Source organism: Nostoc sp. S13 (assembly GCF_029379315.1).
Taxonomy (GTDB): domain Bacteria; phylum Cyanobacteriota; class Cyanobacteriia; order Cyanobacteriales; family Nostocaceae; genus Nostoc.
The window spans coordinates 1-115,343 of the sequence record NZ_JAQYWQ010000005.1; the positions used below are offsets into that span (position 1 = coordinate 1).

General features: G+C 41.7%; 104 protein-coding genes, 1 tRNA gene and 6 pseudogenes. 62 read left to right on the top strand and 49 right to left on the bottom strand.

All coding sequences use genetic code 11. From position 1 onward, the window contains the following. Nucleotides 1-416: 416 nt before the first annotated feature. Nucleotides 417-1,877, bottom strand: a complete 1,461-nt coding sequence (locus tag PUQ00_RS02600) for a TM0106 family RecB-like putative nuclease (RefSeq protein WP_300412876.1) — start codon at nt 1,875-1,877, stop codon at nt 417-419. A 263-nt stretch (nt 1,878-2,140) separates the two neighbouring features. Here PUQ00_RS02600 and PUQ00_RS02605 point away from each other — a divergent pair, with 263 nt between their 5' ends. From PUQ00_RS02605 to PUQ00_RS02640, 8 genes are all read left to right on the top strand, one after another. After that, a complete protein-coding gene (locus PUQ00_RS02605; RefSeq protein ID WP_300412878.1) occupies nt 2,141-3,331 on the top strand; it encodes an aminotransferase class V-fold PLP-dependent enzyme in 1,191 nt (396 codons plus the stop codon). A gap of 254 nt (nt 3,332-3,585) precedes the next feature. Next, nucleotides 3,586-4,110: an ATP-binding protein gene (locus PUQ00_RS02610; RefSeq protein ID WP_300412880.1), complete on the top strand. Its 525-nt coding sequence runs from the start codon at nt 3,586-3,588 to the stop codon at nt 4,108-4,110. Between the two features lie 14 nt (nt 4,111-4,124). After that, on the top strand, nt 4,125-5,207 hold the full coding sequence (locus tag PUQ00_RS02615) for a glycosyl transferase (protein ID WP_300412882.1): 1,083 nt from the start codon (nt 4,125-4,127) through the stop codon (nt 5,205-5,207). A gap of 860 nt (nt 5,208-6,067) precedes the next feature. Then, nucleotides 6,068-6,481, top strand: a complete 414-nt coding sequence (locus PUQ00_RS02620) for a secondary thiamine-phosphate synthase enzyme YjbQ (RefSeq protein ID WP_300412884.1) — start codon at nt 6,068-6,070, stop codon at nt 6,479-6,481. Nucleotides 6,482-6,777: 296 nt separating this feature from the next. Then, a complete protein-coding gene (locus tag PUQ00_RS02625; protein WP_300412886.1) occupies nt 6,778-7,527 on the top strand; it encodes a hypothetical protein in 750 nt (249 codons plus the stop codon). Between the two features lie 39 nt (nt 7,528-7,566). Further along, nucleotides 7,567-8,355, top strand: a complete 789-nt coding sequence (locus PUQ00_RS02630) for a Nif3-like dinuclear metal center hexameric protein (protein ID WP_300412888.1) — start codon at nt 7,567-7,569, stop codon at nt 8,353-8,355. A gap of 182 nt (nt 8,356-8,537) precedes the next feature. Then, nucleotides 8,538-8,756 carry a hypothetical protein gene (locus PUQ00_RS02635; protein WP_300412890.1) on the top strand — a complete coding sequence of 73 codons (219 nt, stop codon included), beginning with the start codon at nt 8,538-8,540 and terminating at the stop codon, nt 8,754-8,756. 627 nt (nt 8,757-9,383) lie between these two features. Then, entirely contained in the window at nt 9,384-9,695 is a 312-nt protein-coding gene (locus PUQ00_RS02640) for a DUF6679 family protein (RefSeq protein ID WP_012408115.1), read from the top strand. A 187-nt stretch (nt 9,696-9,882) separates the two neighbouring features. On the opposite strand, the gene PUQ00_RS02645 is transcribed toward PUQ00_RS02640, so the two are convergent. Next, nucleotides 9,883-11,553: an MBL fold metallo-hydrolase gene (locus PUQ00_RS02645; RefSeq protein ID WP_300412892.1), complete on the bottom strand. Its 1,671-nt coding sequence runs from the start codon at nt 11,551-11,553 to the stop codon at nt 9,883-9,885. A gap of 94 nt (nt 11,554-11,647) precedes the next feature. On the opposite strand from PUQ00_RS02645, the gene PUQ00_RS02650 reads away from it, so the two are divergent. The 3 genes from PUQ00_RS02650 to PUQ00_RS02660 all read left to right on the top strand — a co-directional run bounded on the left by PUQ00_RS02650 (nt 11,648) and on the right by PUQ00_RS02660 (nt 14,851). Beyond that, nucleotides 11,648-11,917: a hypothetical protein gene (locus PUQ00_RS02650; RefSeq protein ID WP_300412894.1), complete on the top strand. Its 270-nt coding sequence runs from the start codon at nt 11,648-11,650 to the stop codon at nt 11,915-11,917. Between the two features lie 379 nt (nt 11,918-12,296). Beyond that, nucleotides 12,297-12,590 (top strand): hypothetical protein, encoded by a 294-nt coding sequence (locus tag PUQ00_RS02655; RefSeq protein WP_300412896.1) that lies wholly within the window; start codon nt 12,297-12,299, stop codon nt 12,588-12,590. Between the two features lie 314 nt (nt 12,591-12,904). Further along, complete coding sequence (locus tag PUQ00_RS02660; RefSeq protein WP_300412898.1) at nt 12,905-14,851, top strand: amino acid transporter; 1,947 nt, start codon at nt 12,905-12,907, stop codon at nt 14,849-14,851. 52 nt (nt 14,852-14,903) lie between these two features. Here the strand turns inward: PUQ00_RS02660 and PUQ00_RS02665 are convergent, their stop codons facing one another. The 3 genes from PUQ00_RS02665 to PUQ00_RS02675 all read right to left on the bottom strand — a co-directional run bounded on the left by PUQ00_RS02665 (nt 14,904) and on the right by PUQ00_RS02675 (nt 16,682). After that, complete coding sequence (locus PUQ00_RS02665; RefSeq protein ID WP_300412900.1) at nt 14,904-15,683, bottom strand: SDR family oxidoreductase; 780 nt, start codon at nt 15,681-15,683, stop codon at nt 14,904-14,906. 132 nt (nt 15,684-15,815) lie between these two features. Next, nucleotides 15,816-15,888, bottom strand: a tRNA-Ala gene (locus PUQ00_RS02670). A 65-nt stretch (nt 15,889-15,953) separates the two neighbouring features. Beyond that, a complete protein-coding gene (locus PUQ00_RS02675; protein WP_300412902.1) occupies nt 15,954-16,682 on the bottom strand; it encodes an HAD family phosphatase in 729 nt (242 codons plus the stop codon). Between the two features lie 484 nt (nt 16,683-17,166). Here PUQ00_RS02675 and PUQ00_RS02680 point away from each other — a divergent pair. The 4 genes and pseudogenes from PUQ00_RS02680 to PUQ00_RS02695 form a co-directional block, all read left to right on the top strand. After that, nucleotides 17,167-17,841 (top strand): annotated as a pseudogene (locus PUQ00_RS02680) (RtcB family protein); the annotation flags it as partial. Nucleotides 17,842-17,983: 142 nt separating this feature from the next. After that, nucleotides 17,984-18,490: pseudogene (locus PUQ00_RS02685) on the top strand (RtcB family protein); the annotation flags it as partial. Between the two features lie 208 nt (nt 18,491-18,698). After that, on the top strand, nt 18,699-19,598 hold the full coding sequence (locus PUQ00_RS02690; RefSeq protein ID WP_300412904.1) for an AraC family transcriptional regulator: 900 nt from the start codon (nt 18,699-18,701) through the stop codon (nt 19,596-19,598). Nucleotides 19,599-19,705: 107 nt separating this feature from the next. Beyond that, the gene (locus PUQ00_RS02695) at nt 19,706-20,518 is read left to right on the top strand and encodes a methyltransferase domain-containing protein (protein ID WP_300412906.1); all 813 of its coding nucleotides are present in this window, start codon (nt 19,706-19,708) and stop codon (nt 20,516-20,518) included. A gap of 8 nt (nt 20,519-20,526) precedes the next feature. Here PUQ00_RS02695 and PUQ00_RS02700 read toward each other — a convergent pair. The 3 genes and pseudogenes from PUQ00_RS02700 to PUQ00_RS02710 form a co-directional block, all read right to left on the bottom strand. Then, nucleotides 20,527-21,406: pseudogene (locus tag PUQ00_RS02700) on the bottom strand (Rpn family recombination-promoting nuclease/putative transposase). A gap of 355 nt (nt 21,407-21,761) precedes the next feature. Beyond that, on the bottom strand, nt 21,762-23,066 hold the full coding sequence (locus PUQ00_RS02705) for a dihydrolipoamide acetyltransferase family protein (RefSeq protein WP_300412908.1): 1,305 nt from the start codon (nt 23,064-23,066) through the stop codon (nt 21,762-21,764). Between the two features lie 32 nt (nt 23,067-23,098). Next, the gene (locus PUQ00_RS02710; protein ID WP_300412910.1) at nt 23,099-23,239 is read right to left on the bottom strand and encodes a hypothetical protein; all 141 of its coding nucleotides are present in this window, start codon (nt 23,237-23,239) and stop codon (nt 23,099-23,101) included. A 409-nt stretch (nt 23,240-23,648) separates the two neighbouring features. Between PUQ00_RS02710 and PUQ00_RS02715 the strand changes: the two genes are divergently transcribed. Beyond that, the gene (locus PUQ00_RS02715; RefSeq protein WP_334740762.1) at nt 23,649-24,092 is read left to right on the top strand and encodes a hypothetical protein; all 444 of its coding nucleotides are present in this window, start codon (nt 23,649-23,651) and stop codon (nt 24,090-24,092) included. 91 nt (nt 24,093-24,183) lie between these two features. On the opposite strand, the gene PUQ00_RS02720 is transcribed toward PUQ00_RS02715, so the two are convergent. Then, the gene (locus PUQ00_RS02720; protein WP_300412914.1) at nt 24,184-24,633 is read right to left on the bottom strand and encodes a YlqD family protein; all 450 of its coding nucleotides are present in this window, start codon (nt 24,631-24,633) and stop codon (nt 24,184-24,186) included. A 42-nt stretch (nt 24,634-24,675) separates the two neighbouring features. Beyond that, on the bottom strand, nt 24,676-26,652 hold the full coding sequence (locus PUQ00_RS02725; protein ID WP_300412916.1) for an AMP-binding protein: 1,977 nt from the start codon (nt 26,650-26,652) through the stop codon (nt 24,676-24,678). 258 nt (nt 26,653-26,910) lie between these two features. Between PUQ00_RS02725 and PUQ00_RS02730 the strand changes: the two genes are divergently transcribed. Continuing rightward, the gene (locus PUQ00_RS02730) at nt 26,911-27,156 is read left to right on the top strand and encodes a hypothetical protein (protein ID WP_300412918.1); all 246 of its coding nucleotides are present in this window, start codon (nt 26,911-26,913) and stop codon (nt 27,154-27,156) included. Between the two features lie 104 nt (nt 27,157-27,260). Here PUQ00_RS02730 and PUQ00_RS02735 read toward each other — a convergent pair whose 3' ends face one another. From PUQ00_RS02735 to PUQ00_RS02755, 5 genes are all read right to left on the bottom strand, one after another. Continuing rightward, nucleotides 27,261-27,683 (bottom strand): CVNH domain-containing protein, encoded by a 423-nt coding sequence (locus PUQ00_RS02735; protein ID WP_300412920.1) that lies wholly within the window; start codon nt 27,681-27,683, stop codon nt 27,261-27,263. Nucleotides 27,684-27,974: 291 nt separating this feature from the next. Then, nucleotides 27,975-28,547 carry a Uma2 family endonuclease gene (locus PUQ00_RS02740; protein WP_300412922.1) on the bottom strand — a complete coding sequence of 191 codons (573 nt, stop codon included), beginning with the start codon at nt 28,545-28,547 and terminating at the stop codon, nt 27,975-27,977. Between the two features lie 60 nt (nt 28,548-28,607). Further along, entirely contained in the window at nt 28,608-30,764 is a 2,157-nt protein-coding gene (gene recQ, locus PUQ00_RS02745) for a DNA helicase RecQ (RefSeq protein WP_300413105.1), read from the bottom strand. Nucleotides 30,765-31,164: 400 nt separating this feature from the next. Beyond that, the gene (locus tag PUQ00_RS02750) at nt 31,165-31,530 is read right to left on the bottom strand and encodes a DUF5615 family PIN-like protein (RefSeq protein WP_300412924.1); all 366 of its coding nucleotides are present in this window, start codon (nt 31,528-31,530) and stop codon (nt 31,165-31,167) included. Beyond that, entirely contained in the window at nt 31,527-31,826 is a 300-nt protein-coding gene (locus PUQ00_RS02755) for a DUF433 domain-containing protein (protein WP_300412926.1), read from the bottom strand. Before PUQ00_RS02755 ends, PUQ00_RS02750 begins: the two co-directional genes overlap by 4 nt. A gap of 348 nt (nt 31,827-32,174) precedes the next feature. Between PUQ00_RS02755 and PUQ00_RS02760 the strand changes: the two are divergent. Then, nucleotides 32,175-32,249 (top strand): annotated as a pseudogene (locus tag PUQ00_RS02760) (type II toxin-antitoxin system HicB family antitoxin); the annotation flags it as partial. 9 nt (nt 32,250-32,258) lie between these two features. Beyond that, on the top strand, nt 32,259-32,387 hold the full coding sequence (locus PUQ00_RS02765) for a hypothetical protein (RefSeq protein WP_300412928.1): 129 nt from the start codon (nt 32,259-32,261) through the stop codon (nt 32,385-32,387). A 106-nt stretch (nt 32,388-32,493) separates the two neighbouring features. Here PUQ00_RS02765 and PUQ00_RS02770 read toward each other — a convergent pair whose 3' ends face one another. From PUQ00_RS02770 to PUQ00_RS02780, 3 genes are all read right to left on the bottom strand, one after another. Next, the gene (locus PUQ00_RS02770) at nt 32,494-34,056 is read right to left on the bottom strand and encodes an AAA-like domain-containing protein (RefSeq protein ID WP_300412929.1); all 1,563 of its coding nucleotides are present in this window, start codon (nt 34,054-34,056) and stop codon (nt 32,494-32,496) included. Between the two features lie 149 nt (nt 34,057-34,205). Then, nucleotides 34,206-35,618 (bottom strand): AAA-like domain-containing protein, encoded by a 1,413-nt coding sequence (locus PUQ00_RS02775; RefSeq protein WP_335029560.1) that lies wholly within the window; start codon nt 35,616-35,618, stop codon nt 34,206-34,208. 579 nt (nt 35,619-36,197) lie between these two features. Further along, on the bottom strand, nt 36,198-36,860 hold the full coding sequence (locus PUQ00_RS02780; protein WP_300412931.1) for a class I SAM-dependent methyltransferase: 663 nt from the start codon (nt 36,858-36,860) through the stop codon (nt 36,198-36,200). A 285-nt stretch (nt 36,861-37,145) separates the two neighbouring features. Between PUQ00_RS02780 and PUQ00_RS02785 the strand changes: the two genes are divergently transcribed. From PUQ00_RS02785 to PUQ00_RS02810, 5 genes are all read left to right on the top strand, one after another. Beyond that, the gene (locus tag PUQ00_RS02785; protein WP_300412933.1) at nt 37,146-39,137 is read left to right on the top strand and encodes an alpha-amylase family glycosyl hydrolase; all 1,992 of its coding nucleotides are present in this window, start codon (nt 37,146-37,148) and stop codon (nt 39,135-39,137) included. 256 nt (nt 39,138-39,393) lie between these two features. Beyond that, nucleotides 39,394-40,332, top strand: a complete 939-nt coding sequence (locus tag PUQ00_RS02790; protein ID WP_300413107.1) for a phosphoribulokinase — start codon at nt 39,394-39,396, stop codon at nt 40,330-40,332. 102 nt (nt 40,333-40,434) lie between these two features. Beyond that, nucleotides 40,435-40,836: a transposase gene (locus PUQ00_RS02795; RefSeq protein ID WP_300412935.1), complete on the top strand. Its 402-nt coding sequence runs from the start codon at nt 40,435-40,437 to the stop codon at nt 40,834-40,836. Nucleotides 40,837-41,465: 629 nt separating this feature from the next. Next, nucleotides 41,466-42,506, top strand: a complete 1,041-nt coding sequence (locus PUQ00_RS02800; RefSeq protein ID WP_300412937.1) for a calcium-binding protein — start codon at nt 41,466-41,468, stop codon at nt 42,504-42,506. Between the two features lie 94 nt (nt 42,507-42,600). Further along, nucleotides 42,601-44,148: a calcium-binding protein gene (locus tag PUQ00_RS02810; RefSeq protein WP_366145945.1), complete on the top strand. Its 1,548-nt coding sequence runs from the start codon at nt 42,601-42,603 to the stop codon at nt 44,146-44,148. Nucleotides 44,149-44,431: 283 nt separating this feature from the next. Here the strand turns inward: PUQ00_RS02810 and PUQ00_RS02815 are convergent, their stop codons facing one another. The 3 genes from PUQ00_RS02815 to PUQ00_RS02825 all read right to left on the bottom strand — a co-directional run bounded on the left by PUQ00_RS02815 (nt 44,432) and on the right by PUQ00_RS02825 (nt 45,586). Next, nucleotides 44,432-44,665 carry a hypothetical protein gene (locus PUQ00_RS02815; protein WP_300412941.1) on the bottom strand — a complete coding sequence of 78 codons (234 nt, stop codon included), beginning with the start codon at nt 44,663-44,665 and terminating at the stop codon, nt 44,432-44,434. 70 nt (nt 44,666-44,735) lie between these two features. Continuing rightward, complete coding sequence (locus PUQ00_RS02820; protein WP_300412943.1) at nt 44,736-45,149, bottom strand: toll/interleukin-1 receptor domain-containing protein; 414 nt, start codon at nt 45,147-45,149, stop codon at nt 44,736-44,738. A 20-nt stretch (nt 45,150-45,169) separates the two neighbouring features. Then, the gene (locus PUQ00_RS02825) at nt 45,170-45,586 is read right to left on the bottom strand and encodes a toll/interleukin-1 receptor domain-containing protein (RefSeq protein ID WP_300412945.1); all 417 of its coding nucleotides are present in this window, start codon (nt 45,584-45,586) and stop codon (nt 45,170-45,172) included. A 268-nt stretch (nt 45,587-45,854) separates the two neighbouring features. On the opposite strand from PUQ00_RS02825, the gene radC reads away from it, so the two are divergent. Then, nucleotides 45,855-46,586, top strand: coding sequence for a DNA repair protein RadC (radC, locus tag PUQ00_RS02830; RefSeq protein WP_300412947.1), 732 nt, complete (start codon nt 45,855-45,857; stop codon nt 46,584-46,586). Between the two features lie 180 nt (nt 46,587-46,766). On the opposite strand, the gene PUQ00_RS02835 is transcribed toward radC, so the two are convergent. Beyond that, nucleotides 46,767-48,311, bottom strand: a complete 1,545-nt coding sequence (locus tag PUQ00_RS02835; protein WP_300412949.1) for a hypothetical protein — start codon at nt 48,309-48,311, stop codon at nt 46,767-46,769. A gap of 751 nt (nt 48,312-49,062) precedes the next feature. Here PUQ00_RS02835 and PUQ00_RS02840 point away from each other — a divergent pair. The 8 genes from PUQ00_RS02840 (at nt 49,063) to PUQ00_RS02875 (ending at nt 58,261) form a co-directional block, all read left to right on the top strand. Continuing rightward, nucleotides 49,063-50,220, top strand: coding sequence for a sulfate ABC transporter substrate-binding protein (locus PUQ00_RS02840; protein WP_300412951.1), 1,158 nt, complete (start codon nt 49,063-49,065; stop codon nt 50,218-50,220). 84 nt (nt 50,221-50,304) lie between these two features. Further along, entirely contained in the window at nt 50,305-51,306 is a 1,002-nt protein-coding gene (locus tag PUQ00_RS02845) for a PstS family phosphate ABC transporter substrate-binding protein (RefSeq protein ID WP_300412953.1), read from the top strand. Between the two features lie 49 nt (nt 51,307-51,355). Next, nucleotides 51,356-52,297, top strand: coding sequence for a phosphate ABC transporter permease subunit PstC (pstC, locus tag PUQ00_RS02850; RefSeq protein WP_300412954.1), 942 nt, complete (start codon nt 51,356-51,358; stop codon nt 52,295-52,297). Nucleotides 52,298-52,303: 6 nt separating this feature from the next. After that, entirely contained in the window at nt 52,304-53,203 is a 900-nt protein-coding gene (pstA, locus tag PUQ00_RS02855) for a phosphate ABC transporter permease PstA (RefSeq protein WP_300412956.1), read from the top strand. A gap of 51 nt (nt 53,204-53,254) precedes the next feature. Then, nucleotides 53,255-54,082 (top strand): phosphate ABC transporter ATP-binding protein PstB, encoded by an 828-nt coding sequence (gene pstB / locus PUQ00_RS02860; RefSeq protein ID WP_300412958.1) that lies wholly within the window; start codon nt 53,255-53,257, stop codon nt 54,080-54,082. Between the two features lie 492 nt (nt 54,083-54,574). Further along, a complete protein-coding gene (locus PUQ00_RS02865) occupies nt 54,575-55,312 on the top strand; it encodes a toll/interleukin-1 receptor domain-containing protein (RefSeq protein ID WP_300412960.1) in 738 nt (245 codons plus the stop codon). Nucleotides 55,313-55,571: 259 nt separating this feature from the next. Further along, nucleotides 55,572-55,997, top strand: a complete 426-nt coding sequence (locus PUQ00_RS02870) for a hypothetical protein (RefSeq protein WP_300412962.1) — start codon at nt 55,572-55,574, stop codon at nt 55,995-55,997. 137 nt (nt 55,998-56,134) lie between these two features. Further along, on the top strand, nt 56,135-58,261 hold the full coding sequence (locus tag PUQ00_RS02875) for a DHH family phosphoesterase (RefSeq protein ID WP_300412964.1): 2,127 nt from the start codon (nt 56,135-56,137) through the stop codon (nt 58,259-58,261). A gap of 74 nt (nt 58,262-58,335) precedes the next feature. Here the strand turns inward: PUQ00_RS02875 and PUQ00_RS02880 are convergent, their stop codons facing one another. Both PUQ00_RS02880 and PUQ00_RS02885 read right to left on the bottom strand, forming a co-directional pair. Continuing rightward, entirely contained in the window at nt 58,336-58,479 is a 144-nt protein-coding gene (locus PUQ00_RS02880) for a photosystem II reaction center protein Ycf12 (RefSeq protein ID WP_073642184.1), read from the bottom strand. A gap of 109 nt (nt 58,480-58,588) precedes the next feature. Beyond that, nucleotides 58,589-58,753 carry a hypothetical protein gene (locus PUQ00_RS02885; RefSeq protein WP_300412969.1) on the bottom strand — a complete coding sequence of 55 codons (165 nt, stop codon included), beginning with the start codon at nt 58,751-58,753 and terminating at the stop codon, nt 58,589-58,591. On the opposite strand from PUQ00_RS02885, the gene PUQ00_RS02890 reads away from it, so the two are divergent. The 3 genes from PUQ00_RS02890 to PUQ00_RS02900 all read left to right on the top strand — a co-directional run bounded on the left by PUQ00_RS02890 (nt 58,747) and on the right by PUQ00_RS02900 (nt 60,087). After that, a complete protein-coding gene (locus PUQ00_RS02890) occupies nt 58,747-59,097 on the top strand; it encodes a YkgJ family cysteine cluster protein (protein ID WP_300412971.1) in 351 nt (116 codons plus the stop codon). The genes PUQ00_RS02885 and PUQ00_RS02890 overlap by 7 nt on opposite strands. Nucleotides 59,098-59,193: 96 nt before the next feature. Further along, entirely contained in the window at nt 59,194-59,625 is a 432-nt protein-coding gene (locus PUQ00_RS02895) for a TMEM165/GDT1 family protein (protein WP_300412973.1), read from the top strand. 159 nt (nt 59,626-59,784) lie between these two features. After that, entirely contained in the window at nt 59,785-60,087 is a 303-nt protein-coding gene (locus PUQ00_RS02900; protein ID WP_300412975.1) for a TMEM165/GDT1 family protein, read from the top strand. Nucleotides 60,088-60,263: 176 nt separating this feature from the next. Here PUQ00_RS02900 and PUQ00_RS02905 read toward each other — a convergent pair whose 3' ends face one another. Next, complete coding sequence (locus PUQ00_RS02905) at nt 60,264-61,190, bottom strand: cobalamin-binding protein (protein WP_300412977.1); 927 nt, start codon at nt 61,188-61,190, stop codon at nt 60,264-60,266. 251 nt (nt 61,191-61,441) lie between these two features. On the opposite strand from PUQ00_RS02905, the pseudogene PUQ00_RS02910 reads away from it, so the two are divergent. Beyond that, nucleotides 61,442-62,674: pseudogene (locus tag PUQ00_RS02910) on the top strand (ATP-binding protein); the annotation flags it as partial. A gap of 286 nt (nt 62,675-62,960) precedes the next feature. Here the strand turns inward: PUQ00_RS02910 and PUQ00_RS02915 are convergent. Both PUQ00_RS02915 and pruA read right to left on the bottom strand, forming a co-directional pair. Further along, nucleotides 62,961-63,407, bottom strand: a complete 447-nt coding sequence (locus PUQ00_RS02915) for a GNAT family N-acetyltransferase (protein ID WP_300412979.1) — start codon at nt 63,405-63,407, stop codon at nt 62,961-62,963. 257 nt (nt 63,408-63,664) lie between these two features. After that, nucleotides 63,665-66,718, bottom strand: a complete 3,054-nt coding sequence (gene pruA / locus PUQ00_RS02920) for an L-glutamate gamma-semialdehyde dehydrogenase (RefSeq protein ID WP_300412981.1) — start codon at nt 66,716-66,718, stop codon at nt 63,665-63,667. 289 nt (nt 66,719-67,007) lie between these two features. Here pruA and PUQ00_RS02925 point away from each other — a divergent pair, with 289 nt between their 5' ends. From PUQ00_RS02925 to PUQ00_RS02945, 5 genes are all read left to right on the top strand, one after another. Beyond that, a complete protein-coding gene (locus PUQ00_RS02925; protein WP_300413111.1) occupies nt 67,008-67,667 on the top strand; it encodes a hypothetical protein in 660 nt (219 codons plus the stop codon). Between the two features lie 752 nt (nt 67,668-68,419). Continuing rightward, entirely contained in the window at nt 68,420-69,385 is a 966-nt protein-coding gene (locus PUQ00_RS02930; RefSeq protein ID WP_300412983.1) for an AraC family transcriptional regulator, read from the top strand. 206 nt (nt 69,386-69,591) lie between these two features. Continuing rightward, complete coding sequence (locus PUQ00_RS02935) at nt 69,592-72,231, top strand: TonB-dependent siderophore receptor (RefSeq protein ID WP_300412985.1); 2,640 nt, start codon at nt 69,592-69,594, stop codon at nt 72,229-72,231. Between the two features lie 167 nt (nt 72,232-72,398). Continuing rightward, the gene (locus PUQ00_RS02940) at nt 72,399-73,241 is read left to right on the top strand and encodes an iron-siderophore ABC transporter substrate-binding protein (protein ID WP_300412987.1); all 843 of its coding nucleotides are present in this window, start codon (nt 72,399-72,401) and stop codon (nt 73,239-73,241) included. 28 nt (nt 73,242-73,269) lie between these two features. Beyond that, nucleotides 73,270-73,929 carry a 2OG-Fe(II) oxygenase gene (locus PUQ00_RS02945; protein ID WP_300412989.1) on the top strand — a complete coding sequence of 220 codons (660 nt, stop codon included), beginning with the start codon at nt 73,270-73,272 and terminating at the stop codon, nt 73,927-73,929. 281 nt (nt 73,930-74,210) lie between these two features. Here PUQ00_RS02945 and PUQ00_RS02950 read toward each other — a convergent pair whose 3' ends face one another. The 10 genes from PUQ00_RS02950 to PUQ00_RS02995 all read right to left on the bottom strand — a co-directional run bounded on the left by PUQ00_RS02950 (nt 74,211) and on the right by PUQ00_RS02995 (nt 84,909). Continuing rightward, a complete protein-coding gene (locus PUQ00_RS02950; RefSeq protein WP_300412991.1) occupies nt 74,211-74,939 on the bottom strand; it encodes a HEAT repeat domain-containing protein in 729 nt (242 codons plus the stop codon). 169 nt (nt 74,940-75,108) lie between these two features. Next, nucleotides 75,109-75,954, bottom strand: coding sequence for a HEAT repeat domain-containing protein (locus PUQ00_RS02955; RefSeq protein ID WP_300412994.1), 846 nt, complete (start codon nt 75,952-75,954; stop codon nt 75,109-75,111). Then, a complete protein-coding gene (locus tag PUQ00_RS02960; protein ID WP_300412996.1) occupies nt 75,929-76,210 on the bottom strand; it encodes a phycobilisome linker polypeptide in 282 nt (93 codons plus the stop codon). Before PUQ00_RS02960 ends, PUQ00_RS02955 begins: the two co-directional genes overlap by 26 nt. A 96-nt stretch (nt 76,211-76,306) precedes the next feature. Next, nucleotides 76,307-77,176 (bottom strand): phycobilisome linker polypeptide, encoded by an 870-nt coding sequence (locus tag PUQ00_RS02965; RefSeq protein WP_300412997.1) that lies wholly within the window; start codon nt 77,174-77,176, stop codon nt 76,307-76,309. Between the two features lie 117 nt (nt 77,177-77,293). Then, a complete protein-coding gene (locus tag PUQ00_RS02970; protein ID WP_300412998.1) occupies nt 77,294-78,106 on the bottom strand; it encodes a phycobilisome linker polypeptide in 813 nt (270 codons plus the stop codon). Nucleotides 78,107-78,272: 166 nt separating this feature from the next. Then, nucleotides 78,273-78,764: a phycocyanin subunit alpha gene (cpcA, locus tag PUQ00_RS02975; RefSeq protein ID WP_300412999.1), complete on the bottom strand. Its 492-nt coding sequence runs from the start codon at nt 78,762-78,764 to the stop codon at nt 78,273-78,275. Between the two features lie 87 nt (nt 78,765-78,851). After that, nucleotides 78,852-79,373: a phycocyanin subunit beta gene (locus PUQ00_RS02980; RefSeq protein ID WP_300413000.1), complete on the bottom strand. Its 522-nt coding sequence runs from the start codon at nt 79,371-79,373 to the stop codon at nt 78,852-78,854. A 711-nt stretch (nt 79,374-80,084) separates the two neighbouring features. Further along, nucleotides 80,085-81,104, bottom strand: coding sequence for an adenosyl-hopene transferase HpnH (gene hpnH, locus PUQ00_RS02985; protein WP_300413002.1), 1,020 nt, complete (start codon nt 81,102-81,104; stop codon nt 80,085-80,087). A 122-nt stretch (nt 81,105-81,226) separates the two neighbouring features. Further along, on the bottom strand, nt 81,227-82,246 hold the full coding sequence (hpnA, locus tag PUQ00_RS02990; RefSeq protein WP_300413004.1) for a hopanoid-associated sugar epimerase: 1,020 nt from the start codon (nt 82,244-82,246) through the stop codon (nt 81,227-81,229). Beyond that, nucleotides 82,246-84,909: an efflux RND transporter permease subunit gene (locus PUQ00_RS02995; RefSeq protein ID WP_300413005.1), complete on the bottom strand. Its 2,664-nt coding sequence runs from the start codon at nt 84,907-84,909 to the stop codon at nt 82,246-82,248. The genes hpnA and PUQ00_RS02995 overlap by 1 nt, the downstream gene beginning before the upstream one ends. Here PUQ00_RS02995 and PUQ00_RS03000 point away from each other — a divergent pair. The 3 genes from PUQ00_RS03000 to PUQ00_RS03010 all read left to right on the top strand — a co-directional run bounded on the left by PUQ00_RS03000 (nt 84,879) and on the right by PUQ00_RS03010 (nt 87,842). Then, a complete protein-coding gene (locus PUQ00_RS03000) occupies nt 84,879-85,082 on the top strand; it encodes a hypothetical protein (RefSeq protein WP_300413136.1) in 204 nt (67 codons plus the stop codon). The genes PUQ00_RS02995 and PUQ00_RS03000 overlap by 31 nt on opposite strands. Continuing rightward, nucleotides 85,075-85,776, top strand: a complete 702-nt coding sequence (locus tag PUQ00_RS03005; RefSeq protein WP_300413006.1) for a phosphorylase — start codon at nt 85,075-85,077, stop codon at nt 85,774-85,776. The genes PUQ00_RS03000 and PUQ00_RS03005 overlap by 8 nt, the downstream gene beginning before the upstream one ends. A 353-nt stretch (nt 85,777-86,129) precedes the next feature. Continuing rightward, on the top strand, nt 86,130-87,842 hold the full coding sequence (locus PUQ00_RS03010) for a bifunctional diguanylate cyclase/phosphodiesterase (RefSeq protein ID WP_300413007.1): 1,713 nt from the start codon (nt 86,130-86,132) through the stop codon (nt 87,840-87,842). Nucleotides 87,843-87,934: 92 nt separating this feature from the next. Here the strand turns inward: PUQ00_RS03010 and PUQ00_RS03015 are convergent. Then, nucleotides 87,935-88,096, bottom strand: a pseudogene (locus PUQ00_RS03015) (helix-turn-helix transcriptional regulator); the annotation flags it as partial. A 196-nt stretch (nt 88,097-88,292) separates the two neighbouring features. Here PUQ00_RS03015 and PUQ00_RS03020 point away from each other — a divergent pair. Both PUQ00_RS03020 and PUQ00_RS03025 read left to right on the top strand, forming a co-directional pair. After that, nucleotides 88,293-89,417, top strand: coding sequence for a site-2 protease family protein (locus PUQ00_RS03020; protein ID WP_300413008.1), 1,125 nt, complete (start codon nt 88,293-88,295; stop codon nt 89,415-89,417). A gap of 356 nt (nt 89,418-89,773) precedes the next feature. Further along, the gene (locus tag PUQ00_RS03025; RefSeq protein ID WP_300413010.1) at nt 89,774-90,097 is read left to right on the top strand and encodes a hypothetical protein; all 324 of its coding nucleotides are present in this window, start codon (nt 89,774-89,776) and stop codon (nt 90,095-90,097) included. Between the two features lie 138 nt (nt 90,098-90,235). Here the strand turns inward: PUQ00_RS03025 and nagA are convergent, their stop codons facing one another. After that, nucleotides 90,236-91,417 carry an N-acetylglucosamine-6-phosphate deacetylase gene (gene nagA, locus PUQ00_RS03030; protein WP_300413113.1) on the bottom strand — a complete coding sequence of 394 codons (1,182 nt, stop codon included), beginning with the start codon at nt 91,415-91,417 and terminating at the stop codon, nt 90,236-90,238. A gap of 118 nt (nt 91,418-91,535) precedes the next feature. Here nagA and purE point away from each other — a divergent pair, with 118 nt between their 5' ends. The 3 genes from purE (at nt 91,536) to PUQ00_RS03045 (ending at nt 94,184) form a co-directional block, all read left to right on the top strand. Beyond that, nucleotides 91,536-92,054, top strand: a complete 519-nt coding sequence (gene purE / locus PUQ00_RS03035; protein ID WP_300413012.1) for a 5-(carboxyamino)imidazole ribonucleotide mutase — start codon at nt 91,536-91,538, stop codon at nt 92,052-92,054. A gap of 156 nt (nt 92,055-92,210) precedes the next feature. Beyond that, nucleotides 92,211-92,510: a putative quinol monooxygenase gene (locus PUQ00_RS03040; RefSeq protein ID WP_300413014.1), complete on the top strand. Its 300-nt coding sequence runs from the start codon at nt 92,211-92,213 to the stop codon at nt 92,508-92,510. A 288-nt stretch (nt 92,511-92,798) separates the two neighbouring features. After that, on the top strand, nt 92,799-94,184 hold the full coding sequence (locus PUQ00_RS03045; RefSeq protein ID WP_300413016.1) for a tyrosine-type recombinase/integrase: 1,386 nt from the start codon (nt 92,799-92,801) through the stop codon (nt 94,182-94,184). Between the two features lie 477 nt (nt 94,185-94,661). Here PUQ00_RS03045 and apcB read toward each other — a convergent pair whose 3' ends face one another. Beyond that, nucleotides 94,662-95,171: an allophycocyanin subunit beta gene (apcB, locus tag PUQ00_RS03050; RefSeq protein ID WP_300413018.1), complete on the bottom strand. Its 510-nt coding sequence runs from the start codon at nt 95,169-95,171 to the stop codon at nt 94,662-94,664. Nucleotides 95,172-95,528: 357 nt separating this feature from the next. On the opposite strand from apcB, the gene glnA reads away from it, so the two are divergent. Continuing rightward, the gene (gene glnA / locus PUQ00_RS03055; RefSeq protein ID WP_300413020.1) at nt 95,529-96,953 is read left to right on the top strand and encodes a type I glutamate--ammonia ligase; all 1,425 of its coding nucleotides are present in this window, start codon (nt 95,529-95,531) and stop codon (nt 96,951-96,953) included. A gap of 114 nt (nt 96,954-97,067) precedes the next feature. Here the strand turns inward: glnA and PUQ00_RS03060 are convergent, their stop codons facing one another. Beyond that, the gene (locus PUQ00_RS03060; RefSeq protein ID WP_300413022.1) at nt 97,068-97,268 is read right to left on the bottom strand and encodes a hypothetical protein; all 201 of its coding nucleotides are present in this window, start codon (nt 97,266-97,268) and stop codon (nt 97,068-97,070) included. A 386-nt stretch (nt 97,269-97,654) separates the two neighbouring features. On the opposite strand from PUQ00_RS03060, the gene PUQ00_RS03065 reads away from it, so the two are divergent. Then, entirely contained in the window at nt 97,655-98,554 is a 900-nt protein-coding gene (locus tag PUQ00_RS03065) for a ferritin-like domain-containing protein (RefSeq protein WP_300413024.1), read from the top strand. Between the two features lie 901 nt (nt 98,555-99,455). Here the strand turns inward: PUQ00_RS03065 and PUQ00_RS03070 are convergent. From PUQ00_RS03070 to PUQ00_RS03080, 3 genes are all read right to left on the bottom strand, one after another. Next, entirely contained in the window at nt 99,456-99,653 is a 198-nt protein-coding gene (locus tag PUQ00_RS03070; RefSeq protein ID WP_300413026.1) for a hypothetical protein, read from the bottom strand. Between the two features lie 107 nt (nt 99,654-99,760). Continuing rightward, nucleotides 99,761-101,521, bottom strand: coding sequence for an FAD-dependent oxidoreductase (locus PUQ00_RS03075; protein WP_300413028.1), 1,761 nt, complete (start codon nt 101,519-101,521; stop codon nt 99,761-99,763). Between the two features lie 188 nt (nt 101,522-101,709). Continuing rightward, a complete protein-coding gene (locus PUQ00_RS03080) occupies nt 101,710-102,288 on the bottom strand; it encodes a hemerythrin HHE cation-binding protein (RefSeq protein ID WP_300413030.1) in 579 nt (192 codons plus the stop codon). A gap of 949 nt (nt 102,289-103,237) precedes the next feature. On the opposite strand from PUQ00_RS03080, the gene PUQ00_RS03085 reads away from it, so the two are divergent. Continuing rightward, nucleotides 103,238-104,179, top strand: a complete 942-nt coding sequence (locus PUQ00_RS03085) for a hypothetical protein (protein ID WP_300413031.1) — start codon at nt 103,238-103,240, stop codon at nt 104,177-104,179. Between the two features lie 55 nt (nt 104,180-104,234). Here the strand turns inward: PUQ00_RS03085 and PUQ00_RS03090 are convergent, their stop codons facing one another. Then, nucleotides 104,235-105,905 carry an ABC transporter ATP-binding protein gene (locus PUQ00_RS03090; protein WP_300413033.1) on the bottom strand — a complete coding sequence of 557 codons (1,671 nt, stop codon included), beginning with the start codon at nt 105,903-105,905 and terminating at the stop codon, nt 104,235-104,237. Nucleotides 105,906-106,404: 499 nt separating this feature from the next. Here PUQ00_RS03090 and PUQ00_RS03095 point away from each other — a divergent pair, with 499 nt between their 5' ends. Next, entirely contained in the window at nt 106,405-106,713 is a 309-nt protein-coding gene (locus tag PUQ00_RS03095; protein ID WP_300413035.1) for a hypothetical protein, read from the top strand. A 193-nt stretch (nt 106,714-106,906) separates the two neighbouring features. Here PUQ00_RS03095 and PUQ00_RS03100 read toward each other — a convergent pair whose 3' ends face one another. Beyond that, nucleotides 106,907-107,116 carry a hypothetical protein gene (locus PUQ00_RS03100; protein ID WP_300413037.1) on the bottom strand — a complete coding sequence of 70 codons (210 nt, stop codon included), beginning with the start codon at nt 107,114-107,116 and terminating at the stop codon, nt 106,907-106,909. A 611-nt stretch (nt 107,117-107,727) separates the two neighbouring features. On the opposite strand from PUQ00_RS03100, the gene PUQ00_RS03105 reads away from it, so the two are divergent. Next, complete coding sequence (locus tag PUQ00_RS03105) at nt 107,728-108,024, top strand: hypothetical protein (RefSeq protein WP_300413039.1); 297 nt, start codon at nt 107,728-107,730, stop codon at nt 108,022-108,024. 702 nt (nt 108,025-108,726) lie between these two features. Continuing rightward, on the top strand, nt 108,727-109,065 hold the full coding sequence (trxA, locus tag PUQ00_RS03110; RefSeq protein ID WP_300413041.1) for a thioredoxin: 339 nt from the start codon (nt 108,727-108,729) through the stop codon (nt 109,063-109,065). 91 nt (nt 109,066-109,156) lie between these two features. Here trxA and PUQ00_RS03115 read toward each other — a convergent pair whose 3' ends face one another. From PUQ00_RS03115 to PUQ00_RS03125, 3 genes are all read right to left on the bottom strand, one after another. Continuing rightward, the gene (locus PUQ00_RS03115; RefSeq protein ID WP_300413043.1) at nt 109,157-109,795 is read right to left on the bottom strand and encodes a histidine phosphatase family protein; all 639 of its coding nucleotides are present in this window, start codon (nt 109,793-109,795) and stop codon (nt 109,157-109,159) included. Between the two features lie 485 nt (nt 109,796-110,280). Next, nucleotides 110,281-110,463 carry a CsbD family protein gene (locus tag PUQ00_RS03120; protein ID WP_300413045.1) on the bottom strand — a complete coding sequence of 61 codons (183 nt, stop codon included), beginning with the start codon at nt 110,461-110,463 and terminating at the stop codon, nt 110,281-110,283. A 352-nt stretch (nt 110,464-110,815) separates the two neighbouring features. After that, nucleotides 110,816-111,283, bottom strand: a complete 468-nt coding sequence (locus PUQ00_RS03125; protein ID WP_300413047.1) for a hypothetical protein — start codon at nt 111,281-111,283, stop codon at nt 110,816-110,818. Nucleotides 111,284-111,537: 254 nt separating this feature from the next. Between PUQ00_RS03125 and uvrB the strand changes: the two genes are divergently transcribed. The 6 genes from uvrB (at nt 111,538) to PUQ00_RS03155 (ending at nt 115,319) form a co-directional block, all read left to right on the top strand. After that, nucleotides 111,538-113,535, top strand: coding sequence for an excinuclease ABC subunit UvrB (gene uvrB / locus PUQ00_RS03130; protein WP_300413049.1), 1,998 nt, complete (start codon nt 111,538-111,540; stop codon nt 113,533-113,535). A gap of 260 nt (nt 113,536-113,795) precedes the next feature. Further along, the gene (locus PUQ00_RS03135) at nt 113,796-114,062 is read left to right on the top strand and encodes a hypothetical protein (protein ID WP_300413051.1); all 267 of its coding nucleotides are present in this window, start codon (nt 113,796-113,798) and stop codon (nt 114,060-114,062) included. Continuing rightward, nucleotides 114,022-114,291 (top strand): hypothetical protein, encoded by a 270-nt coding sequence (locus tag PUQ00_RS03140; protein ID WP_300413052.1) that lies wholly within the window; start codon nt 114,022-114,024, stop codon nt 114,289-114,291. The genes PUQ00_RS03135 and PUQ00_RS03140 overlap by 41 nt, the downstream gene beginning before the upstream one ends. A gap of 266 nt (nt 114,292-114,557) precedes the next feature. Further along, complete coding sequence (locus PUQ00_RS03145; RefSeq protein WP_300413054.1) at nt 114,558-114,764, top strand: type II toxin-antitoxin system HicB family antitoxin; 207 nt, start codon at nt 114,558-114,560, stop codon at nt 114,762-114,764. After that, entirely contained in the window at nt 114,761-114,982 is a 222-nt protein-coding gene (locus PUQ00_RS03150; RefSeq protein ID WP_300413056.1) for a type II toxin-antitoxin system HicA family toxin, read from the top strand. Before PUQ00_RS03145 ends, PUQ00_RS03150 begins: the two co-directional genes overlap by 4 nt. 52 nt (nt 114,983-115,034) lie before the next feature. Next, complete coding sequence (locus tag PUQ00_RS03155) at nt 115,035-115,319, top strand: DUF433 domain-containing protein (RefSeq protein WP_157816845.1); 285 nt, start codon at nt 115,035-115,037, stop codon at nt 115,317-115,319. The last annotated feature ends 24 nt before the right edge of the window (nt 115,320-115,343 follow it).

The window sequence follows — 115,343 nt, forward strand, 5'->3', positions numbered from 1 at the left end:
CAGCTATGTAAGGGTTTCAGCTATTTTGAGGTTTATTTGTGGATAAGTCTATTAGACCAATAGGGTTCAGTTAAGGCTAAAACTCTTTGTCAAAGTCAATTTTTTTAACGAACCGCAAAGGAGAGGCAGCGCGTTGCGGTGAATCCAGCGCTGTAGGCGGGTTTCCCGCCGTAGGCGACTGGTGAACCCGAAGGGGGGTTCCAAGAGTTGTAGCGACTGCCGTCGCAAAGCAAGAGAAGGAAGAGAAGCAAGAGAAGGAAGAGAAGCAAGAGAAGGAAGAGAAGCAAGAAATGCTTAACTGAACTGTATTGGTTTTCAGAACCGGTGAAAAGTCCGCTTAGGGATGCATATCTGTGCGCCAGTACAAATAAGATGTATTCCAACCAATTGAAAACCTTTAGAAAATACGAAATTACTTAAGCTAGTCGCAAACCATATTCATCCTGAAAAAAATTAACAAGCCAATCTTTCACTCTGCGAGTAGCGCGGCAATCATCTTCGTTGTAGCTTTGGATAATTTCTAGTAAGGTGCGATCGCCTGTTTCTAGCCACTGATCATACCAATAAATACACTTGGCACCACTAGCTTCTTTTTCCCGCCACTCAAATCCTAACCAACGAGCGATCGCTTTCAGGGCATAACTTTCTACGGGCAATGCTACACTTTGGGTTAATTGTTCATACACATCTACAAAACGGCTCAGTACAGGGCGCACTGAGGCGTAGGGAGTGCCGTAAAGCTTTGCCAACCGTTTGACTGTATCAAACTCGTAGACACAAAAATGATAAATTGGTGCTTCGGGATATTGCCAAACTAAATCTAAAAATTGCTGCCAAACTAATTCTTCATCTTCTGGTTTGTCTGCTAAAAAGGAATAAAATCGTTCTGTGTTGGCAAGTCTATCAACGACCAAAACCCCCAAAAGATAATCTAAATCTAAGTCTGGCTGTGCCTCAATATCGAAGTAAAGCTCTATGGGTGCTGTGAATGTAATATCTTTTATTGGTAGCGGGTAGGGTAAAATAAGCGGTCGTTTTTCCAGTGCAGATTGAGCTTGCACTACTAGCTTGGGCGCTACTTCACTATCAAAACCAAGCAGGTTTTCTAGGGCGCTGGGACTGGTGTTAGCGAGAGATTCAAGTGTGGTAATGGCTAAGGCTTGCAGTTGAGTGTATCGAATGGGTGTTACCCCTGGTAACAGTGAGAGATGTTTTTCAGATTGAGCGATCGCATAACATTGACTATACCAATGGCAAAGATTGCACTTTTGACGGGCAATGAATACCTCTGGCGGATTCGGTAACTCTAAAACTTGAATAAACTCCTCTAGAATCTGCTGCATCCGTGGTGTCCATTTGAGCAAATCCACAGGATAATTTCTATCTTTGGTACGCAATATCAGCCAAGCTATTTCTGGTGTCAAATCCTGTACTGTTGCCAACACTTGGGTGTGAAATGCAGCAACAACTTGATATTCTTGCTTAGGGCGCTTACCCAGTTCAATACTAGCCGGAATGTAGATCCAATCTCCAAAGCAGGATTTTCCTGGCCGTTTCACCAGTAAATCTGGACGACTTAGTAAGGTGTATCCTTCAGAATAAGGTGCTGACAGTACTCCTTTATATATGTACTCAACCCCACGCTGCATCAATTCTAAAGTTGCCTTCTCTCCCCTTTCCCAGTTTCCGTATGAATAATCTGGTTGGTGATAAGTCATTTGTGCCAAAGCACTCATCTGATGGGCGATTTTGTCCTGTTGCAGTTTCTTTAGCAACTCATTGGGAGCATTGCGCTGACTTTTGTCACCGTGGATATCTAGAAAAGGCCGGCGTTTACAGCGTTGGTATTGCAGTAGGAGTTCAGCATTAATTAGCATTTCTTTAAGTTAACAAGAATTAGCACACTCTGGGAGTAACTCAGACAATAGACTTATCCGGAAATGAGAACTTTATTTGGCTGAAACCTAGCTCTGGAGAGGGTTTTAGAGGTTCCTGTTTTATATAAGCTAAAAAGCCAGCTATGTAAGGGTTTCAGCTATTTTGAGGTTTATTTGTGGATAAGTCTAATTAATAATGGAGTGAGAGAATAAGGGAGATGAGAAACTAATTACTAATCCAAAATCCGAAATCTAAAATTGGTATGACCAGTACTTCTGTCGCACAAACCAGGTTGCATAGCCATCGAGAGCAATTTCCCGCTTTAGCAAATAAGACTTATTTCAATTATGGCGGACAAGGGCCGATGCCCCAAAGGGCAATGGATGCTATGACCGAAACTCAAGCTCATGTTCAGCAGATAGGCCCCTTTGGCAATGAGGCGTATCGCTGGATAGCACCTCAGACTCAAGCTGCAAGAGAAGCGATCGCTTCGGAGTTACATGCACCAGTTGAAACAATTACTCTTACCCAGAATGTCACTATTGGCTGTAATATCGCCATGTGGGGCATTGAGTGGCGGGCTGGCGACCATATGCTGCTCTCAGACTGCGAACACCCAGGCGTGATTGCCACAGCGCAGGAAATCGCGCGGAGATTCACTGTGCAAGTTACCACCTGTCCCCTAAAAGCGACTTTAAATGAGGGCGACCCCGTAAAAGTTATTGCCCAGCACCTGCGCCCCAATACTCGTCTTGTGATATTGAGTCATGTTTTGTGGAATACTGGTCAAGTTTTACCTATTGACAAAATTGCCGAAGTATGCGTAAATAATCATTCTTTACTATTGATAGATGCTGCCCAATCTGCTGGTTTGTTGCCTTTAAACTTGACTGAATTGGGAGTAGATTTTTATGCTTTCACTGGTCATAAATGGTTATGTGGCCCTGCGGGTGCAGGTGGTTTGTATGTTCGACCAGAAGCACGAGAAAGCCTGAAACCTACATTTATTGGCTTGAATGGCATTGTTGTAGATAGTCAATCTCAGCCTGTGGATTGGCTTCCAGATGGGCGACGATACGAAGTGTCTACATTAGCTTATCCGTTGTATGTTGGGTTACGGGAGGCGATCGCAATTCATCACCAATGGGGAACGTCACAGGAACGTTACGAGCAAATTTGTCATAACAGTGAGTATCTCTGGCGGCGGTTAGTGGCGTTATCCGATATTAAATGTTTGCGAACTTCTCCACCCGAAAGCGGTATAGTTTCTTTTCAACTAATAAATAATCAGCCCCAAGCTCATCTCAAGTTGGTGCAATTTTTAGACTTACAAAAGATATTAACTCGCACAATTGCCGATCCTGGCTGTATACGCGCCAGCGTCCACTACTTTACTTTAGAATCGGAAATTGACTTATTAGTTGAGACGATTCACAGTTTTTGCCAAATCTAGGATAAGTAGCAATACGGTTTAGTTAAGTATAAAACTCTTTGTTAAAGTAAATTTTTTTAACGAACCGCAAAGGAGAGGCAGCGCGGTCTTGGGGGTCTCCCCCATGAGCGACTGCCGTCGCAAAGGGCGCAAAGAGAAAAAATAAATGCTTAACTGAACTTGTATTCGGATAAGTAGGGTGTGCTGTAACGCACTTTTACAAGTGCATTATACTATCTCAAGCTAAGAAGCTATACTTAACTCTGCTGAACTAAATGAAAACCCTTTATTTACTTTGTGGCTTGGCATTTTCGGGTAAAAGTACCTTGGCTAAAGCAATAGTCAATTACCTAAACTGTGCATATGTAAGTTTGGATGATATCAATAAAGAGCGAGGACTTGGTTTTGGTGGAGATGGTATTTCAGTTGAAGAGTGGGAAAATACTCACCAGATTGCAATTGGGCTTTTAGACAATTTAATGCAGCTAGAACAAGACATCATTCTTGATGATACAAACTGTTTTCGTTGGTTGCGTGACAGATTTAGAGAGGTAGCAAAACGACATAATTACAAAACCAAAGTAATTTACCTTGATGTTCCGCTAGAGGAAATTTATATAAGAATGCAAATGAATGAACAGACTAAAAAACGTCAAGGAATCAAAAAGGAGATTTTTGCACAACTAATACAAAATTTTCAGCTTCCTGAAGTAGATGAAAATATTTTGCTGTTCAATAATGAATACACCATCCAAGACTGGCTAGAAACTCAATTACATTCTACATTTAATCATTTATAATTCCTAACGTTAAAATGGAACGTCCAATTTTATACTTAGCCATAACTAACCACGGCTTTGGTCATGCTGCCCGCACGGCTTCTGTCGCTGCAACAATTCAAAAATTATGTCCAGAAGTTCTGTTAATTCTAGCGACTACTGCCCCACGCTGGTTATTAGAGTGCTATATAGAAGGCGATTTTATCTATCGTCCCCGTGCATTTGATTTAGGTGTGGTGCAAACAGATGGTTTGACAATGGATAAAGTAGCGACTTTAGAAAAGTTGCTCGATATTAAGAAGCAACAAAATTCGCTGATTGCCTCAGAAGTCAATTTTATCCGCCAAAATCGCGTTAATCTCATCTTGGCAGATATTCCTTTCCTCGCTTCTGGGTTTGCCAAAGCTGCAAATATCCCCTGCTGGATGATGAGTAACTTTGGCTGGGACTTGATCTACCGGGATTGGGGAGGCGAATTTACTGCAATTGCTGATTGGATTAGTGATTGGTATTCAAAGTGCGATCGCCTGTTTCGTCTTCCCTTCCATGAATCGATGCAAGCTTTTAATAATATCACAGATGTCGGCTTAACAGGCGGTTCCCCCCGTTACTCTGCTGATGATTTACGTTCTCTTTGGGGAATTACTACACCAGTTGAAAAAACTATTTTGTTGACCTTTGGCGGCTTGGGTTTACAGCAAATACCCTATGATAACCTGCGGCGATTTCCAGATTGGCAATTCATCGTCTTTGATCAATCTGCCCCTGATTTACCTAATTTAGTGAAAATTAATGACCGTAAATATCGCCCTGTAGATTTTATGCTTATTTGTGGGCGAGTCGTTTCTAAACCCGGTTACAGCACTTTTGCTGAAGCCACACTACTAGGAGTACCAATTGTTACGATGCCGCGTGAGGACTTTGCCGAAGCAACTTTTATACTACAAGGCATAACTAATTATAACCAGCATCAAATTATCACCTCATCTGAGTTTTTCCAGGGGACTTGGGATTTTCTACATGAGTTACCCCAACCACCAAAGCAATCTCAACCAATTGCTAAGGATGGTAATGAAGCGATCGCTCATGCCGTTATTAACTATTTCCAGTCTAATTAAAGTTATTCAAAACAACGTAAATTAATAATGGAAAATCCAACAAGATGATTTTCAGAATAAATATTTGAAATTTTCACCTCAAGAATACCACTCAGAGATGTTAGTTAACTTGAGATAGACTTATAATGAAAACCAGAAGCAAGTAAAAGATATTTCTCAATCCTTGACCAGAAATAAAAAGGTACAAGCCCCTCTCTTACAAAGTTATCATCGGACGAAACCTCCGCTCAGACTTGGCGCTAAATTTATTTATGGAAAATCAAAAATTTATTTCGAGACACGTAGTGCAAGAAATACTACGTCAGTTGACTCAGAGCAACTAAATTTATTTATGGTTACTGAGCTTGTCGAAGTATGGGGTTCAAAATTTTTGACTTTTGGCTTTTGACTTTTGACTTCCCCAAAGGGGCTGACATATACTAGTTTTGTGACTGCCGGAATAAGCTTTGTTGCCTTGTTACATCAAGTAACAGTTTATTTCATTCTTGAATTACAAAAACTATGAATACCAACCAAGACGATACAACATCTCTAAAAATAGTAGACATCTCCGAAAAAGAATGTAGAGATGCGAAATTTCGCGTCTCTACAAGGGTTCTAGATAACGCATATTTAATTTCTGGAGATGTCTAGTTTGCACCTGCCAGAGCCACATCAGGCTAACATTACAGCTTTGTCTCACAATCTGCCTAACACACGTATCATCCCTGACATCCTAAAAAATTCTGTAAATGCGGTGTTAAAGCTCTTTAGGAGAAGACATACTCAGTCTAGTGATTAACCAACGGCAGAACAACAACCAAATCAATCAGATTGAACTGCTAATTAGCTTTTACTGTCATCAATAATTACTGTTTTAAATGAGTCACTACCAAAAGTTACTAAAAATTTCCACCACTGGCAAATCTTTTTACAATATCACTGCAAAAGTTGAAGCCATAGTTACAGAATCGGGAGTTGAAACTGGTCTTTGTACTTTATTTTTACGTCACACTTCAGCCAGTTTAGTTATCCAAGAAAATGCCGATCCCGATGTTCTTGTGGATCTAGCTAATTTTATGGCGAAACTTGTGCCAGAATCAGGCAAATACATCCACGATGCAGAAGGCCCCGATGATATGCCGGCACACATTCGTACCGCACTCACCCACACTTCTGAACATATCCCGATTAATCGTGGTCATTTGGTGCTGGGAACTTGGCAGGGAATTTATATTTGGGAACACCGGCAGCGCAGCCATTCAAGAGAATTAGTTGTTCATATTTCGGGATAGATAGTTCTTAATTGTAGTTTATTTAAAGTGTAGCTTTGTAGAGTTTAAATACTCTGTTTATACTGCATACTCGTTGGGTATAATATTGTAACCTGCTGGGTCATATGCATTAAATACATTTCGCCGTGATAACTTGAGCATAAAGATTATTCATGCCAAGTTACCAGATAAAGATTTCCAGAATTCGTATCAATTTGTAAATGGGAAAGTTAAGTTTATTTGTGGTTATTTAATAACCTACTTTTTCCGATATACACTAATATTTAGTGTAAGCTGCCTGGGCTATTTAAATTACTATGAAGCAAGAACTGACACCAACTCATACTTTTAAATTTATTGATGAAATTTTTGCCCAGCAGTCTGTAAACCTATTGTCACTTAATCCCCACAAGACATTAATTACCAGTTTTGCAGAATTAGGAAATTTGATTACTAAACAAAACACCGATATAAAATTCCTCACAACCCTTCATAAAACTCTCGAATCCATAGTGTATACTCAGTTCAAAAGTTTTCCAGAAAACATTTTCTGGGATTTTGATTTTCTGGTAAGTAGTATGCTTAGGCAAGCTTCAATCGCAGATGAGGGCGCTGTTCCTTTCTTAACAGCTTTTGGTGAAAAGATGGTTTCTCTGACAGAGATGTTCGGAAATAAAACAGAAATGCGCTTTCGTTACGTTCATGATTTTATGTATGGATTTGAGTGGGCCAGATGGGTACAAAAAGAACCACAAAAACGCGCACATATAGAGCCTTTTAGTCTAGTTTTTTTAGATTATTTGCTCGTCAAAGGTAAAGAACTTTTACAACGTATTAATCACGGTCAGGTCACATCTTATAAACTGTGTGATACTGGCTACCGCAATCCCTTTACTTTTTCTCGTGAACCAGAAGATGAATACCGTCTGCTAACTTATCTTGCTGAAGAACAACTTATCCCGGTGGCAGTGTGGAACTGGAATGCTAGCCCTGTATGGAACAAACCTTTCCAAGAAATGCGCCAGCAATTAGCATTAAAATTAGATATTCAACCACAGAGACACTAATTAGCAATTAAAAATTAAAAATTGCTGAAGAAAATAATTATGAAAATTGCTGATTTAATTACTTGGTTTGAAGCATGGGCAAATCCCGCTTGGTGTGAAAGCTGGGATAATTGTGGCTGGCAGATTGAACCAGGAGTTTTGCAGGAAAAAACACGGGTTTTGGTGTGTTTGACACCGACTTTGGCAGTAATCGAAGAAGCGATCGCTCTGAATGCTAATCTGATATTTGCCCATCATCCCTTAATTTTTACTCCTCTCAAATCTTTACGCACTGGTGAAGCGATCGCCGAAATGGTACGGTTAGCTTTTACTCACAATATTGGTATTTACACTGCTCACACCAATTTCGACCAAGTGCAGGATGGTACTGCTGACGTTTTGGCTCAGATTTTAGAACTGAAAGAAGTTAGTCCCATAGTACCTACACAAGCAGGATTAGGATATGGTCGTGTTGGTTTGCTAGAGCCATTTCTAACATTACAGGAATTACTCACAGCCATTAAAACCCGACTTGCTCCCCCTAATTTGATTTTTTCCCCAACTGCTGATTTACAGCAAACAATTTCACGAGTTGCCGTTTTGGGCGGTTCGGGGGCTAGTTACATTTCAGACGTAGCCAAAACTGGCGCTCAAGTTTATCTGACTTCTGACTGTAAGTTTCATCAGTTTCAAGAAAGCCGCGATCGCAATCTCATTTTAATCGATGCCGGACATTATGCTACCGAACGTCCAGCTTGCGATCGCTTAGTGCAAAAATTCCAGTCCTTAAACCTAAACTGGGTACAATTAAGTCAAAAAGACGAAGATTTCCGCCAGTTTTTTGCTTGATTGCTGATGTTTCCCTATGTTCGCGTAGCGTCTCCAAGAGTTGGGGCTGACCCATTATTGTGATGCAAATCACAAATTACGTGTAATTATAATCACACAATACTTATGTTTCATATCAATTAGTAGCAGAAAAAAATGTTCCACACTTGACGTAACAAATTGCTCACTCTGCCCTAATCAAGATGATTCGCACACTCGTTGAATCTGCCTTCCAAACTGGATGTCTTAGTGTTGAATCTGAGGGTTTACTCCAGCAAGTGCTGGCCACTAAATGCTGGCAGGAACAGGATTTGTCAGCCCTGGCAACGCTATACAATGCAGTTCGCGCAGGTCAAATTAAACGAGAAGCATCCTCGTCGAATGTGCTTATGGAATTTCCCCTACCATATAAATCTTGCTGATACTCCTACAAAACATGGGGGACAGAGGAGAATTTTCTCATGGTCTTTCTCCTTTGCCCCCATTTTCTTTGCCCCTCTACCTCTTCCCCATACTTCGTTGCTTTTTTCTTAGTTATGATCAGGCAAAAACCTTAAAAATTCAAAACTCTTTGGTTCTTGTTCTTGAAAACCATCAAGGTCAGCAAGAGAATGCGTTAAGATCAGATACAAGTGGGTAAAAGTAAAATCAAGTCCCCGGACTTCCCAGTAATGCCAATGATTAAAAGTAGGCAAGTTAAACAACCGCAATCAACGATTGTTTTGGAGTATTCTTTATTACATAATGGTAATAATGGCTCACCAACAAATATAAACCTGGTTAGGACAGGTATCCAATTGTTTGACTTTTATGAAGCAGACATTCCCTAGAACCAGCCGGAGGGAGATTGAGTTCATTGCCAGAGCAACCATTGATTGATGATCCAACATTTCTCGATATTTTGACAACTCCAAGCAAATCTTGGGATTTGTTCATCAACCATACTTGTTCTGAACGGTGAAATTAACCTCTTAAAGGTGTAATGTAATGGGGTAGAACCCAGATTTTGACAGGTTTAACTACGTTGTTTAAAAAGGCAGAAACAGTACATGCTACACCGCAAGATTTATCAACTCTGTTGCGATGGGCGCGAGGTATGTGTTTTCTTGCGGGACCAGCAACGCTGGATTGAACGCGCCCGCATCATCGACATAGAGGGGGATTTAGTGACCCTACGCTATGAAACAGAAGAAGAAGACGAAGTTTGTTCTTGGGAAGAAATGGTTCGCCTCGAGAGCATTGGTGCTGTAACGCAAAAATTGGCTTCAGTACCACGCGGTAATGTGGAACCTCTGATGACAGAAGATTGTCCCGAAGCTGAACGCATCCACAACCGTTACACTGACTCGAATCCAGAATAATCAGTGCTGAGTCACCATTCGCCCTTGGCATCTCCTAAGGGGAGAAGTTCAGAAGCCGGCGGCGGGCTGTACCAACGGCAAAAGCCGCCGCTCTCTTGGAAAATTGCTCTTTTTGGGGAGACCCTAAGACCGGATTTTCCGCTCTGACTTCTGGCCGAGTGCTGAGTAATAAATCCTCACTCAGCACTCAGGACTCAGGACTAGATAAACCTTCAAAAGCAGGACAGTAACCTTCTAGAGTTACCTTAAAGTTATACAACGGGGAGGCTGGGTTCCAACACCTCTGCCCCCTTTGATGTCGGCAAGTACCACAACAGTCTACATCTGTCCATGTATAGCGATCGCTATTTTGGTTGAGCAGTTCTCGTTGGGACAATCCCCTTAATACTAATTCTTCCCCTTGCCAACGAGCTTCGATTAAACCAGTATCGGCAAATTGTCGCCAACGCGGATCGGCAGTAATCACGTTGGGTATGGTGATCGTGATTACTGTTTCCAACTCTGTCAGTTCGCCTTCATAGTTAGTTTCTGGTGCTGCTGGTTGTAAAAATGTATCGCCGATGGGCAGTTCTACTAAGGTGTCAGCTGCTGGAGAATGTACATGGTAGCGGTTTTGTAACTCTTCTAAGCTAGTCAGGTCTGCCAAGTAGGCAGGAGAACCGTGGACAAAAACGACGTGTTGGGGTCGCAAATTATGAATTAGCTGCGTAGTGCCAGGGCCATCACTATGTTGAGCCAAAAGATAGGTTTCGACATTGGTAGGTGCTAAATATTCTTTGTTAACTTTTATATCAATCTTTTCTGGTAGGAGAATCAGCCAAGGGCCTGTGTCTAGTTGGCAGTGCTTACCCAAATCATCTTTAGAGTCGGTAAGGACTATACAAGGTGACTTGCCCACAGTGGGACGATGTTCTGGTTGTAAACGACGCACGCGGGGACGCACCCGTTCATCCCAAAACAAGGGTTGATGGCGGGCAAAGTTCTGTACTGATGGGGGGAGGTGGGGTAGCAATTCTAGGTACGCATCACAACCAGTGGCGACAGCACCATCTACCCAGATATCTAAATCTCGTCCGGTAAAGTAGTGATGTGACCTTAAAAGCATTAGCAGTTCTTGACCCAATCCTAAAGCCGGGGTGGGAAGGATGACAGAACAATGGTCAGCGATCGCCCGATTAATTCGCTCTGCTAGTTGATTTTCTTGGTTGCGGCGGTGAGGATGACGAGATGTACCATAACTACCTTCAATAATTAGTACATCTAAGTCTAAGCCCCGCAATTCCTCTAAACGCAAACCTTCTACTAGGCGGGAGTTTGACAGGAAAAAGTCCCCTGTATACAGTAGCTTGTAAGTACGCTGTTGGGTGGTGTAGGTAAGTAGAATTGCCACTGCCCCGGGTAGATGCCCTGCGGGAAATAATTCTGCCACCAGACCGTCTTGAAATTCCACAGGCGATCGCAACGGCAAGGCATGACAAAATTGGGGAATTTTCTCTCTTTCTTCGTCTAGCCAATTTAGCGGCAGTAACTTGCTGGTTACTTCACTGCCATAAATAGGTAACTTTGGAAAAGCTTTATGCAGTGCCAGTAAGCCTCTGGCGTGATCTGGGTGAGCGTGACTAATCAAAACTAAATCTGCTGGTAGGGGCGAACTACCACCACCTACCGACTTAGTAAGCCCCTTTGCCAGCGATGAAATATCCTCTAAACCACAGTCCAACAAAATGCGGTGTGGCCCCATCTTCACCAATAAGCACACACCCTCATTGTCATGCTGGACACTATAGGGCAAACATTCTAATTCACTACCCGCTTCCGCAGCATCTACGCGAGAGGATGCCGACAGATTATCCCTCATGCTCTCCTCCCCTCAAACCTGATCATCATGGACATATCCCAAAAGCCAAAAGTTACGCAAGTTTTGGTTTTGTGACTTAGGGGTAAGTTTTATCATGCGCCCCTACACCCTGAGAATACGGATTTTTGATTGGGGAGGACGCCTCCACCGAACCCGCACTGGTTCGGAAAGGTGGGCTAACAACAAAGCCATCAAACTAGGAGCTAAAGCAGTTTGCCTGCTGTTTATCGAAGAAGGCAGCAGGCAGAGCGCAGTTCGAGCTTGCGGAAAACTGCTCTGGAGGCGGAGTGGCTCCGGCTTTACTCTGTCTCCTGCCGCGACCTCTGGTGAGCAAGGGTTTAAGACAATAGCACCAAATTTTTAATTTGGTGGCTCTCCCTATTGTCGGGTTCCAATCCCCAACTGAGGTAAAACATAAGTGCCTCCTGCAAGAACTGCCTTCTGCCTCCTTCAATTTCCCTTTAGAAGTTCTGAGCGCTCTTAGCCAACTCACCCTATGGGAAGTCGTTCAAGTGTCTACAGAGTTATCTCAATGTGCAGAGCCATTGCCGTGATAGTTATCTGAATCATAAAATCCATTTTTCGTACCAAAAAATAAGCACGAAAGCGTAAATATAACTGTTAATCCAGCTAAAATCAGCTTTACATCCATTAGTTTGCTGTCCTTTATTCAAGACTTTCTTATATTAATGTAGTGCTTCCGCAATCAAACGCAATCACTAGAAAATCTTTACTATGCTTATGTGGATTGGACAATAGGTAAATTTACCGCAATCAGTCAGATTGTAGAACTTTTCGGTCAACCTGTCCATCGATCTAGATGTAAACAAATATTAGAGCGATCGCAATCCTCTATAGGATTTTTGTTGCCGGCAATCGGTCGTCTGCTGATCGCCCAATTACGCGGCTTAGAAGACGATGTAGTGGCGTTGACCCGTTTTCTAGAAAAAGCACAAACTTTCGCTGAACAAGGCGTGGAATCTGCGATCGCAGATGTGTTCGATCCAGAGCGGCGTTCAGCCGAAAGTAGTGATTGAACAACTAACTTCCCTACCCAAAAGCTACACTAGCGAGTCGATCGACCCTTAGCGGTGCGCTAGTGGCTTTCTGCTTATGCCCAATGGCTCGTTAAACCGAAAATATACGGGTACACTATTGATTCTTCCCATACCAAAAGCTGGAATTTATCTTGATACGCTAGACAACTACAAGCAGCTACTATTATTTTGTAAATTGGACAGGATGCTTAATCTACAATATATAGTGCTATATCTTTGTAGTTGAAAATTTTAATAAACCACAAAGGCTTAAAAAAATCACAAAGCCAACTTTTGCAACACAACCGTATTTGATGGCTAAATCAATTGTTTCAACAAAACGCCTCAGCAGGCAGTTAATCCACTGGTTGCTTGAAGAAGACCGACGAGAGAAGGAAAGACCTTACCGCAAGCAACAACCACATCGCCAGCATCCTTGGTGGCAGGTGATGTGCTTGACTGGTGTAGATTATTTCTCGACTCTTGGCTATCAACCTGGGATTGCAGCACTGGCAGCTGGCGCTCTTTCTCCTCTGGCTACCCTGATTCTGGTTTTGCTGACGCTGTTTGGAGCATTGCCAATCTATCGGCGCATTGCTGCGGAAAGCCCTCATGGTGAAGGGTCGATCGCAATGTTAGAGCGTTTGCTCCCTTGGTGGCAAGGCAAATTACTGGTGCTGTGTCTACTCGGCTTTGTGGCAACCGACTTTATTATTACCATTACCCTGTCGGCTGCTGATGCTACAGCCCATATCATCGAAAATCCACTGGCTCCAAATTGGCTGCACAATCAGACGATCGCTATCACTCTCATATTAGTTGCATTACTAGGTGCAGTTTTCCTCAAAGGTTTCCGAGAAGCGATTGGGATTGCAGTAGTTTTGGTAGGAGTTTATCTGGTGTTAAACTCCATTGTCGTTAGCGTCGGTCTGTATCAGATCCTAATTCACCCAGAAGTGATCGCTAATTGGCACACTGCACTTTTTGCACACCATTCCAACCCTTTGATACTAATCGGCATCGCTCTCCTCATATTCCCCAAGCTAGCGCTGGGATTGTCAGGCTTTGAGACTGGCGTCACCGTTATGGGCCTGGTAAAAGGTAGTAGCAGCGACACTCAAGAGGATTCCAAAGGGCGGCTTCGCAATACACGCAAGCTGCTCACCACTGCTGCTCTGATTATGAGCTTCTTTTTGCTCACCACCAGCTTTATAACCACTCTCCTGATTCCAACCGCAGAATTTGCATCTGGGGGCAAAGCCAACGGACGGGCCCTTGCTTATTTAGCACATATGCATCTAGGCAATGCCTTTGGCACAATTTACGATCTAAGTACTATTTCCATTTTGTGGTTTGCAGGTGCATCTGCAATGGCAGGGCTGCTGAATATTGTGCCTCGCTACCTACCACGCTATGGCATGGCACCGAATTGGGCACGAGTCACGCGACCTTTAGTATTAGTCTACACAGCGATCGCTTTTGTTGTCACAATTATCTTCCGGGCAAATGTCGAAGCTCAAGGTGGGGCTTATGCAACTGGTGTGCTTGTATTGATTACCTCAGCTGCCTTTGCCGTCACCCTATCAGCCCATCGTCACAGAGAGAAGCGGGCAAAACTCCTCTTTGGAATCATCACACTGTTGTTTATATATACTACTGTTGTCAATATCATCGAAAGACCAGAAGGTATTAGGATCGCTGGGTTCTTCATCGGTACAATCATTTTTACCTCGCTGGTTTCTCGTGTTTGGCGTTCAACGGAACTGCGAACAGAGCGGATCGAAGTTGACGAACTTGCTGATCAATTCCTTGCCGAAGAGAGCCAGGGAGCAATACGGCTGATTGCAAATCGGTTGAATAAGGGCGATGTACTAGAGTATTTTATGAAAGAGAAAGAGGTGCGCGAGGACAACCATATTCCACCCAACGATCCAATTCTTTTTCTAGAGATTCATGTATCAGATGCTTCGGAGTTTGCGGATGTGATCAAAGTAACAGGGGTGCAAGTTGGTGATTACCGCATCCTACGGGCTGAGAGTGCAGCAGTACCGAATGCGATCGCGGCTTTACTGCTCTATATTCGTGACCAAACAGGTAAGATTCCCCATGCCTACTTCGGTTGGGTTGAAGGCAATCCCATACAATACCTACTGCGTTTTATTTTATTTGGGGAGGGTGATATTGCTGTAGTTACCCGTGAAGTACTCCGTCGGGCTGAAAAGAATTCCCACAGGCGTCCTGGCGTTCATGTCGGGGGTTAAGTAAGCATCATGGTTGATTGAAGTGTTAACAAATTAATCTTCTTAAGATGGGTTACTTTTCTGTTCGCCGATTAACTAAAGTAGCGCTAGCTTGGTCAACAGGCATCAGCACAACTTCATTAATATTGACATGGGGCGATCGCGTCACGCAGAAAAATATGACATCAGCCACATCATCTGCTGTTAGAGGTGTAACTCCCTGGTAGACTTTCTTGGCGCGTTCACTATCTCCGTGAAAGCGCACCTCGCTAAATTCCGTTTCTACCATACCAGGGTCAACGGAAGTTACACGTACCCGCGTTCCCAACAGGTCTTGTTTTAAACCTTCAGAAATTGCTCTCACAGCAGCTTTGGTAGCACAGTAGACATTGCCACCAGGATAGGTTTGATGTCCAGCAATGGAACCTAAATTTACCACATGACCGTGATCGCGACTCACCATTCCAGGAACAACATAGCGGGAAAGATAAAGTAAACCCTTAATGTTAGTATCAATCATGTCTTCCCAGTCTTGAAAGCTGCCTTCGTGCAACTTGTCTAAACCACTACTTAAACCAGCATTGTTAATGAGAATGTCGATGTCAGACCAGGCGGTGGGTAAAGTGGAAATGGCTTTTTCTACAGCCTGGCGATCGCGCACATCTAGCTGTAACAAATGAATTTCAGTACTAAACTCTTTATTAAGAGTATCTGCTAGCTGCTGCAAACGTTCTAACCGTCGTGCTGCTAAGATCAGTTTTGCACCTGCACCAGCGAAGATTCTTGCACAAGCAGTACCAATACCACTACTTGCACCAGTGATCAAAATAATTTGATTTTGTAGGGAAGTCATTGTTAGTAAAAAATTAAGAGTCCAGTGTTAATTTAAATACACAATTCAGCAATTTAGCAAGTTAGCTTAATCGGGGAGAAGCTTTCCGCTCATCGACTTTACTAAAACTGACAAATAATTATTTAATGGACATGGAGAATAACGGATTTGAACCGATGGCCTCTGCGGTGCGATCGCAGCACTCTACCAACTGAGCTAATTCCCCTTAATCTGTGCCAAGTCAAGAGTAATATCACTCATTAACTCAAGACATTATCACCAGAGACTATTCTAACATTCAGTTACCGATGGCTGAGGTTGTTTTTGAGAATAAACTTTCTGCACGCGTTCGAGTTCCAAATCACTGAGATAATCAACAGTCCAGTTACAGCAGCGCTGGAGCATGTGGAATGGGTATGTATTCGCTACCCCAACAACTTGCATTTGCGATCGCTTCGCCGCTTCGATACCTGCTGGGGTATCTTCAATTGCCAAACACTCGTATGGTTGAAGATTCAATTCCGGATATTCTTGATTCAGGTGTTTTACTGCCAGTAGATAACCATCGGGTTCTGGTTTACTGGTGGTGATGTCGTCACCCGCGACGATAATTTTAAAATGTTCGGCTAGTTTGGCGCGATGGAGTACCAATTCTATCTCTTTGCGAATCGCGCCACTAACTAATCCTAGTTTCAGATTCTGCGATCGTACCTGAAATATTAAATCTTCTACACCTGGATATAAAGGTAGTTTCTCTATTTTCTCTAGTTCCACCGTATAGGCTTGGGCTTTGCGGTACAGTAACTGAGTTAAATAGTTTTCGTTACCGACTCTACCACGATTAACGAGTAGTTGCTGAAAACAAGCGCGATCGCTGCGTCCAAGAGAAGCTTGACGCTCATCAACGCGTTGGGGTTGAAGATTTTCTTCAATGAGAATCTCATCTATCAATTGCAGGTGGATTGGCTCATCGTTAATGATCACACCATTAAAATCAAAGAGAACTGCCTTTAAACTCATGCCATTATGCCAAATACTGGAGATCCAAGTCCCTCCAAATCATTATTATCTATTGTGGTATCTGATTGATGTCGGAGTGTACTGGCGGGCATTTTCGGTTGCGATTGGTTTGATGCCGCTAGTTACCTGATTTATCCATCATACATCCTGCGATCGCCCAGCTTCAAATCCGACTGCACCCATATTTTACCAGTAGCATACTCTCTTTATGCGAGCTTAGGCAACGACACCCTAATTGGTAGTTCTGGTAATGATACCTGATTGTCGTGGCGATCGGCTTGACGCTTGTAACTTATTTTGTTACATTTGTAGTACATAAATATAACTTCTAAAAGTAGTTCTTCAGCTTTACGAAAATTAAGTGAGCCAAAGGAAAGACAGTACAACATTTAAATTGCTACAACTAACTAGGTAATGGGTTATAAACCATAGCGATAATTATCAATGCCCTATACCCAATCTAAAATCTAAAATAGAAGAAATTATGCCTTACGAGAAGTTAGAAATTACCACACCAATACCCGTCTTATCTTGGGCAAATCACTCTTTAGGCCCAGAAGAAACTAAGATGGCAAAGAATGTGGCATCGCTACCATTTGTGTTTAAGCACGTAGCCTTGATGCCAGATGTTCACTTAGGAAAAGGTGCCTTAGTGGGTTCTGTAATTGCGACGAAAGAGGCAATTATACCGGCTGCTGTCGGTGTGGATATTGGTTGTGGGATGAGCGCTATCAAAACAGTATTTACTGCCGAACAACTAGAAGGTAAATTGAAGAAAATTCGCCTGGATATTGAAGCAGCAATTCCTACTGGATTTAACGAAAATAAAGACGTTGAAAAATTTGTTACCAACTGGCAACGCTGGGATGATTTTAAAAACTTGCATCGCGGGGTGCAAGACCTGCAAAGTAAAGCGATGAAACAGATGGGTTCTCTCGGTGGAGGAAACCACTTTATTGAAGTATGCCTTGATACAGAGAATCAAGTTTGGCTAATGCTGCATTCTGGTTCACGCAACATCGGCAATAAACTAGCCCAGTGTCATATTCACACAGCCAGAGAATTAGCTCATATGGCAGGTAATAAATTGCCTGACCTGGATTTGGCTCACTTTGTCGTTGGAACGCCAGAATTCCAAGCATACTGGCACGATTTGCAATAGACTTATCCGGAAATGAGAACTTTATTTGGCTGAAACCTAGCTCTGGAGAGGGTTTTAGAGGTTCCTGTTTTATATAAGCTAAAAAGTCAGCTATGTAAGGGTTTCAGCTATTTTGAGGTTTATTTGTGGATAGGTCTAATGGTCACAAAACTATGCGCGTGTCAACCGCGATGTGATGATGGCGCGTTTTAAGCACATAGTTGAGAAGCATCTGGCAGGTGGGAAGGCAACTAAACCTTTATTGCAGGTTAATTGTCATCACAATTACGCCGAAAAAGAAGTGCATTTTGACGAGGATGTATATGTTACCCGTAAGGGTGCAGTCCGCGCCCAGACTGAAGATTATGGGATTATTCCTGGTTCGATGGGGGCAAAGTCTTTCATTGTTAAGGGTAAAGGGAATGCTCATAGTTTTTGTTCTTGCTCTCACGGGGCAGGGCGGTTAATGTCAAGAAATAAGGCAAAAAATGTCTATACACTTGATGATTTGATTGAGCAAACAAATGGTGTAGAATGCCGTAAAGATGAGGGTGTATTGGATGAAATTCCTGGTGCTTACAAGTCGATAGATGAGGTGATTAATCAACAAATAGACCTGGTTGAAATAGTTGCTACCTTGAAACAAGTTGTGTGTGTAAAAGGTTAAATCATTTGGGTGGGCAATTGCTCACTTTTTTATTTTTTTAAACGCAGAGGGACGCTAAGGTACGCTGAGGAAGAAATGATTGTTTTAAGTGAATCGACTCAACAAATAGAGTCATTTGTCAGCTTTAGCGAAAATAAATTAATGGGGTAATTTTGTCACGTATTAGCTTATTATCTTTTTTGTAGTAGTTTACAAGTAAGTAGATAAGATGAAATCTGAACAACTCTCAGCCATTCATGTGGCAAACGGAAATCTTGTGCCCATGAGCAACAAACCTCCTATTTTGTCCAGCATTAATCACTGGAACGGGATTGTGCTTGAACAGCATCATTTACCCGCCTTTGAATGTCCAGAGCTTTGCTTGCAGCAGCACAGCATTAATATTTGGCTTGGTAATTCATGTCAAATAGACTGGCGATTAGCAGGTGGAAGGTTACACAGTACGCAGATGAGGAGAGGTTGGGTTAATGTTACTCCAAAGGGAATTCCGACTCAAGCCCGTTGGCATCAGGAAATAAAATTTCTCCTAGTCTCTTTTGATTCCAGTCTATTTAACAGAGTCGCAGATGAGCTAATCATTGGAAGCAATCCCACTATTGAAATTATCCCACAGCGCGGAGTCTGCGATCGGCAAATTCTTCATCTGGGAATGGCACTCAAAGCAGAGCTTGAAGCCGGATGTCCATGTGGTAAACTATATGGTGAATCAGTTGCTATTGCTCTAGCAGCCCATCTCCTCAAAACTTATTCTGGAATACGGCAACTAATTACAGAGTTTGAGGTCAATCTTTCTAAGCGTCAATTACGGCAGGTAATTGATTATATTTATGACAACTTAGCACTAGAATTAACGCTAGTAAAACTGGCTAGTCTAGTGAATATGAGTTCCTATTCATTCTGTCGTTGGTTTAAACGTTTAATCGGTCTTTCTCCACATCAATACGTCATTCAATGTCGGATTGAGCGAGCTAAGTTTTTACTCACTTATACTCAATTACCTATTATCGAAATTGCACTTCAAGTTGGCTGTTCTAGCCAAAGTAATTTTACTACCATTTTTCATAAGCATATTGGAATCACACCCAAAGCATATAGAGACATGATATAAATGTTGAAATTTTGCAAGATTTCAACATTTTGAAAGCAAGTTTTTAGAAGACAGGAGTGTCACTCGCAATTTATTCTGATAATTGACCAGTGAAAATTGAAAATCTCATGCAAAATAGCCAATACGAGCAACAGTATAAGAAAAAAGTAATTGATTTCTTTGATAGCAGAAATAGCTACGACAACGATTACACAATTCATCGTGCTCTGCCTCTACTAGATTTAGTTCAACTGCAAAAGGGACAAAAAGTATTAGATATGGCAACTGGCACAGGTATCATTGCCATAGCTATTGCACAAATTGTTGGCTTTGAAGGAAAAGTAACTGGAGTAGATTTTTCTTCAGGGATGCTAGCCCAAGCCCAACAGAAAATTGAAGAATTAGGCTTGCAAAATATCGAACTCATTGAAGCCGATGCTGAATATATCGACTTCAATGATGAGAGTTTCGATGTAATTCTTTGCTCTACAGCTATAGTATATTTTAAAGATATTCCTGCTGCTCTGAGTAAATGGTATCGTTTTCTAAAACCAGAGGGAGTTGTAGGTTTTTCTTGTTGCTCTGAGCAATCTTGTGGAGCGCCACTCATAATTAATATTTGTGACAAACATGATATTTTGCTGACAAATATCAATGAACCAACAGGAACTCCTGAAAAGTGCGATTATCTGCTTGCAGAAGCTGGTTTTAAAGATATTCAAGTGAAGATCCAACAACTAGGTTTCTACCGTAATCTAGAGCAAGCTAGAGAATGGAATGGAGGATGGTTTCATCCCAGAGAAAATCCCTTGTTACAAGTTTCATCAGACCAAATGGCACAATTAAAAGCAGAGTATCGTCAAAAAATTGAAGCAGAAGCAACCGAGGAAGGAGCTTGGTATGAAAATCTGACTTTTTTTGTAACTGGTCGAAAGGTTTAGAGTAAACTCTAACTTTCTATTGTATTTAGCCAATTCATTAAATCAGCTTCACTGACAAAATCTAGTAATACTTCACCTAAGTCCTCTAACTGAGCCAGGGATAACTCTTGCAACCGAGATTGTAACTGAGAATTAATTGAACCAAGCCGACGAGTTAATAGACGCATCACTAGCCTCAGTTCTGATTGTCTTCCTTGTTCAATACCTTGTTCAATACCTTGTTCAATACCTTGTTCTCTCCCTTTTTGAAGTCCTTCTGGGAGAATTTCTTGATAAATGGCAGATTCTCTCATATCTTCTCTCCTCAAAAACTGACGAATGAGTTCCGGCTCAAATACCAACCCTGCTAGAAGTTGGGTACATACCGAGATACTTTGCTTGGTAGCTGCTTCTTCAATCATACTCACCTGAACTGCTACCTGTTGAAGTAAGCTTTGAGGAGAATCTGTTCGCGCCAAAGTTGCCAGAGGTAATAAACCAGGAGATAACAGTAAGGGTTCTGGATCTTGTTCCCAAATTCGGATGACGCGGTAACGGTGGGTAGTATTGCGGGCAGTAAATTGATCTACAAATACAGCTTCTGAAGTTTTGGGTTTAAGGAAAATCACTACCTGCTCGATATCGCAATTGTATTGTCGATATAGCTGCACCCAATAGTCCAGCATCCGCAGTGGTAAGGGTGGTGTCGATGCTGGTAAGGTTTGAAACTTCTAAATGCAGTATTTGATTGGCAGTTTGCAAAAAGGTTACTGAGTCGGCACGAATTGGTTCTTGATTTAATTCTGTTTTGAGAATCTGGATATTCGTTGCCTCTGATGCGAGTAAGTAGCGGAGAAAATCTTCTGGATACTGCTCAACCAGATATTTTAGGGTGTTGTCGTATGTCACTTTGATGTCAGTTTGAACATAAAAAATTTCAGCTTATACCAATTAAAAAAATATGAGAGATACAAGCCTGGAAACTCATATGAAATCAGGCTTTTTAAATTTTCAATTTTGAATTGGTAAGTAACTGGACAAAAATATTTACAGTCATTGAGAAGGTCGTGAAGCAATCCCAAACCCTTGCGATTGCTTCTCTACGAGACGCTCCGCGAACATTCCGCTTTGCTTCATTCGCAATGACATTGTGTAATTAATTCTGTCCGACTACTTATTAAGGATTGTTTATTGTTAGCGCTACTCTACGACAAACTACTGCTCGCTAATAGCGCTAACATTTAAATTTGGTGTCTTTTCAAAATTACATTGTCAAAGATTGAGGATTCGTCTCAATCAATTTCGCTAAATCTTGCAAGAACGCCGCAGCATGGGCACCGTAAATAATCCGGTGGTCGGAAGTAATATTGACTTGCATTTGTTGGCGCACACCAAATAAACCGTCGGGTGTTGCTACCACTTGCGGACGGGATGCCCCGATCGCTAAAATTGAACCTTGTCCAGGCGGTAAAATCGCATCAAATTTGTCTACGCCAAACATCCCCAAATTGGACAGGGTAAAAGTACCACTGTTGTATTCTTGGGGCTGTAATTGTTTTGCCCTCGCACGTTCTACCAAAGACTTCCAAGTACGCGATAGAGAATATATATCCACTGCGTCTGCATTTTGTAGCACAGGCGTAATCAATCCGCCATCATCCATCGCTACTGCTACGGAAATGTTGATATCAGAATGATAAACAATACCCTGGTCTGAGTAGCTAGCATTTAACAACGGGTGTTTTTGCAATGTCACCGCTACAGCTTTCGCCAGTAGCGCTGTCATTGTCACGCCTTTGGATTTAATTTGTTTATAAAGTTTGTCTAATCCATCGGTGGTGATTGTATAACCGACACGGAAGACGGGCACGGATATGGTGGCTACCATGTTCCGCACTACGGCATTTTGGAAGGTAGTTAAAGGCACAATTTGACCAGGAACAGCCGCTACTACTGGTGTGGCTGCTGGTGTCCGAGGTGCTGGGGGTGCAACTGGGGCGCTGGTTGGTACGGGTGCTGGTGGCGCAGATGGGGCAGGGGCGGGTTGTTTGCCTTGATTGGACAATGCTTCTACATCTTCGGCAACAATGCGACCGTGGGGACCACTGCCTTGGAGAGTAGTTAAATCAACTTTGAGTTCTTTGGCTAATTTGCGGGCACGGGGTGAAATTACAAGCCTTCCTTCTTTGTGGTTAGACCCGTTTTGAGACACTAAGGCAGGTGTTGCGGCTGAGGCTCTGGCGGCGGGGATTGCTTCGGGAGATGAGGTAGCACTTGCAGCCACACCGCCGGAATTGGCAAGAGATTTCGCCTGTTCAATTTCAGCTTCCGTTTCGGCTATAAAGGCGATCGCAGATCCTACCGGGGCAGTTTCACCAGCTTCAACTATGATATGGGCAAGAAATCCCTCATAAAAGGTTTCTACATCCATATCTGCCTTATCTGACTCTACAACCACCACTGTTTCGCCTTTTTCCACTTTGTCCCCTGGCGATTTCACCCAGGAAACGATTTTGCCTTCCGTCATGGTAGAACTCAGCGCCGGCATAAATACTTCGTGAATGCTCATAGGGTGGTTTGGGAATCAATGGTTTATGGACTTTAACAGCTTTTGTCAGATCGAATTGTATCTTGATGGGAGAGTTTTGGACTGGAGATTTTATATTTTAGGTTGGGCATTGGGCATTGGGCATTGGGTATTGGGCATTGGGCATTGGGCATTGGGCATTGGGCATTGGGCATTGGGCATTGGGCATTCGAGGAGATGAGGAGATGAGGGGGCAGGGGAAAGTTGCTAACTCCAAACTCCTAACTCCTAACTCCAAACTCCAAACTCCTAACTCCTAACTCCTAACTCCTAACTCTTGACTTTAGGAACCTAAATATAACTTAGAGGTCTATAATACAGAGCCATCCTCAATGGTTAGCCAATATCTGGTTTTAGTTGTTGATTTGCAAAAACCACCACGAGTTTCTCACAGATTAAATGGGATTGGTATTTATATTCCTCATAACCACTGCTTAAGATACAGGAACTTCTCACAGGTAGAGGATATGGGATACAGTTCAATCTAGAATTCAAAATTGGTAATAAACCTATTTGAAATTCCTGTTTACTTTTATGTCGGCAAAGTTGAAATTCTTTTTGATTATGATACTAGGTATTTTTGCCAGTGCTGGCGCTGGAGTTTATATTATCCAGGAACAGCCACCTGCACCGATTATTGAGACTAGTGATGGGCAAACGCAGCAGGTGGCAGCAATGCATCAGTCTCAAGAGGTTGTGGCATACTTAGAGCGTTCCGATTATAAAACTATACCTCTAGAAAAGATTAACTCATCTCTCCAAGGTAGTGATCCTGCTACCCTCGCCCTGAATGCCTTTGACGACATAGGATCAGTGGGAGGAACGCGAAAGGTAGAGGTAGCTTATCCGCAACGGAATCAGGCTTTTGTGACGATTACGGAAATTAAGCGGGGTGATGATTCAGTTAGTACAGTTAAATATCGAGTTGAGATGACCACCTTTGGGCGATCGCTTTTTATTAGCTCACCTCCAGTATGGCAAATTGTTTGGGCTGGAGTTAGGAGTTAGAAGTAGAGACGCGATTAATCGCGTCTCTACAGGAGTTAGTTAGGAATTTACACTCATAACTCATAACTCATAACTCATAACTCCTAACTTTTTAAATGTCGCCGCGAATTTCTTCGACAACGCCATCACGCAGAACGATTTCGACCTGCATTTTGCTAATCAGGTTATCACCGATTTCTGCCCGGAAAAAGCCTTCCATTTGAAATTGGTTAACTTCCTGATCTTGCTGGAGAAACTGCACTTGCTGAAGGTTTTGCAGCAACTGATTTTTCTGCTCTAGGAGTTCACTTTTCTTTTGATTGACTTGGAGTTGGATATTGTCAATTTGTTGGAGGGTCTGGGGGCCAGGTGGTTGCAGACTCTGCTTTTGAATTGCCGCGACCGCTCTTTGTCCTTCGACTTCTAGCTGTTGCAGTTGCTGGTCGATTTGATTGATCTGCGTTTGTAGCTGCTGTTGTACTTCCTCTTTCCAGAGGGGAGTAACAATGACTTTAACGTTAACGACGCGTTTCAGGAGCAAATTAGATTTCGAGGCATCCATAAATATTTCACGTTCACTCTTTACAGTTAGCGGGTGGAATCATCAGGCAAACATGCCGTCAATAATATCGCGATAGCGTTCCGTGACGACGTGTCGTCGAACTTTCAGTGTTTGTGTCATCAAGCCGTTTTCGATGGAAAACTGTTCCAGAATCAGTTTGAACGTTCCGATGCGGTCATCCGGTCGAAAGCCTGGACGATTTTGCACTTCCCGATTCAATTCTTGCCGAAATAAATCCTGGATCATTTTACTCTCCAAGTCAATTTTTTGACTAGGTGAGGAAATCACCTGATCATTGTGCGTGTCCAGTGTAAGATTCTGACTTGCTGCCCATTTTTCTATGGCTTCGAGATTAGGGATAATTAAGGCTCCCAGGCTGCGCTGATCTTGGCCGACGAGCATAATTTGATCGATGTATGGCGATCGCAAACAGGCATCTTCAATTGGCTGTGGCTCGATGTTTTCCCCGTTAGTCAATACAATCGTATCCTTCGCCCTGCCAGTCAGCACTAAGTCGTCTTCTGGTGTCAACCAACCCAAATCGCCGCTATCAAACCAACCTTCAGCATCAATTGCTTTCGCTGTCGCTTCGGGATTTTGGTAATAGCCTTGCATAATCTGCGGCCCCCTCAACAATAGCAAGCCTCGCTTCTCTACTGGTAGAGGCGCTTTTGTCTCAGGATCTACAATTTTAGCTTCTGTAGCCGGAAGTGGTTCCCCTGATGCACCAATCAAATTTCGCCAAGGACGCCGCACATGGGTAACAGGAGAAGTTTCTGTCAAGCCATAACCTTGCAAAATCTGCACACCAATAATTTCAAAGAAATTATCTATGTGTCTGGGAAGCGCACCACCGCCGCTAATCATCTGCTTAACTTGTCCTCCTGTGGCTTCTCGCACCTTGGCATAAACCAGTCGTTCTCCCAAGGCATGGAGGGGTAATAAAGCCGATGCTTGTATCCTAGCTGCTAATCGTTCGACGGGTGAAGCATGAAGATTATTTAAACTCAACCCTTGAGCAACTCGCCACGCTTTCATATATTTTTCGCTAGTGCCCCATAAAAAGTTAATTAGGCGTTGCTTATTCGCTGGTTGTTCGCGGAACTGCTTTTGAACTCCTTCATAAATCGATTCCCACAGGCGGGGTACACCCACCATATAGTTGGGTTTAAATTGTCTCAAATCTCCTTTCACAGAGCGCAAGTTGGTATAAACTTGTGTGCAACCTTGAGATAGTAGGTAATATTCAACAGTTCGTTCGTAGCTGTGCCAGGAAGGTAGAATACTGAGAACGATATCGCCCACGTTTGGTTGCAATACTGTCCCAAATGTTGTTACTTGGTGCATCAAATTGTTATAAGACAGCATTACACCCTTGGGTTTGCCCGTTGTGCCAGAGGTGTAAATTAGGGTTGCTAGAGCGTCACGATTTTGCTTGACTGCCACAAAATTATGATTTACCCCAATTTCGATCAACTGGGCAAAGTTCAGCACCTTTAGGGTGTCGTCTGTTGGTGGTGCTTCATCAGAAAGTAAGATGACTACCTGAATTGGTAAATCTTTGAGGCGATCTTGCAGTTTTTTAAGTGTTTTTAAATCCTCAACTACTATTGCCGTACTGCCACTATTAGCGATGATAAATAGCAGTTCTTCTTTTTCCGCTTGGGAGCTACGCACCGCATTAACTGCTCCAGCGCTCATTATCCCTTGATCGGCAATAAACCAGCGAGGACTGTTGTCAGCAATTAGGGAAATGCGATCGCCTACCTTTACTCCCAAGGCCTGTAACCCAGCAGCAAATAGTCGTATTTGCTCTGCCAACTGGGTATAAGTAATCGCTACTTCTGGTTTACTGTGAGGGTTGCGGAGGGCGACAACATCACCAAATCCTTGAGCTGCCAAAGGCCAAATTTCTGGCAGCGATTCTACATTTGTGTAATCTACTAACCGCTTTAATGCCTCGCGTTCTCGCTCACTGATATTAGATAAAAAAGAAGACGCGGTTTGGGTTTTTGACATAACACCTTACCTAAATATTGTAAACTGATCGTTTTCCAGTTTATTTTGTTATTACGCTACAATAACCGTCCTGATTATCCACATTCTCTTCTGTATATGAAAATTCCAGGAATTCCACGTTTATATTTACAAAAATTTATGTTAAAGTTAATTAACATAGACTGCAACCAATAGATTGACTGAACATCAATGCTATACATACATTATGCTTGCATCTAAAAACAGCGATTGCCTATTTTTCACAGGAGATGATTACCTATGAATTTGATAGATACTATATTGCTAACGCTGCTCAATATTGCTGCTTGCATGGCGTTACCTAAGCTTTTAGCTATCCTTCTGGCTGATAAAACTAAAGTTACTGAAGCGTTGTCGAATGGTTCCAAATTACAAACAGCCAGAGTTGAACTTACCAGTTTTCCTTATTGTACAGCTTACGGACTGACAGGTAGCCAATTTTGTAAATTCAGCCCTAATTTCTGTTCTAGCTGTTCTCCAAATTGATGGACTGTTTGCCAGTAAATTATTTAAAAATTTAGGTAAGATAGTTTATCTACCTCACCTAAATTTTGGCAAAACAACCAACTTTAACGCAGCCTAATGTCTACCTATGAATAGCGCAAAACTCCATTATTATTGTATATTCCCTTAATCAGAATTGATGTTGAGTTGTATGTGCCATTAATTCTGCGACAACTTGCCGTTAAGGTCGCTCCAGTAACACCAATATTCCGACAAGAATTTTGATAACTACTAGCGGATCTGGGATTACTACTATAAAGCAAAACTCCATTACCATTGAATATTCCCCGAATCAGAATTGATGTTGAGTTGTATGTGCCATTGACTCTGCGACAACTTGCCGTTAAGGTCGCTCCAGTAACACGAATGTTTTGACAGGAAGCTGCATAACTACTAGGATCGGTGGGTGCTGCAAAAGCAGGATTAATAGGAATTGTAGCCATGATTGCACCACAAACAGTAAGAGTCATTAAACGTGGTGACTGACTTAGCTTTGCCAGATAAGACATGAGTGTTCTCCTTTGATAAATTAAGTTTTATTGCCCTTGTTTTACGTGAAAAAGGACAATATAAATATTATCAGCTTTTGTGTTAAGTATGTGAGTGGGAAAATTTCTAACTAGATCATTGCGAGTGAAACGTTCACGTCTGGTACAGAAGCAATCACAAAGACTTTGACAATTTTACATTTTGTTACGAGGTTAGCTTACAAGTTTGCTGATGCTTGAAGTGAAATGCCCTAGCCCTCTTTTATCTCTGTGCTCTGAATTTTGACTCCTAAATTCTGTTTCGATAAATATTTATACAGGGAAAAACTGGTCTACAGTACAGCTAAAAGCAGGCAATAGGGCAGAAATTATATTATCACTACTAAATAGGGTTTCTACCAATTTCAGTTGATTGTCTTCGCGCCCATAGACCTCTAGTTTACGCGATCGCCAATCAGCAATCCAATATTCTTTTACTACTCTGGAAGAATAAAGTTTAAGTTTAGCTTCATTATCGCGTCTTAAGTCTTCGTTGCTAGAAGACAAAACTTCTACTACTAAATCTGGTGCGCCAGTTAAATGTCCCGCTTCATCCAATGTTAGCGCCAAGGTTTCTTTGGTAGCCCAAACTATATCAGGAATCACGTTATCTGATTCTGAAAACAAAATACCAGGGCTAGGAATAGCTTCTCCTAAACCAGTAGACTCTGACCAAACATCAAGCTGTCCGAAAATCTTACCACAAGTTTGCTGATGCTTGAAATGAGATGCCCTAGTCACAAATAATTCTCCATCAACTATCTCGTAGCGCGTCCCTTCATTTTCTGCGAAGAGTTCCACATCGTGAATTGTCCAGCGTACTCCTGTATTAAGCATCTGACTCATCGGTTAACTCCTTATTGATTCTGAATTCTGTATTCTGAATTCTGTATTCTTCTTCAATTATCACTTGCGATTTTGGCGCCGCCACTTACCCCGTACTAAGCGAATTTCATCAAAACTATAGCTTTCACCTAGTTGTTCTTTAATAGGAGTGAGGGAAATGTCACCGAGTACTTCTAAAACTTGCCAAATTTTTTGTTGATGTTCTAGAGGTACTAATTGACTTAAATCAACTGACTGATTTTTCTCAATTAGTTTTTCTAGATGATTTCTGACTGTTGCCGGACTAAGGTTGCGTTTTTGGGCAATTTGAGCGATATTTAAACCTTGTTGATGTAATTGTAATGTCTGTAGTTCAGTATAAGAAGCTGAGTTGGGAGAGGATACAAAATTAACAGATTTATCTTGCAAACCTTTTTCTTGGCGGTAGGCGCGAATTTCTGTAATAAACTTTTCGCCATATTGGGCAAGTTTGTGACTACCTACACCAGAAAGTTTGGCAAATTCAACTAAGGTTTGGGGTTGTACCTGTACCATCAATTTTAAAGTGGAATCGTGGAAGATGACGTAAGGTGGTACAGATTGTTCATCAGCTAATTGTTTACGTAGCGATCGCAACTTCTGTAATAATACTTCTGCTGCTTCTGCTTTTTCACTCCCCTGTTCCCAGGTAATCTTTTGGACTGTGGTTACAGCTAGCGAAACTGTACGTTGTTTTCGCATTACTTGCCAACTTAAGGCATTTAGTTTTAAAACTGAGTAACCATCGCTAGTTTGTTCTATTAACCCTTGATGTAAAAGCGATCGCCCCAACATTCGCCATTCATCTACACTCTTATCTTTGCCAATACCGTAGGTAGAAAGTTTATCGTGTTCATACTGGATAATTTTGTCTTTTTTTGCCCCCCGTAACACATCAATTATGTGTAGCATCCCAAACCTTTCTTTGCAACGTGCCACACAAGATAAAAACTTCATGGCTTCAATTGTCCAATCTTGTATTGGTTTGGGATAACGACAATTGTCACAGTTAGCGCAATTTCCAGGAAACCTTTCTCCAAAATAACCCAGTTGAATCGTTCGCCGACAATCAGTGCCTTCAGCGTAATCGATCATCTGCCGCAGTTGTTGTTTGGCAATCAACTGTTCTTGAGGGTCAGTTTTTTGATCAATACTCCATTCAATTGTTTTAACATCACCAAAGCTGAAAAATATTGTACACCGAGATAGTTCTCCGTCTCTACCTGCCCGACCCGATTCTTGATAATAACTTTCTATATTTCTGGGCATATCAAAGTGAACTACCAACCGCACATCGGGTTTATTAATTCCCATCCCAAAGGCGACTGTTGCCACCATAACCCGAACATCATCTCGAATAAATCGCGTTTGATTACTACTACGTTCCTCATCAGTTAATCCGGCGTGATAAGGCAAAACAACAACTTGATCATTTTGTAGTTTAAAAGTGAGTTCATCAACTTTTTTACGAGTTAAAGAATAAATAATTGTCGAACCTTCAGTTTCTCGAATTAGTTCTAACAATTCAGCGTAAGCATATTTAGTTTTAGGGCGAACTTCGTAATAAAGATTATCACGATTAAAACTGGCAAGATGAATTTTAGGTTGCTTTAGTCCTAATTGTTGAATGATATCACTACGGACGCGATCAGTTGCTGTGGCGGTGAGGGCGACGGTAGGGACATCAGGATAGCGTTTTCTCAGAGATTTTAACTGGCGATATTCTGGACGAAAATCGTGTCCCCATTCAGAAACGCAGTGCGCTTCATCAATAGCAAAGCTAGAAATACCGATTTTTTCTTTAACTAAATCGAGAAACGGTAGAAACCTTTCACTCAAGAGACGTTCAGGGGCGACGTATAGTAATTTTACTTTACCGTTGAGAATGGCTTCTTCCCGCGATCGCACCTTGTAAGTATTCAAACTGCTATTGAGAAATGTGGCATTAATATTATTATTTCGCAATGCTTCTACTTGGTCTTGCATCAAAGCAATTAACGGCGACACCACCACCGTTAGTCCATTTTTTAACAACGCTGGTAGCTGAAAACACAGAGATTTTCCCCCACCAGTCGGCATCACAACCATTAAATCTCGATTTTCCAGCGCATCTTCGATAATTTGCCGTTGTCCGGGGCGGAATTGGTCGTAACCGAAGTGATATTTTAGCGCTTGTTCGAGATGGGGATACTGAAGCATAGCGATACCTACGGTGGGCTTTGCCAACGCTTTTTCGGGGGCGTTCTGCGTGAGTAGTTATTGAAGATATCAGGATTTTAACTCACATCATCGATAGCTTTGGTCAGACCTGCGTTTCTGTTGGCGATGTCTACGATGGGCATTCGGTGACGCACGCTGATCAATGATCATAATACATGAGCGATGTCTACGACGGGCTATGACGCTCGTTCGCCTTTGGCGTCTCCCCTTGGGAGAAGACTCGCTCTAAGCGAATCTATGCCGTTCGCGCAGCGTCTCGTAGAGAAGGCTTTACGCTACGCTATCGGTAACGCTTGACTTTAATCGGCGATCGCCTTATTCCTTTGGCATTCTTCTCAAATCAATGCTACAATCACACTTGGAAGCTCAGGCGAGCGCACTATTGTTCATCCCAAACACTCAAAAATTCTACTTGATTTTGCATTTCTTGTGCTGATTTAGTGGCAATTATTCGTAGAATTCGACGCATTTGCTCACCAATCGAATAATTTTGAAACCCTAAAATGATACCTGCGTGTCGTTGTCCTTGTTCCATTAAATTAGTATGAATTCTATAAAAATCTCGAACATTAAAGCTATAAATTACACGCTGATTATCTAATGCCCATTTTAATTGTTCTTCATCGCTACGGGAAGACATTTGAGATTCATTACTCGATAAAACATCAACATTCCGAAGGCGTAACGCATCTAGAAGATCACTGTCCATTGTATCTTCATCCAGATACAGGCGAATCTTGGTCATTTTGTCGATGAAGCTGGCTGGTAATGTTGTTTTGCTAATTGTTCATAGGCGGTTTTTTCTGCTGCTATATCTTCATCGATTTCATCTCTATTGGCATGATAATAGGTTAGAGCCGCATAAACTTGAGTGATTGTCAAGTGATTTAAGCGTCTTGCTATTTCTTCGGCGTTGTTACCTTGATTATATAAGCCAGCAATTCGGCGAACAGATGTTCCTGTTCCTGTGATCACCGGACGACCACCATGAAGGTTAGGATCAGTTGTGATTAATGTACTGATGTCAGTAAGGATTGCCAAAATTTGCTCCTTGGGACTTTTTTAGGGTTGTTTCTTTCACCATATTAAGACAATGGTGAGTTTGTCGGGTTTGGTTCCTCAACCCAACGTACAAGATCAGCGATACCTACGGTGGGTTTTGCCAACGCTTTTTCGGGGGCGTTCTGCGTGAGTAGTTATTGAAGATATCAGGATTTTAACTCACATCATCGACAGCTTTAGTCAGACCTGCGTTTCTGTTGGCGATCGCAATTGTATTAACAGAACTTCTCTTACCCCAGCTTTCACTTAGCTGGTACTGGCGGTAATCGTGAAAGAATGGAATAATAATCTTGGGCAGCTAATCATGAAGCGAGAATTTAATGTGATATCGAGCGGGATACAGATGGCTACTTTCTCGCTTCGGTTCCTAATCTTGCTGGGTGTCATAGGCAAGCTAAATCTTTAGATGAGTTGATAGAACGTATTCGAGAAGCGATCGCACTCTGTTTGCAATTTGAGGATGAACAGGATTCATTGGATTTTGTAGACGCGATAAATCGCGTCTACATGAGGCTTTTGGGCTTATCTGAACTGTATTGAATTGTGATAAATATATAATGGAGGTACAACTAGGGTTGTACCTCCAGAGGTTGACAACATAAAACGGACACTTTATCTTCCTAAAAATCTAAAATTTAAAATTCACTCAACATCTACCTAAGCGAGAATTTGCAGTTATTACTTTGTGGTGATGCCCTACCTGGGTACATTTTAGCTGTGATTCTAAAGCATCAATCTTTCGTAAAAGCGACACTCCCCACACTATAGAAATCACCAACTTGATAGTCATCCCTGCGAGCAAAAGTGTGACTATTATGGCAGCTTTCTTTTGTTGAGCCAGCCTTTTTTGGTGTTCTGCAAGTCGTGCTTCGACTTCTTTAGTACGTTCAGCCTCTAATGCTTGCTGCATTTCTCGCCGATCTAATTCTTCACTGGTAGCTAAAAATCGATAATCCAAATTGCTTAAGCTTTTACCATTTGCCCAAGTTTGGGCATCAATCAAAGCTTGTCCACGTAATAAGCGAGATTCATCCTTTTCCTTTGAGGCTACCCAGGCATTGAAGCTTTCATAGTAGGGGCGCAAGTCAGCTAATTTTTTTCCAACCCATTCTAAATTGAAAACTTCTTGATAAATTCGGTTTTTGATTTTGAGAAAACCTTGCTTTTTGATCACCAAACCAGACAGCAATAGTTCTACCTGTTCTCGACTATCGTCGGCTGGTACTTTCACTCCTTGGAGAATTTGCTGATAAATTCCCAGCAATCTGGCGGCAGATTGTTCATTTCTGAGGATGCGATCGCGAATTGTCCGTAAATGCTCCGGTTCATCTTGTGATTCCCATTTTTCGATCATGTACGATCGCACCACATTTTCTATCCAAAATTCTTCTGTGCCAGAGGGAATTTTTAGCTTTCTACCCAAATGATCTTGAGATAAACTAACAAGTAGGCGACAGAGCTTTTGAGTCAGAAATGGCTGCCCTTCTGTCCAAGCTAATACTTCTTTCAAAACTTTCTGGGGATGATTGTCTTTAATATCCAGTCCCAAAGCTAGTGGTTGAGCTTCTTCAAAGGTGAAACCATTTACTTGTATGGCTTTACCAAGATTAAACGAGGTAGTATGATTTCGATATACAATTAAGTCTGAAGGTGTCGCAACACCGAAAATTGCAAATGTAATCCGATGATACTCTGGATCAATTGCTCGTTGATTATAACAGAACCGAATCAAATTAAAAAAGTCATCAACAGAGAAATCGAGGCTGAGAATACTATCAATTTCATCAATAAAAATAAATAGTCTTTCGTTAGGAAACTGAGCTAACAGATTTTCCGAAATAAACCGACTCAGTTTCTGAACCAAAGAAATATCATTTTGTTCTTGCCACCAGGTTTTTAAATTGACTTTTCCTAACAGTTTAAAACTCAACCATAGGTCGCCTACAATTCCTTTATACCACTGCTCTGGAGTTATATCTTCACAACCAATATTAGTCATATCAACGGTGGCACATCTAAAGCCCTCTTCTTGCAAGCGATGCTTTGTTTTTACCATAAGTGAAGATTTGCCCATTTGCCTACAGCTCAGGATGTAGCAAAATTCACCCTGCTTTAAGGCTTCGTAAAGTTCTACATCCGCTCTGCGCTCAACATAGCTAGGAGCGTCACTGGTAAGGGTACCACCAACTTGGTATCGATAATTGTTCATTTGATAGATTTTAAATTATTTCTATATCTAAATCAAGAAATTTGTCTCGGAATAGTTGAGATAATTCAGATAATATCGATGGGTAAGCAAGTTACCAATAAGAACTTTAGTGCTTATTTTCTAAGTACTAAAGTCCTGACTACAAACCCTCAAAAGTTGCTTGAAAAATTACTAGAACTATTAGCACTATTTTGTTTTCCAAGCTGTTGGCTAAAATAAAGACGATATAACTCACACATAGCGTGAGCTTGATTACCGTTTAATTGAACCAAACCCATACTTTCTAATTTGTAAGCAGCGATCGCATTTAGCTCAACTTTTTCATCTGTTGCAATTATCTGTTGCATAGCTGACATTAATTCTGGTTCTTTTTGGAGTAGGGTCAACAATTCTCGTAAATGCTGATTGTAAATTCCCACTGGTGTAGAAGCGGTTTCTAATAACATCTCTAATGTCATTTCCTTCTGACATAGATGATAAAGCCCGAGGCTCACCAAATAGGGATGCCCTCCTACCATTGCTTGTAGATGGGCAAGGTGTTTTGTCCCTTCGGAGTCTGCTGCACAATGTAGTCCGTAACGTAAAGCTAAATTCTCTACCTGCTTGAGAGTAAACGGTGGCAGCGTAATTGTTATCCCGACATTAAAAGGCGATTGGTTGAGGTTGAGCGGAATATAAATTTCTGTTGTGTGAACTACCACCATCCGCAGTTTTTGCCAGATTTGATCTTGCTTTGCTTGTTCATGCCAAAATCGCAGCATTGGCAGAAAGTCTTGGGCAATATTGGGATATTCAAAAACTCGATGGACTTCATTCAAAGCCAAAACTACAGGACTACAATCAATGTATTGCAGCAGATATGCTTCAAAATAGATTTTGCAGCTTACCTTGCTGCCCATTTCCGTATCCCAAAAATCATCTAGACAGGGAAAGAGATTTAACTGCCTGCTGACATTCACACAAAACCAACGCAAAAATTTATCAAGGGAACCAAAAACGTCTTGGTCAGCTTCTTGAAAGTCCAAATAGACAATTTGATAACTTTGTTCTCTAGCATAAGCAATCATCCGGTTGAGCAGTGAACTTTTTCCCATCTTTCTGGGTGCTTTGATCCTGATTAAGCAACCAGGATGTAAAATCTCGTTACAAACAAGTTCTTCCAGGGGAGGGCGATTGATGTAAAGAGGAGAACCCAGTGGTACAGGGCCGCTAGGAAATTCTATCTTGCTGGCTGAAAAAAAGTCTGGAGAAACCATTTCTAAACTAGATTCTTCACCCGACTTTTGTTGGATCTGATTCTGCCGATCGCCTATGTTGTCTTGTAGGTATTTGTTCAAGGCTAAATGCAAATTTTTTTTCGTTACCCTTTTTCCAAGCGCAACGGAGAGGTCTTGCCACAACTCAGAGCCAACTTCCTTTATATAATTGTTGCCGTAGCCTGATGCCTCTGCCATTTCACTGTAAGTTTTGCCCAACCAAGATTGAGAGAGCACAAACCACTGAATCGAAGCAAGAGGCTTGTCTTGCAGAATTTTTTCTACTGCTTGCAGAATATCTTCCACGGATATTAAAGGTTAAATAGTTAACAGTTAGTAAATACATTTATCCACTTTAGTCTAGTAATAATATACAACCGAATAAATGCTTAAAAGAGAAAAATAAATTTGTACGCATACAATTTTTTACAGAATAATTAATTTTTAAATAAAGAAAATTATTTGTGTGATACTTCAGAGTAGCAAAAGTCGATTTTAGGATGAAAAGTCAACTGCTACAAATAGTCTTGTTCTCCAGGGTTACAGATAAAAGTAACTTATGAAACCACTATTTTTTGTAAAAATGACAGTACGACCCCTTGTGCGTTTGTAACAAATAGACATCTGGCAAAATTAAACCAATTCGCAATTCTTCTCTACGAGAGGCTGCGCCAACGGCGGCGCTCAGTACAAGTTCGCAATTACCTTTTGTGACGGGGATTTTAATTAGGCATCAAAACAGAAGTGCCTGTCTTGCTGGGGAATTAAACTGAACATACTTTGTTAAATATGTATTATCCACAACCCTTGTAGAGACGTAGCACTGCGACTTCTCTACATTCTATTTAACCAGATATCTAATGGATAAATGAGGATTCAAAGACATTACTTCTTGAGTGCTAGAGTTAAGCCATCTGCGATCGCAATTAAACTCAGACTAACTCGCTGGTCTTGATGCAGCTTCTGATTAAAGGCACGAATCCTTTTAGTTCTATTATCTTGCACTTGGGGGTCGGCAACCTTCCCTGACCAGAGGACATTATCGATCGCAATCAGTCCCCCCGATCGCACTAATTGCAGCGATCGCTCATAATAGCCATCATAGTTGCTCTTATCTGCATCGATGAAGGCAAAATCAAAAGTTTCCGCTTCTCCTGTTGCCAGCAGCCGATCCAAAGTCTCCAAAGCTGGGGCAATGTGCAGTTGAATTTTATCCGCCACTCCTGCTTGCTGCCAATAACGCCGAGCGATCGTTGTAAATTCCTCACTAATATCACAGGCTACCACTTTACCATCCCTCGGTAACGCTAATGCCACCACCAGGGAACTATAACCTGTAAATACCCCAACTTCCAAAGTTTTCTTAGCTCCCAGCAATTGCACCAGTAACGCCAAAAACTGCCCCTGTTCGGGAGCAATCTGCATTCTCCCGATTGGAAACTGGGCTGTTTCCTGTCTCAGTTGGGCCAAAATTTCCGGTTCTCGGAGAGAGACTGATAATAAATAGTCATAGAGGTTTTGTTCGAGTCCTAGTGTTTGAGTTGTCATAATGTGCCTTCCTCTTTTGCCTAAACCCTATCCACTAATTCTCTGTTTTGATCACAAATATGCAGAAAAACTCAAAACTTTTGAGGATTGAATGTCTTTTAAGTGGGCGATGAAAACCAATAGCAGGAAATATTAAGACCTTGAACTTACTAAATTTACCAGCAAAATCCTCAATCCACTGCCTAATATTGACAGTTTAAAGAAATTCAACCTATCGTCTGGAATAATACTCGGCTGTTGTGTAAGAACTCATAACTCAACTTTCATTACCCAGAGGTTTTTATAATGCCTATCGATCTATTGAGCCGCAAAAAAACTCATTTTGTTTTGTGGCGTCCCAGTGCTTCAGAACTAGCTCCCACTCTCTATATTGGCAATACTGCTCCCGAAAGCCCAGACAGATTAGCTCAATTCAGAGAAATTCCGCTTCGTCAATCAACAGAATTCCCAGAATTGTGGGAAGTTTCGGCTCAAGAATCTGGTCTGACTGAAAAAGAGGTCTACTTTTACTGGTTTAAAGTCCGCAACGCAGACCCTTACGACTCTGCCAATGCTAACCAAATTCTCTACTGCACAGATCCAACAGCGACGACTGTGGATCGACGCTTACTTGCACCAAAGCCGTCAGAATCGGGAGGTGTTACTAGCTTAGATCCGGCAAGCGTTGTGCTTTATCAAAATGGCACGCTGATTCCCTGTGATCCCGAAGGGCAAACTGTAAATTGGGAAGGCGATGCTCCTTTAGAGACCCTGCCAACCAATAATCAACTGGTGATTTACGAATTACCAACGCGCTGGACAAAGATTAGCTCAAATGGATTGATTGAAGAAGGAACCGGCACATTTCGTGACATACTGGCACTGTTAATACCAGAAGCGATCGCTCCGACTTTTCCCATACTCAGCGCCTTGAATAACCGCGCTCATCTTGTGGAACTGGGAATCAACGCCCTAGAACTTTTGCCACCAGAAGACAGTGATGATAATCTCAATTGGGGCTATGGTACAGCAAATTATTTTGCCGCAGATTTTGACTTAGGACGCCCAGATAGCCAATCAGCACCGACTGCTTCGACTGATTTAGCTAATCTGATCAAAGTCTGCCATCAACAAGGGTTGCGCTTTTTTCTAGATGTGGTAATGGCATTCTCACGGAATAATCCTTACCATAACGTTAATTTTTTGGAATTTTACATCAAATGGGCTAGTGGTGATCCAGAACAAGGCTCAAGAGATGGCTTTGGTGGGGATTTATTTAAGTACAACTATTTGGTAGAGGGCTATAACCCGATTAGTGGGCAAAAGTCATGGCTTGTCCCAGCCCGTGAATACTTAAAAGCCCATATTGCCCACTGGTTGGAATACTATCGGGTTGATGGTCTGCGGTTGGATAGCGTCAACAATATTGCCAACGATGACTTTTTGCAGGAATTCAAGGATTTTGCCCGCAACCTTTGGGACAAAAGAGGCGGAACCGGGAATCGCTTCCTTGTAGTTGGCGAAGAGTTGAGTGTACCCGTATCTCTCATCCAACAAAATCGTCTGGATGGACTTTGGAATGAAAAGTTCAAGCAAATCATCCGACAGGTGATTTTAGGTAAGAATGCCTGGGATGAACCCAGCTTTGAGTGGAGTATCCGCAAACTAATTGATTGCCGAAACTTAGGCTTTACGGATGGTTCTCAGGCGGTAAACTATATAACTTCCCATGATGTTGGCGGTTATGGTAACGAGCGTTTCTTCAGCTACCTTGTTAGTAATGGAATTGATCATACTGAACCGCGCATTAAGTTGGCATTTGTCTCCCTACTTACCTCTGTAGGAATTCCCATGATCCTTGCTGGAGAGGAATTTGCCGATCAGCAAGATTTGCTTCCAACAGATGATCATAAGCAGATTGACCCAGTTAACTACAGCCGTGTGAAAGATGATTGGCGGCAACGCATTTTCCAATATGTTGCCAGGTTGGTTCACTTGCGTAAGACTTCCGATGCTTTAGCTGTAAATGATACTCAATTTCTTCATGTTGACTTTAATGATGGTAAACGAGTTCTAGTCTGGCAGCGTGGTAATAAAGCCGATCAATTAGTAGTTGTAGTGGCGAATTTCTCTGACTACGGCACTTCTGTTGGTTCTGAGTACAGAGTCCCGAATTGGCCTGCAACCCCTGTTGGTAAGCAGTGGAAAGAAATTACTCAAGAGCGGATAGTTCCATCTGAATGGGTAAGCAGAGAAGGTATCTTCCCGTGGGAAGCAAAAGTATACGCTCTAGTTTAATCTTGATGCCGCTCAGTCAAAATACCACAAAATTCGGATGCTTATTCTGAAACTCGGCGGCTACATCCATGATTATGGGTACAGACGACTATAAACGCGATGTAGATTGTAATTATTGTACAATAAACCAGCGCACAAACATGTAGAGATATTGCATCCCAAGCCTTTCCTTGAGTTAGTTGCCTAAACCCTTCTAGAATTAAAACTATAGTGGGGAAATTTTATTAATAAACTTGCTTTTATTCTGGGAGGTATGATGAGCCGTCCAATAATTCTTGGTATTGTCGGCGACAGCGCTGCTGGGAAAACAACACTAACGCGAGGAATCGCTCAGGTACTCGGCCCAGAAAATGTTACGATCATTTGTACAGATGATTATCACCGTTACGATCGCAAAGAACGTGCAGATATTGGGATCACCGCTCTCCACCCGGACTGCAACCATTTAGATATTATGCAGCAACACCTGTCGTTGCTACGCACAGGACAGCCAATTCTCAAACCAGTTTACAGCCATAAAACCGGCACATTCGAGCCACCGCAGTATATCAAGCCCAGTAAATTCGTGATTATTGAGGGATTACTCGGTTATTCTACCCGTGCTGCCCGTGATTCTTACGACGTGAAAGTTTACCTTGCACCCCCTGAAGAACTACGTACTAAATGGAAAGTCAAGCGGGATACCCAAAAGCGCAGCTACACTGCTGAACAAGTGCTGGCGGAACTAGAAAAGCGCGAACCAGACTCAGCACAATTTATTCGTCCGCAACGGCAATGGTCTGATATAGTCATTAGTTTCTACCCGCCCACCGGAGAAGATGATGAAACCAATGGACATTTAAATGTGCGTTTGGTACTACGTCCGACAATTCCCCACCCAGATTTTACCCAGATTATCAGCTCTGGCTATGGTAATTCCTCTTCAGCGATTCGCCTGGGGCTAGACAGGGATATGAGTAAACCCGTAGATGTTTTAGAAGTTGATGGTCATGCCACTTTAGAACAAGTGAATAAGCTAGAGCATATTATTTGTTCCGATATGCCCCATTTACGAAATATTTGCGATCGCGAAAGTAATCCAGAACTGGGTAAAATTGCTGGTACAACTGGGGAAACAATCCAAAGTTATCCCCTGGCTCTGACTCAGTTAATCATTACCTACCACATGCTGAAAGCAACGCAAATGCACCAATAACTATATTCAGACCAAAATCAGGGTAGCACTGCCGATTTCATAGTTGGTCATAAACGAAAACAAAATCCTGTAATACGGGAAAAAAAGCAGGCAGACTTAGATATGCTGCAATTATCTGCTGCTACCGGAGAAATAGACCTAAAGTATCTAGATGAATCAAGGTTTTGTCTGTGGAGTGAACCAGGCTACACCTATTACTTTAGAGGTGAGCAAAAATGTTTGGAACAAACAAAACGCCGTGGTCGCAGACTAAGCATTATTGGGTTCCTTCAACCTTTGATCAGTTTTGTTTATGGTTTGGTGATCGGAGGCGTTAACCGCAAGTCTTATATCCAAATAATGGAGCAAGAAGCAGCTGATGCCCAAAGAACGGGACGTACTAGGGTAATTGTGCAGGATAACGGACCCATACACCGATGCAAAAAAGTACAAAAGCTATGGTCAAAATGGGAACACATGGGTTTGTACATCTTCTTTTTACCCGAATATTGCTCCGAAATGTAGCTTGCTTGCGGAAGGGTACCCCATTGAATTGGAGTGGCAACACCTTAAAAAAAATGAACTATGTGGGCAAATATTCGATGATGAACTAGACCTTGCTTACGCTGTAATTGATGGTATTTAAGCTAGGGGAGAAAGAGGAAACTACAGTACGGATCGTGTCAAATTTAACTCCAATTCTTCAAGTTAAATTTTTGTTACATACTTGTAAATTTTCCCACTCACCTACTTAGCGTCGTAGAATATATCAGATGACGCAAAAGCGTATCCGCTCAATAAATCGGGGCGAACTACCAGTTCAGGAACGAGTTTACGCCATTTGAGCCTTGTCACTGAGCGATTTACCCTGGATTATTGAGCGATTACGAAACCAGTCTAAGTAGATGTTGCATTAGACTTCTTGCATAAATCAAAAATAAGAACCCCACCCCGCCTTTGACTTACGTCAAAGTCTCCCCTCCCCGATGGTTTGGGGAGGGGCTGGGGGTGAAGTGTTAGGGACTTTTGCAAGAGGTCTATTGATTTGAACTACCTATCTAAGGTTTCTCCCTGCTGGCAGGGCCACTCATAGATGACATCTCTGCTCTGCCAGCGAATATCTCTGAATCAAACTTATAATCCAAGGGATTGATATGGCAGACATTATTGGAGACAACAAGAATAACACTCTAATTGGCACGTTTGAGAATGACGCTATCCTTGGTCAGGGCGGTGATGATAACCTCTTTGGTCGGGGCGGCAATGATGACCTCTTGGGTGGGCCCGGCAATGACTCGCTTAATGGCGAGGACGGCAATGACCTTCTTAATGGTGAGGACGGCGAGAATACCCTGCTTGGTGGGTTGGGCGATGATATTCTCCTTGGTGGACCTAGCAATGACCTTCTCGATGGCCAGGAGGGGAACGATCAACTCCTTGGCAGAGGCGGTGACGACACCCTGCTTGGTGGGTTCGGTAATGATGCTTTCCTTGCTGGCTCTGGCAATGACCTTCTCGAAGGCGGGTACGGAAATGACCGACTCTCTGGAGAAGACGGTGAAGACCAACTCTTTGGCGGGGAAGGGTTTGACACGCTCAATGGCGGGGCTGGCGATGACCAGCTTGATGGTGAGGCTGGCGATGACACCCTCCTTGGCGGGGGTGGCGATGATATCCTCCTTGGTGCGGCTGGCAATGACCGACTCGAAGCAGGGGACGGGGATGACAAAATCTTTGGTGGGACTGGCATTGATACTGCTGACTATTCAAATAGCACTGCTGGTGTGACCGTTAACCTAGCGACTGGAACTGCTAGTGGAGGGGCTGGGAATGATCTCCTATTTAATATCGAACAAGTCTTTGGTTCTGGTTTCAACGATTCCCTAACTGGCGGGCGTGGTAATGACACCCTCTTTGGTAGAGGTGGCAATGACGAGCTTGATGGTGGACTTGGCAATGACCTGCTTGATGGCGAGGAAGGCAACGATATTGTCCGTGGTGGGGCTGGCGATGACACCTTGCGTGGTGGGACTGGCAATAACCAACTCTTGGGTGGAGATGGTGTTGATACTGCTGATTATTTCAGTGCCACTGCCGCAGTCACTATTAACCTTGCCACTGGAACCGCTACAGGGCAGGACAGGAATGATGTCCTGTTGGAGATTGAAAAATTCGTTAGACTTATCCACAAATAAACCTCAAAATAGCTGAAACCCTTACATAGCTGGCTTTTTAGCTTATATAAAACAGGAACCTCTAAAACCCTCTCCAGAGCTAGGTTTCAGCCAAATAAAGTTCTCATTTCCGGATAAGTCTGTTGGTTCTAGGTTCAATGACACGCTCCTTGGCGGAGCTGGCAATGACTTCTTCCTCAGTGGTGGGGATGGGAATGACTCTATCAATGGTGGGGCTGGTAATGACCGCCTCTTTGGCGATAACGGCAATGACACCCTCCTTGGCGGGACTAACGACGACTTTATCAATGGCGGGAACGGCAATGACTCCCTGCTTGGCGGTAGCGGCACTGACATCCTGCTTGGTGGGCTTGGCAATGACCAACTCTTTGGTGAGGACGGGAGTGACACTCTCATTAGTAGAGAAGGCAATGATACCCTGCTAGGCGGCAGCGGCAATGACATTCTGCTTGGTGGAAGTGACAATGACCAACTCCAAGGTGGAGGCGGGGATGACCAACTCTTTGGTGGAGATGGCGTTGATACTGCTGATTATTTAAATGCCACTGCCGGAGTCACCGTAGACCTGGGCAGTGGAACTGCCTATGGGGGAGATGGGAATGATGTCCTGTTCAATATCGAGCAAGTCTTTGGTTCTAGTTTTAGGGACTCCCTGATTGGAGGAAGTAGCAGTGATACCCTCTTTGGCAGAGGAAACAATGACAGCTTGTTTGGTGGGGATGGGGATGACTTTCTTGATGGTCAGGAAGGTAATGACCTCGTCTTGGGCGAGGATGGGAATGACAGCCTGTTTGGCGGGGCTGGCAATGACCAAATCGAAGGAGGAGAAGGCGATGACACCCTCCGTGGCGGGGTCGGCAATGACACTCTCCTTGGAGGGCCTGGAAATGATCTCCTCATAGGCGTTGATACTAACGGTTCTGATTCTCCTGGATTAGGGGAGGTTGATATCTTAACTGGAGGGCCTGGGGAAGATCAGTTCTTACTTGGAGATGCTACTAATGTCTTTTATGACGATAACAACAGTGGAAGTAGTGGTTTGGCAGACTACGCTACCATCAGTGGCTTCAACTCCAACGAAGATACAATCCAGCTCAAAGGAACACTGGGAGACTATCGCTTGGAGACTGTGGGAGCCGATACAAGGGTATTTCTGGACAACTCAGGGGGAGAGGTAGATGAACTCGTTGGTGTTGTGCAAGCGTCGTCTCTGAAGCTTGATAGTGACGACTTCCTGTTCTACGAGAAAGAAGATGCTGGACAAGGGACAAACAACATACTAGCCACTGCTGAGAAGCTAGGTACTTTAACATCAGGTTCAGAAGTTAATACCTCTGCTCAACTGGCAACACTTCCAGGGAACAATCCTGATTTCGACTTTTTCACATTTTCTTTAGGTAACCCAGGAACTGTGACTATCAGCACGTCGAATTATAACGGTCTCTATCCAGTTCTCGGCCTATTTAATAGTGCCGGGAACTTACAGAAGTCTAGTACTTCTCAATCAATCACCGCTTCACTAGGGGCAGGTACTTACTCCATTTCAGTAAGTGATTATAATTATTTCCCGCAAAATGGCGGGACTTTCAATTCTGGCTCTTTTGATCCTGGTTCTTATACGCTAGGAGTCACTGTAGCCTAAAGACAAATGGTACTAAGAAAAGCGGAAACAGTTGCCAATTAAGAAGTTTGCAGCTGTTTACGTAATTTTAGTGGAGGTTTTGTTATGAAGGGGTAAGCTTTGGGGCGGCGTTTTTGAACTCGTGGTTCCCTGCGTGCGGGACGGTCAGTAACGACTTTGTGAACGATAATTTTGATTGTTCTGCTCATCCATCATTACTATCCGCTCAATAAATCGGGGCAACTACCAGTTCAGGAACGAGTTTACGCCATTTGAGCCTTGTCACTGAGCGATTTACCCCAGATTATTGAGCGATTACCTCTGCAACTTTATCCTGTACCTCAATAGATAAAGACTCAATCATCTTCACTACAGTAGCGATCGCTGCGGATGACATGGGTGCTACTCTCATATAAAATTCTTTTATTAAAGCTAGCACCAATTGCAACAGTATTGCATCAATCCAGACTTCGGCAAACTCCCAGTCATTCTTCATTGAGTCGGGTGCGGGGAGTGACGTGGTATCGATTTTCTGCATCAATTTTCCCCTCTGTATAAAATAACAGGATGCTTGACCCTTTTGGACTAATTCTGTAACCAGGGGATTACTAAAGTATCTGGTAGCCTACGCCCCATAGACGTAAAATATCACGACAACCATCTTCAAAAGTTTCTTGAAAATTGACCATTTGAAAGCTGGATAACACCCAAGAAAGCTGCTCATAATCACAATGTTGATAGACAATTGGAATAATCTTATTTTCAAAACGATTCTGTTGGAGGGCGAATATTAACTCCCGCTTAACCCACATTGAATCTACTGAGTTTGGAGAGAGCACTACAAGGAACCAATCACATCTTTTTAGTGCATTTCCAATCTCATCATGCCATTGCTGTGCGCCTAAGATGTTTGTTTTGCTGTACCAAACTGGAATGCCATGATGACGCAGAACCTCTGCCAATTTAGAAACAAATTCTTGATCTCGGCTTGAATGGGAAAGGAAAGCTTCACTTGGGATCATTTTTGGGAACTCCACTGCTGTTAAGCGGCAGCTTTTTTGAGAGCTTGGGTAATATTTCTCAAACCTTCCTCATCGTGCTCAAGATTTGATATGTAAATCATCCCAAATTTCTTCAGAATCCAGGGAATTTTCAGTTCTAATTGAGAAAGTTGCTCAGAAGGAGCAGCAAGGACAGGAATTACCCGGCCTTTATAGCCCTGTTCGCCTAGAGCATAACCTACTTCCGCATTTATGTAGGGAGAATCAACCGAGTTAGGTGTCAGTAAAACAACCATTGCATCAGACTCTCGAAGCTCATTAGCAATAAGTTCTGCCCAGTTATCGCCCGGAAAGATTTGAGTATCGTTCCAAACTTGGAAATCTGCATTTCGCAGAGCATCAGCAATTTGCCAAGCTAACTTTCTATCAGTGGAGTTGTAGCTGATAAATACCTTCATCTCATCTCCTAATTCCTACATCAAGTTTGATTCCTGATCTGAAGCTAGTTTTAGCCTAACATTCAACACCCACAGACAACCTCGCAACTGTGCCCCCACAGAGAAACTAAGGTCTAACTATTGACCTTTATTCAATTGAGAGTAAGACGTACAGAAATAGAGAAAATTTCCCAAAATTAAAGATTTTCTCAAATAAAGATGATTTTGAGAGCAAACAAGGGATAACTAAGGATAGTTACATCTTTAGTGACGATTTTCTTAGTTTTCTATGACCTATTGCCTCAGAATTGCCGACTTACCTACAAATGAGCGTCCGCGTGAGCGATTAATGACGCATGGTGCCAAAATTTTAGCCACAGCAGAGTTAATTGCAATTCTTTTAGGTACTGGACAAGGGCCAGGGAAACTGTCTGCTGTAGGTTTGGGACAATATATTTTGAGCGAATTAGGCAAACACCAACGTGATCCTTTGGCAGTTATCCGAGAAGTTAGCGCGGCGGAGTTGATGCAAATTTCTGGTGTTGGCCCAGCGAAGGCGACAAGTATCTTAGCAGCAATTGAATTGGGCAAACGCGCTTTTCAGTCTCGTCCCAATGACGGCACATTAATTGATAGCCCACTTGCTGCTGCTGCTACCCTTAGCCAAGATTTGATGTGGCAGATACAAGAACGTTTTGCAGTGGTGCTGTTAGATGTCAAGAATCGCTTATTGGGTACGCAAGTAATTACCATTGGTACTGCAACCGAAACCTTAGCCTCTCCCCGTGATATTTTTCGAGAAGTTATTCGTCAAGGTGCAACGCGGGTAATAGTTGCCCACAACCATCCTTCTGGGAACCTTGAACCCAGCCAAGAAGATATAGAATTGACGCGTCAGTTATTAGCAGGGGCGCAGCTTTTGGGCATTCCGGTACTAGATCATCTGATTTTGGGTAATGGCAATCATCAAAGTTTACGAGAACTGACAACCTTGTGGGATGAGCATCCACAGGGGGATTAAATGGGAGCATCTCAATGAGTGCAAATACACCATAGGAGAAACAAGATTCCTGCTCCCTCTCCTTAGTAACGAGAGCGCTGGGGTGAGGTTTAGGCTTTCTACACTCATTGAGATGCCCGCGATTAAATGAACAGGACGCGGGGATGCAGAGAGTTTTAACAATTTAATATTTTTGAATTGTTAAGCTTCATCTACCCAATAAAGATAATATCGTTCACTATCCACCCAGTCTCTCTGAAAATCTTTGATCGGAACAATCTTCAAATCATTGCGGTTGACATTCAGTTTTTTATTTAAAATCAGCAAAATTTTCTTTTGCTGATCTTGATTTTTGAGTAAAGAATTAATTTGGCTTAATATCTCAGGTTGTTCGACATCTTGACGACCTTTTTTAAATAGGGTAAAGCTTCCCATTTTTTGAAGCTCAGGATAGTAAAACTTTCGATTTAGATAACCCGATAAAGGAGCCATATTTGCATCTCGACTGGCAACAATAAACTCATTAGCTAACCGAGCTTTTTGAATATATTCAGATGTTTCTCGACTAGCAGAAAATGGTACAACTAAATCTCTTGAAAAACTATAAATTCCTCCCCCAAACTGGATATAAAGAATTAGCATCAACGCGATATTATGCCATTTGTTAACAAATGTAATTGAATTTGGACGAATAGAAAACTTGTTGAGTAAAACTGTAGACTCTTGATAATAACTTCCTAGCCATAAAGCCGCTATCATAACTAAATAGAAATGCCCAAAATGCCGAGGCAGACCGATAAATCTCAAGTATGTAAAGGCAAATATTACACAATTACCTATAATGTAGAAAAAGAGAGCAACTGGCTTTTTAGATAATTTAATCAAGGTTAAAATTACAATAAATAGAGCAATTACCGCACAAATAATTAAATCAAGCATTTTTTTGTGTGCAGGAATAATTAAGAAATAACTACCAAATATTCTACCTATGCTTCTCAAAAAATGACGGAGATCTAATTGTGTTAGCCAACCATTATTTAACCCACCATAAAGATAACTATCTATCGGAGGCGTAAGAATATAAATGGATAAAAGAAAAGAAAATGTGATAAGTACAATACTTAAAAATAAGTCGTATTTTTGGCTTTGACTAAAATACTGATGGCGATGTTCGCTATCAAAACAAAATTCAGATAGCAAAGTCAATGATAAAGAAAATGATACGAATAAACCATAAGCACTACTATTTGCTAATAAACCCAATAAAATTGCCAAATAAATATAAGTTATTTTTCTCGAGGAAAAAATCGTACAAAATGCAAAAATAAACAACATACTAAAGGCATAATTTCGAGAAACTAAAAGATATTCATAAAAAGGAAAGAAACCAAAGGAAAAAAGAAATTTTTGTTGATAATTAAAAGGGCTATATAGGCAAAAAAGAGTAACTGAAACAACTGTAATTGCTAAATGAAAAATTTGCATAATCATCGGATTATCTACTATTTTCCTCAGAAGTGCCAGAGAAAAATACCAGAGAACAGGATGACCTTCATAATGAATATTTGCAATTAAATCGCCGAAAGATTCACTATCTCTGACAATCAGCCAGGGATTTAGTTCATCTCGCCACATCGAATGGTTGAGAATACCTATTAAACCAAGAAAAGAAAAAATAATGATAATAAACCAAGGAGAATGAAGAGGAAATTTTGAAGTATGTTTAATGATTTTTTTGTTTAACATTGTTAGCTCAAAATGAAATTTATTTGGCTCAAATTTAAATTTGTATATGTACGGTCGATTGTCCAGCTATAGAGTCATACACCCCTCTGCTTCGAGAAATAGATAGATTACCACATTCTCGTATTAGTGGGATAGATTATTGAACGAGTTTGTAAAATCAGAGGGGAGGCATCTCAATGAGTGTAAAAAGCCTTGTAAAACCTCACCCCAGCCCTCTCCGTGGGTTCGGAGAGGGAGCAAGAATCTTGTTTTTCCTATGGTATATTTGCTTTCACTGAGATGCTCGCAATCTGAGTGGGTTACACAAGGGGATAATTGTTGTAGAAGTTGGTACACTGTTAGCGGTAGCGATCGCCTTGACTGTGGGGTTGCCCAGCTACGGTAGCAATGATATGTATATTGTTGAAAGTTTTGGTTGATATCGCCAGGATGCGATCGCATCCAAAATGTGCAAAATACCCTTCAGATTGGAAGTCTAGTAACGTTAAGTTGACTATTTGGTATTACTCATCACATATTTTTTGGCAAATATTATGTATAAATGTTACCGAATTTTTTCGCTTCAGAGTAGAAACAAGCAGTGTTTTTCAAATGCCTTCATAAATTAAGATTTATTTGCTACTTTCGACGATCAACTGCTCACTCAATAAAAAAAATTGAAGTCAGATGATAAATATTATTCTATATACCCTATAATTTTCTTAATTACGGTATCAGCTTAGAAATACCGTAGATTTAGGGGTAAATTCTGATGAGCAAGTCGCAACAACCAACACAATTGGGTAAATTTCTAATTGAAGGAATGCAAGTTTATGCTGTGAAAGCTTTGCAGTTCATGGAGCTTTCGTATCAACACACAATTAGAAGTTGGTTGAATGGACGCAGTGTGCGAAGCTTTGTGAGTCTGTTTCTCATCGGTACTTTTTTGAGTATAGCAGTTACCTCCTGCTCTGGAAGCAGTTCAGCTACCAAGGGTGATGTCAAGCTCAAACTCGTTTCTTTCTCTGTCACCAAAGCGGCTCATGACCAGATAATTCCTAAATTTGTGGAAAAATGGAAGCAAGAACACAACCAAAACGTCACATTTGAGCAAAGCTATGGAGGTTCTGGCGCTCAAGCGGCTACTGTTATTGCCGGTTCGCAAGAAGCAGACATTGTACATTTGGCACTTCCCTTGGATGTCAACAAAATTCAACAAGCAGGTTTAATTAAAACAGGTTGGGAAATAAAATCACCGAGAAGTGGTATTGTAAGTAGATCGGTTGCTGCGATCGTAACGCGTGAAGGTAATCCAAAAGGCATCAATACTTGGGCAGACTTGGCAAAAGATGGCGTGACATTGATTGCGGCTAACCCAAAAACTTCTGGTATTGCTATTTGGGAATTCTTGGCTTTTTGGGGTTCGGTGAGTCTAACAGGCGGTGATGAGGCGACAGCACTAGATTATATCACCAAAGTTTATAAAAATACCCCTATTCTAACGAAAGATGCCCGTGAAGCCAGCGATTTATTCTTCCAAAAAGGTCAGGGAGATGTCTTAATCAACTACGAAAATGAGGTTATTTTGGCGGGTAAAAATGGGAAGAAGTTGCCTTACGTTGTACCACAAGTCAATATTTCCATTGATAATCCTGTAGCAGTAGTCGATAAAAACGTCGATAAACACGGTACCAGAGAAGTTGCACAAGCATTTATTGATTTTCTTTACTCAACAGAAGCTCAACGGGAATTTGCCAAATTACAATATCGTCCTGTTAACCCCACCGTTACCCAAGAAGTAGCATCACAATATCCGCCAATTAAAACTTTATTCACATCTCAAGATTTAGGTGGTTGGGATATTATTCAGAAAAAGTTTTTTGGAGATGGGGCAATCTTTGACAAAGTGCAAGCTGCAAACAAAGCATGATATCTATTTAATCATGCAGCATTCTCTACTTGCAGATAGCCAAGCATAAGGAATTCGCAGTAACTTTATCTGAATTGATAATTTATGAGCTTTAATAGCCGATTTAAGGATAGCCTTTTCCTGACATTTTTAATGATTATTGCCAACAGTATCACTGCTTGTAGCAGTAATGAGGAAAAGAAAAGTCAGGTGAGTATTGATGGTGCAGCTGTAGGTTTTCCTATTTCTTTAGCAGTTGCAGAAGAATACGGTAAAGTCAAACCTGAAGCTAAAGTAAGTGTTGCCTCAAGTGGTACTGGTGGTGGGATAAGTAAATTTTGTGCTGGAGATATTGATATTGTTGGTGCTTCTCGCACCATTAGAGATGAAGAAATCAAAAAATGTCAAAGTAAGAATATTAAATTTGTCGAGTTGCCTATAGCTTTAGATGGCATCGCCGTGATTGCCAACCGCCAAAATAACTTTGCCAAATGTCTAACTATTAAGGAACTGGGTAAAATTTGGGGTGGTAAATCAGACGGCAAAATATTGACATGGAATCAAGTTAATCCCAAGTTTCCTAATCAAAAACTGAAGCTGTATGCTCCATCTTCTGATACAGGAACATTCGATTATATGACTCAAGCTGTGACTGGCAAAGCCAAGAATGGCCGTACAGACTACACTGCCACTCAGAATCAAAACCTTCTCGTACAAGGAGTGTCAGGTGATGTATCAGCGTTGGGTTATGTGGGGATATCTTACTACATTCAAAATCAAGATAAACTGAATCTAGTTGCTGTAGAAAGTCTTACAGGAAAGTGTGAAAAACCAGTTCCAGTGGATAATGTAATTAAAAATATCTATACACCTTTGTCTCGTCCTCTCTTCATCTATGTCAGTAAAAAATCTTTAGATACTAAGCCAGCAGTAAAAGAATTTGTAGATTTTTATCTAGAAAATTCTTGGAAGTGGGTAGATAGTGTTGGTTATGTAGCATTACCTGATGAAGCTTACCTGAAAGTCAAACAAAAATTTGCTACTGGTGAAACTGGGACAAAATTCAAAAAAGCAAAACCAGGTGAACCAATCACAAACTTTATTTAAATAAAGTCTCAGTCATTGTAGTCTGAGTGTAGTTAAAACTTAACTGTTTATGCAAAATACCAATTCTCAAGACGATTCTTATCTACAATCCAGACAATCGCTGGAGAAAAATGCATCTGAAGATATCTCAGAAAAGATTGTTGCGGCAATTTTATTTGCTTGCGCTTTAGTTTCGGTTTTGACTACCTTTGGGATTGTCGTAATTATCTTTCAGGAGACGTTTGGTTTTTTCCAAGAAGTCTCGTTTGCCCAATTCTTTCTTGATACTAAATGGACACCTTTATTTGCCGATAGACATTTTGGTGTTTGGCCATTGATTAATGGTACTTTTTTGACTACAGCTATTGCGATGGCAGTTGCTATTCCTTTGGGTTTATCTTCTGCTATTTATTTAAGTGAATATGCTCAACCCAAAGTAGCAGCAATTTTACGTCCAGCAGTAGAACTTTTAGCAGGAATACCTACTGTAGTATATGGTTACTTTGCGCTGTTGTTCCTTACACCATTGCTACAGAATTTTATCCCTCTGGAAATATTCAACGCTTTGAGTGCGGGGTTAATGATGGGCGTAATGATTACTCCTACTGTTGGTTCTATCAGCTTAGATGCTATCCGAGCAGTTCCACGTTCTTTACGAGAAGGAGCTTATGCTTTAGGTATCACTAAACTGGAAACGATTTTTAAAGTAGTTCTACCAGCCGCGCTTTCTGGAATCATAGCCTCGATTATTTTGGGTATTTCTCGAGCTGTGGGTGAAACAATGACTGTCCTTATTGCCGCCGGACAACAACCAAGACTAACTGTTAATTTTGCGGAATCAATAGAAACAATGACAGCTTACATGGCACAAATTTCTGGTGGAGATAGTCCACGGGGTAGTCTCAATTTCAAGACATTATATGCTGTAGGTGCTGTTCTGTTTCTACTTACCCTTGCTTTGAATATTGTTAGTTACTGGATTGCTAATCGCTTTAAAGAAAAATACGACTAAATAGATATGGCTATAAGTTATCAACGAGATGATTCTCTAGATTCTGCGGCAGAATTTACCGATAATGTTGAGAGTAGGGAGACATTAGGGAAAGTATTTGAAGTACTTTTTCTGTTAGGATTGCTGATTGGTTTATTTATCCTAGCTTTGCTACTTTTTGATATTTTTAAAGACGGATTAGCCAGATTTTTGTCACCGGGCTTTCTCACCGAAAACCCTTCTCGTTTTCCTGACCAAGGTGGTATTCGTCCTGCGATTATCAGCAGTGTTCTTTTAGGAAGTGTTGTGATTTTAGTGACTGTCCCAATTGGTATAGGAGCAGCTTTATATCTAGAAGAGTATGCACCTAAAGCTTGGTGGACAGCGATTATTGAGATTAATATCAGTAATCTAGCGGGTGTGCCTTCTATTGTCTATGGATTGCTGGGTTTAGGAGTTTTCAATTATTTGCTTGGGTTTGGGCCCGCTTTGATTTCCGGTGCATTGACTTTATCTTTGTTGTCTTTACCAGTAATTATTGTGACAGCTAGAGAAGCAATTCGCGCTGTCCCAGATTCCCTGAGAAATGCTTCTTACGGATTAGGTGTCACGAAATGGCGAACTATCAGCAATCATGTCATACCCTATGCTATTCCCGGTATTCTCACGGGGGTGATTATCTCTGTATCCCGCGCTATTGGTGATGCAGCCTCTCTGATTGTTGTCGGTGCTGTGGGTTTTCTCACCTTTAACCCTGGTTTGTTTCAGAGATTTATGGCATTACCCATTCAAATTTACAGTTACATAACTCGTCCTGAACCGGGTTTTGCTAATGCAGCAGCAGCCACAATTATTGCGTTGTTACTCTTGATTTTAGTTTTAAATGGTGTAGCAATTTATATTCGACAACGCTTCTCAATAAATTAGGGAATTAAATATCTAATTCGATACATTCACAAATATTAGGAGTTCAGCCAAATGACTTACAGCAATAGTAGAAGTAAATCAGATAGTGCCACAATCGACCAAGACAACGGCGTATTCAATGTTGAAGGTGTGAAAGTCTTTTATGGGGGATTTCTGGCACTTTTAGATGTGTACCTAAAGATTCCTGAAAAACAAATTATTGCTTTTATTGGGCCTTCAGGATGTGGTAAAAGTACCTTACTACGTTGCTTCAATCGGATGAATGATTTAATTCCTGGAGCTAAGGTTGAAGGTAGACTGAATTACCGCGATCGCAATATTTACGATCCCAAGATAAATTCTGTAAAATTAAGACGACAAGTCGGAATGGTTTTTCAAAGACCGAATCCTTTCCCTAAGTCAATATACGAAAATATTTCCTTTGGCCCGCGTGCTAACGGTTATAAAGGTAACGTTGATGAATTGGTGGAAGATTCCCTCAGACGCGCTGCTATCTGGGATGAAGTCAAGGATAAACTCAAAGAGAAGGGTACTGCATTATCTGGCGGACAACAACAACGGCTTTGCATTGCGCGTGCGATCGCCATGAAGCCAGATGTATTATTGATGGATGAACCATGTTCTGCTCTCGACCCAATTTCTAGCCGCCAAGTCGAAGAACTCTGCTTAGAACTCAAGGAGCAATACACCATCATCATGGTGACACACAATATGCAGCAAGCTTCTAGAGTCGCAGATTTCACGGCTTTCTTCAATACAGAAATTGACGAGCATGGCAAACGTCGTGGCAAATTAGTTGAGTTTAATCCTACAGCTCAAATATTCAGTTCTCCTCAAACCAAAGAAGCAGAAGATTATATTAGTGGACGGTTTGGTTAGGGACTTACAGTTAAAAAACATCCCTAGGGGATGCTCCGCGAACGTAGGGGCGCAAGACCTTGCACCCCTACAAATATACAAATAATTTAATTGCGATCGCCAAAATTGGAGCCGCATAGTAGATGCGAGCAAACAAAATATTATCTACTTTCATGAAAGACATGCAGAATGTAGGATGTATAGTGGCTGCAATCCCGATTAGGGCAAGTCTGCGATGGATAGCTGTGATAGATGCTCTCAATTTGCTAATGTTCTAAGCTGCTATATTATATGGTAGTGGCTGGTTTTAGTCTTTGAACTGAATTTTATTATCCTGGTTTTCTGTTCTATTGATACTCATACCCCTCTTAGTAGTGAAACTTTTCAACGGTTCATCAATGCATTTTCGCAACAGCTTGCAGGCGATATAGACTAAGCATCAGATCACCATATCACTTACAATCAAAAAGACCTACAACCCGCCAAATTTTTTGGCATTCAAGTTCACGGGTTATGAAAGACTTTTTTATTAGCTACACGGGCAAAGATCGCACCTGGGCAGAGTGGATAGCCTGGGTTTTGGAAGAGGCGGGATACTCCGTGGTAATCCAAGCATGGGACTTTAGACCTGGTGGCAATTTTGTCCTGGATATGCAGAAAGCAACAGAGGCAAACCGAACCATAGCAGTTTTTTCATGGCTCTACCTGCAAAAGCCATTTCCGCAGTCTGAGTGGGCTGCTGCTTTTGCCCAAGACCCAACTAGTGCAAACCGTAAGCTTATCCCAGTTCGGGTGGAAGACTGCAATTCTCAAGGACTACTGAGCCAGATTATCTATGTCGATGTATTTAATTGTGATGAAACAGAAGCGCATCAACGGCTGCTAGCAGCCCTAAAAGACGGACGTATGAAGCCTGAACAGCGACCAATATTTCCTGGGAAAGCGTTTGAGCATCAAGTACTGGAGCCTGTTATATTTCCAGGAATGTCTGAAGTAGCAGTTCAAAATCCTCAACCTGCGATTCAAGTGCCAACACCATCACAGAAATACCGATTGGAGCAAAAACAGGCTACTTTGGAGGAGGAGCGACAAATAAGAGAGGACAAGCTGAAACAACTACGGAAAAGTGAGGCCTTTGAGGCAGCCACAGCTATCAAATTCCAGTTGAAGAAGCAAATCGAGGAAGAGGAAGTTCAACTAGTAAAACTGGATAAAGAGTTGGATGAGATCGAGAGGCAGCTCGGTCAATAATTCAAGTTGCTAGTTACAGCAGATTTCAAGGAAGGTGAGGTAGACAAGCTAAGTCTGTTACCCAGATATACAGCGTGTTTTACTCCTGAATTATGGATTCTGAATACTACTGTATATATTGGTATTAGATATTGAATTTTAGATAATTTATTTTTGGAAGTCCTTTAAAAACATCAAAGTTTTAATTATGGAAAATATGCTGAGGCTTAATATGACTAGATTAAAGTAATATTTAGCTTAAGTACTTATACTGTGTGTTATGTTTAAGCCTCTGCCATTTACTTTAATTGCAGTTACCATTCTAGTTGCATCAATCAATAATCCCAGTACTACCTTAGCTCGAACTTGTGCTTCTAAGTGTGGTTCGCACCCAATTCAGTTTACACCTGGGCAACACATCCGAGTTGAAGTCGTAAATAGCACACCTAACCTGATCAAAATCCAAAAACCCTCCGGGACTGATGCAATATCCTTAAGTCCAGGACAGAAATTAAATCTAGAACAAATAGAGGGTACTGAGCCAAATACATCTCTAATATTTTGGAGCGAAACGGGTTTGTCACTACAAGCAATTGTCTCGAAACCTAACTTTGGCACTTTGCGGCTGGAACTCCGTCCGACTTTGCGTTCTCCGGGCGATCGCTCGTTGTATATTATGGATGATGGTAGGATAAACGTGTTTTAGATCGTAAATAATGTTATTAGTTATGAGTTAAGAAACAACTTTCAATTCAACACAGACGCGATTAATCGCGTCTCTACTTCTAACTCCTGTACAGACGCGATTAATCGCGTCTGTACTCCTAACTCCTAACTTTTATTGTGCTAGACCGAGCTGTATCTGAACTCTCAAAGCCTCGCAGGCGCTTACCTAATCAGCGCTGGCAGATTTATCCACAAAAACCAGAATTTGCCCAAAATCTGGCGGTTTTGACAAATCTTTCACCCATTATCAGCCAGTTGTTGATTAATCGGGGTATGGAAACACCAGAACAGGCACAAGCATTTTTAAATCCAGAGTCTTTAGTTTTGCCTTCGCCGTTGGAGGATTTCCCAGATTTGGCGATTAGTTTAGAGTTGTTGCAAAATGCGATCGCTTCTCAAACTAAAATTGCTATTTGTGGTGACTACGATGCTGATGGGATGACCAGCACTGCTCTACTTTTGCGTAGTCTCCGCACTTTAGGCGCACAAGTAGATTATGCTATTCCCAGTCGGATGCACGAAGGCTACGGTATTAATAAACGCATAGTTGAAGAATTTCACAGCGAAGGTGTAGGATTAATTCTGACTGTAGATAATGGCATCTCTGCGTTTGAACCAGTTGCTAGAGCTAGAGAACTTGGTCTTGCAGTTATTATCACTGATCACCACGATATCCCCCAAAAATTACCGCCAGCTAACGCTATCCTCAACCCTAAACTTATAGCTGAATCTTCACCTTATCGGGGTGTTGCTGGTGTTGGTGTTGCCTACATTTTGGCAGTGTCTCTAGCACAACAGCTAGGGGAAACTAAGGGCTTGATCCAGCCAATGCTAGCACTATTTACACTGGGAACGATCGCAGATTTAGCTCCCTTAACTGGCGTAAATCGCCGTTGGGTGAAACGTGGTTTACAGCATTTACCAAAATCCAACTTGGCTGGGGTGCGGGCATTAATTCAGGTAGGTGGCGTGCAACTGAGGGGAGAGGAAGCAGAGGAAGCAGGAACAGATGAAGAGAAACTTGAATCTCAAATTCAAAATCCAAAATCCAAAATCCAAAATCCAAAATCGTTAAAGCCTGAAGATATCGGTTTTCGCTTGGGGCCGCGAATTAATGCTATTGGGCGAATTGGTAATCCCCAAACTGTGATTGAATTGCTGACTACAGATGATATGGGGGTGGCGCTGGAACTGGCGAAGCAGTGCGAACAAACAAATACTAGTCGCCAGTTAATGTGTGAGCAAATTGAACAAGAAGCGATCGCTTATGTAGAGACAGAATTTGTTGCATCTCTACAACAAGACCGTGTATTAGTTGTTGTTCAACCCAATTGGCATCACGGCGTTATTGGGATTGTCGCCTCCCGCTTGGTGGAACGTTACGGCGTTCCCGTGTTCATCGGTACTTATGAGGATGAAGAACATATACGCGGTTCAGCACGAGGAATTCCAGAGTTTCATGTATTTGAAGCTTTGGAATATTGTCACGATTTACTAGGGAAATTTGGCGGACATAAAGCAGCCGGGGGATTCTCTCTACCAGCAGAGAATTTACAGATGTTGCGATCGCGTTTGATTGAGTTTGCTAACCAGTGTCTTGAACCCCAGCATCTCAAGCCTCTGCTTAAAATTGATGCCGAAGTCAACCTCAATCACATCAATCAGCAGCTTTATCAACAGCTTAATACTCTACACCCCTGCGGTATGGACAACCCCGATCCAATTTTCTGGACACCTAATGTCCAAGTGGTTGAGCAAAAAATCGTTGGTAAGGGTCACATTAAACTAACAATTGCCCAAACTGTTGATAATCAGCAGTATAAAATCAAAGCGATCGCCTGGCGTTGGGGCGACTATTTCCAGCTACCACCACGAGTGGATGTCGCTTACAAACTGCGAGAAAATTACTTTAACGGTAACACCACCATCGAGCTAGAGTTAATCGGTGTCAGACTGCCAATTCAGCCTCAACAATTTTTTGCTTCGCCACCTATCCCGTCAAGCACCACCTTTGAGTACAACCAGCGACATTATACTTGTGGTTTCTATAAAAACGGTATTGAAGCAGAATTAAGAATTAAAAATTCTGAAGGCAAAGTCTTAGCCATGCAGCCAGGACATATAATTGGTTTGCTGGGTACTAATCGTCAAAACGCCAAAAAGGTTGATATTTCTCAACCACAGTATGACAATATTATCCAAGCTGCACTTCAGGCATTATCAGTATTGAGTGCTGAGTTATGAGTTATGAGTTATAAGTTCTTAACTTTTCACTCCTAACTCTGAACTATTAATTCTTCAGTCAGCACTCAGCACTCTTATAAGTTGCCGTTGCGAAATGCCAGCACAAAGATTACTGCTGGGCCAGCAATCACAATTAGCGCCACGGACAGCAATTGGAAGATAACTTCCCAATTGATACTGGTAAAAGCGTTAAACAAGTCACCTACAGCGTCAAACATTTTTCCTTTTCTCCTCTCAATTGTCTTAAAAAATTCAATAACTTAATTACAAAACCCGCAATCGATCATATCTGGCTATGGTCTATTAGATTTAATTTACTTAACAAAATTATAAGAAAAGATATAAAAACGTAAAATTAGGAGGATTGGGTATTGGGCATTGGGCATTCGTTATTTTCTCCTTGTCTCCCTCATCTCCCTCATCTCCCCCACTCCCGACTCCCGACTCCCGACTCCCGACTCCCCACCCCCACTCCCTAATCCAAAATGTCAACTTGGCAATGTGTAAAGCAATGTGGAGCCTGCTGTAATCTTGATCCAGCAGAGCGTCCAGATTTGGAAGAATATCTCTCACCACCAGAACTAGAACTCTACCTCAGCATGGTAGGTGAAGGGGGATGGTGTGTTAATTTCGACCATACGACGCGAGAATGTCGCATCTACTCAAATCGTCCGCGCTTCTGCCGTGTGGAATCAGAAGTGTTTCAAGACATGTATGGGATTGAACCAGAAGAAGTTAACGATTTTGCTATTGACTGCTGTCGCCAGCAAATAGAAGGAGTATATGGCGATCGCAGTTTGAAAATACTACGCTTCGACAAAGCTGTTGGGCTTTGACACTCCATCGCTTTTTTTTCTATAGAGTTGCAATTTATTAACAATCTGAGAATATGATAGAAATATGAAAACAATCTAGCAACAAAACTACTGCTTGTGAAACTTGACTCTGCACCTTTGGGCATTTCTGGCATATCTCAGACTGAGATCGAGCTAGAACTGGAAGACAGCACTGATTTGAGCTTAACTCCTGCGATCGCCGTTGAGCCAGTTCAACCTGTAGTTGTCGATAGTCCTCAAAAGCAGCAATCAGTGCTAGTAGTTTTTGGTACAACTTTTGTAACTATTTTTCTAGCAGAAATTGGAGATAAGACTCAGCTATCTACCCTGTTAATGAGTGCAGAATCTCATTCGCCGTGGGTGGTATTTATCGGATCTGCGGCTGCGCTGATAACCACCAGCTTATTAGGTGTGCTTTTAGGTAGTTGGATAGCCAGCCGACTCAGCCCGAAAACTGTAGAAAAATCAGCAGGAATAATGTTGTTGGTGATTTCCCTAATGCTGTTTTGGGATATATTCCAAGGTTAGAGACGCGATTAATCGCGTTTGTACAGGAGTTAGACGCGATTAATCGCGTCTGTACAGTAGTTATTCTCCCTCATCTCCCCCTGCTCCCCCTGCTCTTCGGTCACTGAGCGTAGCCGAAGTGCTGCTTACCCATCTCCCCCACTCTCCCCCTTAATAATTATGGATTGGCATCTTTTAGGACTGAGCTTTATTACAGTTTTTTTATCAGAATTGGGTGACAAAAGTCAGCTAGCAGCGATCGCACTTTCAGGGCGTTGTAATTCTGGGCGTGCAGTATTTTTTGGCGCAGCAGGCGCATTGCTGTTGACAAGCTTGTTGGGATCATTAGCAGGGGGTGCAGTAGCAGAATTATTACCTACACGCGTCCTAAAAGCGATCGCTGCTGTGGGATTTGCCATCCTCGCTGCACGCCTGCTGTTATTTAACAATGAACCATTGACAGATTCTGAACAAACACCTTAAACAAGAATTCAGAATCCAGGAATCAGAATTACTCTTGGTAGGGGATTGAAACCTGCCAAGGTTTTAAACCGATATCACTCAGTACTTCTCTACGAGAGGCTGCGCCAACGGTAAGCTCAGTAACCATCGGACTGGAATTCATCAGCAATTCTGACTCCTGAGTTCTGAATTCTTCTTCACAAAGGTTCCCAACCGGTTCCTTTGTAGCCGTATTCAAAAATTTCTGGATGCAAAATTTCTGCTAAAATTTCTAGAGAATCTACCAGTCGCGGCCCTGGACGATTGAAGTAAGAATTGCCATCAGTGATGTAGACTCTACCAACTTGCGTAGCGTGCAGTTTTTCCCACTCTGGACGTTTAGTGAACAAATTGGCTTCTTGACGAGTCCGATTTAAATCAAAGCCACAAAGCATAAAAACAATTACATCTGGATTAGTTGTTAATAGTGTTTCCCACGGCAAGATAGAAGAAGGCTGACCTATAGCGCAAAATAGAGAATGTCCGCCTGCTAAGTTAACTAATTCTGGAATCCAATTGGCGGCCACCATCAAAGGATCAGTCCACTCGATACAGACGACAGTAGGCACTTCATTTAAAGCAAGTCCTTGGATTTTTTGCTGACAAATTTTGACGCGAGCTTCTAAGTTTTCTAAGATTTTTACCGAGTCTACGCCAAAGGTATTGCCGACTCGCTCAATATCAGCCCAAACATCCTTGACACTATTGGGTTGTAAAGAAATAATCTCAGGTTTACTGTCAATGAGTTTGGCAACTGCCTTTTCAACTTCGTCTAAGCTGACAGCACAAACATCGCACTGGTCTTGAGTAAGAATGTGCGTAGGCTGCAACTGCTCTAAAACATCTGTTTTGATTTGATAAATACTGAGAGCAGATTGCAATAAATTGTTCACATCATCGTGAATTTGGCTACTGGAGGCATTGGAGTTTAAACGTGCTTGGGTACAAATGGGGCGATTTTGGATTTCTGGAGGGTAATCGCATTCATGCGATCGCCCCACAATAGCATCAACCAACCCTAGTGCCGCTAAAATCTCTGTTCCACTGGGAATTAAAGAAACAATTCTCACACTACTATCCGTCATCGTTCCACCTCCACAACAGCTGCCGTTACGTTGATTTTGGCAAATTTTAAGTCTTTAAGCATCTTTCTCTAGGGGAATCAACGGTATTTTGCAAGTCAGTACTAAAAAATAGTTTTTTAATAAAATTATACTCTCCGGTTAGGGAAACACTTATGACGTAATTGTAGTTATACAAAGATGGTTCTACTTTCCCCGTAGAACTGTAAGGCAAAATTATTTCTTCTTGAGGGTAACTAATGCAGGTGGTGTCGGCTAGAGAGATTACAGAGCAGAACCAAGCTCAAGAGGCTTTACAATTCCGGGCGATTTTTGAGCGTTGCCCTATCGGCATTGGACTTATAGATATGAAAGCCCAGATAGTCAATACTAACCTGGCACTGTGCAAGATTTTTGGATACAGCCGAGAAGAATTATATGGCAAGCGCTTTACAGATTACATTCCCAGAGAAAGGGGGGACTTAAAACTTTACAAACAACTGATGTCAGGAATTCGCACAGACTTAAACAGAACTGCGAGGGTTGAAAGCCAACCATTTGAACATCAGGAGCAGATTGTCGAAAGACATTGCATTAAGATAGAAAGACGCTGCCTGCATCAAGATGGTAGCTTAGTTTGGACTGACATCTCTATTTCTGTTATACCAGGCAGTAATGGTAAACCTGATTTTTTTCTAGCGATGATTGAGGACATTACTGAACGCAAGCAAACAGAGTTGAAACTGTGTGCCTCTCAAGAAGCAGCAGAAGCAGCCAGTCTGGCAAAAAGTGAATTTTTAGCAACCATGAGCCATGAGTTGCGGACACCTCTCAATGTGATTATGGGTTTCTCGCAGTTGCTGCAACAAGAAATAGTTGGCTCACTTAATAAAAAGCAGAACGAATATGTAAATTCTATATATAGTAATGGTGAACATCTGCTGGCAATGATTAACGATATCCTTGATTTATCTAAGGTAGAAGCAGGCAAAGACGAACTGTTACTCTCACCTTTGCTAGTATCAGATTTATGTAATTATGCCATGTGGACAGTGCGCGATCGCGCCTTAGAAAAGGGATTGCAACTCACACATGAAATTGACATAGGAGCAGATATTTGTATTGCTGATGAGCGGCGTATCAAGCAAATGCTACTCAACTTGCTCACCAATGCCATTAAATTCACCCCAACCGGTCAGGTATCGCTGGTAGTCAAAAAAGTACCGCAAGGGATAACGTTTACAGTTTCAGATACTGGAATTGGTATAGACTCAAATCAGTTTCAATTTCTATTTGAACCATTTAAACAGCTTGACAGTCGGTTAAATCGGCAGTATGAAGGCACTGGTTTGGGTTTAGCTTTAACACGCAAATTAGCGCGTTTGCATGGTGGAGATGTTACCTTTACATCGATTTTGGGAAAAAGTAGTCAGTTCACTCTGTTTCTACCAAATCTAGTGTATTCGGGAGATGGGGCAGAAATCAATTCAAAATTCAAAATTGAATAAAAAATTCGGATAATTAAGCTAGAGTCAGTAATGATGCGATATTTGAGTGAATTGGTCATCAAACAGGAGTCAGAATTCAGAATTCAGAATTCAGAATACTCTACCCATAAAGGGATAGAGTTTTAAGGCGAGAATATTTTAATTTTTTTCGCTTAACTTCGGGCGAGGTTTTAACCAATATTCGTCACCCACTCGTACAGAATTCATACTGAATTCTGAGTTCTGAATTCTTCTTATAAAAATACATTTTTTCATGACCAATTAGTGAAAAAATATCTAGGATATTTTACTTTGATGGTAAGAAACTTTTCCTCATTTTCACATGGGGAATACTGGCTTCTTCAAAGATTTCTCCGTCTTCGACAAAATCCAATTTTTTGTATAAATCTTTCACATATTCTTGAGCATGAATCACTACTTCTGGAATATTTTTATTAGCTATAACCTCTAGTGCTTTTATCATAATTTTCTTACCAATACCTTGTCCTCTAGATGTAGACAAAACAGCAAGTCTTTCTATTTTGGCAGTTCTCTCATCTAAATATCTAATTCTGGTAGTACCCACAACTTCCTCATTTAAATAAGCAATTAGATGATCAGATAGTTCATCTTTGCCATCAAATTCTAAAGCGGGATCTACACCTTGTTCTTCTTGAAATACCGCTATCCTAATTGCTTGAATTGCCGGAAAATCTTGAGGTAATTCAGCAACTTTTATAACTAAATTACTCATTAAACTGCTCCAAAATACTTGACATTTACTTACTTAAAGTTAAGAATAGTGATTTCTTCCCCCTTCCATCAAGGATGTCGGCATCTTCTTGTCCAGGGGCGTTTAGTTTCGGTTAAGCCATAAGGGATGTGATTGAAATATGCTTGCAAAGCAAAGATAAACTTTAGAGAGATTTAGGGAAGAATTTGTTGATTTAGTTTTACTCTGCGGTTACTACATACAATAAGTAGGGCATATGCCCTACCTACTCTTGTAGTTTAATCTGCGCCTTCTATTGGTGCAAAACCTTGGCGCTGAATATTTTCTGTCACGGCGCGTGGTTCCAAAAATTGTAGGAGGTAATCAGGGCCGCCTGCTTTAGAACCTACTCCCGAAAGTTTGAATCCACCAAAGGGTTGCCGTCCAACGATCGCTCCTGTGATGTTACGGTTAATGTACAAATTCCCAACTTCAAACTCTGTCTGCGCCTGCTGAATGTGCGAAGGTGTTCTAGAGTAAAGTCCGCCAGTTAAGGCGTAGTTTGTACCATTGGCGACTGCTAAGGCTTCCTGGAAATCTTGTACCCGAATTACTGCCAGCACAGGCCCAAAAATTTCTTGCTGGGAAATTACCGCATTTGGCGAGACTTCACTAAAGATGACTGGCCCGATAAAATATCCTTGTTCGGGTGCTGGTAACTCCAACGCCACTTCTGCTTCTGCCTTACCTTTCTCAATATACTCGCGGATGCGATCGCGGGCATTAGCATCAATCACCGGCCCAACTTGTGTACTCGGTAACTCTGCTTCCCCAATGTTCAAGGATTTTGTCGCTTCCACCAACCGTTGCACAAAGATATCATAAATTGGTTGCAGCACGATCACCCTTGAGGCAGCAGAACATTTTTGCCCACTGTAACCAAATGCCGACTGCACTACCCCCACAACTGCTTGGTCTAAATCAGCACTTTCATCGACAATAATGGCATTCTTGCCGCCCATTTCAGCAATCACCCGCTTCATATGCTTTTGTCCAGGTTTCAAAATTGCTGCCTCTGCGTAAATTCGACAGCCGACTTCCTGGGAACCCGTAAAAGCAATTACATGAGTATCTGGATGATTTACCAAATAAGCGCCGACTTGCGAACCCTTACCAGGTACGTATTGAAATACACCTTTAGGAAAACCAGCATCTACCAAAATTTCTGTGAGTTTTGCGGCAATTACAGAAGATGTCTCCGCCGGTTTGAGGAGAGTGCAATTGCCTGAAACCAAAGCTGCAACAGTCATCCCACAAGCGATCGCTAACGGGAAATTCCAGGGAGAAATAACTACAACAATGCCTCGTGGCTGGTAAATATAACGGTTATTTTCACCAGGTATGTCGTAATTAACACCTTCATCTAACCGTTCTATCTCGTCAGCATAGTACCGACAAAAGTCTATCGCCTCAGAAACCTCTCCATCAGCTTCCTTAACTGGTTTCCCAACTTCTAAAACCATCCAAGCTGAAAGTTCGGCGCGGCGGAGTTTCATCAAATCTCCCGCTTTGCGCAAAATATCAGCGCGTTGTTTAGCTGGTGTTTTCTTCCAACCAGGAAACGCCGCTTTCGCAGCTTGCATCGCCTGTTCTGCTTGTTCAACGCTAATCAACCCAACTTTACCAACTACCTCACTGAAATTAGAAGGATTCAGAGAATCGACAAATTCCGGCGTATTAATATACTCGCCATTAATCAGGGGTAAATAAGTTTTACCCAACTGTTGACGAACGTTTTGGAAAGCTTGTGTAGATTTTCTTGTCATTTCTTCTTTAGCGTAATCGGTATCAGCAGCACCGAGGAAATGAGAGTTAGGAGTTTGGAGAGACGCGACGCCAGTCGCTACAACGGGGGGAACCCCCGCAACGCGCTGGCTCATTAATCGCGTCTGTACGTTAGGAGTTAAAGAGTTCTCTTCTTTGACAATCGGCGGTGCTAATAATTCTTCAATCGGTCGATTTTCGAGATTTTGCCGTAAAAAAGAACTATTAGCTGTATTTTCCAACAACCGGCGAATTAAATACGCCATTCCAGGTAATAATTCACCGTAGGGACAGTAAACTCTGACTCGATAACCCCTGTCAACTAAAGCCTTTGCAACTTTATCACCCATACCGTAGAGGACTTGTAATTCAAAGCGACGGCGGGGGATATTTAAACTTTCAGCGATGGCAATGGCGCGAGAGTGCGATCGCACATTATGGCTACCAATGGCAGAATACACATATTGATGATTTTCTAGCAATAATTGAGTGATGGTTTCAAAGTTAGCATCACTTGCCGCTTTATCGTTGTAAACTGGCTGTGGCCAATGCTTCTGCGCTGCTTTGATAGTTTCCTGATCCCAATATGCGCCTTTCACCAAGCGGATTGTCAGGGGATAATCACGCTGTTTCAACCAAGAAATTAAATCTTTAGTATCTTGCTCACTATCACGCAGATATGCTTGAACTGTTATGCCAATATCTGTGCGTTGTCGGAACTCTTCTTCCAATAACAGTTTTTTCAGGATGCTGAGAGTGATGTCCTTATAGGCATACTGTTCCATATCAAAATGCACAGCCGCGCCTAATTCTTTAGCACGACGTAAGAGAATACGAATGCGATCGCTAACTCGCTCCTCACTACCTTTAGCATCTAATGGGTCAAATTGGGAATAAAACGCCGTTAACTTCACAGAAACCTGAACTTTTGGGATGAGTTCGCCATCAGCCTCATCAATAGCCGGGATAGCTGTCCAACTCTTCGATGCTTCCACCAATTGTTGCATTAATTCTAGATAGCGTTCTAGATAAGACTGCGCTTCAGCTTCCGTAATCACCGCTTCACCAAGTAAGTCGATGGTGAAAGCCATTTTTTCTTTTCGCAGTCGTTCAACTGTTTTGATGACTTGTTTAATATTTTCCCCAGAAATATATTTATGAGCAAGAGTCTCAACCGCAGTACCAACGGTTGTAGCAGCAACTTGTCCTGGCATAGAGTCGGGGTTAGCAAAGTTGAGCATTCCCTTCAAAGCTGCCGGTAATTCTACAGATTCATCTCCAAGATATTCTTGTAAATGTGAGGCAATTTCTGATTTACTATGCAAAGCAGGTAGCGTATCTATAAAGCGAAATAGTTGCACCCGCAACCCAGGATTACTCATTGCCCAAGCTAGTAATTTATCATCCCAGCGCATTTGATCCCGCAGGGAAGAAAAAAACGAACGATTTTCCTGCGTCGCGGCAAGAAGTTGTTTAGCAATTTCTTGGGTTTTAGCTTCGTAGGTGCTTGTTTGTACTTGTAATACCACAGATAATAAACTCCGTTAATCAAGGCAAGGCTTTTTGTACAAAGCCTATGTCTTCTATTTTGACGCTTTCATATATCTAGTGGAGAGTGGGGAGTGGGGAGTAGGGAGTGCAGAGAATGAGGGAGATGAGGGAGATGAGGAGGACAAGTGAAGCAGGAGGGACAAGAATTAATAACCAATGCCCAATGCCCAATGCCCAATGCCCAATTCAATCACAAGTGTTATCCTTTTGTTGATCTATTTCTAACGTCATATTAAGAGTGTGAATACTATTGTGAATACTATGTTTATGCATACAGAAAACCTCACGCATATCTTATTTTCTAAGTGGCAACACACACTCCAACCCTTTGGTGTTGAACAGGTAGCGGCTGAGAAAGCCTTTAATTCCTTGGTTGTAGCTTACTCTACCCCTGGTCGGTACTACCATACATTGAAACACATTGATCACGTCCTCAGCACAATTCAGATTTTGCAAGGCTACACCAACAACCTAGCTGCTGTTCAACTAGCTGCCTGGTTTCATGATGTAGTGTATAACTCTCAAGCTGAAGATAATGAAGAACGAAGCGCAGACTATGCTTTTGAATTGCTAAGTAATTTGGGTATTCCAGAAAGTACCATAACTACTGTCACCCGTCTGATTCTGAACACTAAAAACCACCAAGCTGCGGTGGATGACTATGATTGCCAAGTTCTACTTGATGCAGATTTAGCAATCTTGGCTACTAACCTAGTGGAATATCCAGAATATGCCCATGCCATTCGCCAGGAATATGGCTGGGTGGCAGAGGCAGAGTATATCACAGGTCGTCGGCAGGTTTTAGAGGAATTTTTACAGCGATCGCATATCTACTTTACGCCTTTAATGTCAGAGTTCGCCGAACCATCTGCCCGTGGTAATATCCAGGGAGAAATTCGGTCTTTGGCTTCAGGATGGAGTTTTTGATAAAGACTGGGTAATCACCTGGCAAATTGTTCATCATCTTGTAAGTGCGATGGTCGCGAAGCGAACCGCCTTCTCTACGAGACGCTTTGCGAACGGCATCGCAATCCATCTCTTGAATTAAGACTTGCTTTCTCAGGATACCGCCATTGTTGGTAAAAATTGATTAAACTGTTAAATTGATTACATTTCAATACTTGCTTCAGTGATAATTTTAACTATTATTAGTTAGTCTGGCAACGCCATGAGCAGAGAGTTAGCTATAATCTTTTGAAACAAAAGATTTTTAGTTAATTTGTGATTGGATAAATTTTAGTCCGACAAAATCAAATTTAATTAATCAATATGGTTTTTTGATTTTTACTTTATTAAGACAGATATAGCAGTCCTAAATCATTTGTGAAAATTATATATTTCTTTCTTTTTTCTTCCCTTTGCGTCCTTTGCGTTCTTCTCTACGAGACGCTGCGCGAACGCAGTTCGTTTCCTTATCTATATTTTTCACAACTCGTTTAGGATTGCTATAGATCCACCAATATTACCAGATAAACTGAATAAAAAGAACATTTTTTTATGGCAATCACTCATTGCTACTAAAAAGATGTTATTCAGCTAAAAAATAATTATAAATTCTAGTGTCATTCCTATCAAAAAGGTTTATCTAATTTTGATATTCAACAATTTAGTACAGCCATCAACAATTCTAAAATATAAATAACAATAACATCTCAAAACTTTACAAAGTTACTATTACTATGACACTTATCCTTTCACAATTAGATTATTTAAAACTACTATACCAAGCAGACATAATTCAGAATAATATTTTAGATAGTTTTGATATTACCAGAAAATATCAATTTGGCGAAGGGTATTGGCAACAGATTCAGCTACGAGATGGCATATCTTTAGACATTTCCAATTATCAGCAGCCCAAATCATTAATTTTAAAATGTCATGAGCGAAAACATCCATTAGAATTTCGATTTTTTATTTTGGTAGAGAGCGAATTTAAAGACCTTGAGTTCAAGACCGGAGAATACTTTTTGAGTGGTAGTGGGATGGCATCTGAGTGTGATGTATTCGAGGCTAAATCACAGCGAATAGTAGAAGTAGCTGTTCACATACATCCAAATGCATTTCGCTACTTTACAGAAAATACATCTGGTAAACTTCCAACAGAATTAGAACATCTTATTAGACGTTGGGATCAACCGACTTATGAACGCTATGGAACTCAAACTCCCGCAATGCAAATAGCAGTGCAGCAAATTCTTCAATGTCCTTACCAAGGCTTTACTAAACAAATTTATCTTGAAGGTAAGATTTGGGAACTAGTTGCAATGGTAGTTGATCAAGAAGTACAAATCAACCAAGGTTGCTTGCAGATTAATCCACTCAAACCATCAGATATTGACTGCATCTATGATGTTAGGGAAATTTTGTTGAAACATTTAGACAACCCACCCTCTCTTATCGAACTAGCACGACAAGTTGGTTTAAATGATTGCACAATGAAGCAAGGCTTTAAGCAGGTTTTTGGGACTACGGTATTTGGCTATCTGCATCACTGCCGAATGGAACTAGCTTATAAGCTGCTTATTGAAAGAAATATGAATGTCACAGAAGTAGCCAGAACAGTAGGTTATGCTAGCTTACCTTCATTTAGTAATGCTTTTCGTAAGAAGTTTGGGGTAAGTCCTAAGTCCTGTCAGAGATAAAAATTCCCGATGGAATAAAAAAAATTCCGGCTCGAATAAGACGCAAACACTGAAAAGTTATATATTTTTACAATAATTGGGTTGGTATAAATACATTTTTTCACCAACTTAGTTAGTAATAGTAATTGCGAGCTATGGACTGAAAGGAAAATTATACTTAATTCTCAATTTAGATACTTAGTATTCCCTAAATAGTGTGTGTAAAAATGTTTATCAGACTACCATATCCTGCTGTTTGCTGGTTAATATCTGTTGTTTTTCTAACTTTAGCCAATCCAGCATATTCTGAACAACCGTTAGTCAAAAAAACTTTAGTACGCTCAGGTGAAGCTTTCAAAGAAATTCCAAGATTGAATCAGCTACAGCTTCCTAAAACTAATGCTTCATATTTATGGAGAGTACCCAGACAGAACAAATTTCCCGAACTTAGTCAAGCAACTACAGATGTAGTATTAGTTACGGATGTGAAGGTTAACTCTACTGATAAAGGGATAGAGTTAATTTTAGTCACAGCTAATTCTCTCAAATTACAAGTTTTACCGAAAATTGAGGGTAATTCCTATATTGCAGATATCCCTAATGCTAAGTTGCAACTAAGAAGTGGGGATTTTAGACAAGAAAAGCCAGTAGGCGGAATTGCAGAAGTAACAGTTGCAAATTTAGATGCGAACACATTGCGAGTAACGGTGACTGGGGAAGCTTTTGCGCCTGTGGTGGAGTTGTTTGATAGTACAAAAGAAGGTTTAGTTTTTGGAGTGACCCCTAGTACTTCTACTGCTCAACAGCCAACAACAACGCCAGAACAAAAACCATCTACAATAGAGCCAGAAAAGCCCATTGAGTTAATTGTGACTGCTCCACCAGATACAAGTTATCGGATACCAGATGCTACTACTGCAACGAAAACAGATACACCATTGCGTGATATTCCTGCTTCGGTTCAGGTGATTCCTCAGCAGGTTATCGAAGACCAACAACCGCGTAACTTAATTGGGATACTCAGAAATGCTGGCGTTGTCCAAAATAATTTTTCATCTCGAATTGAAGATACTTTTTTGATTCGAGGTTTTACAGCCAGAAACGTTTATAGAAACGGTGTCAAAGACCGCTTTGCAGATGTTGCTGCTTTTTCAAGTTCGCTGACAAATATAGATAGAGTAGAACTTGTTAGAGGGCCAAACTCTGTAATTTATGGTCAAGTCAATCCAGGTGGGATCATTAATATAGTTACTAAAAAGCCTTTGAGTCAACCTTACTATGCCTTAGAGGTAAGGCGTGGTGGTTATGAACTTTTTGAACCTTCACTTGACCTTTCTAGTCCTCTAACAAAAGATGGCAGTCTGTCGTATCGTTTAAACACTTCTTACAGAACCGCAGAAGATTTTACTGATTTTTATAATGAAAAGCGTTTTTTCGTTTCGCCTGTTATTAATTGGCGAATAGGGAAAAATACAAATCTAACTTTTGATTCAGAATATGAAGACATACATCAGTCGCCAGGTCCTGATTCTGAGCAGATTGCTAGTGCAACTATACTTCCTAACCCAAATGGCAAAATCCCTATTAACCGTTATTTAGGGGAACCGACTGATTTCTTTAACCGCCAGCTTAATAGATATAATTACAATCTAGAACATCGCTTTAACGATAACTGGTCTATTAGTAATTCATTTCAAGCTGCATTTTTAACCCTTGATTTACGTAATACAGATGTTTCTAGTCTACTGGAAGCAGACAACCGCACTGTCGAAAGAACACAGTTTACTTATTCAAAGCCAACAGAGTATGAAGCTTATACTTTAGATACTCATGTTGTTGGTGATTTTAACACTGGTAGTATTAAACATAAACTTTTGGTGGGGTTTGACTTATTCAGACAAACTCGAAGGAGTGGTATAGTTAGAACAGCTGCGGCCCCTCTTGATGTCTTTAACCCAGTGTATGGTCAACCACTAGGTGATACTCTTGGAAGAATTGATATCTACTATAGAGATGATGCTTTAGGCTTTTATCTTCAAGACCAAGTGACACTTGCCAATAACCTCAAACTACTTGTGGGTGGACGTTATGACTTGGTAGAGAATGAGTCTGCTGATCGGATTGCTTCAACGACGAGTATCCAGTCTGATTCTGCCTTTAGTCCAAGGGTAGGCATAGTTTATCAACCCATAACGCCTGTCTCACTCTACGCCAGCTACAGCCGCTCTTTTGAACAAGTAACGGGTGCAGGTCGAGATAACAGCCTTTTTAAACCACAGCTGGGTACTCAGTATGAAGTGGGCGTTAAGACTGATTTATTTAATAATAAACTCTCAGCAACACTTGCTTTATATCAACTGACACTAACTAACATTTTGACTACCGATCCTATCGATCCCGATTTTGATGTGCAAACAGGAGAACAAAGAAGTCGGGGAGTAGAACTGAGTGTGACTGGAGAGATTCTTCCTGGTTGGAATGTAATTGGCTTCTACGGTTATACAAATGCACGCGTTACCAAAGACAATAACATTCCAGTCGGGAATCGAGTAGAAGGAGTACCAGCTCATGTCGCTAGTTTGTGGACAACTTACACCTTTGGTACTGGCTCTCTCAAAGGTTTTGGAGGTGGAATTGGCTTTAACTACGTTGGAGATAATAAGCCAGATAGTTCAAATACATTTACGATCCCAAGCTACTTTCTCACCGATGCAGCTCTGTACTATCGGAATAATAACTTTAGCGTTGGACTCAACTTGAATAACATATTTAATGTTCGATATTATGAAGCAAGCTTTGACTATCTCCAAAGAATTATTCCTGGTCGTCCGTATACAGCTGAGTTGTCAGTGAAGTGGGAACTTTAATGAGAACAACTCATTGGTTAACCAAGTGTTTTGTCCGATGCCTGCCCCTTTTAGGATTGCTTGCTGTGGTAGTGTGGCTAAACGGCTGTTTCTTTTTTAATTACCCAAAAGTTAGCCATTCTAAGAGTGTTTCTTCTTTAAGTCAGGTTCGAGTAGTTCAGCACTTTATGGGTAAGACAATAGTTCCTGCTCATCCTCAACGAGTTGTTGTGCTTAGTGGTCGTTGTTTAGAAAATGCTTTGGCGTTGGGGATCAAACCTATAGCTGCCTCAAAGTTATTTGTCTCACAATTGCAGCGATTAGTAGGCCCGCTATCAGGTATTGAAGATGTAGATTGGCTCTCTCCTAGTATCGAAAAGATATTGGCTCTTAAGCCAGACCTAATTCTTGGTATGCATTTTCATCAAGATATTTATCCACTTTTATCACACATTGCACCCACTGTTTTGGCTCCTCCTGGAGCCAGTGGAGCTTGGAAAGAATCTTTTGCTTTCACAGCCAGTGTTCTGGGTAAAACTAAAACAGCCCAACAGGTAATGGATAATTATTATGCACGTTTGACACACTTTAAAGCAAAAATGGGCGATCGCCTGAACACAACTTTAGTCTCGGTTGCCGAATTGCGTACTGATGCACTTTGGCTGTGGGCGAAGGCAAGTTTTTCAGGAGTTATTCTTAAAGATGCGGGTGTTGCACGTCCTTACTCTCAAACTTTGGATAGTCAAGCAACCCTAAGTCTAGGGGGTGGCCCTGCTGCCTATGCTTTATCAAACGAACTCCTGAGTGAGTTAGATGGGGATATTTTATTTCTAGTATCAGAAGACGCACTGGGCACAAGGGATTTACACTCAATACTTGAGCAACTCAAAGCAGAACCGTTGTGGTCAAAGTTGAAAGTTGTCCAACAGGAAAAAGTTCATGAGGTGGGGTTTTACTGGGTTCAGTTTGGCCCCCTTGCAGCCAATCGGATGATAGACGATTTTGAGCGATATTTAGTTAAACAGCAATAAACTATTTGAAAGTTTTTTAAGAAGGATCATGTTGAACTTGAGTGCAATTAGTAATGCAACTATGCAGTCAATTCCTTATAAATGGATTGTGTTTGAAAACTTGCTTGACACTTCAGTACAATCTGAACTAACAAATAGTTTTCCGACTACAAACTATAAAGAATATCATGCTATAGACTTTGAGCCAGATGAATACCCGGAATATACATATAATGACTACAGGTTTTTTGCACGCTGCATTCTGGATGAAAGTAAGTACAAAGGTCTACAAGATATCAAGGATCTGAGTTTTAGTTGGCAAAAATTGATTGAACAACTTCTCACTCCTAATTATCGAGAGGCGATGGAGCATCTTACTAATTTGGATTTGAAAAACCATTCACTAACAATTTATTTAACACGACATGATTTAGGGTTCTGGAACCGTCCTCATACAGATATCCCCCGTAAACATGTAACTCATCTTTTCTATTTAAATGAGGGATGGAATATAGATTGGGGAGGGTGTTTCCGAATTCTTAAAGATAATCAGACTACATCTGTAGTTAAAGAAGTTCCACCCTTGCCGCAATATTCAGCTGTTATTGTACGTTGCGATCGCTCCTGGCACATGGTTTCCCCTATTTCCCTTAATGCAACTCAACACCGTCTGCATCTACAGACTTGCTTTTGGCTGCCAGAGTCTTAGGTTTTTGTTTAGCAAACTCTGAGGAGAATTTTGCTTAAATTGAGAGCGTTCCAACTCAAAGCCACCTGCCTTGTCATCCAAAAAGTTTTCCTCAATATCGAATCGCTGGCTCTATTTCCGAAACGTCTGGGGGGTGGGAGTTTTTATCACGCTTTGATGTACCACAGTTCTCCACTGATCGGATCAGGGGTGAAGGCATTGGTGTCAACTTAACGTGAAAGCCTGTCTAGATCACGACAAGCTGTATTCTATGCAATTGGAATCGGCAATAAACGAATTGCTTAACGTCTGCCACCACCACGATAAGGCACTTCCGGCACTTCAGTCTCTTGTAGCTTTTTTTTCGGTGCAAACACTTCTTGATGTTGTTGCGGCTGAATTTTCTCCTGTGCAAATCTTACACGGGTGCGAACTCCCAGATCAACATCTGTATCGAGCATTTTCTGAAGTTGATTTGTAATCCGCGAGGCTTGATCGGGTAAAGTAACTGCTATAGCAATGGCTAGTGTTTCTAAACTCGTCACTGCTGCATAGCGTACTACCCACTCTGGATCTTGACAAATTAGTAATAGCGCCTCTAATACCTGAGTCTGAACAGATTCCAGCTTCTCAGGCGGTACTTGATGCCAGAGCAAAGTGCCTAATCCCCTGGCAGCTGCCCGCCGCACACTTAAGGAAAAATCGGTTTTTGCTGCCTCTAATAAGGTATCCAGCGCTCGGACATCGCCAATTCCCGCTAAGGCACGAATAGCCCAGGCTCTAGCACCGTAGTTGTAGTGATCAATTAGTTCCAATAATGGCGGTACTGCGGCTTCTCCGATCGCAATTAGTCCATCTACCGCCGCCACTGCCGCCCCTGGATTGTTGTAGCCCAAGGCTGCAATCAGAGTGGGAATAGATTCCTCTATACCAGCTGCTGCTAACTCTTGAACTGCGTCTAATAAGCGCTCTGAGGAGTCTGCTTCTTGCACAGCACGGATTAATATTTGGGCAAGATCACTGTTATTCATAAGAATTTTTCATGAGTCATTAGTCGTCAGCCAATTGTAGCTTAAGTTATCCGTAGTTGGCATCATACATAAAACCCCTAGCCCTATTTTGCATTTGGGTTCGGGGTTTATGTGTAATAGACATTTAGTTTAAACGTATTAATTAGAACTGATTATTGGAAAATTATGACTACAACAAGGAATCCATCAAATTCATGACTTTAATCGCACCTGCTGAGAAAGTGCTTGTTGCTGTATGGTTAACTTGATATTCTAATAGTCCTTTAAGAGAAATTAGCTTCAGACTATTCTCGGCGAGAGTCTGGGCGATCGCATCTGCCGCGGGTAAATATCCAATCGCTGCCAAATCTGCCAACACTGCTCGACGCAATTGTAATTTCTCACCCCCTAAAGCCTTTACCAACCGTTCTCCATAAACAGGTTCTTGAGTTAATTGATACATAGCTCGTGCGGCAGCATATTGCACCAATTCGATTGGATGCTCTAAGAATGGCTTTACCAAAGGGATAAACTCAGTCGCCTTCAAAGTTCCCAAGGCTTCTAAGATGGCATCATAAGGTTGAGATAAATCAGGCTGGTTTGATCTGAGTTGCTCTCCCTGCAAACCTACTACTAATAGTTTAATCAGGGCAGGAATACAAAGCGGCTCACCCAACATTTCTAAAGATTGTGCCGCCGCTTCCCGGACATAAAAATCTGAGCAGTCTAAACACCGAATTAAAGGTGATACTGCCTGGCGATCGCCTAGTTTCCCTAAAGCCCTAGCTGCGTTCCGTCGCAGAGGATATCCGCCTTCTGGTGTGCGATCGGCCTCATCCTCTAACGCTTTAATCAGTCCTGTAACCGCAGCTGGTTCACCTATGCGAAACCTGCCTAACCACCAAGCAGCATAAAAGCGCAGACCTAAATCTGCACTCTCAAGATTAGCTAGAGCTTGCTCTACTGTTAAAGATTCACCGTTGGCAAAATCATCTGTCGGTGATAAATCTTCAAATTTCTGCGGACTTGAATTCATTAGAAGAAGGAGGATTGCTCTGTTCGCTATCTGTTTTAGCCTCAGCGTTCAATGGCTGAATGCTGACTATTTTGCCACCTAAGCGAGTAATCCTCTGCATTTCTTTATTCATCCGGTTCTCAGGCACTGTGAAAAACACAGTGGCACTAGAACGAATGGGATAGTTAGTTTTTTCGGTTTCTTCGCTTTGGCGCAGACCCACTACTTCATACCGAAAGTAGCGACTACTCGTTCTATTACTAATTGGTCCAACCATAAAATTAATTCCTAATTCTAAATTGTCATTAGTCCTTTGTCCTTAATAATGACTATTGACTAATGACTATTGACTATTGACTATTGACTATTGACACTAAAGTGGCTTCACACTGGCGATTTTACCACCTTGTTTTACCACTCTCTGGAAGTAACTAGATAGTTCTTCATATGGTATAATCACCGCTTGATTGACACGGCGGGTGCTAGGATAGCCAGCTCCAAAAACGCCTGCCACTTCAATACGGTAGAGTCTACCTTCTTTACCAAAAGTTCCCGCACCACCGAAAGTACTGTTAGGGGTAACGCCTTTTTCAGAAGCAACGTATGAAAAGCCTGAAGGGCCACCGGAGGGAGGAACAACGATGGATGCACTATTGCGACCTAGTTCGCTAGCAAGGCGTGAGGACTTGCCTTTGAGTTGGGAGGTATCGCTACTGGCATAGCCACGATAAAGTTGGAATATTCGGCTAAATCCGACAGTTTTCTGTCCTGTTTGCGTTTTAAAGCCGCGATAGTAAGGCACAATATTTTCACCAAAGTTAGATTGATACTCTGGCGAATCAATATAAGAATCAATGTCGGCTTCATATCCCTTGTTTTGGTACAAGTCTAAGTGATAGACCACATCAGACTCATCATAGGGGGCACGACCCAACAAATGTTTATAGTTCAGTTCGATGACGCGAGTTTGGAAATTGTCGTAGAAAAACTTGGATTTGTACAGTTCAGATTTAGCTATTTGACGCACAAACTCTTGCACTGTATTTTTTCCATCACGCAGGATAGATTCAGCACTTGTAAGGCGGTCAGATGCCAATATGTAATTGTTGCCTAACACCTGACGATAGACGGCAGCAATTACTCTCTCAATGTCTTCTTTGGTTGCATTTGGACGCAATTCTACAGGAGCCTGATCACTAAAAGGCTCTGTCCCCAGACGGGACGCTGCTGTTGTAATAGCCATTGGTAATTTCCCTTTTGTAATTGGTAATTGGTAAGGGGAGTCGGGAATGAAGAGTCGGGAGTGGTAAAATTCCCTACTCCCTACTCCCTACTCCCTACTCCCCACCCCAGCCCCTATTTATACGGCTGTAATGCTAATCACTTTACTGCCCTTGCGATTCAACTGCTGCAATTTACTAGAAAGTTGCTCGTAGGGTACGATCAATTCCGCAGTACCCCGCCGCACTACAGTCGAGTTTGGGGAAGCTGCTTGTAGCACTCTGATACGGTATGTTTCCCCGCGACCACCTGTAGAGAGTCCTGTTAAGGCTCCGGCGGAGACTGGATAAATGGGTGAAGCCAGATTCTTAGCCACTTCCCAGGTTAGCCGTCCTTGTTTTTGTCCTTGAGCGCGATCGCTATTGGCATAACCCCGATACAGTTGGAACAGTCGGCTAAATCCAACGTTTTTCTGTCCTACTTGACTTTTAAAGCCTCGATAGTAGGGCACAATATTTTCGCCAAAACTTTCTTGATATTCTAATGAGTCAATGTAGGAATCAATCTCAGCTTCATAACCTTGTGAGTTGTAAAGCTCAACATGGTACGAAATCTCTGACTCATCTTCCGGGGCACGCCCCAATAAATGTTTATAATTCAACTCGATAAACCGAGTTTGGGAGTTAGAGTGGAAAAACTTATCCCGATAGAGTTCCGATTGAGCAATGGCTAGCACAAATCCCCGAACTGAGATTGTACCTTGCTGCAACAGTGATTCTGCATTGACAAGACGCTCTCCTTCCAGTAGGTATGCATTACCCAATACCTGACGGTAAGCCGCCCGGATAACCACTGCTACATCCGCTTCTGTTCTATCGGGACGTAGTTCTACCAGTGCTGAGTTTTCAAATGCTCCAATCCCTAATCTTGCTGCTTGTCCCAAAGCCGCCATCTTTAACCTCCTCAGTTTTAACTGCAAAACTGAAAACTTTTTAGAAAATTTTTTTCTAGTCTTTTAACAGTTTTTTGAAAATAAAACTGCCCGGAGAGGTAAACAACTCATAGAACTTACTTGTCAGTCATAAGAGCTGATTTCCTCTCCGGGCTAAAGAAACACTCTAGCTTAGAGTATTGATTACATAGTCGATGTAAGAATTTGCTTCAACACCTGGATCACCACTTAGGCCGTGGTTAGCTTTGATGTACTTGAGAGCTTCAATGTACCAGCTAGGAGAAAGATCAAAAGTCCGGTTGATTTCAGCCAAGCCAGAAATCAAGAAATCATCCAATGGACCTGTGCCACCTACAACTAAAGCGTATGTGATAATCCGCAAGTAGTAGCCGACATCACGTACGCACTTGCCTTTGCCGCGTGAATCAGACGCGAAGTTTGGACCTTGTTGTTGAGTGGTGTAAGGGTATTTGTTATACACCGCTTGAGCTGCACCTTCGCTCAACCGTTGAGCATTGGCGCTCAAGGCTTTTGCTGCTTGTAAGCTAGCTGGCGCTTGGCGGAAGCGACCAAAAGCAACTTGAATCTCGGTGCTGCTGAGATAGCGCCCTTGAGAATCAGCCGATGCAATTGCTTCAGTTAGAGGTGTTTTTGTCATTTTGGTATTTCCCTTTCACAAACTTTATGGTTGAAATTTTGTTTTGTCCTATGGACAATTATTTAGTCAACATCAGCAATGCTTGGCTTAAGCCACAGCAGCAGCAGCGCGATCAAAATAGCTAGCTATTTCAGATGACAGAGCGCTGCAATCTCCTCTGGTGATGTTGTTTGTATCATTGACAATGGCCAGGGAAGCTTGTTTCAGCTTCTGAATACCAACAGCAACTGACCCTCCTGGAGTTCCCAATGCTAAATAGGTTTCCCGCAATCCATTCAGGGCACGGTCATCTAGCACGCTGGAATCGCCAGCAAAGATAGCATAGGTGATATAGCGAAGAATGATGTCCAAATCTCTAATGCAAGCAGCAGCGCGACGGCTGGTGTAAGCATTACCACCGGGAGTGATCAATTGGGGTTGTTCTGCCCACAAATCACGAGCCGCAGCAGCAACAAGAGCAGACGCATTGCTGGTAATACGGTTAACAGCATCTGTACGCTTGTTACCATCTTTGACTAGTTCGCTCAATGCATCCAATTGTGCATCGGAGAGATATTCCCCACGTGTATCAGCTTGGGAAACTACTTTTGCAAATGCATCTAAAACCATTGCGTTAAATCTCCTAATTTGCTTGGTTAAGAATTATTGGACTCTAAACTGAATGGTTCAGTTTTTTTTGATGCCAGCACTGCCTGACGAGTTACGAAAGGTTTAAAACAGACACCCAAGAAATAAGTTTACGATCTCCAGGCTTTCAGATTAAAACTTTTGTTAGAAAACTTCAAACTTCCACGAACTACTGAAAAACCTGATTAAGATGTTGTTTTTTACTTCCAAGTTCTCTTTATACAATGCTGCCGCATCATTATTTATTACAAATTATTGTTATGTTTGTTAATTTCATTTACATAACTTTACATTATGTTCTCTGTTATAAAAAGCCTCTGGCACTAAGTATCTACGCTGTTAGGGGGATCTTCGAGTGCTGAACAAGCTAACCGAACCCTATTGAGTTCTCTCCACCGCCAAAGATGGGATAATTTATTTTTGGTTTCTGGGAAATCCCTTAAAGAATGCGATGCCTGGGGCGGGCGTAGCTGCGGCATCTTTGATTTTTGTAACATTAGCTACTTCCTAGCTGCCGCCAAGGGCACGCGCCCTAATTTGCGATCGCGCGCCCTAATCTAAGTATAATCAAGTAGCCCCAGCTACAGAATCTATTAGCTAAAAGTAATTTTCATTAAGCGCTACGAACCAGAAGATAATGTTTCCAGGGTGCCGCAGGCATCGCACCCTGGAAAATCTAGCATTTACTACCGACTAATTTCTGCCAAACACACTGCCAAGAGCACGCGCCATATTTTGCGGCTGCATTGCATCGATTGCGGCAGTGGGTTCATAGCCGCAGTGAACCATACAATCAGCACACTTGGGATTACCACTCTTCTGGCCGTATTGACTCCAGTCAGTTTCTGCCAGTAATTGCTTGAAGGTAGAGTAATAACCTTCGTTCAGTAGATAGCAAGGTTTTTGCCAACCGAGAACGCTATAACTAGGGCTACCCCAAGGCGTGCATTCGTAGTCCTTTTCACCAGTGAGAAAATCTAAGAATAGCGGATTGTGATTGAAGTTCCAGCTTTTTTCACCAGCTTTATATGGAGCGAGAATTTCCCGGAAGAGGGCGCGTGTTTGTTCACGGTGGAGAAAATGATCTTGATCTGGTGCCCACTCGTAACTGTAACCGGGAGAAATCATCATCCCGTCAGTATTTAGTGTTTCCAGAAAGTCGAAGAACTCTTGCATATCTTTGGGTTGAGTACCTTCAAATATAGTGGTGTTAGTAGTAACTCGAAAGCCTTTAGCTTTAGCAGCGCGAATAGCTTTGACAGCAATATCAAAAACACCTTGCCGATCGACGCAATGATCGTGCAACTCCCGCATCCCATCTAAATGCACACTAAAAGTTAGGTAAGGGGAAGGTTGAAACTTATCCAGACTCTTTTCTAACAATAAACCATTGGTACACAAGTAGATGTACTTCTTGCGCTCAATTAATCCCTGGACAATTTGATCAATTTGTGGATGTAGCAGAGGTTCTCCCCCAGGAATTGAGACAACCGGTGCGCCGCACTCTTCCACTGCGGCAAAACACTGTTCTGGAGTGAGATTTTGCTTTAAAATTTCCTTTGGATGTTGGATTTTACCACAACCAGTACAAGCTAGATTACACCGAAAAAGAGGTTCCAACATTAATACTAAAGGGAAGCGTTTACGTCCTTTCAAACGCTGCGTAATAAGATACTTCCCAATATCCATAGCTTGTTGTATATTAACTGCCATTCGATTACTCCTCTGTAGATCAAAACACCCCTTTCTCAACCCCAAGATTTATCTGTGGGGTCTTTAATTTTGAATTTTGAATTTTGAATTTTGCGGAAAGTCTGAGCGGAAGTTTCCTTTGCTCAGAACTTTCCAAGACGAATTTTGAATTCCCCTCTGGGGTTGACGTAACCTTGAGCAACAAACCAATCGACAGCATCCTTGAGTGCCGCCTTCAGTGAAGATTGAGGTAGACCCAATTCTCGTACAGCCTTTGTGGCATCGTAATACATAGGTTGTTTCGCCATCCGAACGCCATCCAATGGCACTGAGGGCAATTTTCCCAATGGTGCGAGAATCTTTTCATCAACCCAGGCAACACTAAGGGGCAACCAAGCGGGTACAGTTCGTTGAGGTGCGCTTAAATCGGTGATCTCGGCGAGTTGTTCAAGCAGTTGCTTTAAACTGAGGTTTTGGTGTCCTAAGATATAGCGATCGCCTGATTTACCCCGTTGCAAAGCCAGTAAATGCCCCCATGCCACATCACGAACATCGATAAAATTTAGACCAGTATCTAAGTAAAAGGGCATTTGTCGTCGTAAAAACCGCAAGATTATATCACCCGTGGGGGTAGGTTTGATATCTAACGAGCCAATCGGGCTGCTGGGATTGACAATAACTACCTCCTGACCTGTAGCAACGGCTTGCATGGCTTCTTGTTCAGCCAGAAACTTAGACTTTTTGTAGTCACCTACCAACTTTTCTAAGGGACTCTGATGTGTTTCATCGACGACTTGACCAGATGATCCTACCCCAATTGCTGCCACTGAACTCGTGTAGACGGTGCGTTCAATGTTAGCGTTGCGAGCTGCTGCCAACACATTACGCGTACCCAGAACATTGTGACGATAGAGTAACTCTCGGTCTGTTTGCCACAGGGAATAATGGGCTGCCACATGAAATAGGTATTGACAACCTCCCATCTGTTGCCAGAGATTTGGTGAATTCAAATCGCCTTTGACAATTTCCACCTCCAAACCGCGTAGATTCTCCAAATTGCTGCTATGCCGTACCAGTGCTTTGACTGTGTAACCCTGTTGCAGTAACAACCGTACCAAATGGGCACCAATAAAACCCGTACCCCCCGTGACAAAAACTTGCATCAATCTATCGCCCTCTTCTGAAATCGGGGAAACCAATCATCCAAAATGGTGTAAACTACTGGCACAACAATCAAGCTGAGGATAGTTGAAGTTACTAGTCCACCAGCGATCGCTACAGCCATAGGCGATCGCAATTCGGAACCAGCACCCAAACCTAAGGCGATCGGTAGCATCCCTAAAATAGTGGAGGCCGTGGTCATCATAATTGGTCTGAGGCGCACTAATCCGGTATTGAGGATTGCCTCCGTGCGGTCTAAACCAGCGTTGCGTAACTGGTTGATAAAATCTACAAGCAAAATCGCATTTTTATTTGCCAGCCCCAGCAAAAAGACGAAACCGATCAGTGAGATCATGCCAAAATCGCTCTTGGTGATTAGTAGCGCCAACATTGCCCCCACTAGTGCCAAAGGCAAAGAGACACCAATAACCAGAGGGTCTACCCAGCTTTTGAACAGCAAAATTAATACCACAACAATGCACAGGGCAGATAAAGCCAGAGTAGTGCCGAAACTGCCAAAAACTTCATCTTGACGGGCAGAGTCTCCCCCTAAATTTAAGGAAACATCAGAGGGTAGCACCGCCTTTGCTTCAGCTACCACTTTGTCAGTGGCATCACCCAAGGACAGATCCTTGCCTAGATTAGCACTGATGTAGGCTACGCGCTGATTATTCAGACGCTCGATCTGAAAAACTGTGCCCTGCGGATTTGTTTCACCTGTAATTGTGACATCAGCGAATCCCGGTAACCTCTGAATCTTCTCTTTTATCGCTTTGACTGCTTTGCTCAGAGCTTGGAGATTATTACTTTGTAATGCTATTTGCAGGGGTTTTTGACCGCCGGAATCGACAAATTGAATATCTTCAACACTAGTAGTTACCCCAGCAAGAGCAGGTAAGGAGGAGCGCAATTGGTCTTGTAGTTCCGCAGTTGTGATTGTCCGGTTTTCCTTTAACTTTACATATAGTATGCCTTTGTTCGGCTCACCCTCGCGAGAACCAACAGTGGTAAATACTGTTTCAACTGCCGGTGATTTTCTCACAATCTCTTCTAGTTTCTTCGCAACCTCAAGAGAATCATTTAAAGGATTGGGAATGGGGAATTGGGCATTGGGGATATCGCTGCCTTGTCCCCCTCTGCCCAAATCAGGGATATTTGGCAAAGGAGCCGTATAAGCAATATTAAATTCGCCGCGATCGAGTTTGGGAATAAACCCTTTAGGAATTAGTGGAATCAGTGCTATACCTGCGATGAAGCTGAGGACAGCTAACCCGATAACTATCTTCCGGTGATTCAAAGACCAACTGAGCAAATTTCTGTAAGATTGGGTAAAGGCCACCCAGATTTTTGCTTCCCGACGCGGGGAGAGCGAGGATTTAGGTTTCAGCCAGTAGATAGCCAGAACTGGAGATAAAGTCCGAGCAACTAGCATAGAAGCAAGCATTGCGGCTGAAACAGTGATGCCAAAGGGCTTGAAAAACTGACCGATTACCCCACCCATCAAACCTATGGGCAGAAAAACCGCTACTGCTGTCAAAGTGGCTGCGGTGACTGTCAACCCAATCTCATTTGTAGCTAAAAGCGCCGCTTGGCGAGGAGTTTCTCCATCTTCAACGTGTCGCATGATGTTTTCTACATCCACGATCGCATCATCAACAATACTACCAATCACCAAAGCTAAAGCCAGCAGGGTGATTGTCTCCAGGTTAAAGCCGAAAATCGCCATGACGATAAACGTCGCCAACAAAGATGTGGGAATCGCCAAGGCAGAGATGAGAGTTGCCCGCCAATTCCATAAAAAAGGAAAAATTACTACGATAGACAACAAGACTGCTTCCAGCAAAGCATCGATTGTTGACTGGGTGGCGTGGCGGATATATTCTGCTTGGGTGGCAGCTAAAGTAAGGTTGACATCCTTAAGGGTAGAGCGTAGCCTTTGAACTTCTTTCTCAACCTGACTCACTACTTCCAAGGTGTTAGCGCTACCGCGTTTGATTACCTGAAATGCGAGTGCATCTTCACCGTTAAACCGCACTAATGTCGCCCCACCTTGGGGGATTGCACTCCCCGCTGGATTTAGCTCAGGGGTTGCAGTAGCAGTTCCTAGTAGTGAGACTTTCAGGACTCCTGGTAGTTTAGCGATCGCACTGACAATCTCATCTTGCGCCAACTTTGTCAAATCTTTGAGATTCCGCGTCTGACTCTCTATGGCATAGCTAATGGCGGCTGACTCGTTTAGATTCAGGGGAATAATTTTGTCAGTTGCTCCCGGAGGTAGAGTCAACTGCTTGAGGGCAGTTTCAACCTTTTTGGTCGATGTTTCTAAATTCGTCCCAACAGCAAAAGAAAGGCTAACAGCAGTTTGCCCAGGATAGGTTGATGAGCGGATATTCTCCAGTCCTTTTAGGGAACGGAGGCGTTCTTCCAGGGGTTGGGTGAGCTTCGCCTCGGTATCCAGGGCAGTTGTCAGGGGGGCTGTAGCATTCACAACCACCACTGGAAAGGTAATATCTGGAAACAAGGCATACTTAAGGGAACTGAAAGCCAGAATACCAGCTACCGTTACGGCAATCCAAAAACTCACCGTCAGCCACGAAAATTGAATTGCCAATTTGGAAATATTGAAGAGTTCTCGTGCGGATTTGGAGTTATGAAGCTTTACCATCTTGGAAAATTATCGTGTGGGTGACACAATTATTTAGTCATGCTACAGCAATCACCTTGGGTTTAGGAGTTTTGGTTATTACTAAACGGCAATACTACTTATTCTCACTCACATATAGCCAAATTTTTAATCCAAAAGGAAACTTCAAAACTGTGGAGAGGGCTAATGCCTAATTTTTTGCCCATCAACACAATTCTGGTACCTCAGGGAGCAGAATATAAAGCTGTGTGTCGCGGATTAAGCGGCGTTACTGGCTCTATCCCGACGGTAGTAGCCATACCTGTTGGGATGAAGCCTTTACTCAAATATCTGCATGCATCCCTAGTAAATGGACAATTTCTGGCTCCAAAATCCAGAGTGCTGATTATGGGTATATGTGGCAGCTTGAGCGATCGCTACAAAGTTGGTGATATTGTGCTGTATCAAGATTGTGTTTATCAGGGGAAGCAGCAAGAATGCGATCGCACTTTTACAGCACAATTGCACTCTTCTTTATCACAAAAAGTATCCTTAGTAAAGTCACTGACAAGCGATCGCGTCATCTGGTCTGCTGCTGAAAAACGCCGTTTAGGTGAGACTTTGGCGGCTGATGTTGTTGATATGGAAGGATTTACCGCCCTAGAGTTTTTCAATACGGCTGGGGTGTCCGTGGCAATGTTGCGAGTAGTCAGCGACGATTGTCAGCATAATATCCCTGATCTCACATCAGCGATTAACTCTGATGGCTCCCTAAACCCTTTGCCTTTAGCAATGCGAATGCTTCGACAACCCCTTGCTGCTACTCGGCTGATTCGAGGTTCATTAACAGCATTAAAGGTGTTAGAGCAAGTTACGCGAAATTTGACCGGATATTGCCGGACAAAGTAATAATAACGCTGTTACCTTCATAGGCAATAGTGGCGGTATTCCGCCAAGCTTTTAAGTAAATATCCGTACTTATTTATAATTAGTGTTGCTCTTGGATCACGTCATTTCCCACTGTTCAATCCTAATAGGGTAATAATCAACACAATTCCCTATTAATTGTGAAATTCGTTGTGGAATAAGTTTTACAGAAACTTTATCGTTAGGTAGATCAAGTAGAAACATATATTGGGAAGCATAAAATATAACCTTATCAGGGTTGGGTTCCATGAGAGCTGATTACACTGGATTGTGAATCAAAAATATTCTTTAGCCAGGATAGCTCGGAACTAATTCGCCAACTATGAGCAGAATTTATGAACCTCAATCACAACCTCTACTTGTACTCGTTCCTAGCTAATTTCCGATGGCTCAAGAAAAGTTACACAGCTAAAATCATGTTGGTGGCATTTTTGGGCACTCACATACCACTTCTGACCTTACTTTTGAGTTTCGTGATCTCAAACTCTTATTCCTTGGAGATGGTGGCGCGAGTTATGAGCGTTGCTCTATTAGCTACGTTAGCGGGTACGGCCGCTACCCTCTACGCCCTAAACCACCTGCTCAAACCGGTTATTTTGACATCTGCTGCATTGGAAAATTATCTGAACACCAAAACCCTGCCTGAATTGCCCACAGAATTTGCTGATGAAGCGGGTACATTGATGGCGGATACCTCACAAACTCTTCACAAATTAGATGAGTTAATTCACTACATCACTAATTATGATGATTTAACTGGATTACCTAATCGTGATTTATTCCGCGATCGCCTCCATCAAACTATATCTCAACCTGAAAACAACCAGCGCCTTGTAGCTGTCTTTTTGCTAGCTATTGATGATTTCACTGATATGAGTCATGCATTGGAGCATCAGACAACAAATTTGTTGTTAAGAGCAGTTGCCCAGAGGTTATCAGCCTGTATGGCGCAAACAGATATTCTTGGTCATTTGAGTGGAGATGAATTTGTCCTTGCCCGCATGGACATTATTTCTATTGAAAGTGTGATTAAGCTATCTCAACTACTGTTTAGTACGCTGAGAAAACCCTTTTTTTTAAAGGGTAAATCAATTCATATCACCGCCAGTATCGGCATTACAATTAATGAACTAAATAATCTTAATAGCATAGATCAACTCTTGCAACAGGCTCACATTGCACTGTATCAGGCGAAGCAGCAAGGGCGTAGCCAATATCAATACTATTCGCCGGAAATTAATGCTCAGTTGCAGGAGCGACTGACCTTAGAAAATGAATTACATGGAGCGCTGAAGCGCAACGAAATGCTGGTTTATTATCAACCTCTGATTGATTTACAGAACGGACAAGTTACAGGTATGGAAGCGTTGGTTCGCTGGCAGCATCCTACTTTAGGTTTAATTTCTCCAGCAAAGTTTATTCCCATTGCCGAAGCCAATGGTTTGATTGTACCAATTGATCAATGGGTCTTGCGAACTGCTTGTGCTCAAAACCGTGCTTGGCAGCTTGCTGGATTTACCCCAATTCGGATATCTGTAAATCTGTCAGCTCGACAGTTTGAACAACCGAATCTGGTTGATGTCGTCAGCCAAATTCTTCAGGAGACTGGACTCAAAGCATCTTATCTGGAACTGGAAGTGACGGAAAGCTTCTTGATGGGTGACATTGAGCGATCAATTAAAATCTTAAAACAATTACGAGAACTGGGTATATGGTTGGCTCTAGACGACTTTGGCACCGGTTATTCCTCCCTGAATTACTTGAAACGCTTTCCTGTGAACATGCTCAAGATTGATCAGTCATTTGTGCAGGATGTCATCTCCAATCCTGATAGCGCCGCCATCACCGATACCATCATTGCTCTGGCAAAGAACCTGCGGTTGAAAATCACAGCAGAGGGTGTGGAAACCAAAGAACAGTTTGACTACCTGCATTTGCAGGGATGTGACGAAGGTCAGGGTTACTACTTCAGTCGTCCTGCCCCTGCTGAGATAATTGCCCCGATGTTGCAGAAAAGTTCTCACCAGATGGAGATAATTCCAGTATAGGTGGATGCCTAAGCAGAGCATCACCTCTTGAGCTGTTTCACTTTAATTTACGTCTGTCCCTCTCCGACTCGGAAAGGGACGGTTTTGGCCATTTATTTTGAAACTGTGGAAAGCTTTGCAACCATCTGAGTACGAGATGAAACCTCAAGTTTGCGAAACATCTTTTTTAAGGCTTGCTTGACAGAGTTTTCAGTAATCCAAAGTTCAGCACTAATTTCTGCATTGGTTTGTCTTTGAGCCACTAAGGAAGCAATTTAAAAGCTCGAAGTTGCGGAACCTTCTCCAGCGCAGTCTGTAAACATCCTGCTCCCAATATTCCCAATAACCGCACCTTTACGGACGGACACCACTACCGTCACGAAGATTAAAACCTCTTAACATTTCGTTACACTAAAGACATCGAGAAGGACGAAACTAAACCTCTCGAAGCTGAAATCAAAGGTGAGCGACATGAATGGCACAATTCGCGTTGGTAATCTCTTCGGAATTCCCTTCTATATCCATCCGTCATGGTTTTTAGTTCTGGGTTTGGTAACTTGGAGCTATAGCAGTGGACTGGCGGCGCAATTTCCTCAATTGTCTGCGGGATTAGCTTTGCTACTAGGATTGATGACAGCGCTAATGTTATTTGCCTCTGTCGTCGCCCATGAATTAGGCCATAGTTTCGTTGCGATTGGCCAGGGGATTGATGTCAAATCGATCACACTGTTTATATTTGGCGGTTTGGCTAGTTTAGAAAAAGAGTCGAAAACCCCAGGTGAAGCTTTCTGGGTAGCGATCGCAGGCCCGTTAGTTAGCTTATTACTATGCGGTATCGTTACAGCTATTGGTGTTACTACTGCTGCATCAGGGCCGTTAGCTGCAATTCTTGGTGTTCTGGCTTCTGTTAACTTGGCATTAGCCCTGTTCAATCTTATTCCTGGCTTGCCCTTAGATGGCGGAAATATACTGAAAGCTATCGTTTGGAAAATTACAGGTAATCCTTATAAAGGTGTCACCTTCGCTAGTCGAGTTGGGCAAATCTTTGGTTGGGTAGCAATTCTCTCTGGTGTACTTCCCCTACTATTATTTGGCAGTTTCGGTAACTTCTGGAATTTGTTAGTTGGCTTCTTCTTGTTGCAAAATGCTAGTAATGCGGCTCAATTTGCCAGAGTGCAAGAAAAGCTCACAGGTTTGACAGCCGAGGATGCTGTAACTCATGATAGCCCGATTGTATCTGCTAATCTTAGCTTGAGAGAGTTTGCCGATGAGCGAGTCATAAGTGGGCAAAACTGGCATCGGTTTTTAGTGACTGATGATCATGGACAATTAGTAGGTGCGATCGCTGTTGATAATTTACGAAGCATCCCAACAGCACTGTGGTCAGAAACTCAAGTCAAAGAAGTCATGCGACCAATTACCGAATCCACCACAGTCCAATCCGATCAACCTCTGCTGGAAGCCATGCAGTTACTCGAACAACAAAAGCTATCTGTGCTTCCCGTAATTCGTGAGAATGGCGTTCTAGTTGGAATCTTAGAAAAAGCTGCAATTATCCAACTACTTCAAAGCCGAACTCAACCTAGCCCTGCATAGTTTATTGACAGTCTCCCACCACAGCGTAGCTTGGTGGGAGATTCTTGTTCCACAGAAACAGAAGTAATATCATGTTCGCTTGATTGCTTATTAAACCCGAAGAACCCCACCCCGCCAAAGCTGTACTTTGTCTCCCCTCCCCGCAAGCCGGGAGGGGTTCTTTTTTTATGAGTAATTTAGTGGACATGATATAACAGACGCAAAAGCCAGTGGCTTAAAGGATTTTAAACAAGATTACCCCGTTAATAAACGATGGTGCGATCTCTAAAGTTCAATAATTTAAATCAAGTATCATGTTCTTATATTGTTAGTCAACGCTTGATCTCTCAGTCACACTAGACATAGGAGCATGATATATGAATTCGACAAATCCCCCTGAAAACGTGATTAATTGTTTGCAGACTATTTTGGATGCCACTGCTGCGGTAAATTACGAACTTTTTCTCACGGTAGGTGATTTAGAGTACAGAAGAGATATTACCAAAGAAATATTTGACCAAGTTAGCTCCCCGCTAATTCCACGCATGTCTGAGGGTTATACAACTACTTATTTCGGTCATCTCAAACAAGGAGAAACTCAGACCTATTTGTGGAAGCTGAGTTTTGCTAATGATGGACATGAATTTATAGTACGTGTGGGGATGAAGGGAGATAAAGTTAATCTAATATGGATTACTTAAAAGGCGTTGCTGATTGCGGTATGAAAAATGTGTATGTCATGCTGAATGGAGCAGAGCAAAATGAAGCATCTATCGGGATTCTTCGCTGCACTTCGTTGCGCTCAGAATGACAAATCATACTTGATTCAGCAACGCCACTTAAAGTATACCCATATCTGCGGTGATAACACGTTTCCAAGTTAATTCTTTTGTAGTCTCATCCCAATGCCAGCGTAATAAATTAGCAGGTTGACTCTTGGCAATTCCTGGTAAACCAATCGCTTGTCTGGGTGCATTAGTAGCTAAAGCGATCGCACTTTCTACCTCACAAATTCCCCACTTCATCAAATTCTGCACTCCCACCAATAAGGGTAAAGTCGTCCCCGACAAAGTGCCATCCGCCAGTTGTGCTGTACCGTTTTTAACTTCAATTTGCCGACTATCCCAAGGATACACGCCATCGGCTAGCCCCAAAGGTGCAAGAGCATCGCTGACAAGAAATAGCCCTTTTTCTTCATAGCTAGCGCGAAGTAAAATTTGCAGCATCGTGGGTGAAACGTGTTTACCATCAGCAATAAAACTACACATTACATCAGGATGGGTAATTGCTGCCCCTAATAATCCTGGTTCGCGGTGATGTAATGCTGGCATGGTGTTGAAAGCATGGGTTACCATCGTTGCACCTTGTTCAAAGGCACGTTGCGCTTGGGCAGCTGTTGCTTGAGAATGCCCTAAACTGACAGTAATTCCCAGAGAACGCAAATATGGAATGACTTTACCAGTGGGATCTAACTCCGGTGCTAAGGTGATCACTTTCACAATATGAGCATAATTATTCAAAACCCGCTTTACCTCGTCAATTGTTAAGGGTAACAGGTACTCTGCTGGGTGTGCGCCGCGCTTTTGGAAATTCAAAAATGGGCCTTCTAGATGTACTCCCAGAATCTTGGCACCTGCTTGTTGACTAGGGAGAACCTCAGCAATAATAGCAAGCGATCGCTGAATGTTTTCTACCGAAGTTGTCACAAGTGTCGGTAAAAATCCATCTACTCCGACATCCCACAAAAATTGCCTTATTTTCTGGAAGATATGAGCATTTTCAGCCGTCAAATCAGGAAATGCCAATCCCAACGCGCCGTTAATTTGCAAATCAACGCCACCCAATGAAATCCAGTCGCCTGCTACATCTACTACGGATGCACGGCTGTGTACTCCTACTGTAACCATTGGCAAGATTTGCTCAATTATGCCCTCATGATTAACCAAGAGCATCTGCAAATCTTTGTATCCTGGTACTCTAGCATTGATAATGTCTACAGGATTTTGTGTTGCTTGGGTCATCACATCGGGGAGAAGAGAGCTAAATCTCATCCGATTTTAGATGAAATAATCGGCGATTAATCCAAAATCCAAAATCGTTCGACTGAACGCTCACGACAAGTCCAAAATCCAAAATTCTATGACTCCCCTAGTTGGTATTATTATGGGCAGCGATTCTGATTTGCCCACTATGAAAGACGCAATCGCAGTTTGTGAAGAATTTGGCGTTGAGAGCGAAGTGGCGATCCTTTCTGCTCATCGTACCCCAGAACGCATGGTGCAATATGCTAAAGTTGCACACCAACGTGGTATTAAGGTGATTATTGCTGGTGCAGGTGGTGCTGCCCATCTGCCTGGAATGGTAGCGTCTTTAACTCCACTTCCTGTGATTGGTGTTCCTGTACCCACTCGTAACTTACAAGGTGTTGATTCTTTGTATTCTATTTTACAAATGCCTGCGGGTATTCCTGTAGCAACAGTGGCGATCGGTAATGCCAAAAATGCTGGGCTTTTAGCAATACAAATCCTCGCAACTCAGCAACCAGAATTGCTAGAAAGAGTGCAACAATATCGCCAAACCCTATCTGAATCAGTAATTGCAAAGCAAGCAAAACTAGAACAACTAGGCTATGAGCAATATTTACAGCAAATGTTTTAAATAAATTTAAACACCACAGTAGGGGGGCAGCTAGTCTTTTTCCTCTGCCCAATGCCCAATGCCCAATGCCCAATGCCCAATGCCCAATGTCCAATGCCCAATGCCCAATGCCCAATGCCCAATGCCCAATGCCCAATGCCCAATGCCCCATAACAAATGACTAACCAAACGATTCGCGTAGTTGCCCGTTTTATTGCTTTGCCTAACAAAGTAGAAGAACTAAAAACTGTACTGTTGGAACTCATTGAGCCAACCCGTCAGGAAGCAGGTGCGATCAAGTATGAACTTTTGCAAAACCAGTACGATCCAACAGACTTTACTTTTGTCGAGGAGTGGACTTCTGATGAAGCCCTGAATACTCATCTAGATTCACCGCATATCCAAGCGTTAGTAGCTAAACTCGAAGGTTTAGTGACTGCTGCACCAGATGTCGGACGATACCATCTTTTGGCATAATCACATATTGCTAACTTGCAGCAGATTCTTTACTGTTGGGGATTATTTAGGATATCTCAGCCTTAAATTCTCAGATTGAAGCGATCGCTCCAAAATCAATCCAGCATTCTTAAAGAATGGTCAAAAATTGAGAGCCAAAACATCCATGTGCCAATTGCTGGTAAAGCACTACTAAATTTTAAGCAAACGTGAGACAATCAATATTCAACGCTCATAGCCCAAAAGCATTACTCGTAAGTAATGCTTTCTTCATTTATGAATCTTTTTTAGTACGATATTAGTACGATAGTGAACACCCCAAAACACCCTCAGCGCAAGGCTTATGAAGACACGGTAGTAATTGAACGCCTTAATGATGGCAAGCTAAGGCTTCAGTTTTCTGTGGACATCACCAAAGCTGCTGGCTGGTACAAACCTACCACTCCGCAAAAAAAGATCCGCCCTGGGTTATCTGATGTTCCACAGAACTACACTCTGTTAGAGAGCAAGTGCCTCCAGATACATTTAGACTTTCTCAATGGATGCTTTGACCCCACATTAGTTAAGTACGGCATCGGTAAAGATAGACCACAGTTAGCTATAGTCCCACCAGTCAAGAAAGAGATAAGAATGTTGGAATTGTATGACAAATATGTAGAATACCGAGGGAAAGATACAAGCTTAAATACTCATCATCAAATGAAAGTTACCCTACGTAATGCAATTGAGCAAGCAATTAATACCGTAGGGGAAAATGCGTTAGAGATTAGTAATTGGTTACTCAGTAATCGGTGCAAGAAGACTAGCAAAGAATGTTTAAGATTTCTTAGCAAAGCTCATAAATTAGGAGTGAAGCACGGCTTATGTTTCGTTGATCCCTTTGATGAGATGTCATCGGAAGTCAGTGTAAATAAAACTTCAAACAAGTTTGATGATGACCATGAGGATATTTTTAATCAACAGTTAAGTTATACGCTTGAAGAGATGGAAGCGATAATTAACTACGGATATGGCAGAAAATTAAATTGTGCTGTTTTAATCGAGTTTCTTTTTTTAACAGGAACACGTATCAGCGAAGCAATAGCTATTAAATGGTCAGATGTTAACTGGGAAAGAGAAAGTCTTAGAATAGCTCGTCAGTGGTCAATGAAAGGAAAATGTTTTATACCTCTCAAAGGAACTAAAAACATCCCAGAACACTTGGATTATCGAATTTTGCCGATGCCTAAAAATTATCGATTATGGAATTTAATGAAATCAGTTGAAAAGCAAGAAAATCAACTCGACTTAGTTTTTGTTAATGGAAATAATAATCCGATCAGCAGAATATATATAGGAGATGTTTGGAGAGGTTCAGAAGCAACGGGGTCTAGAGGTATCATTCCAGAACTTATTAAGCAAGGCAAAGTTTCTAAATACCTCTCAATTCATCACACTCGACACACATTTAGCTGCATTCAACAAAACATTTACGGCATCGATTCTAAAGTAGTGTCTAGTTGGTGCGGTCATCATCCAGAAGTGAACGACAAGCACTACTGGGAAACTGACAGACGGATTAAACCAGGGTATGGCGAGTTACCAGCTACTCAACAAGTGCAGGAGTCAGAACTAGACCTAATGAAAGAGCAAAATCAACTACTTCAGCAACAGCTTGAGGAGATGAGAAAACTACTTCAGGATAGGGACAAATAGACTTTATTAAGCTGTTACACATTTAACTTGCATAATTAGGGCGGGCAAGATGCCCACCCCACAAGAGTTATATAAATTTTAGATATGTAAACTAGATGTGGTTTAGCTTACCTATAGCTATCTAACTATTACTCCAACAACTATTGGCATTGACTTGTTCGTTTACGATTATGAGTTCAGTTGTCATAATCCCGAACATATACTCACTCATTTTTGGGAATACGCCTTTCGGTATATTTCTTTTTGCTAACTAATTTTAAAATGGGCGAAGTAGAGTTAATAACTGCGGCATGATAGATATCACTGGCTGGCATTAGTCGAAGATAGCTCCAAAAACATAGCTTTAATCTAGCAAAATTATTTTACAGAGGCGCGATGTTGCCCTTTGGCGTTTTCTCGGTTTCATAAAAAAGCGATCGCTCCTTTCCAACACAAACCAAAGTGCGATCGCTATATTTTATACTTGTTGTTGAATGACTAAATATCCTGTTCGCTCAACTCGCGTGTGATGTGATCAAATGGTTCATCCACAAAAGCAGTATTAATCACACCCGCAGCTGCCACTTGTTCTTTAATCAAATCCTTGAGGATCTGGATACCGCGAACCGTAGGGCCAATCGGCACTCCTAGAGAATTATAAGTTTCCCGCAGCCCTTGCAGCACACGCTCATCCAACACATTTGTGTTCCCAGCAACTAGCGCATAGGTAGCGTAGCGTAGGTAGTAGTCTAAATCCCGCAGACAAGCCGCATAACGACGAGTCGTATAAGAATTTCCACCAGGACGAATCAATTCTGGCAGTTCTTCATATAACTTCAAACCAGCTTGCTTGACAAGTGCAGCTGCATTAATATTTATCGCCGCCGCCGCTTGTACTCTTGCTGTACCACTGTCAAAGTAAGACTTCAGGCTATCGATCGCATTCCGGTCAAAATACCGACCAGCTAGATCATAATTCTTAATTAAGCTTGTTACTGCATCGCGCATTCCTTCTTCTCCCAATCATTGCTATTTATGGTTTGATATTTATTTGGCTGCATTTATGCACCAGCAAATTTTTGTGCTATTTAAAATAGATTCGGCACAAAAACAATCTATCCACTACATAAGGATTCTATGTCAAAGTTGACCCCTATATGATGAACTTTCCAGTTTTGTATAGATGATCGCTGAAAGGTTAATATAACCTGTAATCCAGATATCTGTAACATAGGCTACAAAATCCGGCAATGTCTAGTATTTAAGATATTTCAGGTGTGTCACGGCTTGATTGAGATCAGCAGGGTTAGGATGCTTTGGAAGATTCTGGTATTACTTTAGGAAATTGGTAGAGAAGGAGTAACAATGACAACACCACAAGAAGTCTTGAAGAGAATTCAAGATGAAAAAATTGAGCTGATTGATCTCAAATTCATCGATACAGTAGGGACTTGGCAGCACCTCACACTGTACCAAAACCAAATCGATGAGACTGCATTCACTGATGGTGTACCTTTTGACGGTTCCAGCATCCGAGGCTGGAAAGCGATCAATGAATCGGACATGACGATGGTACTCGACCCCAACACTGCTTGGATCGACCCATTCATGGAAGTCCCAACACTAAGTATAATTTGTAGCATCAAAGAACCCCGCACAGGCGAATGGTACAATCGTTGCCCAAGGGTTATTGCCCAAAAAGCAATAGACTACTTAGTTTCCACTGGTCTTGGTGATACAGCGTTCTTTGGCCCGGAAGCTGAGTTTTTTATCTTTGACAGTGCTAGGTTTGCCCAAACTGCCAACGAAGGCTATTACTTCTTAGACTCCCAAGAAGGTGCTTGGAATTCTGGTAAAGCTGGTACGGATGAAAAACCCAACTTAGGTTACAAACCACGCTTCAAAGAAGGTTACTTCCCAGTTTCACCAACGGATTCTTTTCAAGATATCCGTACAGAAATGTTGTTGACGATGGCACAATTAGGTGTGCCGATTGAAAAGCATCACCACGAAGTTGCTACTGGTGGTCAGTGCGAACTGGGTTTCCAGTTTGGGAAGTTGATCGAAGCGGCTGACTGGTTGATGATTTATAAATATGTCATCAAGAACGTTGCCAAAAAACACGGCAAAACCGTCACCTTCATGCCAAAACCGATTTTTGGCGATAACGGTTCTGGAATGCACTGTCACCAGTCTATCTGGAAAGATGGCAAACCTCTGTTCGCAGGTGATAAATATGCTGGTTTGAGTGAAATGGCGTTGTACTACATTGGTGGTCTTCTCAAACACGCACCAGCGCTATTGGCAATTACCAATCCCAGTACGAACTCATACAAGCGCCTAGTACCTGGTTATGAAGCTCCTGTTAACTTGGCTTACTCCCAAGGGAACCGTTCTGCTTCTATCCGTATTCCTCTATCTGGCACTAACCCCAAAGCCAAGCGTTTAGAATTTCGTTGTCCAGATGCTACTTCTAACCCCTACTTGGCATTTGCTGCAATGCTTTGTGCTGGTCTCGATGGCATCAAGAACAAAATCCATCCTGGTGAACCCTTAGATAAGAATATCTATGAACTCTCTCCAGAAGAACTGGCAAAGGTTCCTTCAACTCCAGGTTCTTTAGAACTGGCATTGCAATCACTGGAAAAAGATCATGCCTTTTTAACAGAATCAGGCGTCTTCACGGAAGATTTTATCGGAAATTGGATTGATTACAAGCTAGGTAACGAAGTCAAGCAGTTGCAGCTGCGTCCTCATCCTTACGAGTTTTACCTTTACTACGATGCTTAATTAAGTACCGTATCTAACTAACATATTATGAGTTTTGCCACCCTAGAGTAGAGGGTGGCTTTTTTTTCCAGAGTTGTCAGTTGAGACATTCACTCAAAAAATCAACCTTAAAACTCAGCTCATAGAAGCATGACTGGGCCCATAAATCATCCGAGTGTTAGCATCTACCTTCCCTTGAATCGGGTTCCAGTAGTGAGATGCTTCTTCAGGAAGACCAAGTTCTTGTGCAGCCCTCATCAATATTGATTGTTGGCGATTCTTGACTTGCTGATGTTCACGGACGATTAACGCACGAGATTTATCTGCGATAGACATAACCATAGTCCTCTCTACTTTGGGAATATATAATTTTTAGTTTCCTCACTAACTAACTTAGCAAAAAATCTGTAACATAAGCTACTTTTTACAAAAATTTATATTTAGCTTTGCTCACAATATCAGGTATTTTTCTGCCAAAGCTGGAAAAATCTTCTCCAATCCACCTTTGATAACTAAAATCATCTGGCATCAGATTTGTCTCACCTTAAAAAACATATCTTTCCCAAGACTGAACATTTATTCGTTATATTTCTTTACACTTAAGTTGAAAAGTAATTAAGTTTTGTAACTTTTACTCTTTTTCAGTGACGCGGCACAGATACAGCAGTTGCAAAAAACTAAGTTACCATCACAATACAGATTTACAAAAATTTACATAATTTATGACAGTTAGCTACCCACGTAAATTTCAGAAAGTTTTAGGTGCCAGAGATATATTGAAACGGGTGGTATGCGATCGCGAGATCCATCTAATTACCCTCAACCGCTACCGTTACAGTGAACAACGTAGTTGTAAAGACCTGACTGAGTTAATAGAAAAACTGAATGGACAGCCACGAGAACTGGTGCGGGATTTGTCTCATCACATCTCAGATGAAGCTCGTCATGCCATGTGGCTAACTGACTTGTTGGCGGAAGTGGGAGCAGATATTGGTAAGCCGCCCGGTTCCTCCTATATCAATGAATTTGAACGTCTGCTCGATCACGAACAACAAGATCCAGCCCAAAACCTCGAAGATTTTGTGATTTCTTCCCTTGCTGCAATTAACGTCACCGAAAAACGCGGCTGTGAGTATTTCTCTGCCCACATTTATGCACTCAAGCAAGCACCGCAGACAGAAGAAAACATCAAAATTCGGGAAACGATTGAAAAAATTCTCCCAGAGGAAGCAGGACATGTCCGGTGGGGTAATCGTTGGCTAGGAGAAATTGCACATAAGAGTCTAGAACATCAGCAAAAAGTAGAGCAAGCCAAGCGAAAATATAGCGCAATTGAACAAGCGGCATTTGAATCAGGAATGGATATCACCTTGGGTGCAGAACTGCGACGAGTTGCCAACCTGGTAGAAGTGGCAAATACCATGCCGCTTTGGCAACGTCCCCAGTACCTAATGGAACGCTTACCCCAGACTTTGCTAGCGCCTGAGTTGCAATTTACTAGGATTCAGGCTGCACAAAAGGCTTGGCAACGCGATCCACAGGCGTTTATCGAGAAGTTTGTGCCAATGTTCCTCAACGGCATCCAGGCAACAGAAATTAACCGCAAGAAAACAACAGTGTAAAAGGGATTGGGCAATTCAATTTTGGATTTTGGATTTTAGATTTTGGATTAAATTTCAATCGAAAATCGAAAATCGAAAATCGAAAATTCTTACTGCCCACTCCCTTTGCCTTTTCTTTAAGTAAAATTCATCTAAAAAGGCCAAATGCAAAGTTTTGCATCTGGCCTTGGATGTAAAATAATTAAAATGACTAAGATGATCTAGGAGATCCTTCTTAACATTTATTTCGTCGGGAATGATCTGTGAGCAGAACCAATGAGGGTGCAAGAGTAGGTTAGGAATAGAATATTTGTTGCCAAGTGCAATAAATTTATACTACTGGTGCGAATCCATGCCCTAAATTAGCTCAGATCAAACTAAAGGGATTTTATGTTTCGGCAAAGGACGCTAAACAGGTGTCGAAGCGAAGATCAATTTAGTTGCTGATCTAGATAACCAGCTACTCAACGTATGAGAAGAAAACCTATTGGGGAATAAAGTGAACTTGCCTGAAGACTGTTTCCTCAACAAGCAAAATGTCTGAATTAGATGTGCTTTAGATTAACTAATAGCCTAAGTAACATCTATTTCTAGAGCCGTTAAGGATTGAAACGCAGAGCTTCCCAGCAATATAAGCAACAGTTGTGTAGCTTTTGACGAGTTGGTGATGGTGTTGATCAAGGCACTTAATTTGATTTACGTTTTGATCGCTAGGATTGACACCAACTATAATATACAAAGCTTGCAGTTGAAATACTAAGCGATCGCTGAAGATTATCGTGTGTCAGCTGTATATATCTTTACCAGAAAAGCTGTGCAAAAGATGTTAGCACAACAGCCGGTTTTCTGATACTTTGGTTCCTTTGGGAAAATAGGCGTTACCCGACGGTAGTTAAACCACAACATAGATATTTCCGAATTTTTACGTTACTTCTCTCCGCCCACTACCGCGATGACGTGGCGCATCATCTGGATTTTGTTCAGATGCCGCCGAAAGCCACTGTTCCGAAGTAGGCGTGGAAGGCAGCCCATAGGATAAGTGATTGACCATTGCTTGGCAGTTATAAGCTAAGGGGCCAAACACCAGACTCGATACTAAAAGTAAAATGGCAGCACGCATAGAAGATGTCTATTTTGAAACTCTCCACTTCACTGATACTTAGCTTTTTGATTAATATCCGGATAAATCATCAAAAAGTATTCTGTTTTACTGAAAATAAACTCTTCTTACTCTCCGTTTAAATGTTCGACTAATAACCAATTAGCAAAGTGATTCTGACGACCCCACAATGTAACTAATTGTTCGTGGGGATAAATGCGTAATTGCTGGTCGATATGCGATCGCAAAGTCACAAGCTGCCAATTTTGCCCTTGATATGCGGCTGGTGCTGTGACAGTGAATCTGTATTCTTGCTGTGACAAGCGGTAAAAAATACCTTTGAAACAGTTACTTTCCCGAATTAATGCCTTGGAGTCAGGGTAATCATTCCCTGATGGGAAAGGGCAATCACCACTAACTGGATAGGCTTGTGGGTTATCTAAGTAATACAGTTGCCAGTTTAGCCAATCCGAACGATTGGGTGGAAGATTAAATAAAGGAATAATTAGCGCTTTTGAGCGATTATCTGACAATAAAGCCGTTTGCAGCGCCCTAACAGGTAAATCCCTCGGCTGGCAGTTTAACTCAACACACATCGCCGCTGCCATCCCTGCTGCTTGACCAATGCCCATAACCACAGGTTGTAATCTGGTGGCCCCATTGGCAATGTGGGAGACAGAAATATTCTTTTCACAGACTAAGAAACCATCTGTTGTGGCTGGAATGAGACAACTGTAGGGAATTGTAAAGGGTGTCCCAGTCCAACGTCCTCCCCAACGGATAGATTTAGGTTGCAGTGGGAATTGAACACCAGGATAATGATGATCATTGGCATAGTTACCAACTGCGATTGCATCATTAAATCTAGATGCAACTCTACCTCCAGCGATCGGCAAAATATCCTGTTCTCGGATAGTAGTTAACCCCACCAAGCGGCGGCTTTCCCGGTAATAGGGATGCAGTGCAAAAGCTGTAGGGGCATGAGGAAATACTTTTTTTGCTAAACCATAGCGACGACCAAGGTGTTTTTGGATAAAATGGGCAAAATTTTGGCTGTGCCAGCGAGATTCTTGGATGAATTCACCTCTGGATACATCTGACTCTATCAGTCGCCCTACTCCTTCGGCGTAGTCATTGCCACAGATTGGCCAATTAATCATAAATAGACCCCCAGGCAAGCGTCCGTAATTCAAAAATATCTCTGCTCTATAACCATCCCAAGCACCTGTAAACTGGGATGGATTATGGTTAGGGGCAGCCGGAATTTCTGGGGCAACGGTTTCACCAAAGTCTTGCATAATCACTACCGAAGTAGGCGCTTGCACGGGATATTTCTGGGTTAAAGAGTTAAAAGTCACTGGGGCGCTGGGTTCTCCCCACTCAGATTGCAATTCCCAGCCCCATCGGTAAGGTATGTCAGCTAAAGCCAATAAATCTCCTAATTCTGTGCCATCCAGAACAATTTTGGCTGTAACAGCAAAATCAGCAAAGCGGACACCAGTAATAGAATCACCTTGTCGGTAAACTTCTAAAGGTACTTCCCCTCTAATCCAGTGCAGATTAGGCAATTGCTGCACCCAATCGGCAAGAATTTCTGCCCCAATCCGGGGATCATAACTAAAAAAGCTTACCCAGCTGTTATCTAATCCTCCGGGTTGTCGTTGTCGCAATTCCTGCAAAAACGTACCCCATAACCCAGTTTGAAAGGCTTCTAATTCGTTGCCATCGGGTGCAGATACTCCAGCCGAAGTTAGCATTCCTCCCAACCAAGGAAATTCACTCACCAGAATCGTTTTGGCTCCCCGTCGCGCCGCTTGGATAGCAGCCGCAGTGCCTCCGGTTCCCCCACCGACAACTAAGACATCAGCTGTATATGTCTGATGAACCATCTCTTAACCTCTCTGAGTTTCCGACATATTCTCCTAAAAAAAGCGATCGCATTTCAGTTTTTATCTCAAACTGAGTGCGATCGCTATTAGTTTCCTTAAATCACAAGGAATTATTAGGATTATTTCTTAATTAACACTTACCAACTAAAAGTTAAGCGAGTGTTGCATTGTATTAACAGCCTACTTTTCTACTTTGTTAGACCATCAAATATACCTCTCAAAGCTGCAACAGCATCTTGAGTCCGCGCCCAAACACCTTGATCTGGATCTTGACCTGTAAGTTCTCTTGTACCCAACACTTCTAGCACACCTTTCAATTGTTCTTGATGGGCACGATTCTCAAAGTTTACTTGATTGAGTGGCCCAATAGCTTCTTTGACATCATCACCAACCACCTGGGAAGCTTTATGGATAATTAAACCAGTTATTACGGCTTGGTGCTTAATCCTTTCGTGAATAGAAGCCTTTTGGTATAGTGTCAGCTCATCCCCATCTATTATACGGTTTACTTGCTCAACGTACTGCCCGATGGTATCTCTAGGCTGAGCTGAGCCACCACCAAATTTAGAGATAACTTCCTCGATTACTCTGAGATTTTCTTGGTCATCTTTGAGAAAGTCGTTTAGGCGCTTGCTAATTTCTTGATCGTTGCTTACCGCAGGTAGTAATTTTTGTTCATTAGTAATTAGCAACTCTTGTATAGCTTTCAAATCTGCTAGTTCTGTAGCGATCGCCCTACGCTTGGTATCATCTAAAGCTACAACCATTTCTAGACTTTCCTGAAATAATTTAGGACACAATTAATCTCTCACAATTGTTTGACTCAGTGCATCTTTCTTGAGTTGTATTCTCATCTAATACTTCAAGTCGCAAACAGGCATACAGCGAATGTGACACATATATAAACTTCTAGAAGTCGAGTAGCTGTTCTCCTACAAGCTGATACTGGGAAAAGTGAAAAAAATGCCCTCCTTCAAATGCGATCGCCATCCTTGCAGTGCTTTTGGTTTATTCAATATAACTATATTTGAGAAAAGCTTACAACATTAGAAAATTATTGCAAATAATTATTGTTAGTGCTTCTGATGAAATTACACAAAATTTCCCCTGCCTATTGGCATCTCCCTCTTGGTAAGGCTACGGTGTACACACAAGTCGAATTACCCTCCTTAATCCCCCTTTCTAAGGGGAGAGTTAGGATGGGGTAAAACTGACGCTAAAACCTCAATTAATCAGCTATTTCAGACTTCTGTATACACGGAGCCTTTACAAGGGGAGGATTAGGGTGGGGTAAAACTGATCTCAAATATGCTCTTACAAAAAAACGGTATTAAATAAATTTCTCCTGAGATGAGAAATTAACTTTTTTGTCTAAATATCTATATAGCGCTCTTGTAAAATTGAGCTAATTTCAATTTTTGTACTCAACGAACAGAAATATTTTACCAAAGCTATTACTTTTAATTTAGACATCAGAGAATACAATATCGAATCCTTTAATAGCAAGATTTAAAATAATTTTATTCTAGCTGGATAAATATTTAACAATGAGTTGTATTATTGAGCCTGGCTAACGAGAACTTATTTTAAATGCATATGAACAAATCAAACTTGTATATAGAACTAAAGATAGAGGTTGTGACTATGTAATTTGATTTAAAATTAAGATAAAACTAAACTCTATGGATTACTACTTTTAAGTAAAATCAAAATATTATGTTTCTTAATTGTTTAAAAAAAAATGATCAATTAAGTGTAAATAAAGGTAGCTATGTCTCAAATGTTGAGATAGCACTTTTTATAGATCAAATCAAAAGTAATATCTGGCTATTTGGTATTCCATCTTGGCTTTTCGGAATAACCGATAGAAGCATAGCTGTATTTGCTGATGGTTATCTATCTCTTACAGAAATATTTGAGCTATTTACAACCTTTTTCTTTTTTGTGAGTTGGCTATATCTCAAGCCAGAGGAAAGCTTCAACAGCAATGATTTAGGCCCCAGCCAATATCAAGAATATCTCAATCGTACTCAAGCTAACAAGCTTCAAATAAAAAAGCTCCACATGATTAGCCAGGAGTATATTTTACCGTTTCCTTATATTTGCCAAATCTATCATCTATTAAACTTAAAACATTTGGAAACAGTTCATAAGTTTAGCCTTAATAATCTTAGAATTATTAATATTAGCCAGTTTCAGAGCACAAACAGCGGTGGAAGAATTAGATTTGAAACAATATTAGATTCGCCAGCTAATCCTCTCAGAATTTGGCGACAACCGACTGTGGAAGTAGATTTAATATTACATACTTTTTACACTGTTGAACTGAGTATTCCAGTTTACAATCAGAAAAGAATATTTGTTATATTTCATGCTTTCCCCTTAAATGATTCAGAACATCAGTTGTTTATAGATATTTATAGTGACCTAGAGTGGCCAAAGCCATTATTACAAATAATATTGCATTTTGCTTCTTGTTTGACACTCTTTGAAGATTTGCCGTATCTAAGAGCTTTAGCTGATAAAAACATAGAGCGTTTATTCAACTTAAATAGGACTTCAAATCACGAGACTGCGTTGCTGTTTAAAAGATACGTTGAGCTATATGGTTCGAGTGGAGAAGGAACTAAATTACTTGAAGGAAGGGAAGAGAGTTAAGAGTTAGAAGTAAGAAGTTAGCAATTTCAAACTCATAACTCCTGATTTTATTTAGTTAAGCGCGTGCTAGTAAGGGAGCAGCAGCTAGTAAGGTTTTGGTATAAGGGTGCTGAGGATTAACAAAAATACTTTTTGTCAGACCAAGTTCGACAATTTTACCGCCATTCATCACGGCAATACGATCGCACAAAAATCTCGCTAACCAAAGATCATGAGTAATGAACAGATAAGTTAACTCAAACTCTTCCTTTAATTGCAACATCAAATCCAGCACTTGCGATTGCACGCTGGCATCTAACATACTCACTGGTTCATCGCAAATGAGAAGTTTAGGGTGAGTAATCAAAGCACGAGCGATCGCAACTCGTTGCTGTTGTCCACCAGACAAATCTGATGGATAACGCTCATAATAAACTTTTGGCGGTGTTAACCCAACTTTCTCTAACATCCACAAAACCTGTTCTTTTGCCTTAGCAGGATTGACAATATTATGGATAAATAAAGGGTCAGCGATACTTTCTCCCACTGTCATCGCTGGATTGAGACAAGCATGGGGATCTTGAAAAACCATTTGTATTTGTCGTCGTGAGGAGCGAATTTTTTGACGCGACAGTTTCGTTAAATCCTGTCCTAAAAACTCAACTTTGCCACTAGTGGGACGAATTAGTTGCAAGATTGTTCGTGATAACGTACTTTTACCACAACCTGATTCCCCGACTAAGCCGAGAATTTCTCCTGGATAAAGATCCAGGTTGATACCATCTACTGCTTTAATTGTCTGCGCTTGTGTATTAAACAGTCGTTCGATAAAGTTAGGTTCTATGGTGTAGTATTGCTTCAGTTCTGTAACACTCAAAATTGGGGATTTATGATTAATAATCGGTAATTGCTTTTCTGCGTCATTGACAATTATCAATTCCCCACTATCTTTTACTGCTTGAATGTGTAAAGCTGCTTTTAAGAGCGATCGCGTGTATTCATGTTGAGGGTGTCTAAATACGGTTTCTGTAGAACCCATTTCGACTATCTTGCCGTTGTACATAACCCCAATGCGATCGCAATACTCAGCCACCATTGCTAAATCGTGAGAAATCAGCAGCAATCCCATGTTTTCTTCACCGCACAGGCGAGTTAATTCTTGCAATATCTGCGCGGAGACGGTGACATCTAAACTGGTGGTGGGTTCATCGGCAACAATCAACTTGGGGTTGAGGAGTAAAGCTAAAGCGATCGCTACCCGTTGGCGCATTCCACCGCTAAACTCATGAGGATACTGATTCCAGCGACTGGCTGGAATATTCACCTTTGCCAAGGTAGCAAGTGCTTTTTCTTTGGCTGATCGCCTTGATAATTCTGGTGAGTGCGCCTGAAGGGTTTCGATACAATGCTTACCAATCGTCATCAACGGATCAAGACGTGTCATCGGATCTTGAAAAATTAAGGCGATCGCTTCTCCTCGAAACTTCCGCAACTGGTTAGGCATCAAGTCAAACACCGACTGTCCTTGAAATGTTACCCGTCCCTCAATACGACTAGAGGCTGGTAGTAAACGCATTACTGCCCGTCCGATAGTTGACTTACCACAACCTGACTCTCCCACCAATCCCATTCTTTCACCTGGTTGTAAAGTGAAAGATACATCATCAACTGCCCAGCTTGCTTCTTCTCCACTCCGCTGAGGATAGGCAACTTGCAGATTTTCGATACAGAATAAGGCTTCACTCATATTTAGTTATCAGCCCTGAGCTACCAGCTTTTATAATTTCAAATTTAAGATAGTCTATCAGATTAGTATTAGACCTCCGTTGTACGAACATCTTTATTGTCTTAGCGTAGGCGTAGCCCGCCGTACCCCACGGGGAAGCAAGCTACGCGTAGCGCGTTGCCCTGAGCTTGCCGTTCGCGGAGCGTCTCGTAGAGAACGGTCTCCAAGAGTTGGCATCGCCTTTATGAACTAGGACTTACGCACTGAAAACCTGAAACCTCGATCCCCCCTTAAAAAGAGGGGGATCTGAAAAGCCCCCTTTTTAAGGGGGTTGGGGGATCTCTTCTGCGTAAGTCCTATGAACGACAGTTTTACAATAAAGACGTTACTTAATAAAGGTTCAGCTGATTAATTCACCCATTTGTGCGAGGTAATTAGTAAGTGAATAAGTGTATTTTGTTTGTAATCAGACCAACACAAGATGGTTTGAAGCAGCATTCACGCAACCAATGTATCAATCATGTTAAACCTGATATTTACCAGATGTATAAAAATCAAACCCTTAATAGTTTCAACAGCTTTTTTCCTGGCTTTACAGACTTCTGTCAAAGCTCAACAAGTTTTTCCAACTTTGACTCCAACGCAAGCTCAACATTTATCCCGTGACTTGGTTCCATTTAATTCTCAAGACTTTTTTAGGCAAGGAAATGATTCGATTCAGAGAGAAATTCAAATTCTTAGGCAAAGGCAACTGCGCTCAATTAAACCTGTTCTTAAGATTGATTTAGTACCGCAGATTAAAAAACCACATACCCAGCAAAAACTCTAATATCTTATTATTTAAGTAAGAATCATCATCCTTCTATGACACCTTATAATTCAGCGATCGCTACTTCTTATACTGTTAATTCTTGAGCTATAGCACCTAAAGCACACCTAGAGGCTTCACAATCACTATGCTCTGCTCCCTATTAACAGAGTTTTTGTGTTTTCAATAAACTTTGCAACACAATTTTACAATCTTAATCGTCTAGCAAACTCATCAACGCCTGAATTTCAACGTCTTGCCCCTCTGACAATTGATACTGTAACTTTAATAATTCATTTTGTAATGCTTCTGCTACATAGAGCATATTAGCTTCTTCTGCAATTTTTAGCTGATTTTCTTTAATTTTGATTTGTTTAAGCAAGTTGTTTTCAACATGAATTGAATTGTAATGTTGAGCAATCATACCTTTACATTTCTTATCAATCTAGAGAGTGCAATTAAATTTACCACCTATGTATTATTCCACACTTATCTCATTTTTTAAATATCTGGTGATTTAATGGGAGCATCTCAATAAGTACAAATATACCAGATGACAAACAAGACTCTTGCTGCCTCTGGGAACCCACGGAGAGGGTTGGGGTGAGGTTTTTCAAGGCTTTTTACACTCATTGAGATGCTCCCGATTTAATCTTGATTACTCGTAGTGTTTACGGGTATGACGTTTCTTCTTGCCTGAGTACTATAGTTTCTGTTTTTCGGGGTTTTTGAGGGATGAAAGGACACACCTCAATGCCATTTTGAGCAATCCTCGTAAGAAGGAAACTTTTAACGATAAATCCTCAAACAACAAAATTGCATAGTTTTTTCCACACATCCATTCTGAATAGTTTGGAAATATTGGCTTAATATACCATGTCCATATTTTTATAGGCTTTTACAAAAATGAAATTCATGATATAAGATTGTTTTACTTAGTGTTAATTTTTAGATAACACACATTAACTTGTTTGTTATTTTACCGAGTCTTGTAAGTCTGTTAAAGATTTTTTTGTGAACAGTATGAACTTAAATATGAAGAGAAACATTTTTACATTGGTAAAAATTATATCTACAATCCTTATAACAAGCGCAATTGGATTAGAATCGTGGAATATTTATGCAGTAATAACTAATAGTAATCTACCAAGCAGCCTTAATCCAATTTTTTGGATTGAGCGTTTTGCCATGACGAGTCATTTTCTTGAAAGCATTATAGCAGCTTTTTATGCACCTTCAAGAAAAAAGATGCCAATAAAATATGCTACTTATACTTTTTTTGTAGGCACAATTGCGTTGTTAGAACTGTTCTCTCAAGAGAATGACTATTAAGGCTTCTACGCCTTGAAAGTCCAGGATTACGTTTTATTTGTTTTGATAATAAGTCCTCAGTTTTATTCCCAGCTCTAGCACTAACACTTCGCAAAGACTCTAATACTTTTTGACCAGTTCTCTTTCGTCCCTCCGGTGATACTATCTCTGATAAATTAGGTATTTCGACTTTTTCTGTACTATCAGTATCAACCTTGAGGTTCCCTATATATTTTTTAGCCCATTGTTGTGCTACAGATTCAACAACTGTCTTATTTCCTTCACTAGAAACTGATTTAAATGATTTACTGGAAACTCTTTCACAATAGCTAGTACTTTATATATCCCCATAAAGATACTCTTGTTATAAATAGTAACATTAATTTAGCGTTGATATTTTTATACAAAGATTAGTATTATAATTTTATGTATGACGGCTATAGAGTGTTTTAGTGTTAATGTATACATCTGTCTGATTAAATAATAAAATTTTTTATAAACAAGTATTATTACTGATAAAATTAGTAAACAAGTTTAAGTAGATAGGTACGAAAGCACCCTACGTACAAAGGTAGTAGGATATGAAATCTATGCTACTAAGCAGAAGTCAGCTGCGGGGATTTCGTAATATCGGTTACAGGTAAATCTGACAGGCAGAAGGGAGTATAGTTTGTAAAGTTAGCTTTTTACTGAAATTTTAGTTTGACACTAAGGAATTAAAAAATGTCCACTAATACTGACATAGTTGCTTACGTTGAAGAAAGTGAATTTGATATTGTTTTAAATGGAAGTGAAGAGAAAGTTGTTGTTGTTGATTTTACTGCCACTTGGTGTGGCCCCTGTCGCCTGATCAGTCCGTTAATGGATCAACTCGCCGAGGAATACAAAGGTCGCGCCAAAGTCGTTAAGGTAGACGTTGACAGCAACAAGCCGATTTTCAAAAAATTCGGTCTTCGCAGTATTCCGGCGGTTTTAATTTTCAAAGATGGTATTTTAGCAGAAACTATCGTGGGAGTTTCTCCTTACGAACAGTTTAGCGACGCTGTTCAGAAGCTTCTTTAGCTAATTCGTAGTGACGCTTGATAGCGTCCCTTGCGCGTCTGGTAGAGAAGTGTTAGTGATAGCGACGAACGAGCGTCTGACTCGCTATCAGTCACGTTCCAGGTAAATTTCGCAAACGCTGATCCAAATGAGTCCGGTCTGCCAAAACCTTTAACAGCGGGCCATGTGAGGTAAATTCTACAATACTGACCGAAGCAACAGGGCATCCTAAACGAAAACGGAAGCGTCCCACATCAATCCCTAGTAAACTAGACAGAATAATTCTGATAGTTGCCTTGTGGGAAACTACTAACACATTCCCACTGCTGTGGAAACGCTTGATTTCTTCAATTACCTGCATAGCGCGAGAAGCAATTGTAATTGCTATTTCTCCATCAGTTGGCCCATTCCAAGCTGGATCGGCTAACCAGCGAATATAATCATCGTGATATTCACGGCTAATTACTTCTGGCGTTTTTCCTTCCCACTTGCCATAGTTAATTTCTTTTAAACCATCTCTGAATTGTGGCTCCATCCCTATTGCTTCACATAACGGTTTTGCTGTCAATATAGTTCGCCGCATTGGACTAGAAAATATTGCTGTCCAAGGTGTAGAACTATATGCGTCTGTAAAAGCCTTTGCCATCTCCAATCCTTCTGGCGTAAGTTCTGAGTCTATGGAACCGCAAAAGGAATTATTACGACTGCATTCCGTCTGTCCGTGACGGAGGAAATAAATAGTTAGGTTCACGGTATATTGTCATGAATTTTAAATTTCAGAGCGCTAACAATCAAATGTAATTGAAGATAGTTAATGCCCGTGCCATAATACTACAATTTTGTGATATTTTAAATAATTTTCAGATTGGGTAAAGTTGCGTCACCGCTAGCATTAGCGACGTAGGAGCGTCACAGCTCATCGTAGATATCGCCACTCAGTAGGTATTGGCGCAGCACCCGATATAAAATAAATTTTAAAGGCGATCGCTAGTGTTTAATCTGTGCGATCGCCTTTTATAATTCTGGCTTCATTTTTTTAAATTGTGAAAATTGTAGAGACGTGATTAATTACGTCTCTACAAAAATTATACCAATTAAGCGATCTTGTATTCTCTAATCCTTGCTCAGATTATCTGAGAAGACTTGAGCTTGCCTCTTGAACACTTTATATTTTTTTGCAAAAATCGGATATATCCAATTTATATCTCTAGAGCTTTTGCAAAAAACTAAAAAAGATTAGTCAACCTTTTTCTTCACATTATCTTTTACGTCTTCAATCCCGTGACGTACTTCGCTTTCAGCTTGCTTGGCTTTACCTTCGGCTTTATCTTTTGGATCTCCGGTAATTTCTGCTGCTGCTTCTTGAACTTTACCTTCAACATTTTTAGCAGTTGCTTTAGCCCGTTCTTCTAAGCTCATTTGAAACTCCTTACTTTTATGTATGGTAAGTTCATTCCAAAGCTGTAAACTAACTTTGAAATCTTTTGTTCTTACCTCTATACAATAGCTTAAGATTTTTGCTAAAGCCTTCCACCACAAGGCAGATTAAACAATTTGTAATTCGTAATTCGTAATTTGTAATTAAAAAAGGTAGTTGTAGTAAGCATTCTGGCTGTTGGTTGAATACAAAAAAAATAACTAGAGCTTAGTTACCTATGCTAAAAGACATAGAACAAGTACAAATATCGTAATCTCTACTTTTGACTGTTTAACTAAAAAAACCAGTTCCGTACAGAAACTGGGTTAATAAAGTTATGGGGATATTTTTTGTCTAATCTAGAAAACCCATCAGGCTTTCAGAATTGTCCGTCTCATTTGATGCTATCGGACGGTTACCGAATGTTGAGTAGCTTTCATCAATTACCAATAAACTTGAGCCAATTGGACGAATACCAGAGAGATTAATACTTTCAACAACTTCAAATGTATTAGCACCAATTGGACGAATACCCATTTCATTATAGGTTTCAACTACTTCCAAGCTACTAGTGGTAACGGGACGCACCCCAGCAATTGAAAGTTTTTCAGCAACTTCTAAGTCGCTAGGACCTATGGGACGAACTCCAGCAATGGCGAGTGGTCCAGAAGATCCCGATAATGGCTGTTCAGTAACTTCCTCGACTTTATCTGCATTCAAGCTCTGGTCTAGTTGATTTTCAACTTCCTCTGTAGTTTCTTTTGGAGACTTGGCATTATTTTGCCGAGAACTGGTTGCTTTACCAGCGCTGCTAATAGTCATAAACGAATACCTCTGGTTTGTTAATTGAATTTTACAATAATTAAGGAAAGGTGAAATTTTTTCCCATATATCTTAGAGTTTAACCTTAAAAAACCTCATATTGATATAAGTATCTTTGAAACTGATACATAAGTAAAATTAAATTATTAAGTTTTGTAAAAAATTATTACTATTTATTTAGGCTAACTCAGCCAGCTACAATAAATATAGGCTGAAATCGTCACCATAAGATCGGGTATTTCCAGCAAAACTGTATGACAGAATTTTGTCTTCAAGCTCCCTTTAGTCCCACAGGCGATCAACCACAAGCGATCGCCCAACTGACCGCTAGTATCCAATCAGGGAATCGTTACCAAACTTTATTAGGAGCCACTGGAACTGGTAAGACATTTTCGGTAGCAGCAGTTATTGAGAAAATTGGCAAGCCTACTTTAGTTCTGGCGCATAACAAAACCCTTGCAGCACAGCTTTGTAACGAGTTGCGGGATTTCTTTCCCAACAACGCAGTTGAGTATTTTGTCAGCTACTACGATTATTATCAGCCAGAAGCGTATATTCCCGTTACCGATACTTATATTGAAAAAACGGCAGCGATTAATGATGAAATTGATATGTTGCGACATTCAGCGACGCGATCGCTTTTTGAACGCCGTGATGTCATTGTCGTTGCTTCGATTAGTTGCATCTACGGTTTAGGAATGCCAGCAGAATATCTGAAAGCTGCCATCCCTCTTCAGATAGGTATGGAAGTAAATCAACGCCAAATTTTACGGGATTTGGCAAATGTTCAATATAGCCGCAACGACATAGAAATGGGTCGGGGAAAATTTCGTGTCCGTGGTGATGTCTTAGAAATTGGCCCAGCTTATGAAGACCGGATTATTCGCGTCGAATTCTTTGGCGATCAAATTGACGCGATTCGCTACATTGACCCGGTGACAGGGGAAATTCTCAAAAGTTTGTCAGCAGTAAATATCTACCCTGCACGTCACTTTGTCACCCCAGAAGAACGGTTAGAAGTAGCTTGTCATGATATCGCAGCCGAGTTAAAACAGCAAAAATTAGATTTAGAACAAGCTGGCAAACTATTAGAAGCGCAACGCATAGATCAGCGTACACGTTATGACCTGGAAATGCTGCGCGAAGTAGGTTACTGTAACGGCGTCGAGAACTATTCCCGTCACCTAGCAGGAAGACAAGCTGGAGATCCCCCAGAATGTCTAATTGATTATTTTCCTAAAGATTGGCTATTAGTTATCGATGAATCTCACGTTACCGTACCCCAAATTCGCGGTATGTACAACGGTGATCAAGCTAGAAAAAAAGTATTAATTGAACATGGATTTCGTCTTCCTAGTGCTGCTGATAACCGTCCTTTGAAAGCAGAAGAATTCTGGCAAAAGGTGAATCAGTGCATTTTTGTTTCAGCAACTCCAGGCAATTGGGAATTAGAAGTTTCTGAAGATCATGTAGTTGAGCAAGTAATTCGACCAACTGGGGTGATTGATCCAGAAATTTCTGTACGTCCCACAGAAGGACAAATTGATGATTTATTAGGAGAAATTAAAGATAGAGTTGACCTCCATGAGCGAGTGTTAATTACCACATTAACTAAGCGGATGGCGGAAGATTTAACCGAGTATCTGCAAGACCACAGTATTCGAGTGCGGTATTTACATTCGGAGATTAATTCAATAGAGCGCATTGAGATTTTGCAGAACTTGCGCGAAGGTACATTTGATGTATTAGTTGGGGTAAACTTGCTGCGGGAAGGTTTAGATTTACCCGAAGTTTCCTTAGTAGCAATCATGGATGCGGATAAAGAAGGTTTCTTGCGAGCCGAACGTTCCCTAATTCAAACTATTGGTAGAGCCGCGCGTCACATCCGGGGACAAGCGATTATGTATGCTGATAATTTGACAGGCAGCATGATTAAAGCCATTGATGAAACAGACAGGCGGCGTGGAATTCAAATGGCACATAATCGACTGCATGGAATTACACCGCAATCGATTATCAAAAAATCAAGTAATGCGATTTTGTCTTTTTTAGATGTGTCTCGGCGGTTGAATGCAACTGATTTGAAAGTCGTAGATGAACATATTGATGAATTGCCATTAGAACAGATTCCCCAATTGATTACCGTGTTGGAAGCGCAGATGAAAGAAGCCGCGAAGAAACTGGAATTTGAAGAGGCGGCAAAATTGCGCGATCGCATTAAGCATCTGCGGGATAAAATGCTAGGACGTTAACGTGAATCTTATACTCACGAATCAGCAATGGCGTTGCTGATTCCATGTATGAAAATGATTTTGCATAATACTAAAATCCTTGTAGAGACGTACTACTGCTACGTCTCTCTATCCAGATTCATACTTCAATTCAGTAACGCCTCAGCAATTAGCTGCACATAAAGGTTATTCCGTCAAGGTTTGGGTGAGAAAGCGCTCAACTTGCCAGCAAGAAGCGATAATGGATAAGATGCGATTTACGTTTTAACAGTGTGGTAGCCATGACTGAGTTACTTGAGCGTGCGATCGCCCAACTAAAAACTCTACCTGTTGCCGAACAGGATGCGATCGCTGCTCGTCTCCTGGCCGAGATAGAGGATGAGCGGGCATGGAAGGCTCAATTTGAATCTACAACAGATGCTCAGTGGGATCGTCTAGCTGATATGGTACGGCAGGAAATTGCTGCTGGTGACATCACTCCTTTAGGTGACGTTTTCCCTCTGAGCAATGAAGTCAAGTGTTACGAAGGTATTTCGCAAGAAACTTGATGAGGTTCCTGCATCAGTTCAAGAACAAGCTGCCAAAGCCTATGCCCTTTGGCATTCAGACTCTTACCACAATAGTCTTCAGTTCAAACGAGTTAGCCAGCGCCAACCAATCTATTCGGCTCGTATTAGTTTAGACTACCGCGTTCTTGGCTTGTTGCAGGATGATCACATTTACTGGTTCTGGATTGGCGCACATGCAGAGTATGATGAACTGCTTCAGAAATTGTAGCGCCAGCAGCCTAACCGTTAGCTTCTCCATGCGCGTAGGCGTAGCCCGTCGTAGACATCGCCAGTCAAGCATCTACGGGATAAAATACTTGCTTAGAATAGTGCAGTTTGAAACCGAAGCCAACCGACAATTTAATAAATGATCGACGAGGATGCTAGACGCAGCGAGAAATATATAGTTTGAGGTTTAAATGCACAGTGGAAAGCAGATTTAGGAGGGTTACTTGCTAAGATCGAGAACAGTTATACACATTTTTTGTTATCAATATGAGACAGGTAATCGTGTATCGAGATGAAGATGGCTACTGGATTGTAGAGTGTCCCAGCCTAAAAGGTTGTCTTAGCCAGGGTAAGACTAAACAGGAAGCGCTTTCCAATATCAAAGAGGCGATCTCAGGTTACATCGCCGCGTTGGAGGAGGATGGCTTGCCTGTTCCAGAAGATAACTTTGAAACGTTTCTAGTACTCGTGTGAGCAAACTACCGAGCATTTCAGGAAGAGATTGCACCAAAGCCTTAGAAAAGGTGGGTTTTTACGAAAAGCGTAGGCAAAGTAGCCATATTATTTTACGAGGAGATGAACCGTTTGCTCAAGTTGTTGTCCCAGATCATCAGGAATTAGCTAAGGGTGCGTTGCGGGCAATAATTCGGGATGCTGATTTAAGCGTAGAGGAATTTATTGCATTGCTATAGGGCTGCACTGGCTGAGGCGATCGCAGGCACACACATCACCCTCTACGACGTGATGGACTATGTGAAGGCTCAATATCCGTCTAAGTTTATCCAAGGATTATTTGATCTAACAGAGGAACAAATTAACGTTGCTCTGGCTTACATTGAAACCAATCGTGCAGAGGTGGAAGCTGAGTATCAGCAAATTCTCAAAGAAGCCGAAGAACTCCAGCAATACTACCAAGAGCAAAATTGTGAGCTAGTTGCCCGAATTGCAGCACAACCGCCTAAACCTGGAACTGAAGCCGCGTGGGAAAAACTTCGGGCAGCGAAGGCAAAGCGCGAATCTAAGACATGATTTTTTTGATTGATCACAATCTCA

Bases quoted from the DNA above. Each gene is read 5' to 3' on its own strand.
- PUQ00_RS02600 (WP_300412876.1), bottom strand. From the start codon at position 1,877: ATGCTAATTAATGCTGAACTCCTACTGCAATACCAACGCTGTAAACGC.
- PUQ00_RS02605 (WP_300412878.1), top strand. From the start codon at position 2,141: ATGACCAGTACTTCTGTCGCACAAACCAGGTTGCATAGCCATCGAGAG.
- PUQ00_RS02610 (WP_300412880.1), top strand. From the start codon at position 3,586: ATGAAAACCCTTTATTTACTTTGTGGCTTGGCATTTTCGGGTAAAAGT.
- PUQ00_RS02615 (WP_300412882.1), top strand. From the start codon at position 4,125: ATGGAACGTCCAATTTTATACTTAGCCATAACTAACCACGGCTTTGGT.
- PUQ00_RS02620 (WP_300412884.1), top strand. From the start codon at position 6,068: ATGAGTCACTACCAAAAGTTACTAAAAATTTCCACCACTGGCAAATCT.
- PUQ00_RS02625 (WP_300412886.1), top strand. From the start codon at position 6,778: ATGAAGCAAGAACTGACACCAACTCATACTTTTAAATTTATTGATGAA.
- PUQ00_RS02630 (WP_300412888.1), top strand. From the start codon at position 7,567: ATGAAAATTGCTGATTTAATTACTTGGTTTGAAGCATGGGCAAATCCC.
- PUQ00_RS02635 (WP_300412890.1), top strand. From the start codon at position 8,538: ATGATTCGCACACTCGTTGAATCTGCCTTCCAAACTGGATGTCTTAGT.
- PUQ00_RS02640 (WP_012408115.1), top strand. From the start codon at position 9,384: ATGCTACACCGCAAGATTTATCAACTCTGTTGCGATGGGCGCGAGGTA.
- PUQ00_RS02645 (WP_300412892.1), bottom strand. From the start codon at position 11,553: ATGAGGGATAATCTGTCGGCATCCTCTCGCGTAGATGCTGCGGAAGCG.
- PUQ00_RS02650 (WP_300412894.1), top strand. From the start codon at position 11,648: ATGCGCCCCTACACCCTGAGAATACGGATTTTTGATTGGGGAGGACGC.
- PUQ00_RS02660 (WP_300412898.1), top strand. From the start codon at position 12,905: ATGGCTAAATCAATTGTTTCAACAAAACGCCTCAGCAGGCAGTTAATC.
- PUQ00_RS02665 (WP_300412900.1), bottom strand. From the start codon at position 15,683: ATGACTTCCCTACAAAATCAAATTATTTTGATCACTGGTGCAAGTAGT.
- PUQ00_RS02675 (WP_300412902.1), bottom strand. From the start codon at position 16,682: ATGAGTTTAAAGGCAGTTCTCTTTGATTTTAATGGTGTGATCATTAAC.
- PUQ00_RS02690 (WP_300412904.1), top strand. From the start codon at position 18,699: ATGAAATCTGAACAACTCTCAGCCATTCATGTGGCAAACGGAAATCTT.
- PUQ00_RS02695 (WP_300412906.1), top strand. From the start codon at position 19,706: ATGCAAAATAGCCAATACGAGCAACAGTATAAGAAAAAAGTAATTGAT.
- PUQ00_RS02705 (WP_300412908.1), bottom strand. From the start codon at position 23,066: ATGAGCATTCACGAAGTATTTATGCCGGCGCTGAGTTCTACCATGACG.
- PUQ00_RS02710 (WP_300412910.1), bottom strand. From the start codon at position 23,239: ATGCCCAATGCCCAATGCCCAATGCCCAATGCCCAATGCCCAATACCC.
- PUQ00_RS02715 (WP_334740762.1), top strand. From the start codon at position 23,649: ATGATACTAGGTATTTTTGCCAGTGCTGGCGCTGGAGTTTATATTATC.
- PUQ00_RS02720 (WP_300412914.1), bottom strand. From the start codon at position 24,633: ATGGATGCCTCGAAATCTAATTTGCTCCTGAAACGCGTCGTTAACGTT.
- PUQ00_RS02725 (WP_300412916.1), bottom strand. From the start codon at position 26,652: ATGTCAAAAACCCAAACCGCGTCTTCTTTTTTATCTAATATCAGTGAG.
- PUQ00_RS02730 (WP_300412918.1), top strand. From the start codon at position 26,911: ATGAATTTGATAGATACTATATTGCTAACGCTGCTCAATATTGCTGCT.
- PUQ00_RS02735 (WP_300412920.1), bottom strand. From the start codon at position 27,683: ATGTCTTATCTGGCAAAGCTAAGTCAGTCACCACGTTTAATGACTCTT.
- PUQ00_RS02740 (WP_300412922.1), bottom strand. From the start codon at position 28,547: ATGAGTCAGATGCTTAATACAGGAGTACGCTGGACAATTCACGATGTG.
- recQ (WP_300413105.1), bottom strand. From the start codon at position 30,764: ATGCTTCAGTATCCCCATCTCGAACAAGCGCTAAAATATCACTTCGGT.
- PUQ00_RS02750 (WP_300412924.1), bottom strand. From the start codon at position 31,530: ATGACCAAGATTCGCCTGTATCTGGATGAAGATACAATGGACAGTGAT.
- PUQ00_RS02770 (WP_300412929.1), bottom strand. From the start codon at position 34,056: ATGAACAATTATCGATACCAAGTTGGTGGTACCCTTACCAGTGACGCT.
- PUQ00_RS02780 (WP_300412931.1), bottom strand. From the start codon at position 36,860: ATGACAACTCAAACACTAGGACTCGAACAAAACCTCTATGACTATTTA.
- PUQ00_RS02785 (WP_300412933.1), top strand. From the start codon at position 37,146: ATGCCTATCGATCTATTGAGCCGCAAAAAAACTCATTTTGTTTTGTGG.
- PUQ00_RS02790 (WP_300413107.1), top strand. From the start codon at position 39,394: ATGAGCCGTCCAATAATTCTTGGTATTGTCGGCGACAGCGCTGCTGGG.
- PUQ00_RS02795 (WP_300412935.1), top strand. From the start codon at position 40,435: ATGCTGCAATTATCTGCTGCTACCGGAGAAATAGACCTAAAGTATCTA.
- PUQ00_RS02800 (WP_300412937.1), top strand. From the start codon at position 41,466: ATGGCAGACATTATTGGAGACAACAAGAATAACACTCTAATTGGCACG.
- PUQ00_RS02815 (WP_300412941.1), bottom strand. From the start codon at position 44,665: ATGCAGAAAATCGATACCACGTCACTCCCCGCACCCGACTCAATGAAG.
- PUQ00_RS02820 (WP_300412943.1), bottom strand. From the start codon at position 45,149: ATGATCCCAAGTGAAGCTTTCCTTTCCCATTCAAGCCGAGATCAAGAA.
- PUQ00_RS02825 (WP_300412945.1), bottom strand. From the start codon at position 45,586: ATGAAGGTATTTATCAGCTACAACTCCACTGATAGAAAGTTAGCTTGG.
- radC (WP_300412947.1), top strand. From the start codon at position 45,855: ATGACCTATTGCCTCAGAATTGCCGACTTACCTACAAATGAGCGTCCG.
- PUQ00_RS02835 (WP_300412949.1), bottom strand. From the start codon at position 48,311: ATGTTAAACAAAAAAATCATTAAACATACTTCAAAATTTCCTCTTCAT.
- PUQ00_RS02840 (WP_300412951.1), top strand. From the start codon at position 49,063: ATGAGCAAGTCGCAACAACCAACACAATTGGGTAAATTTCTAATTGAA.
- PUQ00_RS02845 (WP_300412953.1), top strand. From the start codon at position 50,305: ATGAGCTTTAATAGCCGATTTAAGGATAGCCTTTTCCTGACATTTTTA.
- pstC (WP_300412954.1), top strand. From the start codon at position 51,356: ATGCAAAATACCAATTCTCAAGACGATTCTTATCTACAATCCAGACAA.
- pstA (WP_300412956.1), top strand. From the start codon at position 52,304: ATGGCTATAAGTTATCAACGAGATGATTCTCTAGATTCTGCGGCAGAA.
- pstB (WP_300412958.1), top strand. From the start codon at position 53,255: ATGACTTACAGCAATAGTAGAAGTAAATCAGATAGTGCCACAATCGAC.
- PUQ00_RS02865 (WP_300412960.1), top strand. From the start codon at position 54,575: ATGAAAGACTTTTTTATTAGCTACACGGGCAAAGATCGCACCTGGGCA.
- PUQ00_RS02870 (WP_300412962.1), top strand. From the start codon at position 55,572: ATGTTTAAGCCTCTGCCATTTACTTTAATTGCAGTTACCATTCTAGTT.
- PUQ00_RS02880 (WP_073642184.1), bottom strand. From the start codon at position 58,479: ATGTTTGACGCTGTAGGTGACTTGTTTAACGCTTTTACCAGTATCAAT.
- PUQ00_RS02890 (WP_300412971.1), top strand. From the start codon at position 58,747: ATGTCAACTTGGCAATGTGTAAAGCAATGTGGAGCCTGCTGTAATCTT.
- PUQ00_RS02900 (WP_300412975.1), top strand. From the start codon at position 59,785: ATGGATTGGCATCTTTTAGGACTGAGCTTTATTACAGTTTTTTTATCA.
- PUQ00_RS02905 (WP_300412977.1), bottom strand. From the start codon at position 61,190: ATGACGGATAGTAGTGTGAGAATTGTTTCTTTAATTCCCAGTGGAACA.
- PUQ00_RS02915 (WP_300412979.1), bottom strand. From the start codon at position 63,407: ATGAGTAATTTAGTTATAAAAGTTGCTGAATTACCTCAAGATTTTCCG.
- PUQ00_RS02925 (WP_300413111.1), top strand. From the start codon at position 67,008: ATGCATACAGAAAACCTCACGCATATCTTATTTTCTAAGTGGCAACAC.
- PUQ00_RS02930 (WP_300412983.1), top strand. From the start codon at position 68,420: ATGACACTTATCCTTTCACAATTAGATTATTTAAAACTACTATACCAA.
- PUQ00_RS02935 (WP_300412985.1), top strand. From the start codon at position 69,592: ATGTTTATCAGACTACCATATCCTGCTGTTTGCTGGTTAATATCTGTT.
- PUQ00_RS02940 (WP_300412987.1), top strand. From the start codon at position 72,399: ATGGGTAAGACAATAGTTCCTGCTCATCCTCAACGAGTTGTTGTGCTT.
- PUQ00_RS02945 (WP_300412989.1), top strand. From the start codon at position 73,270: ATGTTGAACTTGAGTGCAATTAGTAATGCAACTATGCAGTCAATTCCT.
- PUQ00_RS02950 (WP_300412991.1), bottom strand. From the start codon at position 74,939: ATGAATAACAGTGATCTTGCCCAAATATTAATCCGTGCTGTGCAAGAA.
- PUQ00_RS02955 (WP_300412994.1), bottom strand. From the start codon at position 75,954: ATGAATTCAAGTCCGCAGAAATTTGAAGATTTATCACCGACAGATGAT.
- PUQ00_RS02960 (WP_300412996.1), bottom strand. From the start codon at position 76,210: ATGGTTGGACCAATTAGTAATAGAACGAGTAGTCGCTACTTTCGGTAT.
- PUQ00_RS02965 (WP_300412997.1), bottom strand. From the start codon at position 77,176: ATGGCTATTACAACAGCAGCGTCCCGTCTGGGGACAGAGCCTTTTAGT.
- PUQ00_RS02970 (WP_300412998.1), bottom strand. From the start codon at position 78,106: ATGGCGGCTTTGGGACAAGCAGCAAGATTAGGGATTGGAGCATTTGAA.
- cpcA (WP_300412999.1), bottom strand. From the start codon at position 78,764: ATGACAAAAACACCTCTAACTGAAGCAATTGCATCGGCTGATTCTCAA.
- PUQ00_RS02980 (WP_300413000.1), bottom strand. From the start codon at position 79,373: ATGGTTTTAGATGCATTTGCAAAAGTAGTTTCCCAAGCTGATACACGT.
- hpnH (WP_300413002.1), bottom strand. From the start codon at position 81,104: ATGGCAGTTAATATACAACAAGCTATGGATATTGGGAAGTATCTTATT.
- hpnA (WP_300413004.1), bottom strand. From the start codon at position 82,246: ATGCAAGTTTTTGTCACGGGGGGTACGGGTTTTATTGGTGCCCATTTG.
- PUQ00_RS02995 (WP_300413005.1), bottom strand. From the start codon at position 84,909: ATGGTAAAGCTTCATAACTCCAAATCCGCACGAGAACTCTTCAATATT.
- PUQ00_RS03005 (WP_300413006.1), top strand. From the start codon at position 85,075: ATGCCTAATTTTTTGCCCATCAACACAATTCTGGTACCTCAGGGAGCA.
- PUQ00_RS03010 (WP_300413007.1), top strand. From the start codon at position 86,130: ATGAACCTCAATCACAACCTCTACTTGTACTCGTTCCTAGCTAATTTC.
- PUQ00_RS03020 (WP_300413008.1), top strand. From the start codon at position 88,293: ATGAATGGCACAATTCGCGTTGGTAATCTCTTCGGAATTCCCTTCTAT.
- PUQ00_RS03025 (WP_300413010.1), top strand. From the start codon at position 89,774: ATGAATTCGACAAATCCCCCTGAAAACGTGATTAATTGTTTGCAGACT.
- nagA (WP_300413113.1), bottom strand. From the start codon at position 91,417: ATGACCCAAGCAACACAAAATCCTGTAGACATTATCAATGCTAGAGTA.
- purE (WP_300413012.1), top strand. From the start codon at position 91,536: ATGACTCCCCTAGTTGGTATTATTATGGGCAGCGATTCTGATTTGCCC.
- PUQ00_RS03040 (WP_300413014.1), top strand. From the start codon at position 92,211: ATGACTAACCAAACGATTCGCGTAGTTGCCCGTTTTATTGCTTTGCCT.
- apcB (WP_300413018.1), bottom strand. From the start codon at position 95,171: ATGCGCGATGCAGTAACAAGCTTAATTAAGAATTATGATCTAGCTGGT.
- glnA (WP_300413020.1), top strand. From the start codon at position 95,529: ATGACAACACCACAAGAAGTCTTGAAGAGAATTCAAGATGAAAAAATT.
- PUQ00_RS03060 (WP_300413022.1), bottom strand. From the start codon at position 97,268: ATGTCTATCGCAGATAAATCTCGTGCGTTAATCGTCCGTGAACATCAG.
- PUQ00_RS03065 (WP_300413024.1), top strand. From the start codon at position 97,655: ATGACAGTTAGCTACCCACGTAAATTTCAGAAAGTTTTAGGTGCCAGA.
- PUQ00_RS03070 (WP_300413026.1), bottom strand. From the start codon at position 99,653: ATGCGTGCTGCCATTTTACTTTTAGTATCGAGTCTGGTGTTTGGCCCC.
- PUQ00_RS03075 (WP_300413028.1), bottom strand. From the start codon at position 101,521: ATGGTTCATCAGACATATACAGCTGATGTCTTAGTTGTCGGTGGGGGA.
- PUQ00_RS03080 (WP_300413030.1), bottom strand. From the start codon at position 102,288: ATGGTTGTAGCTTTAGATGATACCAAGCGTAGGGCGATCGCTACAGAA.
- PUQ00_RS03085 (WP_300413031.1), top strand. From the start codon at position 103,238: ATGTTTCTTAATTGTTTAAAAAAAAATGATCAATTAAGTGTAAATAAA.
- PUQ00_RS03090 (WP_300413033.1), bottom strand. From the start codon at position 105,905: ATGAGTGAAGCCTTATTCTGTATCGAAAATCTGCAAGTTGCCTATCCT.
- PUQ00_RS03095 (WP_300413035.1), top strand. From the start codon at position 106,405: ATGTTAAACCTGATATTTACCAGATGTATAAAAATCAAACCCTTAATA.
- PUQ00_RS03100 (WP_300413037.1), bottom strand. From the start codon at position 107,116: ATGATTGCTCAACATTACAATTCAATTCATGTTGAAAACAACTTGCTT.
- PUQ00_RS03105 (WP_300413039.1), top strand. From the start codon at position 107,728: ATGAAGAGAAACATTTTTACATTGGTAAAAATTATATCTACAATCCTT.
- trxA (WP_300413041.1), top strand. From the start codon at position 108,727: ATGTCCACTAATACTGACATAGTTGCTTACGTTGAAGAAAGTGAATTT.
- PUQ00_RS03120 (WP_300413045.1), bottom strand. From the start codon at position 110,463: ATGAGCTTAGAAGAACGGGCTAAAGCAACTGCTAAAAATGTTGAAGGT.
- PUQ00_RS03125 (WP_300413047.1), bottom strand. From the start codon at position 111,283: ATGACTATTAGCAGCGCTGGTAAAGCAACCAGTTCTCGGCAAAATAAT.
- uvrB (WP_300413049.1), top strand. From the start codon at position 111,538: ATGACAGAATTTTGTCTTCAAGCTCCCTTTAGTCCCACAGGCGATCAA.
- PUQ00_RS03135 (WP_300413051.1), top strand. From the start codon at position 113,796: ATGACTGAGTTACTTGAGCGTGCGATCGCCCAACTAAAAACTCTACCT.
- PUQ00_RS03140 (WP_300413052.1), top strand. From the start codon at position 114,022: ATGAAGTCAAGTGTTACGAAGGTATTTCGCAAGAAACTTGATGAGGTT.
- PUQ00_RS03145 (WP_300413054.1), top strand. From the start codon at position 114,558: ATGAGACAGGTAATCGTGTATCGAGATGAAGATGGCTACTGGATTGTA.
- PUQ00_RS03155 (WP_157816845.1), top strand. From the start codon at position 115,035: ATGGACTATGTGAAGGCTCAATATCCGTCTAAGTTTATCCAAGGATTA.